Raw genomic sequence first — 115343 nt, 5'->3', positions numbered from 1 at the left:
CGCTCAGCGACGCGGCCCAGCATTCGATGCAGGCCGAGGCCAACCTGCCGGGCATGAAGCAGTTGCCGATCGATGCCGCCGAGCTGCGCGACCGCGTCGATGCCGACAGCTCCAGCGCCTTCCCGGTCTTCATGTTCGTGGTCTTCGCGTGCATGTGGCTGCTGATCGGCTCGGCCGCGGGGCTGGTGTCGTCCATCAAGCTGCACGAGCCCGACTGGCTCACGAGTCAGGCCTGGATGACCTTCGGACGGCTGCGCACGGTGCATCTGAATGCCGTCCTCTACGGCTGGATCACCAACGCCGCGCTCGGCATGATCCTTTGGGTGCTGCCGCGCCTGCTGCGCACCCCGCTGGTCGGCGGCATCTGGGCCATGCTCGGCGGCGCGCTCATCAACACCGGCATCGCGGGCGGCGTGGGCGCGATCGCGGCGGGCTGGACCGACGGCATGGAATACCTGGAGATTCCGTGGCAGATCGCGATCTTCATCTTCGCCGGCTTCGTGCTGGTCATCCTGCCCGCCCTGTTCACGCTGGTGAACCGCAAGGTGGAGCACCTGTACGTGAGCGTCTGGTACATGGTGGCGGCGCTGCTGTGGATCGCGCTGCTGTTCCTGGTGGGGAAGCTTCCGGGCGTGCACACGGGCGTGGAGCAGGCCACCACCAACTGGTGGTACGGCCACAACGTGCTCGGGCTGTGGTTCACGCCGGCCAGCGTCGGCGCCATCTACTACTTCCTGCCGAAGATCATCGGCCGGCCGGTGCGCTCCTACAACCTGTCGATCCTCGGCTTCTGGACGCTCGCCTTCTTCTACGGGCAGGTGGGCGGGCACCACCTGATCGGCGGGCCGGTGCCGGGCTGGCTGACCACGCTGTCGATCGTGCAGAGCGTGATGATGGTGATCCCGGTGGTGGCCTTCGGCATCAACATGGCGGGAACGATGCGCGGGCGCATGCACCTGGCGGTCTACTCGCCGACGCTGCGCTTCATGATGTTCGGCGGGCTCATGTACCTGCTGTCTTCGCTGCAGGGCTCCTTCGAGGCGCTGCGCAGCATCAACGCCGTCACGCACTTCACGCACCACACGGTGGGGCATGCGCACCTGGGCGCCTATGGCTTCGTCAGCATGGTGCTGTTCGGCGCCATCTATTTCATGATGCCGCGGGTGCTGAACTGGGAGTGGCCCTATCCGCGGCTGATCACGCTGCATTTCTGGCTGGCGGCGATCGGCATCGTCATCTACTTCGGCGGCTTGAGCATCGGCGGCTGGCTGCAGGGCGTGGCCATGCTGGACGCGAACCGGCCCTTCATGGATTCGGTCACGCTGATGGAGCCTTACCTGGTGTCGCGCTCGGTGGGCGGCTCGCTGATGGTGCTGAGCCACCTCGTGTTCGTCGGCCACTTCCTGGCGATGGCGCTGCGCTTCGGGCCGACGCGCGCGGGCGCCGCCCTCTTCTGGCAACAGGGCCAGCAGGCGGATGCCGCCGCGAAAGCCGCCCATGGACAATGAAGTCAAGCTGACCGCGGGCGCCATGGTGGCCCTGGGCGTCGCCACGGCGGCGCTGGTGGTCATGCCCTACATCCAGGTGCGCGACATCCAGCCGCTGCCCGGGCTCAAGCCCTATACCGATGCGCAGTTGCGCGGCCGGCAGGTCTACATTTCCAACGGCTGCGTCTACTGCCACACGCAGCAGCCGCGCGATCGCAATTTCGGGCCGGACTTCTCGCGCGGCTGGGGCCGCCCCTCGGTGCCGGCCGACTACTTCTACGACAAGCCGCATCTGCTGGGCAGCATGCGCACCGGCCCGGACCTCTTCAACATCGGCGCGCGCCAGCCCAGCCGGGACTGGCACCTGGGCCACCTCTACCAGCCCAGGGCCTTCGTGCCGGGCTCGATCATGCCGTCCTACCCCTTCCTGTTCTACGTGAAGGACAAGGCGGAGCCGGATGAAGTGGTCGTGGTGATCCCGCCGGGCTTCAGGCCCAACGTCGACAAGGTGGTGGTCGCGACGCCGGAGGCGCTGGACCTGGTGAAGTACCTGCAGGGCATGAACCACACCTACCCCGTGCTGCCGCCCGAGCCCAAGCCGGAGCCGGCCAGGCCCCAACCCAAGTCCTGACTGACCCGGGGAAGCCGCACCATGTCGAACGCATCCCAGCACCGCGAGGAAGCCGACCCCTTCGAGCGCACCCGGCCCGTGCCGCTGATCGTCGCGGCCCTGACACTGGTGGTGGTGCTCTGCGGCGTGGGCTATATCCTCACCTCCGAATCCTTCGGCCCCGCGGCCTTCGGGGACCGGCGCACCATCGCCGACCTGCGCGGCGCGAGCGTGCAGCCGGGCCAGGCGGCCGATGGCAAGCAGGTGTTCGCGGCCAACTGCGTGGCCTGCCATCAGGCGACCGGGCTGGGCCTTCCGGGCGTGTTCCCGCCTCTGGACGGATCGGAATGGGTCAATGGCGACGAACGCATCCTCGCCAACATCCTGCTGCACGGCATCACCGGGCAGATCACGGTGCAGGGCAAGAGCTTCGCGGGCGCAATGCCCTCGTTCGCGCAGCTCAGCGATGCCGAGCTGGCGGCGGTCGCCAGCCACGTGCGCTCGAACTGGTCCAACAAGTCGGCGCCCTTGACGGCGGAGCTGTTCGAGAAGGAACGCAAGGCGAGCGAGCGCACCACGCCCTTCGCCGGCGGCGACGAGCTGAAGGCGCTCGCCGGCAAGGCGCCCTGAGGCGAAGCGCCCATGTCGATGCTTCGCACCGCGATCGCCAGCGCCGCGATGGCGATCGCCTCGTATGCGGCGGCGCAATGGCTCACGCATGATTTCCAGGTGTGGACGGCCGAGGGAGAGCGGCGCCTCGCGGTCGCGCTGCATCCGGTGCCGGCGCCGCCCGTCGGCATGGTGGGTGTCGGCCTGCAGGGCGAGACGCTGGAGGCGCTGCTCGCGCAGGGCGCGCCGACGATCGTCGATTTCATGTACACGCGCTGTGTCAGCGTCTGTTCGGCGCTGGGGAGCATGTTCCAGCAGATGCAGGCCGCGATCGCCGCGGACGACGCTGCGCCAGGCACCGTGCCCCTGCACCTGCTGTCGATCAGCTTCGATCCCGCGCATGACGACCCGAAAGTGCTGGCGGCCTATGCCGCCCGCCTCCATGCCGACCCGCGCATCTGGCGCTTCGCCAGCGCCGCCACCGCATCGGACATGCGGCGCCTGCTGGATCGCTATCAGGTGACGGTGATTCCCGACGGCCTCGGCGGCTACGAGCACAACGCCGCGCTGCTGGTGGTGGATGGCGGAGGGCGGCTGGTGCGGGTGTTCGACTACACCGAGCTGGACATGGCGCTTGCCTACGCGCATTCGCTGCCCGTCGCGGGCCCAAGGCCATGAAACATCTCCACGTGGGCCGGAAGGCTCGGGCGGCGCTCGGCGCCCTGCTGCTGCTCGGCCTCATGCTGCCGACGCCGCGCGCCCTGCTGGAATCCGGCATGCGGCTGCACATGCTGGTGCAGTACCCCGCCCTGATGCTCGCCGGCGCGCTGCTGGCGCAGGCGGTGCCATCGTCGCTCGGCCGCGGGCTGTCGGGCTGGAACGAGCTGGGCATCACCGGCCTGGGCGCGGGGGCGCTCATCCTGTCCGTGCTGATGATTCCGCGCGTGCTCGATCTGGCGCTGGTCGATGGCCGGGTGGAGTCGGTCAAGTTCGTCGCGCTGCTGTTCGCCGGCGCCGCGCTGTGGTCTTCCTGGCGAGACGCGGGCCTGGTCGTGCAGGCCTTCTTCCTCGGCGGCATCCTGCCGATGACGGTCATGGCCGGCACGCTCTACAGCGACTCGCCGCTGCGGCTGTGCAATGCCTACCGCCTCGACGACCAGCAGGAGCTGGGCCTGGCGCTGGTGTGGATGGCCGTCGCGGCGGGCGGCATGTGGTTGCTGGCGGCGGGCCGGCGCTTGCTGGCGCCGGGGCCCGGCGGGCCCGGCGACGACGGCGCGGAAGCGGGCGCCTAAGGCGCCAGGGCGCGGTCGTCGCCCCCGGGCAGCTCGCGCTCGCGGCGCCATGCGGCCGGCGGCTTGCCCACCAGGCGCTTGAAGGCGCGCGCGAACGCCGCCTCGGAGTCGTAGCCGACATCCAGCGCGATCGCCGCGACGGTGCCGCGCGTCTCGAGCAGCATCCGGGCCGCGGCCTGCATGCGCCACTGCGCCAGGTACTGCATGGGCGGCACGCCGACCAGCTGGACGAAGCGTTCGTGCAGGGCCGAGCGCGACAGCCCGACCAGCCGCCCGAGCTCGTCGATGGTCCAGTCCCGCGCCGGCTCCTTATGCAGCAGCGCCAGCGCGCGGCCGACGAAGCGATCGCGCAGGCCGGCGAGCCAGCCCGCGCCTTCGGTGGGCAGCTGATCGGCATAGCGCCGCACGGCATCGACGAACATCATCTCGCTCATGCGCGCCAGCATCGCCTCGCCGCCCGGGCGCCGGGCGCGCGACTCGGACGCCGCCTGCTGCGTGAACTTCGCAATCCACGCGTCATCGTCGCCGGCGCGCAGATGCAGCATGCGCGGCAGCGCCGCGATCAAAGGGTTGAAGGGCCGCAGGTCGCAACCGAGAAACCCGCACACGATGCTGGCATCCGCCTCGCGCTCGACCAGGGCCGAATACGAGCCCTGGGAGCCCTCGAAGGCGATCTGCAGCGGCAAGGGCTCGACCTTGGTGCTCGGCAACCAGCTCAGGTCGGGGTCGCCGCGCATACCGGCCGCGCTCGACACCACATGGGCGTCCCCTTGCGGAAACATCACCACGTCGCCGGCGAACAGCTGCACCGAGGGCCCGCCTGGAATGCCGGCCCAGCAACTGCCCTGCGCGACCGCGTGGTATTCCATCACGTGCTCGACGCCGGGCATCAGCAGCGGCGCGAGTTCGCGCGCGGGCGGCGCCTCCGCGGCCCACTCGCTGCTGCCGCTGATGTTGAAGAACACGGCCCCGCGCAGGCGAATGCCGCGCAGCACATCCGAGAGCGTGTCCTGGCTCATGTCACGGCCGCCGCGGCGTTTCGATCAAGCGGCGCGGACGCGCGGCAAAGGCCGCCGGGCGCGCATCGACCACGACGGACGCGCGAGCAAGTTCCGGCGACGTCGGGTGAAGCGAGGGAACGGGCGCGCTCGAAGAATGAATCCACCCTTCGCGACCGGGTCGCGGTGGAGCCTTCATCAACCCGTTCACTTCCGGAGCGTCACATGCATTCACTGCCCTACCTTACGCTGGACAAGGATGTCCGGCAATTGCAGCTGTCCGATGCCCAAGCCCTCGCGGCGCGCATTTCCGGCGGCGTCCTCAGCCGTGGCGACGAGGCCTACGACGAGGCGCGCAAGGTCTGGAACGCCACCATCGACCGGCGGCCGGCCTTGATCGCGCGCTGCCTGACGGATGCCGATGTCCAGGCCGCGGTGCGCTTCGCCGCCGAGCACCGGATGCTGCTGAGCGTGCGCGGCGGCGGCCATCATATTGCCGGCAATGCGGTCGCGGAAGGCGGCCTGATGATCGACCTATCGGGCATGCGCGAGATCGGCATCGACGCCGCGCGCCAGACCGCGCGCGTCGGCGCGGGCGCGCTGCTCGGCGACTTCGACCGCGAGGCGCAGCGCCATGGCCTGGCCACGCCGCTCGGCATCAATTCCACCACCGGCGTCGCCGGGCTCACGCTCGGCGGCGGCTTCGGCTGGCTGACACGCCGCCACGGCATGACGATCGACAATCTCCTGAGCGCCACCGTCGTGACAGCGGACGGCGCGGTGCGCACCGTCTCGGGCACCTCGGAGCCCGACCTGTTCTGGGCGCTGAGAGGCGGCGGCGGCAACTTCGGCGTGGTGAGCTCGTTCGAGTTCCAGCTCCACCCGGTCGGGCCCGAGGTCCACGCCGGCCTGGTCGTCTACCCGTTCGCGCAGGCGCGCCAGGTCCTGCGCGCATGGCGCGACTTCAGCGCCGACGCGCCCGACGAGCTGAGCGTGTGGACGGTGCTGCGCAAGGCGCCCCCGCTGCCTTTTCTTCCGGCATCGGTCCATGGGACCGAGGTGGTCATCTTTCCCCTGCTCTACAGCGGCGACGTGGAAGCGGGCCGGCGGGCCGCCGCGCCGGTGGCGGCGTTCGGCGACCCCGTCGGGGTCGCCCTGGCGGCGATGCCCTACAGCGCATTCCAGTCCGCCTTCGATCCGCTGCTGGCCCCGGGCGGGCGCAACTACTGGAAGTCGAACAACTTCAGCAGACTCGGCGACGCGGCGATCGACCTCATGATCGCCTCCGCCGCCCGCCTGCCGGGGCCGGAGTGCGAGATCTTCGTGGCCCAGCTCGGCGGCGCGATGGCGCGCGTGAATCCGGCGGCCACGGCCTTCGTAGGCCGCGATGCGCGGTTCATCATGAACGTGCATGGCCGCTGGTCGGATGCGCACGATGACGAGCGGGTGCGCGCGTGGGCGCGGCAGGCCTTCCAGGAAGCCGCGCCGCACGCCACGGGCAGCGGCTACGTCAACTTCCTGACGGAGGATGAAGCCGAGCGCGTCAGCGCGAGCTACGGCGCGAACTACCCGCGCCTTCAGGCGGTCAAGCAGCGCTTCGATCCGGACAACCTGTTCAGGATGAACCTGAACATCGAGCCAGCCGCGCCACGGCGCCGGGGCGGACCATGAGCACCTCACGCGCCGCGGCCAGCCGGGGGAGGACCGGCTCATGACCGCCTTCGATCCGCGCGGCTGCGCCGTGACCGGCGCGACGCCGGCCGCGCTGGACGCCTGCGAGCGGGCGCTCGCCGCCTTCCAGTGCTGGCACAGCGGCGCCGACGAGCCGCTCGCCGTGGCGCTGCGGGAGGCACCCGCTTTCGTGATGGCGCATGTGCTGCAGGCCTACCTGTTGCTCGGCAGTCGCGATCCGCGCCGCGTACGGTCGGCGCGCCCGGTGTTGGCGCGCGCCGCCGCGCTGCCGGCCAACCCGCGCGAACGCCTGCACCTGGCGGCGATCGCCGCCGTGCTGGCCGACGACTACGAAGGCGCCAAGGCACGGCTGGGCGAGGCCTTGCGGCTGCAGCCGCGCGATGCGCTCGCGCTGCAGGTGGCGCATGCCTTCGACCATGTCACCGGCGACGTCGAGCGGCTGAACGCGCGCGTGGCGGCGGTGCTCCCGGCGTGGTCGAGCGAGCTGCCCGGCTACCACGCGGTGCTGGCCATGCATGCCTTCGGTCTCGAGGAGTGCGGCGAGTACGAGCGCGCCGAGCGGGCCGCCCGCGCGGCGCTGGCCCTGCACGCGGACGACCCGAGGGCGCATCACGTGATGGCGCATATCTTCGAGATGACCGAGCGGCCGCAGGCGGGTGCGCACTGGATGGACGCGCACATGGCCTGCTGGAGCGAGAACACGGTCGTCGCCACGCACTGCTGGTGGCACCTGGCGCTGTTCCACCTGGCCCAAGACCGGCCGGAGCGCGCGCTGGCCTTGTACGACCGGCGCATCCGCGCCCGGCGGACAGGCGACGTCGCCGACCTGATCGATGCCGCGGCGCTGCTGTGGCGTCTTCAGTTGGCCGGCTGCGATGCCGGGGTGCGCTGGGTCGAACTGGCCGCGGCCTGGGAGCCGCTCGCCGATGACGGCTTCTGCAGCTTCACCGATCTGCACGCCATGCTGGCCTTCGTCGGTGCGCGCGACTGGGGTCGGGCGCGGCGGCTCGAGCAGGCGCTGGCCAAGGCCCAGACACTGCCGACGCGGCATGGCGAGACCACGCGCCGGGTCGGGCTGCCCGCATGTCGCGCCCTGATGGCCTTCGGCCGCGGGGACCACAGCCTCGCGATCACCCTGCTCGCCAGCCTGCCGGCGCTGGCACACCGGATCGGCGGCAGCCACGCGCAGCGCGATGTGCTGCATCTGACCTTGCTGCAAGCCGTTGAGCGGATTCGCCGGCCGGCACGCCGGGGGCGCGTTGCCGTCGATGCTCAGGCGCGGTGATGGGAGACTCCCGGGGCGCTCATAGGCATGCGTACATGGATGCCGGCCCCGGGAGTGTCCGTCTTGCGCTTCCCTTTTTCGCCTGTTGGTGACGTGTGACGCTTGGGATTCTGCAATGGCTTGGCGGCCAGGAATCTGACGAATTCTGACGGCCGCTCACGGACTCACTTGACGGCGACCACCCGTGCGGCCGTGTCTGCCGTGCCGATCCAGCGGCTGACCTTGTCGCCCTTGAGCGTGAAGACGTGAACCCAGTCGCTCTCGAACTCCGTGCCGCTCGGCAGCGGCTTGCCGCGCTCCCAGCCGATCACGGTGACATGGTTCGGCCCCTCCAGGAACTCGCGTGGCTCGAATGCCAGGATCTCGTCCGACTGCGCCAGCAGGCCGAACCAGCGCTGCACCGCCTCCTTCCCGCTGAAACGGCCCGCATAGGGAACGCCGGCGCCGGGGCCCGCGATGAAGCGCCAGTCGACGTCGTTGGTAAGCAGATCCAGGATCGCGGGGATGTCGCGACGCCCGAAAGCGGCATATGCACTCTTGATGACTTCAGTCGGTGTGCCCATGGGAACCTCCGTGCATGTAGGGGGCTGACAGCTTAGGCGCGTGCGGCGCTCCATTCAAGCTAAAGTAACGCGAAAGCTCACACACCGCGCAAGTACAAGAAACATGCCGATCCTGCTCCTCGAAAACGAATCGGGCGAAGCCCGTGAGGAGTTGCTCCGCGACCCGGACACCACCATCGGCCGGGCCAGCTACAACCATGTGGTGATCGATGTCCGGCGGGTCAGTCGGATCCATGCGGTGCTGACGCGGTATGGCCCCTTCGTGTCCATCCGCGACCTCGGGAGCACGAACGGCACCTACGTCAACGGCAGCCGGGTGACCAACCAGGTGCTGGTGAGCGGCGACACCATCGAGATCGGCGGCATCATGATGCGCTTCTTCGACAGCGAGCAGCAGCTGGCGGTGGCGACCGCGGTGGCGCCGGCGCACGAGGCGGTGCTGCCGGTCCCGCCGCCGCCACCACCTGCGCCCGCGCCTGCGCCGCCGGAGCCGTCACCGCCTCATCCGGCGGACGACCTCATGGACGATTTCCTGCACGACGAACTGGACGAGCTCATGGACGACGACGTGGTCGAGGGCGTGCCCTTCGCGGAATGGATCGAGGACACCGTCGCCTTCCACTTCCCGGCCGATGGACGCGAGGTGCCCGCCTTGATCACCTACGAGGCGCTGGAGGATCACTTCTCGGCCGGCTCGCTCCTCGGCGACCCCGACATCCGCAGCGCCGAGGCCTACCGGCAGAACGCGGCGGCGATCAACAGGGTCGCGGCGAGGCGCTACGCCCTGGGGCGGCGCGAGCCGGTCTTCCTGCGCACGACCGACTTCTAGGCCCGGCCTATTCGGCCTTGATGCCGACGGCCTTGACAATCTGCGCGTAGCGCTCGTACTCGCTCGCCACCTCGCGTCGGAACTGGTGCTGCGGATGGCCGGTGGCCTCGATGCCCTGGGCGGCCAGCTCGGTGCGCGCGGCCGGCGTCTGGACGATGCGCCCGGCGTCGGCCGCAACGGCATCGACTACCGCCTGCGGCGTGCCCACCGGCGCGAACAGGCCGAACCACGTGCCTGCGCGGAAGCCCGGATAGCTCTCCGCCACGGTCGGCACCTCCGGCAGCAGGGGATGGCGCCGCTCCCCGCTCGTGCCCAACGCGACCAGGCGGCCGGTGCGGATGTGCGGCAACGCGGGGCCGACGGCAATGAACATCACGTCGACCTGCCCGGCGATCACGTCCTGCATGCCGAGCGGCCCGCCCCGATAGGGAATGTGGGTGGCGTGGATGCCCGTCTTCTGCTTGAGCAGCTCCATGCTGAACTGCTGCGGACTTCCGTTGCCCGCCGACGCATAGTTGTAGCGGCCCGGCTGCGCCTTGGCGGCGCGCACGAAATCGCCGAGCGTGCGGAAGCCGGTCCTGGGGTTGGCGACCAGCACGAAATCGATCTGCCCGAGGGACACCACCGGAACCAGGTCGCGCCGCGCGTCGTAGGGCAGGCCGCTCTGCAGGTTGGGAAGAATGGTGATCGGACCGTCGGCGCCCACGAGCAGGCTGTAGCCGTCGGCGGGCGCCTTGGCCAAGGCCTCGGCGGCCAGGATGCCGGCCGCGCCGGCGCGGTTGTCGACCACCACGGCCTGCTTCCACTGCTCGGCCAGACGCTGCGACAGATAGCGCGCCAGCACGTCGGGCGAGCTGCCCGGGGTGTTGGCCACCGTGATGTGAACCGCCCGCGCGGGATAGGCCTGCGCCTGGGCCGCGCCCGCCAACCATGCGCTCGCAAGCAGGGCCAGGGCCATTCTGAGCAGGAGGAGGGGTCGCATCTCGGATCTTCCTTGGAGCAGGACAAAGGGCGCGATTCTGGCCTGCGCCCCGCCGAAAGCGAACGACTGAATAGTCGGATGCATAGTCGCGTTCGGACATAAGCGGCGACCGCCGCGCCGCCGCACGCCGAAGACGGATCTCCTGCATCATCGGCCCATGATGTCCGCCCTCCTCTTGCCCTCCGTCCGCCGCGCCGCCGGCGTCGCCCTGCTGCTGATGGGCGCCATCGGCGGCGCGGCGGCCCAGCCCACCGCGTCACTCGCCGCCGCCGTCGACGGCCCTCAGCGCAGCGCGGCCAACCGTGCGCGCGACGGCGCTCGCCATCCGCTGCAGACGCTCGAATTCTTCGGCATCCGGCCCGACGCGACGGTGATCGAGATCGCGCCCGGCGCAGGCTGGTATACCGAGATCCTCGCGCCCTATCTCCACGACCATGGGCGCCTTTATGCCGCGCACGAGCCGGCCGACGGCACGCCCGAACAGCGCCGCGCACGCGCGGCCTTCCGCGACAAGCTCGCGCGCGACCCCCAGGTCTATGGCCGCGTCGTGCTCGGCACCCTTCCCGCCTCGGCCTTCACCGACATCCATCCGCCAGGCGGCGCCGACGTCGTGCTCACCTTCCGCAACATCCACAACTGGATCACCGACGGCCACTTCGACGAAACGCTGCGCGCCTTCCACGACGTGCTCAAGCCGGGTGGCGTGCTGGGCGTGGAAGAGCACCGCGCCGCGCCCGGCACGGATCTCGCGCACGTCATCGCCAGCGGCTATGTGCCGCAGGACTTCGTGATCGCGCGGGCCCGGGCGGCGGGCTTCGTGCTGGCCGGCACGAGCGAGGTCAATGCCAATCCGCTCGACACCAAGGACTACGCGCGGGGCGTGTGGGCGCTGCCGCCCACGTTGCGCGGCGGCGATGTCGATCGCGCGAAGTACCAGGCCATCGGCGAGTCCGACCGCATGACCCTCAGGTTCATCAAGCCGAAAGCCGCTCGGAAGAACTGATGGCCGGCCCTCGACGATTCGGGCGCTACGCGCCCCGACGACCTCGACAGCGCGTTGGCTGGAGCCCGATGTCTCAACGATGAGACGGCCATCAGGCCGCGCCCGTTTCGCTGGACAAGCACGATGTTCATGCCTACAAATGCGGCATGGCCGAGAGGCGTCTGAGCCTGGCCGAAAGCGCGGGCCCGAGGACCGGGCCGAGGGGGGGGGCAACAATGCAAGACGCGCCCGTATTCGACGAAGTGCATGTCGTGTCCGATCTGCATCTGGGCGGCCGCCAGGGCTTCCAGATCTTCGGCTCGACCAAGGAACTGGCGAGCCTGATCCTCGCCCTCGCCGCGACCGACGCGCAGCGCCGCGTCGCGCTCGTGATCAACGGCGACTTCATCGACTTTCTCGCCGAGGAGCCGGGCAGCTACTTCGACACCGAGCGCGCCGTCGCCAAGCTCGATCGCGTGGTCGGCGACACCGCCTTTGCGCCGATCTTCGCCGCGCTGCGCCAGCTTGCCGCCACGCCCGGCCGCACCCTGGTGATCAACCTCGGCAATCATGACCTCGAACTCGCCCTGCCCTGGGTGCGCGCCCATTTCCTGGCGATGCTTTGCGCGGACGAGCCCGCGGCGCGCGCGCATCGAGTTCATCGCCGACGGCACCGGCTTCGCCTGCGGAGTCGCCGGCGCGCGCGTGCTGTGCATTCATGGCAACGAGGTCGACAGCTGGAACGTGGCCGACTTCGAATCCATTCGCCGCATCGGCCGGGATGTGCAGTTCGGCAAGAACGCGAACGCGTGGATTCCGAATGCCGGCGCAGATGGTCATCGACGTGATGAACCGCATCAAACGCCAGTACCCCTTCGTCGACCTGCTCAAGCCCGAGCAGGAAGCGGTCGTGCCGATCCTGCTCGCGCTCGATCCGGGGGCGCTCGGCAACCTGCGCGGCATCGCGTCCACGGTCGGCCGCAGGGCCTGGGACGCGGTGCGCATGAAGACCGGCTTTCTCGGCGATGCCGGCCCCGGCGACGATGCGGCCGAAGGCGCGCTCGCCAATGCCCAGGCGCCCTGGCTGCCTGCCGCGCTCTCAGGCCAGGGCCGCTTCGCCTCCGGTGCCGAGCTGCTCGACCGCGTCGAGGAAGAGGTGCGCAACGGGACCGATCCGATGGACCTCGTGCGCGGCTCGCAGGGCAGCCAGCTCGGCCTCATCGGCGCCGCCGGCGCGCTGGCGACCGGCAAGACGGGCGTCGAGGCGCTGCGCGAGGCGCTCGACCGGCTGGACAAGGATCGCACCTTCGACCCCTGCGCCCGCGACTCGACCTTCGACCGCGTCGATGCGCTGGTGGCGCCGGACATCGACTTCGTGGTGGCGGGCCACACGCACCTGGAGCGCGCGCTGCGGCGCAAGCGCGGCGCGGGCTTCTACTTCAACAGCGGCACCTGGGCGCGCCTGATCCAGCTCACGCCGCAGATGCGCGGCGATGCCGCGAGGTTCGCGCGCATCTTTGCGCTGTTCCAGGGCGGCGCGATGAAGGCGCTCGATGCCGAGCCCGAACTGGTGGTCAAGCGCTGCTCCATCGTGTCGATCTGGTCTGACGCCGAAGGGCGCGCGCACGGCGAGCTGCGGCGCATGCAGGGCAGTCCCGCCGCGCCGCAAATGACGCCCGTGGCGGGCACCCGCTTCACCAAGGAGGCCTGACATGCGGACCATCACGCTGGAGCTGCTGCGCCACGGCCCCGCCCACAACCAGTTGCTGTCGCCGCTCACGCAATACCTTGCGCTGTGCGAGAACCATTCGGCGGTGACGATCCACGTGCCCTTCGAACACAACCAGGCCCTCTACCGCCTGCGGGCCCTGAGCTACCGACTGGGCGAGGAGCCTCGGCAATTCCAGGTGGGCGATACGGCGCAGGTGCTCGGCGATCTGCTCGCGAAGGTGCCCGGCCTCACCGCGGACATGAACCGCAATCCCACCGGTCCCTATCAGGATGCCATCACCCACCTGCGGCTGGTCCTCTCCGCCTCCGAACTCGCGCTGCTGCCCTTCGAACTCGCGACGGCGTCGGCGGGATTCCCGGGGGCGGGCCAGTCCCTTCTGTTGCAGCCGCACACGCCGATCTGCATCACGCGCGAGACGCGCCGCGTGCCCGAGGACTTCGGCGAATGGCCGAGCCAGCCGCGCGTGCTGGTGGTCACGGCGACACCGCCCGGCTACGAACCGGTGCCCGCCGGGGCGCACCTGCTGGCGCTGCGCAGGATCCTGGAGCCGTGGATCGGCTCCAGCGAGGCGGACGACCCCGCGAAGCGCCGCCAGCGCGTGGCGCGCTACCTGACGGTGCTGCCCGAGGCCAGCGCCGAGGCGATTGAGAGCGCCTGCGCCGCCGAGCGCTACACGCACGTGCACATCCTGGCGCACGGGCAGGAGCGCGCCGAAGGCTACGACATGCGCTTCGGTCTGGCACTGCACGCCGCCGGCGATCCGATGGGGCCGGCCGACATCGTGTCCGGCGAGCGGCTCGCGACGGCGCTGCGCGTGTCGCACCGCAAGGAAGCGGGCAAGCTCTCGCGGCCGGCGGTGGTCACGCTCGCCAGCTGTTACGGGGGCAACGTGGGGACGGTCGCGGGCGTCGGTGCCAGCATCGCGCATGCGCTGCACGAAGCGGGCATCCCGATGGTCGTGGCCTCACAGTTCCCGCTGTCTCCTGATCGACCTGCGGCGCTGCCTGCACACCGAGTTTCCGAGCACGCACGACTGCACCAGCATCACGGCCTACACCTCTCTGCCGCCGGACTTCGACGACCGCCTGCCCGACGTGCAGATACGGCGCGCGATGAGCAACATCAACGTGGCGTTGAGCTTTGCCGACGACGTGACCAAGCGCTTCTCGTCGCGCTTCTCGGGCAAGGCCCCGAGCGGCGGCATCTCCCCCGAGCAAAGGCAGGCGCAGAACGAACGCCTGCTCGACCTGGCCAAGTCGCGCGTGCTGGAGGCGAAGAGTCGCCTGGCCCAGTTGCTGGCGCGGCATGCGCGCCGGGGCCCGAAGATCCGCGGCTACCTTGCCAGCACGGAGAAACGCGAGGCCGCCCTGCGCTTCGAGATCAGCCGCATCTCCCGGCTCACCGATACGCAACGCGCGCAGTCCCGCGAGGATTCGCTGCTGTCGCTGGAGCGGGCGCGCGTCCTTTACTGGGAAGCCTTCGTCAGCAACCGCAGCGGTTACTGGGCGGTGGTGCAGTACCTTTCACTGACGCTTCTTCTCCAGCACCTGGGGCGGCTCGACGCCGCCGCCGAGCTTGCGGGGCAGGCCCCAGCTGCGCTATGGGATCTGGCCGAGGTGCAGTCCATCGGCGACGCGCGCAACCCCGATCAGTCCGAGCGCGAATGGGCATTGGGCAACCTGATCGAGCTGTACATCCTCGCGCCCATGGTGGCGGGCATTCAGGCCCGGCATCCCGCCAACGCATTGCAGGACCTGGCGACGGACCGCGCCAAGGAACTGGTCGCGAGCGCGGGGGCCGCATCCTTCGAGGTGTTCTCCACGCGGCGCCAGGTCATTCGCTACCTGGATTGGTATTCCGAGCTCGGCCCCGTGCCCTTGCCGGACGCGGTCCGGCAGATCGCCGAGGCCGTGCTCGCCTGGCTGCCGGAGCGGGATGATCCGGACTGGCGGTATTAGAGGTACCGGATGGAGGCACCAAAGGAGGATGGCGCCGCACATACCCCATGGCAGGATGCCAGGTCTTCGCGATGCGCACCGCGTTCGATCGCGCCGAACAGGAGCGCCAGTCCCACCCACTGCTGAAGGAAGACCACCGCCATGAACAAGCTCACCACCGCCTTCGGCGCCCCGGTCGTCGACAACCAGAACATCCAGACCGCCGGCCCCCGAGGCCCGGCCCTGCTGCAGGACGTCTGGCTGCTCGAGAAGCTCGCGCACTTCGACCGCGAGGTCATCCCCGAGCGCCGCATGCATGCCAAAGGCGCCGGCGCGCACGGCACCTTCACGGTGACCCATGACGTCACCAGGTACACGCGCGCCAGGATCTTCTCCGAGATCGGCAAGAAGACGCCGATGTTCTCCCGCTTCTCGACCGTCGCCGGCGAGCGCGGCGCGGCGGATGCCGAGCGCGACATTCGAGGCTTCGCGCTCAAGTTCTACACCGAGGAAGGCAACTGGGATCTCGCGGGCAACAATACGCCGGTGTTCTTCATGCGCGACCCGCTGAAGTTTCCGGACCTCAACCACGCGGTCAAGCGCGATCCGCGCACCGGCCTGCGCAGCGCGGAGAACAACTGGGACTTCTGGACGCAATTGCCCGAAGCGCTGCACCAGGTCACGATCGTCATGAGCGACCGGGGCCTGCCGCGATCTTTCCGGCACATGCATGGCTTCGGCAGCCATACCTTCAGCTTCATCAATGCGGCCAACGAGCGGCACTGGGTCAAGTTCCACCTGAAGACGCAGCAGGGCATCCAGAACCTCACGGATGCCGAGGCGCAGGCGCTGGTCGGGACCGACCGCGAGAGCTCGCTGCGCGACCTCCACGAAAGCATCGAGCGCGGTGAGTTCCCGCGCTGGACCCTGTACGTCCAGATCATGCCGGAGAAGGAAGCGGACTCGTACCACACCAATCCATTCGACCTCACCAAGGTCTGGTCGAAGAAGGACTATCCGCTGATCGAGGTCGGCGTGATGGAGCTCAACCGCAACGTCGACAACTACTTCGCGGAGATGGAGCAGGTTGCGTTCAACCCCGCGAACGTGGTGCCGGGCATCGGCTTCTCGCCGGACAGGATGCTGCAGGGCCGGCTCTTCTCCTACGGCGACGCACAGCGCTACCGGCTGGGCGTGAACTTCAGCCACATTCCGGTGAACGCGCCGAAGTGCCCCTTCCACAGCTACCACCGCGACGGCGCGATGCGCACGGACGGCAACAGTGGCGGGGCGGCCTCGTACGAGCCCAACACCCGCGGCGAATGGCGGGAGCAGCCCGATTTCCGCGAACCGCCGCTCGGCACCGAAGGCGCGGCGGACCACTGGAACCACCGCGTGGACGATGACTACTACTCGCAGCCGGGTGCCCTCTTCCGCCTGATGACACCGGCACAGCAACAGGCCCTGTTCGACAACACGGCACGGGCGATGCAAGGCACATCGAGGCCGGTTCAGGGCCTGCACGTCGAGCATTGCACGAAGGCGGACCCGGCTTACGGCGCGGGGGTGGCGAAGGCCCTGGCGGCCTTGGCTGCGAAGTAGCCCCTCAGGCCGCGTCGGCCAAGCGCCCCGGCGAGCTGAAGTTCGTTCGGTACTGCTGGGGTGTGACGCCCAGCCGCCGGGTGAACACCGCCCGCATCCGATGGGCGTCGTTGAATCCGCACTGGTAGGCCACGGTCTTCAGCGGCGCATTGCCGTTCTCGAGCATGACGCGCGCCGCATCCACGCGCGCGCTCTCGACGAACTCGGCCGGCGTGACCTTGGCGTCGCGCGCGAAGTTGCGCGAGAAGCTGCGCTCGCTGGTGTTCGCCACCTTGGCCAGCACCGCGACCGTCAGGTCGTCCCGCAGATGCGCCAGCACGTAGCGCTGCACCTGCGCCACGGGTGAACTCGGTTCGACGTGCGGCGTGAGAAAGGGACTGAACTGCGACTGCCCGCCCGATCGCTGCGTGAACACCACGAGGCGCCTGGCGACGTTGAGCGCCACCTCCGGGCCGTGATGCTGGGCAAGCAGGTAGAGCGAAAGATCGATGCCCGCCGTCACGCCAGCCGAGGTGTAGAGCGCGCCGTCCCGCATGTAGAGGCGATCGGGTTCGACCCGTGCCGAGGGGCACAGCCTGACAAGCGCCGCCGCGTCGTTCCAGTGCGTGGTTACCGTCCGGCCGTCCAGGAGGCCGGCACGGGCAAGAATGAAAGCGCCGCTGCAGATCGAGCCGAAGCTTTCGGCGCGCGCGGTGGCCGCAGTGAGCCACTCGTACAGCGCCGGATCGAAAAGCTGGCGCGCCAGCGCCGGCCCGCCCGCGACCAGCAGCAGGTCGTAGGCATCGAGGGCTTCRCTGAAATGCTTGTGTGCCTGCACCGGCAATCCGTTGGAGCAGGCCACCAGCCCGTGCTCGACGCCGATGACTTCGAGCCGGTAGCGATCGTCGGGCGGCAGGAAGCGGTTGGCCTCGGAGAAGACGTCCATGGGACCGCTGACATCCAGCGACTGGACGCCGGCGAAGAGAAGCAATGCGACGGTTCGGTTCATGGTGCGTGGCTGGAAAGGCTCCCACCTTGGCGGTGCGGCGCCCCGGATTGTCGTTGGGCTTCGAGAGCGCCGCCGCACACTCGGAAGCAGTGGCGCGAGGTCTCGCGCACGAACTGGAGAGAACGAATGAATGCGAACTTTGCGCCAGCCGCGGAAAGGGTTGGACCGGCATTTTCAGTCGATGGCATGCTGCTTGCGCGGGGCAAGACCCGCCAGGCCATCCGCGACATCGCCGCGCGCATCGAGCCGGGAATGATCGAGGAAGATGCCGTGGCCCTGGCCAGGAAGATGATGGCCGATTTGGGGCTGCAGAAGACCTGGCATCCGACCCGCGTGCGCTTCGGGCCGAACACGATGAAGGCGATGAAGGAAGCCTCGACACCGGGCGTGGTGCTGCAGCCGAACGACATCTTCTTTCTGGACATCGCACCGCGATTCGGCGACTGGGAGGGTGATGGCGGCGCGTCGTTCGTCGTCGGGCATGACGAGGCGCTGGAACGCTGCGCGCGCGATGCCGAGGCGCTGTTCCATGAACTGCGCAGCGTGTGGCTGCGCGAAGGGCTGAGCGGGCAGGCGCTCTACGTCCATGCGGAGCAGCGCGCGCGGTCCATGGGCTGGGTGCTGGACCCGAAGCTGCCGGGCCATCGCGTCTCCGACTTCCCGCACGCCGCCATCCACACCGGGTCGCTGGCGGAACTGGAGATCAGCCCATCGCCGATGCGGTGGATCCTGGAGATTCATCTTTGCGAGGCTGGCGGGGGATTCGGGGCGTTCTTTGAGGACATGCTGCTGGGGGACGAGTATTACGGCTGATTTCGCTCGGGTCGATCGCGGAACTGAGCGGGTGCTGCGGATGTCGGGATTTACGCTGTCGGTCGCGGCCACTTCGCCGCTCATCGTCGCGTCGCGGCCGCTGATCACCGTGGCCTGGTTGCCGGCGTTCACGTGCGGGATGGGCTGAAGGCGGCCCTGCTGGACACCGTCGCGGCTCAGGGACATTTGCCATCGGGGACATGAACCCCGATTAGTTCGGCAATAAGGCGGCGCACGCGATCGCGCGGTGTGCGGTCGGCGCGGCGCGCGCTCACAGCGCCGGTGGCTGCGGGGCCGGAGCGCCGGGTGCCGTCGTCGGCGAATTCAGCGGAGAGATGTTCGGCTTCGACGGAAACGGTGTTTCCGATCCGCGCGCCGGGCAACTGGCTGCCTTGCTGGGCGGCGTAGGCTGCGCCATCGCCGGGCTCGACTCTCGGCCGTGCTACGTCCGGCTTCGAGGGCGGCGTCGCCGTCGCTGTTCAGGCTGACGTGCCATTGCCGCGCACAYCGGTCCTTACCTCGCGGCTGAATGCGCTGCCGGCCAGCGGCGACGCCTCGTTCTTACTAGCGTTTCAGTTTGGACAACCGGATTGCAGCTTGGCGAACTCTGTCTCGCAGACTTGCTGCATCAAGATAGAAGTCAGGATTCGTGGCAAGCAACTTGGCGTCAGTACTGAATGCAACATCGCCGAAAAGGTTCTCAAGCGTCTCATACTCAGGCCCGAGGACGTGGCACGAGCGCTTCGGCTCAAGGAGCGCATCGGCGCGAGCCTGTCGCGCTTCTTCGAGACTTTCGAACTGCTGCTGTGCCCCACCGCGCCGGTGACCGCCTGGCCGCTCGACCAGCTCGGGCCGCCCCTGATCGGTGGCCGGCCGGCAGGGCGCGCGGTCTTCCCGTGGGGCTGCGGGTCGTCGCGCCTCGCTTCGAGGATGCGCGAGTCCTGCGCTATGCGGCGCAGGTGGAGGGCCTGGTGGCTCCCGGTCTCAGGCGTTCGGGTTGACGATGACGCGCCCCCTGACCTTGCCCTCCATCAGCGCGTGCGCGGCATCGATCGCCTGCGCCAGCGTGATCTCCTCGTCGGCGATGCGGGCGATGGCCGGGGCGTCGAGTTCGCGGGCCAGCGCGTCCCAGGCGGCGATCCTTCGGGCATAGGGCGCGTTGACGCTGTCGATGCCCGCCAGCGTGATGCCGCGCAGGATGAAGGGCGCGACGCTGGCCGGGAAATCCATGCTCTGGGCCAGCCCGCAGGCGGTGACGACGCCGCCGTAGCGCGTGCTCGCGCACACATTGGCCAGCGTATGGCCACCGACACTGTCGACGGCGCCGGCCCAGCGCTCCTTCTGCAGGGGCTTGCCTTTCTCGGACAGGGTGGCGCGGTCGATGACCTCGGCGGCGCCCAGCGAGCGCAGCCGCTCGGCTTCCTCCATGCGCCCGGTGGAAGCCACGACACGATAGCCGCGGCGCGAAAGGATGGCGATGGCAAAGCCGCCGACGCCGCCGTTGGCGCCGGTGACCAGGATCTCGCCGCCATCGGGCGCGACGCCGCCGCGCTCCAGGGCCTGCGCGCACAGCATGGCCGTGTAGCCCGCGGTGCCGATGGCCATGGCGTTGCGCGTCGTCAGGGGCGCCGGCAATGGAATCAGGAAGTCACCCGGCACTCTCGCCTTCTGCGCCAGGCCGCCCCAGCGGTTCTCGCCGACGCCCCAGCCGTTCATGACGACCTGCTCGCCCACGCCGAATCGCGCATCGCTGCTGGCCTCGACCGTGCCGGCGAAGTCGATGCCGGGAACCATCGGCCAGACGCGCACGACGGGGCCGCGCCCGGTGATCGCGAGACCATCCTTGTAGTTGAGCGTCGAATACTCGACGGCGACCGTGACGGCGCCCTCGGGCAGTCGCGCATCGTCGAGTTCGACGACGCTCGCGCGCGTGGCGCCGTCGACCTGCTCCAGCAGCAGTGATCTGAACATGGTGTTTCTCTTTCTTGGCGGATTGGGGCCCTCCGGGAAGAAGAAGGCCGAGGACTGGCCGGCATCGAACGCCGGAAAAAAAAGAATAGACACGTCTGCCCGGTCGGTCAATCGAACAGCCCGTCCACGTCGGACAAGGGGACCCGGCCGGATGGCGCCTTGACACCATCCCGCCCGGCATGCGATACACCTGCGCCATGGCGAGCCGCCATGTGTGTCGCCGGACCTCCCATGGAACCCCCGCTCGCAAACCCCTCCAGCATTCCCGGACCAGAACACCCCGTCGAGCAAGCGACGCCCACTGCGGGCCGGCGCTGCTACCTGACGGTTCTGTTCTGCGACCTCTGCAATTCGACCGCCCTGAGCGCCTCGATGGAGGCCGAAGACTATGCCGAGATGCTCGGGCGCCTGCGGCGCGTGTACGAGACCGTGGTCGCCAGGCACGGCGGCAGCGTCGTCCGTATCCAGGGTGACGGGGTGCTGGCCGTCTTCGGCTTTCCGGAAGCGCGCGAAGGCGACGGCCGCCGCGCCACCGAAGCCGCGCTCGAACTCCACCTGGCCGTGCGCGAACTGGCCGCGCCGGAGGCGTCCGCGCCCTGGCCGCTGCCGCGCCTGCACAGCGGCATCCATTCCGGCCTGGTGCTGGTGCAGCAAGGCGACATGGTGCTCGGCCGGCTCGAACTGCTGGGCAAGGTGCCCAACATCGCGGCGCGCCTGTCGGATGCCGCGGCACGCGACGAAATCCTCGTCAGCGAGGAAACACTGGGGCCGGAGAGCCATTTCTTCGAGACCAGTCCGAAGCGGATGGTCGAAGTGGCCGGCCGGCCCGTGCCGCTGGCCGCGTACAACATCCTGGGCCGGGCGCAGGTTCGCACCCGCTTCGAGGCGAGCGAGCGCCGCGGCCTGTCGCCCTTCATCGGCAGGCAAGGCGAGCTCGCGACGCTGGAAGACTTCCTCGACAGGACGCTGGCCGGAACCGCCTGCCACGTCGCGATCTCCGCCCCGGCGGGCGTCGGCAAGACGCGCCTGGCGCGCGAGTTCCTGGCGCGCGCGAGCCGGCGCGGTTGCCAGGTGCTCACGGGCTATTGCGAGAGCTACCTCAGCGCGGAGCCGCTGCAACCCGTGCTCCAGATGCTGCGCAGCGTCTTCGGCCTGACGCCCGCCATGGCGGCGAAGGATGCGGCCGACGCCGTCACGCGCTATCTGGCCGATACGGGGCTGCAGGCGCACGGCGCGGAGTTCCTGCGCGCGCTGTCCCTCGCGACCGAGGAGGACGGAAAGCGCAAGGCAATCGCGGCGGACAGCACGATGGCGGCCGTCAAGGCACTGTTCGCGCACCTGCTCGCGCGCGGGCCGCTGGTGCTGTTCGTCGACGACTCCCAGTGGGCCGATGCCGCCACTCTCCAACTGCTCTCGGCCATTCGCGCGCGCACCGGCACGGCCCTGTTCGTGCTGGTGTCGACCCGGGGCTTCGAGGCCGGCGATGCGACGATGAACGACATCCACGTCATCGACCTGCCACCCTTCTCGGAGCGCGAATCGGCGCAGTCGATCGGCGAACTGCTGCCCTCGGCCGACCCCTTCGTCACCGCCGAGATCAATCTCTACGCCGGCGGCAATCCGCTCTTCATCGAGGAGCTTTGCCACTCGGCCGCGCACGAGGACATGGACCGGCGCCTGGTGCGCCTGCACGGCGGTGCCGCATGGCTGAGCGTGCTGGTCGAGTCGCGCGTCGCGCGCCTGACCGGGGAGCAGGCCGAACTGGTGCGCACGGCGGCTGTGATCGGCAACGTCATTCCGGCCTGGCTGCTGCAGGCGCTCACGGGGTGCCCGGAAGACGACCCGCTGGTGCAGGGGCTCGCCGGCGCGGACTTCATCTTCCCCGGCGAGACGCCGGGAACCTTGCGCTTCAAGCACGGCATCACCCGCGACGTCATCTACGACGCGATCGGGCTGCACGCGCGCAGAGCCATGCACCTGCGCATCGCCGAGGCCTTGCGCCGGCACGGAAGCACGGCGCGTGACGAAGCCTACGAGGCGCTCGCCTACCACTACGGCGCCGGCGGTCACGCCCACGATGCCGCCCGTTACGCGGAACTCGCGGGCGACAAGGCCGTTGCCGTGTCCGCCCTCGATCGCGCCAAGGCGCAGTACGTGGCGGCGCTGACCGCGCTGGATGCCGACAAGTCTTTGCCCTCATCGCCCGCGCACTGGCTGGCGATCGCCAACAAGCTCGGACTGGTGTGCGTCTTCGACGCCTCGCGGCAAGACCTGCAGATCTTCCGTCGCGCGGTCGTCATGGCGCAGCACCTGGGCGACCAGGCCGCCCTCGCGCGCGCCCAATACTGGCTCGGCTACGTCAACTACGCGCTCGGCGAATCGCGCGAAGCGATCGCGCATTGCGAGCTGGCTTCGGCGGCGGCGCAGGGGGCCGGCGACGATCCGCTGGCGGTGCAGATCCGTGCCACGCTGGGGCAGGCGCGGACCGCCGCATGCGACTACGAGGGCGCGCTGCCGCTCCTGGACGAGGCGATCGAGATCAAGCGGCGGCACCGCAGCGGCTCGCGCCCGACGGTGGGTCTGGCCTTTTCGCTCGTCTGCCGCGGCTGGGTGCTGGGAGACCGCGGCGATTTCGCGCAGGCATACCAGTGCTTCGACGACGCCAAGGCATCGGTGCTCGGCATCACGCACGAGATCGGCGCCTCGATCGAAGGCTGGCGCTGCGCCGTGCTGCTCTGGCAGGGCCGATGGGCCGACGCGCATGCGGCGGCGGCCGAATCGACGCGTATCGCGGAGCAGACACGCAGCCTGTTCCAGTTCTGCATGGGCCGCGCGGAGGTCGCCTTCGCCGACTGGATGCTGACCGGCGAGCTGGAGGCGCTGCATCGCGTGCAGCAGGCCACCGCCTGGCTGGAGCCGCGCGAAGGCGCCCTGTTCCGTTCCCTGAATTACGGCTGGCTCGCCAGCGGGCTGGTGTCGGTCGGGCGCGCGACACAAGCCCGGCACAACGCGGCGCGCGCGCTGGCACGCGGGCGCGGCGGCGACCTGATCGGCGTGGCCATGGCGTACCGCGCGCTGGCCGAGCAGGCGGGCGGCGCCGGCGACCGGCCGCGCGCCGAGCGCTACATCGAACGCGCCATGCGGGTGGCGCGCACCCGCGGCTCCGCGCACGAGACTGCGTCGACGCAACTGTGCGCGGCCGGCATCGCCGGCGCGTTCGGCGACCGGTCCCGGGCGCGCTGCCTGCTCGACACGTCGATGGAGGCCTTCGAGCGAATGGGCATGCACTGGCACCTCGGCGAGGCGCGCAGGCTGGCCGCCAGGCTCTGACGCCTCAGCTCAGCACATTGAGGATCGCGGGCGAGGCGGTCGGACGCAGCGTGCCCTTCGTCAGCAGGATCGCGGTGATCATGCCGAGCAGAACGCCGACGGCCATCGAGTAGCCCGGGCAGCCGTGCACCGTGTGCAGCGCCGGCGGGGCGGACTTGTTGGACGCGTGCGCGCCACCGAACATCACGAGGGGATGGGCTTGCGGGTCTTGCATGACGGCCGCGAGGCCGAGCACGGTCTTGTGCGGCTCCGCGCCACCCGGGCCCGGCGTCGATCCCGGTGATTCGCGCCAGACCAGCTCGGGCCCCGGGTACTCGCGCATCTGCGCGAACAAGGCATCCTGCAGCATCGGGCTCGGCGCCCTGCCCGTCGCGCCCTCGGCGATCAGGTCGGCCTGCAGATCCCACAGCGAGACCTTCGGCGTCGACGAGGGCGTGGTGGCGTTGTTTCCCACCCAGGCCGTCATGACGCGCAGGAAGTTGAGGTGCACGGTCGGCGGGAATCCGAGCATCACGCCGGCAAGGGTGCGCGCAAGAAGACCGGGGTCCGACTTCGACTGGGGGGCGAGCACGTTCTTGATCTTCCCCGAGAGCGGGCCCAGCACCGCCGCGCCACCCTCCGCCGCCTGCAGGAAAGCCGTGACCGCTTCGAGGATCTCCGCGCCGTGCGCCTTGGCCTCCTCGGTCTCCGCGTCCGACGGATAGGGCCAGAACACATACCTCGACACCGAGACGAAATGGCCGGGGCAGCGCGCCTTGGCTGACCCCATGCCCCTGCGGTCGCCCATGAACTCCTGCCTGGCATCGGGCAGGCCGAACCAGGCCGTGCACAGGCTGGCCAGGACCATTTCGCTCAGGATGACGATGTCCACGTTCTTCTCGAAGCCGCCCCTTCTCGTGGGATGGGGCGTGGACGGAAAGGCATGTTCGAGCATGGCCGAAGTGACGCCGAAAGCCTTCTCGAAGGCTTCCTCGACGCTGATGTCGGCGATCGCCTGGTTGACGCCGGCGCCGCTGGGCGTTTCCGCCTCCGCGGTGTGGGCCTGCGCGTCGAGGCCGAGGTAGCCCGGTCCGATCGTCTGCGCGAAGCGCCGGCCATAGCCGCAGACGGACATCGTCTTTCCGTCATCCTTCAGTGCTTCGAGCACCGGCTCCTGCTTCGCGATCAGCAGGCCATAGGGTGTCTCCAGCTTGCCTTCGCCGTCGGGGGCGTCGATCACCCGCTTCCATGCCTTCTTGCGCTCGTTGGGGTCTTCGATCGATTGCTGCCAGGCCGTGAAGGCCGGGCAGCGGGCACCGCCCTGCCCCCGCGCATCCGCCTCGCCTTGATCGTCCCGGGCTGAGGCCTGGCCTTCGCTGACGATGCTTTCGAGATTCGCCAGCGCGGTCACGGAGGGAACGAAGAGGTAGACACCCCACTGCAGTTCGGTGAAAGGCTCGGAGCCGAGATCGATGCGCTGGAGCGCGCCTGCCGCGTCGAAGTATTCGTAGACCCGCGCCTCGCCCTTTTGGGGCACGCCCAGGAATGGATCGCTGTGGGCCGACAGCCCGCCGCTGCTGTTGCCACCGGCCACCCAGCGCTGGATCACCTCGAACTGCTCGGCCAGGCTGGCGCAATAGGCCATGAAGTAGATGCCGCGCTCCGCATCGGTTTCCTCGCTGAAGGGCGGCCCATAGGACATGCCCCGCCGGATGATGCGCGGCATGGGAAGGTGCGTGCGCGGATTGGTCCTGCGCGCATGCGACTGGAACGGGCACTTCTGCCCGGCCGGATCCTTCGAGTAGTCGAACACATTGGTCCGCGCGGGGGCGCCCAGGTCGGGCGCGACGGGCGTCGCGCCCTCGGTATCGCGCCCCATCAGCCTGGCCTTGAGGCCACGCATCGCCTGCTCGACCCTCGCGCGCCATGCCTCGGCGGTGTCGTTCTCGGCGCGCGGCGTCCAGGCCTCGGCGGCTGTGCGCAGCACGTGCTCCAGACGGCCCACGTGCTGCCGCATCTTGCGTATCGCGAGGAAGGTGCCGTCGTCCAGCAGCGGGTCTTCGCGCGGCGGATAGGGGCCGTCGCCGCGGTCGTTCGCGTAGCCCAGGAAGATTTCGCCGCGCCGGACGCCGTCATTCCATTCGAACGTCGGCTTCTCCGGCCTGATCGCGTCGCTGATGACCGGCTGGCTGAAGCCGTCGCGAAAGCCGAAGTGCTCCCTGTTGAAACCGGCCTTGTCGGGATAGCTGCGCATCGACTCGACGGCGAGGATCCTGAGACCTTGCGTCCGCCCGAGCTCGTCGAGCTTCGCCTGCAGTTCCTGCGGACGACGCGCCTGGTCCACGCTGCCCGCGAACCGGTATTGGACGACCACGTGCACCGCGCCCAGGTCGATCTCCGGCTTCAAGGGATCGTTGCCGAATCTGGGACGCCGCCAAAAGTCGGGGTGGTTGCCGCGCACGTCGCCCAGCGCCCCGGCGCGGGCCTCCATGCCTTCGAGGAACTCGTGCGGGAACATGTCGATGCGCCACTTCGGGACACCGAGCGCCTTCAGGCCCTGCAAGGTGAGCGCGACGTTGCACTGGACGAGACGCGGCGCGCCGCCCTCGACGCTGAGTTCCAGCCCGGCAAGCGATCGGCGCGCCTGCTCGGCGTCGGTCAGCCGCAGCAGCACGAGGCAGCCATGCGTGATGCCGTCGTAGCGGGTGACGATGCCGCCCTGGATGCGACGAGAATCGGGCGCGAGGACGGCCGCCCGCTCAATGGGCGTCGCCACGGGAATTTCGGTCTTGAGCCAGCCGATCGGCGCCGCGTACGGCAGCAGTTCGGCCGGCAGCGGCCCCGGCACCGGCACCGGCACCGGCGAGGGAAGCACGGCACGGAACTCCGGCAACGCGCTTTGCGCAAAGCTGAGCAATGTCAGGTCGTCGCCTTCGTCGTTCTTCGGGTAGAAGGTCGTGAGGTCATACAAGCCCTTGAGCGCCTTGAGGTGCAGCCTCATGGTCTCCTGGCGAACGGCCGCGGGCGCTGCTTCGAACGCGGCCAGGACGGCGCGCAGGTCCGGCGGCTCCCTCAATGCGAAGCGCGCGCGAGCAAGGTCGGCGGCCGCCACGCCCTTGCGTTGTTCCCTGACGGTCCTCTCCACCGCCGCCAGGTAGCGCTGGTCTTCCACGGTCATCGGCGACTCGGTATAGAAAAGGCCGCCCGGAATCTCATGGTCGCGCACCCAGCGCGTGTAGGCGTAGAAGCTGTGCAGGCGGGCCTCGGGGTAGCCCGTGCAGTTGCAGAAGATCGCGTCCAGCAGCGGGCCGAGGTCGCGGTGGATCACGCGGATATACGGCTCCCACCCGCCGTCGAAGGTGACGTTCAGGGATAGGCGGTAGACGCCCGGCCGTGGCTCGGCTTCGATGGGCGCGGGCTCACCCTTGGAGCCGAGTTCCGGAGGCACGATGGCATAGCGGAACGAATGAAGGATGCCCGTGCGGCCCACCGCATCCGGAAACGGGCTCTTGATGAGCGCCGATTCGCGCGATGCGAGCCGGATGGCATTGACCGTCTTCAGCAGCAGCTCCAGGCGCCTGGCGTAGGTGATGGTCTCGTACCGGTCGACGAAACCCGGCTTGATGGGTGCCAGCAGTGCCAGGTTGGCAATGCCGCCAAGCTCGGTGCTCAGGATGTCGGTCTGCATGTCGTCCCTTCAGTCGACCCATCGGGCCGTGGTGAATCTCAAGCGCCCAGCGCGGGCACCAGGTCGCGTGCGCCGGGCCGCCACCCGAGCGCGCGCGACAAGGGTACGTCCCAGCGGTTGCGTGCCAGCCGGGTGAAACCCTCTTTGGTCGGATGAATTTCGTCCATCCAGTCCGCGTTCGGCCCGCAGGAGTTGGGCGCGGCAGGCGCGAGCAATCCGCGCTGATCGATCACGTGGACATTGGGAAGCCCGGCGATCACCGCTTGCAGTTGGCGGTTCAGTTCGTCGACGACGGCGTCCGCGGCCTCGCGCATCTGCGCGTCCGCCAGCCCGGCGGCCTTCATGGCGGGATGCAGCCAGGGTCCGGCGCCGACGCGGCTGCCGGCGAAGATCTGCGCCGTCGCCGGCCGCGGCTGGAAGTAGTCGTAGCCGTGCACGAAGATGGGCGCGGCCCGGGTGCCGGCGTTGCCGGCCGAGTCGCGCAGATCGACGAAGCGGCCGATGTTGCGGATGACGTCGCCGAAGAATTCGCTGTAGCTCGCCGGTGCCGCGAGCCGGTCAAGGTCCATGGACTGGAAGGGCGAGCGGAAGCCTTCGTTGGCCAGGGCCTGCGTGGCGAAGAGATCGGCGAAGGTGTTCTTCAGGTCATTGCCGCCGGCCGACAGCAGGATCGCCTGGAAGCTGAAGAGCTTGAACATCTCGCGCGCACGCCGGGCCTGGTGGCCGCGGACCATGTCGCGCACCTCCTCGCCGATGCGGGCCACATCGACCACTGCCGTGAGATAGGGCGTCCGGATGGCATCGAGAAGGTTCGAGCCCTGCGCGGGCAGAGGCGCGAGCTTGTCGAACCATGAATCGCCCTCGGCATAGACCAGGCGCTGCGGCAGGAAGTCGTTGGTGGCCTTGATCACCTCGCTGACGTCGCCGCCGGCGCTGTCGATGCGGATCAGGCGGCGCCAGCCGGCCGCCGGGTCGGCCATCACGGCGGGACTGACCGCGAGGTGCTCGGTGATCAGCGGCAAATCGGGCTCCGTGCGGGAATGTCGAGGACACGGAGCGTACGGAGGGCGCCCTCGCGACACATCCATCCGGTTGGGGACCCGGCGCGCGCGAAATCTGCATAGCGTGACAAGTGCCCGGCCGCAACCGTGCGCAATTGCGCAGACTCACATGAAGGCCGGATAGGCAGAACGCGGCCCGCCCGGCAGACTCGCGCCTCCACAACAAGAAGAGCTCGAGGATGGAACCCATGCATGCGGCATATATCGGCGCCTTGTTCGGCGTCATGGGCGTTGGCTGGCTGGTCGTCGTACCGATGTACAGGGGCTGGAGCCGCCTGAACAAGCGGATGACCGACCAGGTCGAGCAATCGACGCGCCTGATCGACGAATGCTCGACAGGCACAGGCCCGGCACGCTGGCGCCTGTCAACGATCCGCTAGCTTCGCACCTGCGGCATTCAGCGAACGTCGCGACGCGCCAGCAGCACATTGCCGCCGGTGGTGTTGAACGAGATGGTGGGCGCGCTGAAGTCGCTCAACGGAGCGCCAAGTCCGATCTCGCCGCTGCCGTGCAGCACGCATTCGTCGCGCCTGAGCGCGATCTCGCCGCTCGCGCCGGCCGTTCCATGAAAACGCACCCACGTGCCGTAGGTGCTGACATCCACCAGCACGCAGCTTCCCTGGCGGGCCTCGATCCGCGCATGCAGGCGCGATACGCGCGGGTCGTTGACCACGAACTGCGCCTCGTCGACGCGCCCCAGGTGGATCGGCAGCTCCGCCGCCCGGAACATCGAGCGGACGTCGAGCCACGCGAGTTCGATCTGCCCGAACGAGGAGTCGGCCCCGCGAGCCGGCGAGACCAGCGAGGCCGGCATCGTCAGGAATTCGGAGACCTCGTCCTGCCAGTCGATGCGGTGCACGACCGGCATCTCGTTCTTGCCGCGGATATTGATCGGGCCCAGGCTGCGATGGCGCACTTCGCCTTCGTTCAACTGATCGACGACGGATTCCGTCGCCCAGATCTGGCCGGGGCCGGCCAGATCGCTCAGCCGCGACGCGAGATTCACGGCGTCGCCATAGCAGTCGCCATCGACTTCGACGACCTCGCCGCTGGCGACACCGATCTGGAGTTCCATGCGCAACGGAGCCGGCCAGGTCTGCAAACGCTTCTGGTGGTTGCGCTGCATTTCAAGGACCGCGCGCGTCGCGGATGCGCCATCAGAAAATATCGCAAAGACGCCATCGCCCAGCGATTTCACGACGCGGCCTCCGTGCGCCTCGCAGACGCCGCCGATCCACTGAATCAGGCGCGTGACCGTCTCGGTCGCGCGCGCGTTGCCCATAGCCTCGAAGACTCTGGTACTGCCGGTCAAGTCAGCGAATACGACAGTGGAATGGGCGGCCATGTTGTGCAGTTTTTGGTAGCGTTCGCTGGTCGATTATGGCAAAGCAACAGGCAAACGCCCTTGCGGCGGCTCAAATGAGCGGCATTGCGGCCCAAGCTGTTGCTTTTTCATTTCGATACATTGCAATTGCTTTCGGCACATCGCAAAAGTAACACTAAGGTAGCAATTCTTCAGATGGCGCTTGAAGTGATTCGTGAAGTATGTTGTTTTTAAACATGAAAAAGTGCTTCCGCCCTTGTGCAGGCCGATCGCCGGGCTTAACGTAGCGACTCCCAAGGCTCTCGGCCCTACGCCTTTCGTCTCATGGTGTCCCCTAGCAGTTTCTTCCGTTTCCTGTCGCTTCCGGTGTTCGGCTTCCGCCGTTCGGCGGATCGTCAGATGGGCCGGATCCGTACTGCAATGCTCTCGCTGTTGCAGGCCCACGGCGGCCATTCCATTCAACGCGTTGCTCAACGCGTTCGATTTGCCGGCGACCTCGAAGCCCTCTGGTACCTGCGCCAGGATGTCCTCACCGCGTTGAGCGCAGTCGACGGCGAAGTGGCGGCGCGCCGCCAGATGCGGGAGATCAACCGGCTGTTCAAGGGTGGTCTTCCCGGCACGATGGTGCCCCGGCGCCACGAGCGCATCACGACCTGAATTCCAACGGCGGCCACGGCGGCCGTTTCGCTTTCCGGCACCCTCAATGCGCGTGCCGGTGTCCCCAGACCATGAAGACATCACGCACATCGGCCGCCAGTTCGACCTTCGCGCCGACGGGCAGCAGCACCTTGGTCTGCACGTGCCCGAAGGGCAGCCCCGTCAGGACCGGCACCTTGATCAGTTCTCGCAGGCGGGCGACGACGGTCTGCAGGCTGAAGCCCTTGTCGTGCGGCACCTTCCTGATTCCCGTGAACTGCCCCAGGACCACCGCCTTCTGGCGCGCCAGCACGCCCGCATGGCGCAGCTGGTCCAGCATGCGCTCGATCCGGTAGGGGTGTTCGTTGACGTCTTCGAGAAAGAGCACGCCCTTGTCGATCGCCGGGAAGTAAGGCGTACCGAGCATGCAGGTCAGCACGCAGAGGTTGCCGCCCCACAGCACCGCGTCGTGGATGTTGCGCAGCGCGGGCATGGACGCGGCGTCGCGCGCGGACACGCGCCAGCCTGTGCCCTCGCCCTGCCCGCTCAAGAGATCGTCGAAGCAGGCTTCCATGATGTCGTCAGCGCCGGCCTTGGCGCCGAAGTCCTCGCCCACGGCGGGGCCCGCCCAGGTCACCGCGCCGGTGCGGGCGAGCAATGCGTTCTGGAACGCCGTGAAGTCGCTGAGGCCCACGAACTCGGTGCCACGGTGGATCGCCTTGGCCACCGCCTTGTAGGGAATGGCATCCAGGATTCGCGTGAGGCCGTAGCCGCCGCGCGAAATCAGCGCCACGTCGGCACCGCTCGCCGCGGCGCGCGCGATGGCTGCCAGGCGGGTGGCGTCGTCGCCGGCAAATCGCTGGTGGGTGCTGAGCGCGGCCTCGTCGATTTCGACTTCGTGGCCCAGTGCCTGCAGGCGCTTCACGCCGCGTCGGAATGCGGCCTTGTCGCGGACGGCGCTGGAGGGCGAATAGATGTAGATGTGTTTTGTCACGGGGCGAAGTATCCCATCGCATCCCGGGCCAAGGCCTCGGCCTGCGCCGCCGTGGGGCCGGATGCGTCGCTCCGGATCGGGCCCAGGGCGCGCAGCGCCGCGTCGTAGCCGCGATCGGGGAAGGGTGCGCGCCAGGCATCGGCCACATGCTCGCTGCCCTCCGGCGCGAGCAGCGTGACGACGAATCGATCGGGCGCCGCCGCGACCAGAAGCGCCGCCAGGCCGGAAGCGGCGGCGCTGTGCAGCAAGGCCAGGGGGCCGGGCCGAAGGCCACCCAGCCACTGGAGCAGAACATCGCGGTGCCAGCCCAGGTCGTGCACGGCCTCGCGCTTGGGCTTGTCGCTGCGGCCGAAGCCGATCAGGTCAGGCGCCAGCCATCGCACGCCGGGAACGGCCACCACGTGGCGGAAGAAATAGCTCCACTCGCCGGGGCCGTGCAGGCACAGGCATGTGACGGGCGCCGATCGCGGGCCTTCATCGAGGTAATGCATCCGCCAGCCTCTCAGGCCGGGCAGCTCGCTCACATGGTGCGGCGCGAAGGGGTAGTCCCTCAGCGCGGCGAAACGATCGGCCGGGGTGCGCAATGCATCGTCGCGCAAGGGCTCGGCCGTCTCGCGGGCCGCGTCGCGCCTGCCCCGGAAGAACACCTGAAGAAGCTCGGCGCATTCCGTGGCGAGCACACCGCCCTGGACCCGCGCATGGTGGTTGAGCCGGGCTTCTGCGAACAGGTCGAGGACGGAGCCCGCCGCGCCGGTCCTGGGGTCCGCCGCGCCGAACACGACGCGGGCCAGCCGTGCATGCAGCATTGCGCCGGCGCACATCGCGCAGGGTTCGAGCGTCACGAAGAGTTCGCAGCCGTCGAGCCGATAGTTCCCGAGCGCGGCGGCTCCGGCGCGCAGCGCGTTGATCTCGGCGTGCGCGCTGGGGTCATGCAGCGCGACGGGCGCATTGCGGCCTGTCGCGATGAGCTCACCGTCCTTCACCAGCACGGCGCCGACTGGCACTTCGCCGGCATCAGCCGCCGCCCGCGCTTGCGCGAGCGCGAGCCGCATCCAGTCCGCGTCAGTTGTCATCGGGCATCGCGCGGCGCTGCTGCATTGCCGCGTCGAGCGACTGCTTGACCTGCTCTTGAATCCGCTGGCTCTGCGTGCGGCCATCGCCGGCCGGCCCGTGGGCCGCGGCGATGCCGCCGATCTGCCTCTTGACCAGCACGCCGACAAGGACCAGTGCAAGCACCAGTCCGATCAAACCGAATATGCGCATGCGTCGATTGTCCCCGAGCGGCAGCGCCTTGTGCGGGCGCTCGGCGCGGCGAGCCCGCATCCTGCTCGCCAGTCGGTTCCGCCAAGACAGGAAGCCCTGTCTGCTCCGCCGGGAGCGGCTAGGATGCCGCGCGCAGGAGCGGTCCGCGCCGGAACTCCGTCGCGTAAAGAAGCAGCGCGGCCACGGCGAATCCGCCGCCCAGCAGGCTCGGCCCGCTCCAGCCGTGGAAGGCGTACAGCGCGGCCGCAAGACCGGAGGCCACCGAGGCGCACAGGAAGATGCTGGTCAGGAAGAGCCCATTGAGGCGACCGCGCAATTCCGGCGCCAGCACATAGAGGCTGCGAAGGCTGAGCACGTTGCACAGCTGCACAGCGCCATCGAGCACCACGCCCGCAACCACCAGCCCGGCCAGCGAATGCAGGCGCGCCGACACCGCGCCGAGCACGAAGGCCAGCAGGGCCGCGCCCATCGCCGCGCCAGTGGCCGGGCGGGTCATGCCGCGATCGGCCAGCCTGCCCGCCCAGGGCGCGATCAGGGCACCGCCCGCGCCGGCCAGCGCGAACAGCGCGATGCCGCCCTGCCCCATGCCGAACTCATGCACCAGGAGCAGCGGCACGGCCGTCCAGAAAACCTGGAAGCCGCCGAACATCATCCCCTGGTAGAACGCCCGGCGACGCAGCAGCGGCGTGCGCAGGACGATGCCCGGCAACGACGCCATGGTGCGCGCGTAGCTCATCGCGCCGTGCGGAACTCGCTTGGGCAGCGCGCGCCGCAACACGATGGCGAGCGCGGCCATCAAGGCGGCCGAGATCGCGAACACCGCGCGCCATCCGAAGGCCGACGCGACCAGGCTCGAGAAGGGCCGCGCCAGCATGATGCCGGCCAGCAGGCCCGCCATGATGTTGCCCACCACCTTGCCGCGCGTCGACGCGGGCACCAGGTGCGAGGCCAGCGGCATCAGCACCTGGGCCGCCACCGCGCACAGCCCGACGACGAAGGACGCCGCCAGGAAGCCGAGGGCCGAGTTCGACAACGCGATGCCCAGCAAACCCAGCACGGCGCCGCCCATGGCGATCAGGATCAGCTTGCGGTTCTCCATCACGTCGGCCAGGGGCACGACGAGCAGCAGACCGGCGCAATAGCCGAGCTGGGTCAGCGTCATGATCAGGCCCGCCAGGCCCGCGTGCAGGTGCAGCGTTTCGGCGATGGGTCCGATGAGCGGTTGCGCGAAATAGATGTTCGCCACGCAGAGGCCGCAGGCCACCGCGAACAGGAAAGTCAGGTTGGACGAGATACCGCCCGGGTCGGCGGGAGCGGCGGACGCGGCAACGGTTGATTTCTGCCCGGTGGGCACCGGGGCTTGCGGAAGAGGCACGTGGGAGTCTCGCGGTGAGGAAGCGCAGGGCTGACGCCGAGCGGCCAGACCTTAGCACGAGCCCGCCGGCCGTGCGGCACAGCGGGCGTCGAGGCCCTGTCGGTCGGAGTTCTCTTCCGATGCGAACGTCGGCTTCCCCATGCCTTCGGTGCGCGCGATTCGCGCTTTGGAAGAGCCGAGCGTCCGAAAGGTCCATTCCGATGCCGCAGCGCGATGTCACACACATGCGGCAAAAGGGGCTGCGCCCCTGGATGTGCCGGTGACGCGAATGCTCCCCGCTGAACGGCCCGGGCCGTGACCGGCAGAGGGCCGATGGATCGTCAAGCCGGCGTGACAGATCGCTCGGCGAGCAGGTCCTCCCGAGCGCGTCCTGAGGCGATCACGGCTGCGCGTTCGCTCCCGGAACAGGCTCAACGCCCGGCACTCCGTGCGTCTGGCACCAAAGTTGCGCCTCCTCGGATAAACCGCGCTCGGCAAGCGGTTGGATCAGGAGTCCCGCATGCCCACCATCGCCAACACCGCCACCACAGCCATGTGCTCCGGCACGCCCATGCTCCAGGTCCGGGACAACCGGGGCCTGACGGTTCGCACCCTGCAATACAACCGCGGCGAGGCCGGCCAGCCGGCCGACGAGCACATCTCCCTGCAGCGCTTCACCGCCACCGGCCACCCCTGCAGCAGCATCGATCCCCGGCTGTTCGCCGCGCGGCAGGCGGATGACGCGATCCTACCCAACTTCCGCTACATCCCCTCCCTGTCCGGGCGTGTGCTCCGGACCTTGAGCCAGGACGCCGGCCCGCAGATCACGATCCACGACATCGAGGGCGCCCCGGTCTGGCGGAAGGACGGCCGAGGCCAGGTCCAGAGCTGGACCTACGACGCCCTGCATCGGCCGCTGGAACTGCAGGAGCGCGATGCGACCGGCTCGATGCGCATCAGCGAGCGCTACGTCTACGGCGAGGCCGAGCCGGCCGCCTCCGGGGACAACACCCGCGGCCAGCTGGTGCGCCACTACGACACCGCCGGGCTCAACCAGATGCCCAGCTTCAGCACCTCGGGCAAGGCCTTGCGCTCGGTGCGCCGGCTGCTGGCCGATTCCAATGCGCAGAGCGACTGGCAAAGCGACGAAGCCCAATGGCAAGCGGCGCTGGAGACCACCCGCTACGAGAGCCGCTCCAGCTACAACGCCCTGGACATGGTCGAGCGCAGCATCGATGCCAAGGGCAACGTCCAACAACGGCGCTATAACGTCGCGGGCCGGCTCGCCAGCAGCAGCCTCGGCTTGAAGGGCCAAGCGAGCGAGCCCATCCTGGCCTCGATCGCCTACAGCGCCGCCGGCAAGGTGCTGCGGGAAGTGGCCGGCAACGGTGTCGAGACCCGCTACGAGTACGAGCCGCAGACCCAGCGCCTGCACCGCGTGCTCACCACGCGAGCGAGCCAGGCGGGCCGCCCCACCCTGCTGCAGGACCTGAGCTACGTCCACGACCCGGTCGGCAACATCCTGTCGATCCACGATGCGGCCGCCCCGACGCGCTTCCACGACAACCAGCGCGTCGATGCGACGAGCACCTACACTTACGACGCCCTTTACCAGCTCCTGAGCGCCACCGGCCGGGAGATGGCCAATGCCGGGCAGCAAAGCTCTGCCTTGCCCGCCCCCATCCCGATGGACGGCGACCCCAGCCTGTTGAGCAACTACACCCGCCATTTCGACTATGACCGCGGCGGCAACCTCATCCGCATTCGTCACCAGGGCAACACCTCCTACACCACGCAGATGCAGGTCTCGCCGACTTCCAACCACGCGGTGCTTCTAACGGGGACCCGCTCGTGCGGCAGCAGATCACCTTGAAGGCCGATGCCTTCGGAGCACCGCTGCGCCGCGTGGCCGTGAGTTACGGCCGCAGACCGAAGGGCGGCGCCAATCCTTACCCGGCCAGCGTGCCCGACCGCTTGTGGGCGAGCAGCTACGACGACGAACAGCTGCCGCTGCGCCTGGTGGAAGACATCGCCACCGTCTTCAATCTGACGACCCGGGACGATTGGCGCCTCGCCCTGCCTTACGAACAACGGCAGAACGTGCTGACCTACGCGGCCGGCTACGACGGCTATCCGGCATCCGCGACCGGCTTGAGTTGCGAAGCCCTGGACACGCCGGGCGGGCTTCTGGACAGCACGCGGCCACGTGCATTCGCGGGCCAGACGGTGACCTTCTACTTCGATGCGGCGGGCAGCGCCGCGCTGCCCGTGGGCGCGCAGCCGCCGCGCCTGGCGCTGGTGCACCACGTGGAGACGGCCGAACTGGATGACCAGGCACTGGCCGCCTACGCGGACATTCCACTCTCCGAACTGGGCGAGGACCTGGTGCGGGCCGGCTACCTGGAGGGCGGCAAGGTACTCTGCGAACCTGGCGAGACAGCCACGGCCCTCTGGACCGTCCAGAGCGGCTACGCGACCTATGTGGACCAGGGCCAGTGGCTGCCCTTCCAGCGGCCGAGGAGCATGCGGAGCACGGCCATCGTCGCGCCCCGGCGATTCACCTATGACGCGCACAGCTGCGTGGTGGAAAGCGTGACCGACGGGGTCGGCAATCGCGTCCGCGCGCAATACGACTACCGGTTCCTGAGTCCCTGGCGTGTCATCGACCCCAACGAGAACACCCAGGAGGCGCTCTTCGATGCACTCGGCCGCGTTGTCGCGACTTCCAGCTACGGCACCGAGCGCGACGACGACGGCAAGCTTGCCTTGACGGGCTTCGATCCGGTGAGCGACTTCAATCCGAAGGCCGACGCGTTGGCGAGCATCGACGCCGCCCTGGCGGACCCTGCCCGCGCGATCCAGCGGGCCGCGGCTGTCTACTTGTATGACACACACAGCTGGATGGCCTCGCGCAGCCCGGTGCAGAGCGCGGCGTTCGAGGCCGACCAGCACCCCGACGCGGTCGATCCGAAGCCGCAGATACAGATCGCGATGTCGCACAGCGACGGCTTCGGAAGAGCCCTTCAATCGAAGAAGAAGTGCCCCCCGGGCTGGCCTGTGTCGTCACGCCTGCGGGAGAGCTCGAACTCGACGGCAGCGGCAAGCCGGTCGAGCGTGACACGGGAGACGCGGCGCGCTGGGCGGTGTCGGGCCGTGTCGAGTATGACAACAAGGGGCAGGTGATCCGGGTCTATCAGCCTTACTTCATCGATCGGGCGAGCCATGTCAACGACGCGCAAGCGCGCTCGTGGGGCCACGCGGACACGCACGCCTACGATCCCCTGGGTCGGGAAGTAGCCGTCATCACGGCGCTCGGGCACAAGCGACGGACGAGCTACTTCCCGTGGTTCGACATGAGCGAGGACGAGAACGACACCTTGGGCGATGTCTCGCCATCGACCGCGATCGAGGGCAAGGCCACGCCCAACATGCCGATCACCCGGGGCGCGTTTCCAAGCAGCATCGCGATCGCGAACGCCGGCACTGTGGGCACGCTGGGGGTGACGGTTGAGTTGACATACACCAGCGGCGCCTTCGTTCGGGTCGAACTCACGTCGCCGGCCGGACAGACGGTCGCACTGCCGAACGTTCATTCGAGTCCTGACGACCAGGTTCTCAGCCATGTCTCGACGGAACAGTCGTCCCCGCTCTCGCCGTTCATCGGTCAAGGCATGCAAGGGAGCTGGACATTGAAGATCAGTGAATTCGGCTCGACACGCGAGATGAGAGGAATCTTCAGCAGGTGGTCGCTGACGATCACGCCTGCGGATGCTGCCCGACGGCATCCCCAATGACCAACAGCGCTACCGCCTGGACGACGTCCGCGAGCACGCCGCCTGCTTTCACGAAGTCGGCACGCGGCCGCAGCGCCGATGTTCAGCCCCGCAAGGGAAATCGCGCGATCGGCAGATGCTGGTTCTTCCCGATCAGGCTGCGCACCAGGACGAATTCGCGCGCAAGCCAATGAATCGGCTCGATCGCCTGCTCGGCCAGCTGGAGGCCGTCGTACAGCAGGGTGAGGTGCGGCGTGTAGCCTTGGTACGACGCCCGCCCCAGCCCGGCGCTTGTCATCGTGTTCTCCAGGACTTGCTGAAACGAGGTCAACGCAAGCAGGCCATCCCCGCCCAGCAGGACCAGCGGCGCCCTGCGCCCCCGCCTGGAGAAGCTCGCCACGCGGTCGAGCGCCACCGGCAGCGGCCGCTGCGCCACGCTTGCCGCCACTTCGCGCACGGCATCGACGATGTCCGGCCGCGGCCCGGCGAAGTCGCCCACGAAATGCAGGGTGACATGGAAGCGTTCGATCCCCAGAGACCTGCCCTTCAGCCCATGTTCGGCGCGCAGCCGCTGCGTGAGGTCCTCGATGCGCGCGGCGGTCCGCGAGTCAGGAACGACAGCGAGGAACAGCCGATCGGTCGCCCGCGGCGCGGCATCGACGCCCTCCGGCGGAACTTGTCTTGTCCGTTTTTCCATGCGCCGCGTTTCCCGCCTTGGGTCAATGCGATCGCAGCCGCCGGATGGGGCGGGCCATCAAGGCCAGGGCAGCCACCAGCCCGAGGGCAAGGTGCCATCCCGCGAGCGCCTGGAGCCCGACGGCCGCAATGCCCAGCCCCAGCAGCCACGCGAACAGCGCGTTGAGCATCGCGCCGACGAGCGGTGAGGCGCGGGCGCCGCGCCAGGCGGGATCGCCCAATTGCGCCGCCCAGGCCATGCTCCACGCGGCGCCGTGGGCCAGCACGAGCACCCACCACGCCTGGGGGCCCGGCATGAGCACCAAGGCCCCTGCGCCGAGCGCCAGGAGCGCCGCGCAGACGCCTGGCGCGGCAGCCAGGATGGCGGGCCGGCCGATGGCCACCAGGGCAGGCACGAACATCGCGGCGAAGTGCACGCCCAGCACCGCCTGCGGCGGTACCGCATCGCTGCGGCACAGGCTCAGCATCAGCGGCAGGCCGCACATCATCGGCAGCATCACCAGCGAAGCCAGCAGCACCGGGCAGCGCCGCGGCTCGCGCCAGTCGCGCGGCTGCCAGCCGGGCAGCGAGCAATCGAAGAGCCCTGCCCCGCATCCGCCGACCGTGCCCGCGCGCACCGGCATCAGCACGGCGAGCATCACGCAAGCGACGAAGGCGCCGCCCATCAGCCGCAGGCCCAACGCACTCAGGTCCGTCGGATCGCCGAGGCAGCCCCAGGCCAGCGCGGCGCCGCAGGCCGCGGCGCCGACGGGTGGGCGCGGCGTCGCGCGCGCGGCCTTGCGGGAGGCGCGCACGGCCGACGAGGCCAGCGCAACGAGCAGCGCCCAGGCCAGTGCCACCGCCAGCAGCGCCGCGAGCCCGCCGCCGTGCAGCGCGGCCGACAGCGCCCAGGCCGCCAGCGATGCCGCAAGCACCAGCAGCCCGCGCAGCAACAAGGCAGACGGCCGCAGCCGGCCGATCAGTCGCGCGCAGCCCCCCAGCGCCAGCAGCCAGAGCGCCAGCACTGCGAAGGCGGCCGCAGGCCCCGCAGCCAGCGTCTGTGCCAGGCTGCCCAACCCGACCCAGCCGCCGAGCAACAAGGCCCAGGCAGTCGCCCGTGCGCCCTGCAGGCGCCACGGAGGCAGACCGGCTTCGAGTGGCGTCACGACGCGGCCCGACTTCGCTTCAGGCCGTCGCGAGCGCGGCGGGCCAGCGCAGCGCGTGGCCGGTCCGCTCGGTGAATCGCTGCAGGTCTTCCGGCGTGTCGATGTCGACCCGGTAGCGGCTGTTGTCGGTGTCGAACCAGCGCACGCGTGTCGGGTTGGCGTCTCGCCAGCGCCGGCAGGCCGCATCGGCATCGCCGGCCAGCCATTCGTCACGCAGCGCGGCGTCGAAGATCACCGGATTGCCCGGTTCCCCCGCCACCCTCGGCACCACCATCGAGGCCTCGCCTCGCTTCTTGAAAGCGCCGATCAGCGCGGTGATGTCCTGCGCATTGATCAGCGGCTGATCGGCCAGCGCGACCATCACCGCGTCGAGCTTTCCGGTCAGCGCCTGCAGGCCGACGCGAACGGAGGACGCCTGCCCGTCGTCCGGCGACGGATTGCGCGCCAGGGTGACCGGGAATTCGCGCACCGCCGCTTCGATCGCCTCGGCATGGTGGCCCAGCACCACCACCACTTCGTCGACGCCCGCGCCGGAGAGCGCGATCAGTTGCCTGCGGATCAGGGGCACGCCGCCGAGTTCGAGCAGGGATTTCGGCCGGCCGCCGAGCCGGCTGCCGGCGCCCGCCGCCAGCAGCACGGCACCGATCACCACCCGGGCGTAGAGGCCGCCACCGCCTTTGAGGATGCAGCCCATGTCAGTGCCCGCAGCAGGAAGACGAGCCGGCGAGGACGGGCGTCGGGACCGCTTCCACCGCCTTGCGCGGCGGGTCGGCGGCGGGCGCCGCGCTGCCGCGCCGATTCGCGACAACGGCGGCCAGCACCGACAGCGCGATCTCCTCCGGCGTCGTGGCCGGCATCGCATAGCCGGCGGGCGCGACGATCGCGGCCACCGCGTCGGCATCCGAGCCCGCGGCGACCAGCGAATCCTTGAGCACCTGCGCCTTGCGCGCGCTGGCGACGAAGGACACCTGGCGCGCATCCAAGGCCAGCGCCAGGCGCAGCGCCTGCACGTCGCGGCGGCCTTGCGTAGCGACCACCACCCATGCGCCGGGCGCGATGCGCGGCCCGACGGTGGCGATGTCGTCGCGGTCGATGACCTGCTGCGCATCCGGATAGGCGCCGGCCTCGGCGTCCTGGGCGACCAGGGTGACCGTGAAGCCCACGCGCGGCGCCAGTTGCGCGAGGCTGGCCGCGACCGGCGAGGCGCCGATCACCACCAGGTGCGCGAGCGGCAGCACGGGGTCGACGAACAGCTCCAGCGTGCCGCCGGAGTGGCAGGCCATGCCGAACTCCAGCACGTCGCCGAGGTCTCTTTCCCGCGTTTCATCCGTCGGCGCGATGCGGATCAGCCGGGCCTGCCCGTCGGCCAGCGCCTGGCGCACCGTGCGCACGACGGCCGGCTGGGCGCACCCGCCACCGACCCAGCCATGGAAATTGCCGTCGGCGGTCACGATCGCCTTGTCGCCGGCATGGGCCGATGCCGGCGCCAGCGCCTTGATCACGCTGACCAGCGCATAGGGCGTGCCCGCCTGCTGCAGCCGGCGCGCGGTGTCGAAGACGGTATCGACTGAGTTCATGTGAAGCTCCTTGGCATCCCCTGGGGGATGCATCGGTTGGATCGGAGGGGCGAGCGGTCGTTCATCGCAGATGCTGCGCGAGCTCGGCCAGATCGCGCAGGCTGTTCAGGCGCAGGAAGCGTTCGACCAGGCCGCCATGCGCGACCACGCCTTCCATCGCCTGCGAAGCCGGTGGCGCATCGGTGGGATGAAACCAATGGATGCGCGCGCCACGGCCGCGCACCCGCGCGAGTTCCTCCGCCAAGCGCCCGGGCGCATCGGCGTCGAAGCCGTCGGAGAGCACCCAGACACGCGCGTTGCGCGTGAGCTGCGCACGCGCATGCGCTCCATGGAAATCGGCCATGCTGGTGGCGATGCGCGTGCCGCCGCCGAAGCCGGCGGTGACTGCGTTGACCTTCTCCTGCACCGCCGCCGAATCGCTGCGCAGCAGCGGCGTGACTTCGGCGAGCCGGGTGTGGAAGACGAACACCCGGGCATTCATCGCCGAGACGAAGGCGCGCGCGATGCGCAGGAAGAGCTGCGCATGGGTTTCCATGGAGCGGCTGACGTCGACCAGGATGAACAGGCGGGGCCATTCGCGGCGCGGCGCGCGCCACACCGGATGGATCGGCAGGCCGCCGGTGCGCAGGCTGGCGCGCAAGGTGCGGCGCACGTCGAGGCGGCGGCCACGGGTGTCGTCGTGCCAGCGGCGCGTGAGGCGCCTGCGCAGGCGCTGCGCGATCTGCTCGGCCAGGCGTTCGAGCTGTGCGAGATCCTGCGGCAGCCATTGCGACAGCGCGCGGTCGTGCAGCGCGTCGACGCGGCTGGCGCCGCCCTGGGCGCGCGACAGGGCCCCCTCCTCCGGTTCGACCAGCGGCGCCTCCAGGGCGGTGTCGGCCGCCGGGCGGCGCGAGGCGGGCGGCTTGCCCTCCAGGCTGTCGTGCAGGCTCTTCACCAGCTGCTGGAGGTTGCGCGCGGGCCGCGTCTCGCCGCTGATCCGGGCCTTGCCCTTGGCGCGCTGCGGATACCAGTAGCGCTCGAACAGCTCGGGCCAGCGCCGCCAGTCGCGCGCGTCGTGGCAGGCGATCGAGCGCCAGGCCGCATCGAGCCGCGACGCGCGTTCGACCGGCACGCGCAGCGCCGCGGCCACCATCGCCTGCTGCTCCGCCACGCCGACCTTCAGGCCGTGGTCGCGCAACAGCGCCGCGAATCCGGCGATGCTCTCCAGCGGTCTGGCCACGGTGCTCATGGGGGCTGCGGGCTCTTCTCGGCCACGCCGACCGCGCGCCGTCCCTCGATGAGCTGGCGCACGCGCTCCTCGCCGAGCAGGAAGCGGTCCTCGCGCGTCTTCAGCAGGCAGGACAAGGTGCCGACGAGCGCGTGCGGATCGTCGGGCAGCGCCTTGAACTCCAGCCGGTGCAGCGCGCGCACCCAATCGAGCGTCTCGGCCACACCCGGCGTCTTGCCCAGGTCGTCGCGGCGCAGCCGCTGGACGAAGGCCACCGCCTGCTCCACCAGCGCGCTCTCGGCGTGCGGCAGCGTGGCGCGCACGATCGCGATCTCGCGCGCGAGCGTCGGGTATTCGAGGTAGTGGTAGAGGCAGCGGCGGCGCAGCGCATCGGACAGCTCGCGCGTGCCGTTGCTGGTCAGCACGACCTGCGGCACGTGCTTCGCGCGAATGGTGCCGAGTTCGGGCACCGTGATCTGGTAGTCGCCCAGCACTTCCAGCAGGAAGGCCTCGAAGGCTTCGTCGGCGCGGTCGACCTCGTCGATCAGCAGCACGCAGGGCGCGTCGCTGGAGATGGCCTGCAGCAGCGGCCGTTCGAGCAGGTAGTCGCGCGCGAAGAGGTCGGCTTCCTTCATGCCCTGGGGCTGCGTCTCGTGCAGGCGGATCGCCAGCAGCTGGCGGCCGTAGTTCCACTCGTAGGCGGCCTGCGACAGGTCCAGCCCCTCATGGCACTGCAGCCGCACGAGGGCCTGTCCGCGCGCGCGGGCCAGCGCGGCGGCCAGCGAGGTCTTGCCGACGCCCGCGTCGCCCTCGACCAGCAGCGGCCGCTGGAGCTCGCCGGCCAGCCACAGCGTCGTGGCCAGCGCCTCGTCGGCGATGTAGCCGGCGCGGTGAAGCGATTCGCGCAGCTCGGCTTCGGTCATGGGCGATCAGGCTCGCTTGCCGAACAGGCCCGCGAACCAGCTCTTGATCAGCCCCCACAGGATGGCCAGCGCGTTGATCTCGTTGGCCCGTGTCGGCTGGGGCGTCGGCGCGACGGCGGCGGGTTCGGCGGCGGAGGCGGCAGCGGAATTGCCGGCGGCAGATTCCGCTTCCGCGGCGGCAGGGCCATCCCGCGGCCCCGGCAACGCCGCCGCCGCGGCGCCGAAGTTGTCGACGAACTGCGCCAGCAGCATGTCGGACACCTGCACCATCATCCGCCCGCCGAACTGCGCGAACTTGCCGTTGACGATGACCGCGGCCTGCCCGACCAGCACCGAGGCCGCGGCGGTGTCGCCGGGCTCGATCGTGGCCGTGAGGTCCATCGAGGCCGAGGAGCCGCCGCGGTCGGCGCCCTTGCCCAGCAGCCGCAGCGTCTTCGTCGCCTCGTCGAGCGCGAGCACCTCGATGTCGCCGGCGAAGGCCGCGCCGGCAGGGCCGACCTTGACCTTGACGCTGCCCTTGTAGTGCGTGTCGTCGATCTGCTCGGTGATGGCGGCGCCGGGCATGCAGCCGGCAACCGCCTTCACGTCGCGCAGCATCCGCCAGGCGCGGGCGCCGTCCACCGCCAGCGGGTAGCGCTTGTCGAGTTTGACTTCCATCCTTGTCCCTGTTCCCGTTCTTCGCCGCTCAGAGCGCGACGCCGCTCTGCTTCAACTGCTGCCAGACGCGGTAGGCGCTGTGCGGCATCACCATGTGCTTCACGCCGAGGTGCGCGAACGCGTCGACCACCGCCGATGTGAAGGTCGGGATCGAGCCCACGTGCGGCGATTCCGCCACGCCCTTGGCGCCCAGTGGGTGGTGCGGCGACGGCGTCACCGTGTGGTCGGTCTCCCATTTCGGCGTCTCCACGGCGGTGGGCAGGAAGTAGTCCATCAGCGTGTTGCCCATCAGGTTGCCCTGCGCGTCGAAGGGCATCTGCTGGCCCATCGCCACGGCATAGCCTTCGGTCAGGCCGCCATGGATCTGGCCTTCGATGATCATCGGGTTGATGCGCGTGCCGCAGTCGTCGAGCGCGTAGAAGCGCCGCACCTTGGTCTCGCCCGTGCCGCGGTCGATATCGACCACGCACAGGTAGATGCCGAAGGGGAAGGTGAAGTTGGGCGGGTCGTAGTAGTGGACCGCCTCCAGGCCGGGTTCGAGCCCCGGCGGCGCCTGGTGGTATGCGGCCCAGCAGATGTCCTTCATGGACTTGAAGCGGCTGTCGTCACCCTTGACCTTGAAGCGGTCGATCTCCCAGTCGAGGTCGTTCTCGCCGACCTCGAGCAGGTGGGCGGCGATCTTGCGCGCCTTGGCGTGGATCTTCCGCGCCGCCAGCGCGATCGCCGCGCCGGCCACCGGCGTCGAGCGCGAGCCGTAGGTGCCCAGGCCATAGGGCGCGGTGCTGGTGTCGCCCTCCTCCACCTGGATCACCTCGGAGGGAATGCCGAGTTCCGTGGCGATGATCTGCGCGTAGGTCGTCTGGTGGCCCTGCCCCTGGGTGATGGTGCCCATGCGCGCGATCGCGCTGCCGGTCGGGTGCACGCGGATCTCGCAGCTGTCGAACATGCCGACGCCGAGGATGTCGCACATCTTGCTCGGCCCCGCGCCGACGACCTCGGTGAAGGCCACCAGGCCGATGCCCATCAGGGTCGGGCAGTTCGGGTCGGCGCGCTTGGCCGCCTGCTCGGCACGCAGGCCCTTGTAGTCGCAGGCGTCGAGCACCTTCTGCAGCGCGGGGTGGTAGTCGCCGGAGTCGTACTCGAAGCCGAAGGCCGAGGTGTAGGGAAACTGTTCCTTGCGGATGAAGTTCTTCGCGCGGATCTCGGCCTTGTCCATGCCCAGCTTCTGCGCCAGGATGTCGACCAGGCGCTCGATCACATAGACCGCCTCGGTCACGCGGAAGGAGCAGCGGTAGGCCACGCCCCCCGGCGCCTTGTTGGTGTAGACGCCCTTGACGCTGCACCAGGCCGCCGGGATGTCGTAGGAGCCCGAGCAGATGTGGAACATGCCGGCCGGGTACTTGGTCGGGTCGGCGCAGGCATCGAAGGCGCCATGGTCGGCGAGCACCTCGACCCGCAGGCCGATGATCCTGCCGTCCGGCGTGGCCGCGATCTCGCCGTCCATGTGGTAGTCGCGGGCAAAGGCCGTGCTGGAGATGTTCTCGATGCGGTCCTCGATCCACTTGACCGGCTTGCCCAGCACGATGCTCGCGACGATCGCGCACACATAGCCCGGATACACGCCGACCTTGTTGCCGAAGCCGCCACCGATGTCCGGCGAGATGATGCGCACCTTCGACTCCGGGATGCCCGACAGCAGCGACACCACCGTGCGGACCACGTGCGGCGCCTGCGAGGTCATGTAGGTGGTCAGCTCGCCGCGCACCGGGTCGAAGCTGGCGACGCAGCCGCAGGTCTCCAGCGGGCAGGGATGCACGCGCGGGTAGAAGATGCGCTCCTTCAGCGTGACCGGCGCGGAGGCGAAGGCCGCATCGGCGGCCGCCTTGTCGCCGGCCTCCCACGTGAAGATGTGGTTGGGATGGTCGCGCTTGCCGTGCGCGCCCTCGGTCTTGCCCGCCAGGTCCTCGCGCAGCACCGGCGCGCCGGGCTTGAGCGCCTCGAAGGGATCGATCACGACCGGCAGTTCGTCGTACTCGACGATCACGGCCTCGACGCCATCGGCCGCGGCGTAGCGGTCCTCGGCGATCACGACCGCCACCTCCTGCATCTGGAAGTGCACCTTCTCGTCGGCCAGCACCGCCTGCACGTCGCCGGCCAGCGTCGGCATCCAGTGCAGCTTGAGCGGCTTGAGGTCCTCGGCGGTCAGCACGGCGATCACGCCGGGCACCTTCAGCGCCTCGGACTTGTCGATCTTCCTGATGCGCGCATGGGCCACGGGCGAACGCACGATGTCCATGTGCAGCATGCCGGGCATCCTGATGTCGTCGACATAGTTGCCCTTGCCCTGGATGAAGCGGGCGTCTTCCTTGCGCAGGCGGCTCTCGCCGAGGCCCTGCAGCGCGGCGCTGCGTTCCAGCAGCTTGGGATCGATCGGGGCGTTCATGCGGCCACCTTCTCTGTCTGTTGCAGCTTGGCGGCGGCGTGGAGCACCGCCTTCACGATGTTCTGGTAGCCGGTGCAACGGCACAGGTTGCCGCTCATGCCGGCTCGCACTTCCTCTTCCGTCGGATTCGGGTTCTCCCGCAGGAAGCGGTAGGCGCGCACCAGCATGCCCGGCGTGCAGAAGCCGCATTGCAGGCCGTGCTCCTTGTAGAAGCCCTCCTGCACCGCGTGCAGCACGCCGCCCTGGGCCAGGCCCTCCACTGTCAGCACCTCCGAACCCTCGCACTGCACGGCGAGGTGGGTGCAGCTCTTGACGGATTCGCCGTCGATGTCGACGGTGCAGGCGCCGCAGTGGGTGGTCTCGCAGCCGATGTGCGCACCGGTGAGATGGCATTCCTCGCGCAGGAAGTGCACCAGCAGCATCCGCGGCTCGACGGCCTTCTCGATGTGCTTGCCGTTGATGTCGAGGCTGACGATGGTCTTGCTCATGGGGGTCTCCGATCCTGTCGTTTCTTCTAGCTGCAGCGCGTGGCTGCCTTGGCGATCGCGCGCATGACCATCTGCCGGGTCATGGCGAACTTGTATTCGCGGTCGCCGCGCAGGTCATCGGCCGGATCGCAGATGGCGACGGCCTTGGCGGCCGCGTCGGCGATGCTGGCCTCGCTCAGCGGCTTGCCCAGCAGCGCGGCCTCCGCGTCGGGCGCGCGCAGCGCGGTGGGCGCCACGTTGGTCAGCGCGATGCGCGCATGGCTCACGTTGCCGCCGTCGATGCGAAGGACCACCGCGGCCGCGGCGGTCGCCCAGTCGCCGGTCTTGCGCTTGAGCTTCTCGTAGGCATAGCCGGTGCCAGGGGCGAAGGCCGGCACGCGGATCTCGATCAGGATCTCGTCCTCCGCCATCGCCGTCATGTAGGTGCCCTGGAAGAAGCCGTCGGCGGCAACCTGGCGCCGGCCGCCGGCCCCTTCGAGCACGAAGACGGCGTCCAGCGCGATCGACAGCGCCGGGTGGTCGTTGCCCGGATCGCCGTGCGCGATGTCGCCGCCGATGGTGCCGCGGTTGCGCACCTGCGGATCGCCGATCTGACGCGCCGCCTCCGGCAGCAGCGGCACCCTGCGCTGCAGCACGGGCGACATGATGAGGTCTTTCTCGACCGTCATCGCGCCGATCACCACGATGTCGCCCTCCTCGCGGATGCCGCGCAGCGTGTCGATGCGGTTCAGGTCGATCAGGTGCGCCGGCTGCGCGAAGCGCAGCTTCATCATCGGCAGCAGGCTGTGGCCGCCGGCCAGCAGCTTGGCGTCGCCGCCGAACTCGCCGAGCAGGTGGATGGCGTCGGCCACCGAGCGAGGCGCGTGGTAGGCAAAAGCGGGAGGAATCATCTTTGTTGTCTCCTATCGTGGCGGCAGGCAGCGAGGCTCCTGGCCCGCTGTGTTGACGTTGAAGTTAAGACGACCCGCCAAGGCGCAGGCCCCAGGCGCACGAACCGGCGTGGCAGGCGCACGAAATGCGGCGATCGGCGCATGAACCGCCGCGCCGGAAAGCCCGGCGCGGGTTATCCCGAATGGGCCGCCCTCAGCTGCGCAGGCTTTCGACCTCGGCAATGCCCAGTTGTTCCAGCAGGCGCGGAACGCTGGTGCGCGCCACCGGCAGGGCGTTACTTTCGCCGCGCAGCTTGAGGCTGACCTTGCCCTCGTCGCGCAGGATCTGCTCGGCGAAGTCGAGGTTCGCCAGGTAGCTGCGGTGGATGCGCAGGAAGGACGCGCCGTCCAGCCGCTCGGCCAGGTCGCTGATGTTGAGGTTGCAGAAGCTCGCGCCCTGCGCCGTGCTCACCCAGGTGTAGTGCCCCTCGGAGCGGATGTACGTCACCGTCTCGACGTCGACCAGCACGATGCGGTTCTGCGAGACCGTCGGGATCTTCTGCAGCTGGCGCTTGGCCTGCGGCTTCTGCGCCGCCGGCTCCTCGCCGCTGACCAGCTCGGTGATGTCGTAGAAGATCAGCGTGTAGCCGGCCGTGTCGCCGCGCAGGTCGGAGAGCTTCGTCACCTTGATGAGCAGGACCCGCTCCGGGATGTTGATGATCATCGTCATCGGCGGCGGATTGCTCACCGGGCACTCGGCCTGATCGAGCAGGAACTTGACCTTGGACTGCGAACGCTCGGGATGGAAGGACAGCACCATCTTCTCGAAGGGCTGCTTGTCCTCGACCGGCAGCGCGCGGCGCGCGAAGCTGTTCATGGCCACGACCGTCAGGTCGCGATCGAGCTGCACCACCCCGACATCGGATCGCTCGAGCAGGTACAAGGGGCTGCGGCTTTGAATTCGGGTGTCCAAGATCTGGCCTCCGGTGGAAGCCCCATTGAAGCACTCTTTGGGTGCGCGCGCGAGCGGGTCATGTACTCTCCGGCACCTTCAAGGCGACGTAGGTGCTGTTGCTGATCCCGAGCAGCGTCAGCAGTTCGGTGGGGAACTCCGGCATGGCGACCACCTGCGCCACGGTCCAGACAAAGAAGCCGCCCAGAGTCAGCGTCCAGAAGACGACCTGCACCCGATAGATGCTCACGCCGTCGCCGTCGCTGCAGATGTCCTTGAGGAAGTTCTTCCAGGAATTGAGCGCATTCGGATGAAGTGCCGCCTCGATCGCGGCCAGCCGGGCCGGGCCGCCGCCGGCCACGAACCCCGCCGGATTGGCGACTTGCGCGGCCAGCAGCGTGGTTCTCTCCGCCTCGAGGCCCGTGTTCTTCGTGTTGCCGACGACTCTCGCCGCGAAGCCGGTCGCGCTGCTGATGCCGAGCAGGATCAAGACCTGGGACGGCAGTCGCTCCAGGCTTCCCGTGGTGAAGAAGATGGCCACCAGGCAGGTGAGCACGAGCAGGAACCAGAACGCCATTTGCGCGCGGCCCAGGCTGTAGGGGCCGCCCCTCGAATCCCGCAGGATGCCCGGACTGAGAATGAACCAGGCGTACATCAGCGCGAAGACGAGGATGCTGAGCCCGATGATCCAGTGGAGCCGGGTGCCATCCTGGACTTCGAACGCGATGGTGCTCCCGGCGCTCGCGGCATTCGGCACACTGACCGGGATTCCCGGCCCCATGGCAACGGCGACGTCCATCACGCGCCGCGTTCCGCCGTGTTGCGATCCCAGGAGTTTCGTCCACGCGTCGCGGTTGGCTTCGTCCTGGGAATTGCGGCGCAACAGGAAGCTCAGCGTGGCCTGGTCGCTCGTGCCCTGGGACAAGGTCAGCGGCAGGCCTTGCATCTCGATGCCACGAAGGAAGAGCGTGACGGGCACGGTGTCCCGCGTCCTGCTCTTGAGCAGCGCGTCCAGCTTCTGGTAGCAGCCGCCCTTGACGTCGATGCGCAAGCGATCGTCCAGTCCGTAGGTCGGCGTCGTGGCTTCGTTGGGCTGCGCGGGGCGTTCAATGCACTTCCCGCCCGCCCACATCCCCAGGCAGAGGTCGGCGCTCATGCACTCGGGCTCGGCGGCGTGGAGGGAGGCCGCGAAGAGCCAGCCGAGCAGGCAGAACACGCATGCCGTTCGAAGCCGCCTGAATTGCATCATGACCCTCGGATGAGACCCGACTCGCCGATTCTGAGCTGGCGCGCACGGCCGCGAATCAGCGAAATTGGGTAGGCCGTTCGGTCAGCGCGCGCCCGTCTCGCGCGACGCCATCCAGAACGCGGCCTGCCCCACGATGCCCGCCCCGGCGAGCACGAGTCCCGCCGACAGCGCAGGGTCGGCGCCCAGACCGACAAGCGCCGTGCACAGGGCGCCGACGGCCATCTGGGTGAACCCGTACAGGCCCGATGCCGAGCCCGTCACCAGCGGGTTCACGCTGATCGCCTCGGTGAGCGCGGCCGGCGAGGCGACACCGGCGCCCATGGTGAAGAGAAACATCGTGCCGACGACCCACGGCACGTTCAACAGCCCCAGCCCTGCGCCCGCGAGGAATGCCAGCGCCGCCAGGACGCTGACCGCGCTGGCGCCGACGAGCAGGCGGCGCATCCTGACCCTTCGAATGAGGCGCGTGGCCAGGACGCTTCCGAGGCCCAGGCCGGAAATCAGCAGCGCGAGATAGAAGCCGACCTCATGCACGGGCCGATGCAGCTGATCGACGAAGATGAAGGGCGCGGCCGCGATGAAGGCATACATCGCCGTGGTCGCGCAGCCGCCGCCGATGGCGTAGCCGAGAAAACGCGGCGATTTAAGCAGCTGCGCGTAGTTGCGCGCCAGCGCCGCCACGCTGGTGTTGGCGCCGGTCGTCGCGCCCCCGGTCTCCGGCAGCAGGCGCCAGCTGAAGAACAGGTTGAGCAAGCCGAGCGCGGCCAGCGCGTAGAAGATCGAACGCCAGCCCAGCGTCGCCGCCAGCGTGGCGCCAACGATCGGGGCGACGCCGGGTCCGATCACCACCATGAGGTTCATCAGCGCGAGGCGTCGCGCGGCATCCTCGAACGCGCTCGTGTCGCGCACGATGGCGCGCCCCAGCACCAGGCCCGCACAACCCCCCAGGGCCTGGAACAGGCGCGCAACGATGAGCGCCCCGGCGCTGGGCGCCAAGGCCGCCGCAAGGCCTGCCACGGTATAGAGCGCGAGGCCGAACATCAGCGTCGGTCGTCTTCCGAAGCGGTCCGACACCGGGCCGTACACCAGCTGCCCGATCGCGAGTCCGGCAATGTAGAGGCTGATGGTGAGCTGGATCGCGCCCGGGCTGGCCCCCAGGCCTTCGGCCGCGAATGGAAGCGCGGGCACGAAGATGTGCATCGCCAGCGTGCCGCTGAAAGTGAACAGCGCGAGCAGCCAGAGCGGCACCTCGGGCAGGCGGGCCGGGACCGTGTCGGGCGCGTGACCCGGGTCGTCGGCTCTCATCGTCCCTGCTGCACCGAGATCAGCCTTTCGTTCGCCGTCGCGTCGAAGACAAGTGTGCGCGGCCAGGTGGGCCAGGTGGCGCCGAGCGCGGCATCGTTCGGATCGCCGTTCTTCGCGAACGCGCCGATGCTCTTCATCATCGCCTCGGACAAGGCCAGCCGGCCCGGCCGGTTGGCGCTGCTGTTGGTGACCCGCGCGAACAGCGAGGGGCCGAAATTGCCGAAGACGAAGGGAAGATCGAAGGCATGGGCGGCACCGTAGATGTCGTTCCACGGCGCCGGCTCCTCGTCCCAGTCGAACCGGTAGTACCAGACCTCCTCTTGCCGTGACTTCAGCGCACCGAGGATGTTGTCGCGGCTGGCGATGAAGAAGAGCTGGTTGAGCAGATCGGTCTTCGCGTTGAAGCCGGTCTCCGGCGTGTCCACCGGCAGGTACTGCGCCGGAATCCACTGCTCGACGCTCACGGCGGGCGCGGCGTCGGGGTCGTAGCCGAACTGCGTCGAGAAGAGCGTGGCATCGCTGACCAGGCGGCCGCTGGCGCCGCCCAGTGCCGGAGACAGTGCGAGGAAGGTCGGAAACAGCTTGGCCTCGTCGCGCGTGGTTCCGGCTAGAAGGGGCACCCGGAGGTAGTTGCCCGCGTTGATGGCGGCGATGGGATCGGTGGGCAGCACGGCGCCGTCGGGAATGGGGCCGGAGCCCGCCAGCCCCGCCGGCGCGAGCCTGGTCATCAGCGTGCCGAGCAGGTCCGAGGCGCTCTTCGAGCGCAGGTAGTCCGCGATCCGCGGGCCGGTCTGCGTCCCGATGTACGCCTGGGCGCTCGCCGCATCGGTGGCCAGTCCGTCGGCGATCAACTGGTTGACCAGCAATGCCTGCCCCTGCGCCAGCGCGGCCGAGGCCGGGTTGAGGGTGGGTATCGAGCCGGGCGGCAGATTGCTCGCCAGCGACAGGCCGCCGCTCAGCGGCACCGCGCGATGGACCAGGCTGGGACTGGCATCGACCAGCAGCGGCGATGTGATCAGCGCATAGACATTGATGGCGCCGGCCGACTGGCCCATCAGGGTGACCTTGCCCGGGTCGCCGCCGAACTGCGAGATGTTGCGGTTGACGAACTGGAGCGCCTTGAAGATGTCGAGCAGCGCGAAGTTGCCCGAGTCGGTGTTCGCGTCGCCGCTGCCCTTAAGCTGCGGCAGGTTCAGGAAGCCGAAGATGCCGAGGCGGTAGTTCAGCGTCACCACCACGGCCTGGGCCGCCTTCGCGAGCGCGGCGCCGTCGTAGACCGGATCCGCCGTGTAGCCCGAGACGTTGCTGCCGCCGTGCACAAAGACGATGACCGGGAGGCCGCTGCCGCCTTCCGACGGCTGCCAGATGTTCAGGTAGAGGCAGTCCTCGCTGCCGACCACCTGGTTCAGCGTGGTGCCGATGGTCGCGTCGTAGGTGTTGTTCGCGCCGGGTCCGAAGAGGCGGCCGTACTGCGCGCTGGCATTGCCGAAGTGCCTGGTGTCCCTAGGCGCGGTCCAGGGGTCGGGCTCCGCCGGCGCCTTCCAGCGCAGCGGGCCCGTCGGCGGTCTGGCGAAAGGCACGCCCTTCCAGAAGAAGGTGCCCGTGGATGCCGAGTCGTCGGTACCGATGATCGGGCCGAGGTGGGTCGTTCGGATCACGGCCGACCTCCGCCGCCCGCGGGCTCTTCATCGCCTTCGCGCGCGTCGAGCCGCGACGAACGAAGCGCGGCGCATGTGGCCATGAGCCATGGGTGACGTGGCATGGTCTTGCCTCCTGTGGTGCTGTGAAACCCTCTTTGCCCCGCCTGGATTCTGCCCCCGTTCTCGGCGCCGGGACGCACGCTCAGCCCGCCCGCTCGCGCTGCCCATCAGGCTGGCGAGCCTGTATGTCTTCGCCCTGGTGATGGGCGCGACATGGCTGGGAACCGTGCCGCTGACCAGCGGCGTGGTCGAGCAGGTCTTCGGCGTGCGCTACATCGGCACCTTGTTCGCCCTGGTGTTCCTGGGCCATCAGCTGGGAGGTTTCTTCGGCGCCTGGCTCGGCGGCAGTATCTATGACACGACGCACTCCTATGCGTGGATGTGGGCGATCGCCATCGCTCTCGGCGCGGCCTCGGTACTGTTGGACCTCCCGATCAGCGATCGCTCGATCGAACGCCGGCTCGAGCCGGCCGCCGCATGAGATACCGGCCCGCGCGCGCGGCCCCCCATTGCTCAGGCTGCTTGCGAGCCCGCACAGCAGCGGTTAGAACGAACGACCGCTCGCACGGGCGACGCGGGCAGGAGAAAGTCATGCGAATCCATCTCGTCGCCTGCCCTCCCCGGCAGGCACTCCTCGGCGTGGCCTTGGGGCTCGCTTTCCTTCCGGCGCACGCGGCCGCCGAGCACTACGACGGTTTCTGCGAAGCCTCCGCGGCGGCGGCACTCGACACCCGGTACTTCGCGGTGGCCGAGGACGAGAGCAATGTGTTGCTGATCTATGGCCTGGGCACGAGCAAGCCGGCAAGACCGCCGATTCCCTTGTCCGACTTCCTGGGCACCGGCGACAAGGCAGCGGACCTCGAAGCCGCTGCGCGCATCGGCGAAATGGTCTATTGGTCCTCCTCCCACAGCCTCACATCGAAGGGCAAGGCGCGGGAATGGCGAAGGCGCCTTTTCGCGACCCAGCTGGATTCGACGGTTTCGCCGCCGACCTTGAAGCCTTTCGGCAAGCCCTACGTCGATCTGCTCGACGACCTGATCTCGGCCCCGGCGCTGAAGTCGCTTCCGCTGCGCAAGGCCGCCGGCATCGCGCCCGAGGCGCCCGATGGTCTCAACATCGAGGGGCTTGCCGCCACGCCGGAGGGCAGCCTGTTGCTCGGCTTTCGCAACCCCCTGGTCGAGGGGAAGGCCTTGCTGGTGCCGATCCGCAACCCGGGACCGGTGGTCAGCGGCAACCAGAAGCCGGATTTCGGCGTGCCGATATTGCTCGATCTCGGCAAGCGCGGCATTCGAAGCATCGATCGCGGCGGCGGCGCCTATTGGATCGTGGCCGGGCCTGTCGCCGACGCAGGCAGCTTCGCGCTCTACAAGTGGAGCGGCGTCGCAACCGATGCACCCGCCCTGACGGGCGTCGCATTTCCGCCCAGGTTCAGCCCCGAGGCGCTGGTCGTGATGCCGGACACCGACTTCGCCTTGGCGTTGAGCGACGACGGTGCGCGCTGCGATCCGAGGCTCCCGAGCTTCCAGGCGATTCGCGTGCCCCTGAAGTAGGTGGTGCGCGGCGCGGACCGGCCGACCCGGATGGGCGGCCGATCAGGCCCGGACCAGTTGGGCATCGACGCCTCGGCGCGGCGCCGGGCCGATGGGCGGGGCAAAGCCCGCGCGAGCCCACATCTGCACGGTCTGGGCAGGTCGCGTGGCTCCGAGCAGGCTCCGAATGGCCGCATGGGGTGCTGCCTGTTCGGGATATTCCTGCAATGCCTGCTGCAGCGGCTGCAGGGAGACGCCAAAGGCGGTGGCGGCGAGCTGCACCCGAACGTAGGCACGGCCCGCGTTCACCTGGGTCACCCGGCCGTTGTCCTCGGTCGCCATCCACAGGAAGCCCGGCGTCGAATCCAGCTTGCGGCTGAAGTCCTTGATCTGGCTGGTGGTGGCGTAGTCGTCAGCCGCCGGGGGCTTGCTGCGGTCGAACAGGCCGAGCCGGCTCATCATCACGGGCAGCGCATCGAGCACGAAGAGCCCGTCAGCGTGCGCCTCGATCTCGGCCGCGCCCACGCGCAGCACCTTGTACGACTCCATGACCGTGCGCGGCGTCGTCAGTTCGATGCGCCAGGCTTCGTCGGCGATGGCGCGGTGCCGCTGCAGGACCTCGGGCCGATCCGGCCCGACGAAGCCGAAGCGCAGGGGATTCGGCCGCACGCTTTGTGCCATGGCCTGCCATGCCTCCCGCGGCACCGGGCGGCCCGGGTCGTAGAGGCTGCGGTTGGTCCGGCGATTCAGGATCTGGGCGAAGAGCGGGTCCCTGCGCACGCTCGCGTCCGCCGTCAGGCGGATGCGGGCGACCGGGCGCCGATCGATCTTCTCCGGCCCGAAGGGACCTTCCGGAAACAATGCGATCTCGGCCTTCAGCCCGCGCTCGCGCGCCGCGATGTCCAGTACCTCCAGGAAGGTGCCGTGGCTCATCATGATCTGGCGGGAGAAGGGATCGGTTTCGGGCAGCAGGCGTCCGAGGTCGCAGCGCAGCAGGATCTCGTCGGCGGTGCGAAGGTCCACGAGCCAGGACTGCAGGTTGTGCGAGTGCGGCGCGAGGATGGCGTAACCCAGAATCCAGCGGCGGACATCGGGCTCAGACCCGGGGCCCTTCCACGCGGCAATCGCGTCCGCGGGCATCTGCTGGCTGCAGCCGGAGGCGGCCGCGGCGATGGTGCCGCCGGAACTCAGGCGGATGAATCGACGTCGGTCCATGGAGGGCTCCGGGGGGTCGGCGCCTGGCGTGCTACGCGTCCATGTCGTGCAGCGCGCGAAAGGCCTTGTACAGGTTTCGAAGGTCATGGTGACCCTTGAACACGCCGGGCGGCTTCCGATCGATTTCGAGCAGCGCGTAGACCGCCGACATGGCGGATCGGATCGAGTACTCGACCGTGAAGACCACGTCGTCCGGCTGCTCGCAGAACTGCCCGGTGACGGCGAAGTTCGCGTACCCCTCGGGATGAACCGCGGGCCGGTCGCCCCTGGCTCGCGGCAGGAACTGGCTGGTGATGAAGGGCATCAGGCAGGGCAGGCAGATCGCCTGGGACAGGATTGCCTCCGTCCGATCGCCCGCGCCCAGGTGACCGAGGAGCTCGGTCATCAGCTCGCGGCCGGTGCAGGCGGCCATCGGCTTGTTCACATGGTTGCCCGGCTTGTCGATGAACAGGCCGTAGCCCCAGAGCGCCTGGACGTCGTCGGGCTGCCCGATGAAATGGGGCTGGTGCGGCAGCACGATCGACAGCAGCCAGTTCGAATCGGTGAAGGTGATGAGGCCGCCTTCGCCGGGCACGTTGCCCGTGAAGTCGCGCACCATCGTGAAGAGCGCCGGATCCTTGAGCGTCGTCGTGAAGGACAGCCACTTGGAATCGTCGACATGGTCGGCGAAGGCGCCCGGCCGGCCGAGCGCGGGCCGGCCCGTGGCGATCTTCTCCCACAAGCTCCAGGCGCCGCCCTCGCGCTTGTCATGGAGTACCGGCGCCGCATCCATGCCGCCGATCGAGGCGCCCTCGGTCATCGAACCCAGCGTGGCGATGACGACATCCCGGGCGCCGACGGCCACTTCGCCTTGCTCGCCTTGCCGGTCATGGGCGATGGCTTCGACGAAGGTCCCGCCCGCCCGTTCGACGAAGCGGATATCCGTCACCCGGGTGCCCAGACGGAACTCGACGCCGCGCTCTTCCAGCCACTTCCGCAGCGGCAGGACCAGCGAGTCGTACTGGTTGTAGACCGTGCGCATGATGCCGTGCAGCTCATTGAAGCCGGCCACCATGTGGGTGAAGCGCACGAGGTAGCGCTTGAGCTCGATCGCACTGTGCCACGGCTGGAAGGCAAGGGTCGTGCACCACATGAACCAGAAGTCGGTACTGAAGAAGGCCGCGTCGAAGTGGTCGGAGATCCGGCTCGCACCGAGCAGGGCTTCGGGCTCGATCGCAAGCTTCTCGATGATGAGAATGTGCATCTCGCTCAGGCCGAATTCAGGCGCATCGATCCTCCGGCCGCCGCGCACGAGCCGCGATTTCGAACCCGTCTTGATGAGCTCGTTCCACTGAAAGATTTCCTGCGTGACGGTCTGCCTGCCATCGAGCGCCGGCACCGAGGAGAACAGATCGTAGGTGCAGAGGTACTTGCTCTCGATCATCCGGCCGCCGCGGACCATGTAGCCCTTCTCGGCGTCTCCGGAGCCATCCAGGCTACCGCCCAACCGGTCGAGTTCTTCGTAGATGCTGATGTTGCGGCCCGGAAGATCCCCATCACGAATGAGGATGGCCGCGGCGGCGAGCGAGGCGATGCCGCCGCCGATGAGATGGGCCTTGACGGTGCTTCGATCGGGCTTCGACATCGGCTTGCACTCCTGTTGCGAGCCGCGACTCTAACCACGCCGGCGCGCGTGGCATTGATGCAGATCAAGCGTTCAGTGGCGACCGGATCGGGGCCGCCGGGATTCAGCTCACTCCCACTCGATCGTCGCCGGCGGCTTGCTGCTCACGTCGTAGGTCACGCGGTTGATCCCGCGCACCTCGTTGATGATCCGCCCCGACACCTTCTTGAGCAGCGCATAGGGCAACTCGGCCCAGTCCGCCGTCATGAAGTCGCTGGTCTGCACCGCGCGCAGCGCCACGACGTAGTCGTAGGTGCGGCCGTCGCCCATCACGCCCACGCTCTTGACCGGCAGGAAGACGGCGAAGGCCTGGCTGGTGAGTTCGTACCAGTTCTTGCCGGTCGCGTCGTCCTTGAAGTTGCGCAGCTCCTCGATGAAGATCGCATCGGCGCGGCGCAGCAGGTCGGCGTATTCCTTCTTCACTTCGCCCAGGATGCGCACCCCCAGGCCCGGGCCCGGGAAGGGATGGCGGTACACCATCTCGGGCGGCAGGCCGAGCGCCACGCCGAGTTCGCGGACTTCGTCCTTGAACAGGTCGCGCAAGGGTTCGAGCAACTTCAGGCCCAGCTGCTCCGGCAAGCCGCCGACGTTGTGGTGGCTCTTGATGGTGACGGCCTTCTTGCTCTTCGCGCCGCCGGACTCGATCACGTCGGGGTAGATGGTGCCCTGGGCGAGCCACTTGGCACCCTTGGCGCCGGCGCTGGTCAGCTTGGCCGCCTCCTGCTTGAACACGGTGACGAACTCGCCGCCGATGATCTTGCGCTTGGCTTCCGGGTCGCTCACGCCCGCCAGTTTGCCGAGGAACAATTCGCTCGCATCGACACGAATCACCTTCGCGTGCAGTTGGCCGACGAACATGTCCATCACCATGTCGCCTTCGTTCAGGCGCAGCAGCCCGTGATCGACGAACACGCAGGTGAGCTGGTCACCGATCGCGCGGTGGATCAGCGCGGCGGCCACCGATGAATCGACACCGCCCGACAGGCCGAGAATGACCTCCTCGTCGCCCACCTGCCGGCGGATCGCCTCGACGGCTTCGGCAACGTGGTCGCGCATCACCCAGTCGGGCCTGACGCCGCAGATGCCCAGCACGAAGCGCTCGAGAATCGCCTTGCCCTGCTGCGTGTGCGTGACTTCGGGGTGGAACTGCACCGCGTAGAAGCGCCGGTGCTCGTCGGCCATGCCGGCGATCGGGCAACTCTCGGTGGAGGCCATCAGCTTGAAGCCCGGAGGCAGCTCGGTGACCTTGTCGCCGTGGCTCATCCAGACATTGAGCATGCCGTGGCCGTCATCGGTCGTGAAATCGGCGATGTCCCGCAGCAGCTCGGTGTGGCCGCGCGCCCGCACCGCCGCGAAGCCGAACTCGCGCTTGTGGCCGCCTTCGACCTTGCCGCCCAGCTGGTGCGCCATGGTCTGCATGCCGTAGCAGATGCCCAGCACCGGCACGCCGAGCTCGAACACGGCCTGCGGGGCCTTGTCCGTCGTCTCTTCGTACACGCTCGCGTGGCTGCCGGACAGGATGACGCCCTTGAGGCTGCCGTCCTTGGCGTACTCGCGCACCCACTCGTCGGTGACATCGCAGGGATGGACCTCGGAGAGCACATGCGCCTCACGCACGCGCCGCGCGATCAGTTGGGTGACTTGCGAGCCGAAATCGAGAATCAGGATCTTTTGATGTTGCATGAGATGCCGATCACTCCGCGCGGTAGTTCGGCGCTTCCTTGGTGATCTGCACGTCGTGCACGTGGCTCTCGCGGATGCCGGCCGTGGTGATCTCGACGAACTCGGCCTTGTTCTTCATGTCCTCGATGGTGGCGCAGCCGCAGTAGCCCATGCTGGCGCGCAGGCCGCCGGCCATCTGGTAGATGATGGAGACCATCGAGCCCTTGTACGGCACGCGGCCTTCGATGCCCTCGGGCACCAGCTTGTCGGCGTTCGGATTGCCGGTGGTGGATTCCTGGAAGTAGCGGTCCGCGCTGCCCTGCTGCATCGCGCCGATGGAGCCCATGCCGCGATAGCTCTTGTAGCTGCGTCCCTGGAACAGCACGATCTCGCCGGGCGCCTCTTCGGTGCCGGCGAACATGCCGCCCATCATCACCGTGCTGGCGCCGGCCGCGATGGCCTTGGCGATGTCGCCCGAATAGCGGATGCCACCATCGGCAATCAACGGAATGCCGCTGCCCTGCAAGGCGGTCGCGACGTTGTCGACCGCCATGATCTGCGGCACGCCCACGCCGGCCACGATGCGCGTGGTGCAGATGGAACCCGGGCCGATGCCGACCTTCACCGCGTCCGCACCCGCATCGGCCAGCGCGCGGGCCGCGTCGCCGGTGGCGATGTTGCCGCCGATCACGTCGACCTGCGGATAGTTTCTCTTGACCCAGCGCACACGCTCGATCACGCCGGAGCTGTGGCCGTGGGCGGTGTCGACCACGATCGCGTCGACGCCGGCCTTCACCAGCGCTTCCACGCGCTCCTCGGTGCCCTCGCCCACGCCGACGGCGGCGCCCACGCGCAGGCGACCGCTGGCATCGCGCGCGGCGTTCGGGAAGCTGGTCTGCTTGGTGATGTCCTTGACGGTGATGAGGCCCTTGAGCTCCCACGCGTTGTTGATGACGAGCAGGCGTTCGAGCTTGTGCTTGTTGAGGAGCGCCTTGGCATCGGCCAGCGTGGTGCCGTCCGGCACGGTGATGAGCTTCTCCCGCGGCGTCATGATCTCGCTGACGGGCACCTCGTAGCGGCTCTCGAAGCGCAGATCGCGCCCAGTGACGATGCCGACCACCTTGCCGCCATCGAGCACCGGGAAGCCGGAGATGCCGAGCTGGTCGGACAGCGCCATCACCTGCCGCACGGTGTGCGTCGGCGTGATCACCACCGGGTCGCGCAGGACGCCGGATTCATAGCGCTTCACCTTGGCGACGTGGGCGGCCTGCTCGGCGGGCGTGAGGTTCTTGTGGACGATGCCGATGCCCCCTTCCTGCGCGATGGCGATCGCAAGGCGTGCTTCCGTCACGGTGTCCATCGCGGCGGAGACCAACGGCAGATTCAACGTGATGTTGCGGGACAGTCGGGTGGCGAGGGAGGCGTCCTTGGGCAGGACCTGGGAGAACGCTGGCACCAACAACACGTCGTCGAAGGTGAGCGCTTTGCCGAGAAGGCGCATGGGTGAAGCTCCAAAAGACGGATTGTAACGACGCCCTAGGTACTTGCCCGGACCGAGGGACATGCGCCTTGGAGCGCGCGTTCGACCGTAAAGCCGCCCCAAGAGACCCAAAGCGTTGCGAAAATGCCAGCCGGCACGTTGCAAAACGTAAGGCGGCGCTAAACTGCCGCCCATGAAGATCGCGCACTTGCTCGTACTGGGATCGGTCCTTTTGCTGCCGCTGGGCGCGCATGCCCAATGGCAATGGATCGACAAGAACAACAAGAAGGTCTTCAGCGATCAGGGACCACCGCCCGATATCCCCGAGAAGAATATCCTGCGCCGGCCCGGAGCGGCCCAGGCACGCGTGACCCTCTCCCCGGCCGCATCCACCGCCGCGCCGCCGGCGGACGCCGCGCCGCAGGCACCAGCCCCAGTCGCGGCGGGTGGCGCCAAGCCCACCGGCGTCGACAAGGAGCTGGAAGAAAAGGCGCGCAAGGCCGAGGAAGCGGAAAAGGCCAGGAAGGCGGCCGAAGACCAGAAGCTCGCGCAGGCCAAGGCCGACAACTGCAAGCGCGCGCTCCAGAGCAAGGCGACTTTCGACAGCGGCATCCGCATCGCCCGCACGAACACACAAGGCGAGCGGGAGATCCTGGACGACAAGGCCCGCGCCGAGGAAACGCAGCGTCTGCAGTCGGTCATCGACTCCGACTGCGCCAGGTAGGCGTCGTCCCCCCGGAGGGCCGAGCTAGTAGCCGGCCTTGCCGCCCTTGCGCCGACGGGCAAACAGGCCGGTTCCTCGCGCACCCTGCTGGCGGAATCGCTCCCGCCGCGCCACCTTGGGATCGACCGTCAACGGACGGCACAGCTCGACTCGATCCAGTTCCTCGAGCACATGGTCCCATTCCACTGCCCGGCCCCAGACGCCGGGCGTCATGGCCTGCCAGTCGAGCTGGGGAAAGCGCGCGCCGAGGCTGCTGGCGAGCACCGCGTCCCGCGCCGTCGCCCCCTGCGCCAGGCGCACGGTCTCCTCGAACACCTCGCGCGGCGCCGGCGAGCAGGTCACGGTCACCAACGGCATCAGGCCTTGCCGAAGACGTGCCCGGCGCGCTTGACGAAAGCCTCGACCAGGTTGGAGGCGATCTTGTCGAACACCGGCCCCACCAATGCCTGCAGCGCGAAGTTGCTGAAGCCGTAGCTGAGATTGAGCTCGACGCGGCAGGCGCGCTCGCCATCTTCGCCCACGGGGGTGAACTTCCAGACGCCATCCAGGTTCGAGAAGGGGCCGCTGACGAGCTTCAGATGCACTTCGCGGCCGGGAACGTGGGTGTTTCGGGTGGTGAAGCTCTGGTGAAAACCACTGAAGGCCAGCCCGACCTCGGCGGTCATTCCGGCCTCGTCCTGCTCGATCACCTTGGCCTTGTCGCACCAGGGCAGGAACTCGGGATACCGGGCCACATCGGTGACGAGGCTATACATCTCGTTGGCGCTGTACCAGATGAGGACGGACTTGTGGAYTGTTTTCATAGAATCGGCACAGCGTGCGCGACGGATTGTATTGAAGCCATGCAGCCTCACCTGATTCAACATGGCCACAAAAAAACAAGACCCCTCCACCCGCATCGCCGACAACAAGAAGGCGGCGTACAACTATTTCTTCGAGGAACGCTTCGAGGCGGGGATGGTGCTGGAAGGCTGGGAGGTCAAATCCCTGCGCGAAGGCAAGGTGCAGCTCACCGACGGCTATGTCGTGATCCGCGACGGCGAACTGTTCGTGATCGGCTGCCAGATCAACCCGCTCAAGTCCGCGTCCACACACATCAGCCCCGATTCGGTCCGTACCAAGAAGCTGCTGCTGCACAAGGAACAGATCCGGCGCCTGATCGGAAAGATCGAGCAGAAGGGCTACACCCTGGTGCCGCTCAACTTGCACTGGAAGGCCGGCAAGGTGAAATGCGAGATCGCCCTGGCCAAGGGCAAGGCCGAGCATGACAAGCGCGACACCATCAAGGACCGCGAAGGCAAGCGCGAGGTCGAGCGGGCCATGAAGAGCCGCAGCCGCTGAAGGAAACGAAAACCCCATGGCGATCAAACCCCTCGATGCCGCGCGCACCAATCCGCTCGAAGGCGGTCCCAGCTTTTCGCTCTCCAACCGGATCTTCCGGGCGGTGTGGAATGCGACCTGGGCTGTGCTGGCCTCGTGGACGCCGCCGCAGATGCGCGCCTGGCGCCGATTCCTGCTGAAGCTCTTCGGGGCGCAGGTGGGCGCGGGAAGTGACGTTCGCGGCAGCGCGCGCGTCTGGTATCCGCCGCATCTGCATCTGGCCGACCGCGCCATCCTCGCCGAGCGCGTGATCTGCTACAACATGGCGCCGATCTCGCTCGGCCGCGCCGCGCTGGTCTCGCAGGGCGCGCACCTGTGCGCCGGCAGTCACGACATCGGGTCGGCCACCTTCCAGCTCACCGCGCAGCCGATCACCATCGGCGCCGGCGCCTGGATCGCGGCCGAAGCCTTCGTCGGGCCGGGAGTCGAAGTCGGGGAATGGGCCGTGCTGGGTGCCCGAAGCGTCGCCTTCCGGTCGCTGGAGCCCTGGACGGTGTATGGCGGCAACCCGGCGAAGCGGCTCAAGCAACGTGTGATCCGCGGCGACCGCTGAGGCATTTTTTCCGGCCGCACGGAATAAACCGGGCCATCCCGGCGTTGGTGAATCCATGGACACTCGCCGGCTGGTCGATCACATCCCGAGTCTGCGCCGCTATGCCCGCGCGCTGACCGGCGACGCATGGGCCGCGGACGACCTGGTGCAGGACACGCTGGAGCGCGCCTGCAGCAAGTGGCGGCTGTGGACCGCGGGCAGCGACCTCCGGGCCTGGCTGTTCACCATCATGCACAACGTGTTCGCGAGCCAGGTCCGACGCGCGACGCCGCGAACGATGGTTGACATCGACGACGTGGTGCATGAACTGCGCGGCGTCGACTCGCACCGCGACCAGGCCATCGACCTCCAGCGCTGCCTGCTCCTGCTGCCTGAACACCAGCGCGCCGTGCTCCTGCTGGTGGCGCTCGAGGACCTCTCCTACGCCCAGGTCGCCAGGGTGCTGGACGTCCCGGTGGGCACCGTGATGTCGCGCCTTTCACGCGCGCGGGTGCGCCTTCAGGAACTGATGGAAGGCGCGCCGGCGCTGGCGCATCGGTCCGGTCTGCGACGCCTGAAATAACCGCACCCATTGCCATGAACCATCCCACGCCGCCACCCGACACCGATCAGCCCGCCTGGAGGGCCCAGCGCGAGGCGCTGCGCCGCCTGCACCGGGAAGTGCTCGACGAACCCGTGCCGCCCGCCCTGCTGGCCGCGGCCGGGCTTGCCGAGGCGCATCACGCCCGGCAGGCACGCTGGATGCGCTGGGGCGGCGTGGCGGCCGGCGTGATGATGGCCTTCGGCGCCGGCTGGCTGGCGAACGACCAATGGGCCGACATGCGCACGGGCGAGACCCTGGCGAGCGCTCCCATGGCGACGCGCGAGTTCGTGCATGCGGCATCGGTCGCGCACGCGGTCTATGCGCCCGAGAAGCGTCACCCGGTCGAGGTGGTGGCGGCCGAGGAGCAGCACCTGGCCCAATGGCTGTCGAAGCGGCTCGACAAGCCGATTAAGGTGCCCGACCTCACCGCCCAGGGCTACTCGCTGGTGGGTGGCCGCCTGCTGCCAGGCAACGAGGGCGCCCGCGCGCAGTTCATGTACGAGCGCGCGGGCGGTGAGCGCATCACGCTCTACATCGGCAGCCTGAACGACACCACCGACAAGACGCGGTCGGGCGAAACCGCATTCCGCTTTTCGACGGACGGCCCGGTGCCGAGCTTCTACTGGGTCGACCATGGTTTCGGCTATGCGCTGGCGGGTTCGCTTCCGCGCGATGTGCTGTTGGGCCTCGCGAGCGCGGTGTACCGCCAGCTTTGAAAGGACCGGGCGCTAGACTGTGCCGGTCACACCTGTTCTTAACCGAAGGAGAAACTTCATGAAACTGCTCAGCGCTTCGATCCTTGCCGCCGCCCTGCTCGTTGGATGCGGCAGCATGTCCAAGATGGCCTCCGCGCCGGATACCCCGACGCGCACCGCCGACGGCGTGCTGATCGGCCCGACAGGCATGACGCTCTACACCTCCGACCGCGATCCGAAGGACAGCGGCAAGTCCCTCTGCAACGGTGGCTGCGCCACCAACTGGCCGCCGCTGATGGCCAGCGATACCGCCAAGCCGATGGGGGCCTACACCATCATCGTGCGCGACGACGGCAAGAAGCAGTGGGCCTACAAGGGCTCGCCGCTCTACTACTGGAGCAAGGACACGAAGCCCGGCGACAAGACGGGCGACGGCATTCTGAACGTATGGAAAGTCGCGCGCCCCTGAGCGGGCACCCGAGGCCGCCGCCCGTCAATGCGCGGCAGGCAGCGCCTGCTGCCGGGCCTCGCGCCGGTCGCGCAGGCCCAGCAGTTCGTTGAACACCAGCGAGCCGATCACCAGCAGCCCCCCCGTGAGCACGCTCGGCTCGGGCTCTTCGCCGGCACCGAGCCACGCCAGGGCGATGCCGAAGATGACTTCGAGCAGGGCGAGCAGCGCCACTTCCGGCGCCTTCAGGATGCGCGCGCACATCACCGAAAGCACGCACGGAATCGCCAGCTGAAACAGGCCGAGGAATGCGAGCAGACCCAGGTCGTGCGCATTGGCCTGGAAAGGCCACGCCAGCGGCAGCGTGGCAAGGCAGGAGACCGCCGCGCCGATCAGGACGGCCGGAACCAGGTCGATGTCATGCCCTTTCGCGTGCGCATGCTGGACGACAGTCCAGTTGCAGGCGCCCGCCAGGGGCACGCACAAGGCGACCAGCGTGCCCATCAGCAGCCCCTCGGCCAGTTGCGCACCGTACATCCAGCCGATGCCGAGGCCCGCGAGCACGATGGCGACCCAGGTACGCCCCGGCAGCTTGTGGCCGATGAAGATGCGGGTCGCGAGCGCCGTCAACAAAGGGCCGAGGGCCATCGTTACGAGCACATTGGCCACGCTGGTCATCGTGAGCGCCACCATGAAGGCCGTGAACATCACGCTCCAGCAGAGGCCGGAAACCCAGAGCTCGCGGCCGCCCTGGCGCATCTTCAGGAACACCGCACGCCCCTGCCAGGCAGGCAGGATCACGAGCAACGACAACAGCGTGAAGAAGGCGCGCCAGAAGGTCACCTCGAAGCTGCGCGCGAACTCGAGATGGCGCGTGACAACGCCGGCCGTCGCCCACATCAGCGTGACGGCAACCATCAGCCAGGCGGCACGGCCGTGCGTCAATCTCACGATCTCTATTCGCGGGAAGCGCGCTTGCGCTCGTGTTCCTTCAGGTAGCGCTTGCGCAGGCGAACGCTCTTCGGCGTGATTTCGACCAGTTCGTCGTCCTCGATGAATTCCACGCCGTACTCGAGCGTCAGCTCGATCGGAGGCGTGACCTTGATCGCGTCTTCCTTGCCCGACACACGGAAATTGGTCAGTTGCTTGGTGCGCGTCGCGTTGACCACCAGGTCGTTGTCACGGTTGTGGATGCCGACGATCATGCCCTCGTACACCGGATCATTGGCGCGCACGAACATGCGTCCGCGGTCGTCCAGCTTGCCCAGCGCGTACGTGAAGATCTCCCCGTCGTCCATGGAAATCAGCACACCGTTCTTGCGCCCGCCGATGTCACCCTTGTGCGGTTCGTAGCTGTCGAAGATATTGGAAATCAAGCCCGAGCCGCGCGTCAGGTTCAGGAATTCGTTGGTGAAACCGATTAGACCACGCGCCGGGATGCGGTATTCCAGGCGCACACGGCCACGGCCGTCCGGCTCCATGTTGACCAGATCGCCCTTGCGCTCGCCCATGGCCTGCATCACGCCGCCCTGGTGCTGCTCTTCGATGTCGATGGTCACCATCTCGATCGGCTCGTGCTTGACGCCGTCGATGTCCCGGAACACCACGCGCGGCTTGGATACCGCCAGCTCGTAGCCTTCACGGCGCATGTTCTCCAGCAGGATGGTCAGGTGCAGTTCCCCGCGGCCCATGACTTCGAAGATGCCTTCTTCGTCGGTTTCCTTGACGCGCAGGGCCACGTTGTGCTGCAACTCCTTCTGCAGGCGGTCCCAGATCTGGCGGCTGGTGATGTACTTGCCTTCACGACCGGCCAGCGGGCTGGTGTTGACGCAGAAGTTCATCGTCAGGGTGGGCTCGTCCACCTTGAGCATCGGCAACGGCGCCGGGTTGGCGGGGTCGGTGATCGTCACGCCGATGCCGATGTCGGAAAGGCCGTTGATCAGAACGATTTCGCCCGGACCGGCTTCCGTGGCCTGCACGCGTTCCAGGCCCTGGAAAGTCAATACCTGGTTGACGCGGCCCTTGATAGCCTTGCCGTCCGGCCCCTCCATCACCACGACGTCCATCATGGGCTTGATGGTTCCGGCGCTGATGCGGCCCACGCCGATGCGCCCCACGAAGGTCGAGAAGTCGAGCGCGGAGATCTGCAGTTGCAGCGGCGCCGCGGGATCGCCCTCCTGGGCCGGCACATGCTTGAGCACGGTATTGAACAGGGCCGACATGTCGGGCCCCCACTGCTCACCCGGGGCGCCCTCTTCCATCGACGACCAGCCATTGATGCCCGATGCGTAGACCACGGGGAAATCCAGCTGTTCATCGGTCGCGCCGAGCTTGTCGAACAGGTCGAAGGCGGCATTGACCACGAAGTCAGGGCGCGCACCAGGCTTGTCGACCTTGTTCACCACCAGGATGGGCTTGAGACCCAGGGCCAGCGCCTTCTTGGTCACGAAACGCGTCTGCGGCATCGGGCCTTCCTGGGCGTCGATCAGCAACACCACGCCATCGACCATGCTGAGGGCACGTTCCACTTCGCCGCCGAAGTCGGCGTGGCCGGGGGTGTCCACGATGTTGATGTGCGTGCCTTGCCAGGTCACGGCGCAGTTCTTGGCCAGAATCGTGATGCCGCGCTCTTTTTCGATGGCGTTGTTGTCCATCACGGTGTCGACCACCTTCTCGTGCTCCGCGAAGGTGCCGGACTGGCGCAGCAATTGGTCGACCATGGTGGTCTTGCCATGGTCCACGTGGGCAATGATGGCGATATTGCGGATTTGCTTCTGGGTACTCATGGTGTCGTTTCGCAGAGAGATGCGTTCAAAAGAATTTGCTGGATTTCGATGGGGTTCAGCAAGCGCCCCGGGATCAGTTCGTTGGCCGTCACGTGGCCGGTGCCGAGAAACGCATGCGGCTCGCTACCGAACACGGCCACCTCGGCGGCATCGGGCCAACTGCCGCGGCGACGCAGACCCGAGAGAAAGCGAGCCGCATCTTCGGCGCCGAGCGTGACACGGCCGTGGCCGGCCACGAGGGATTCGGCAGGCAACAGGCGCGCCAGGCGTTCTTCCTCGTCCATGGCTTCCAGCGCGTCGAGCGTGATGCACTGCGCGACGCCGAAATTGCCCGTCGCCAGGCGGCGCAGCGATCTCAGGTGGGCGCCGCAGCCGAGCGCCTCGCCGATGTCCTCGCCGAGCGTGCGAATGTAGGTGCCCTTGCTCACACTGGCGACGATGCGAATCGTGTCCGCCTCCGCTGCCGCGGAAATCGTCAGCGCATGGATCACGACGTCGCGCGGCGCACGTTCGATCTCGATGCCCTCGCGGGCATATTCATACAGCGCCTTGCCGTCCTTCTTGAGCGCGCTGTGCATCGGCGGCACCTGGCGAATCGGTCCCGTAAACCGGGCCTGCACCCGCGCGAGATCATCGGGCGTCACCGCGACGGGCCGCTCGGCGATCACATCGCCCTCTGCGTCCCCGGTCGAGGTCTTCACGCCCAGACGGGCGATGGCTTCGTAGATCTTGTCGGCATCAAGGTGCAGCTGACTGAACTTGGTCGCCGCGCCGAAGCACAGCGGCAGCACGCCGGTCGCGAGGGGATCGAGCGTGCCTGTATGCCCGGCCTTTTCGGCGCGCAGCAACCACTTGGCCTTTTGCAAGGCCTGGTTGCTGGAGAGACCCAGCGGCTTGTCGAGCAGCAACACCCCGTGCACAGGGCGCCGCTGCACCCTTGTGCGTGGCGCGTTCATCGTCAGTCGTCTTTCGAACGAGACGCGACGGCCTGCGCAATCAGCGCATTCATGTCGGCCGCGCGCTCGGTGGTGCGGTCGAACAGGAAGTGCAGCGTGGGCACCGTGTGAATATGGAGGCGCTTGAAAAGGCCGTTGCGCAGGAAGCCCGCGGCCTGGTTGAGCGCTTCGGTGGTCTGCGCGGTGTCCCCCGTGAGCATGCTGAAGTAGACCTTCGCATGCGCATAGTCGGGCGTGACCTCGACCGCCTGGATCGTGACCATGCCCACGCGCGGGTCCTTCAACTCGCGCGCGATCAACTCCGTCAGATCCCGCTGGATCTGATCGGCGACCTTGAAGGCGCGGTTGGGGGTTGCAGCTTTTCTCTTGGGCATGGCCGGTTTCGAAGGGTTCGCTGGGGGCGCTTACAGCGTCCGGGCGATTTCCTTGATCTCGAAGAACTCCAGCTGATCACCTTCCTTGATGTCGTTGTAGTTCTTGAGCTTGATACCGCACTCGAAGCCTTCGCGCACTTCGCGCACGTCGTCCTTGAGGCGCTTGATCGAATCGACTTCGCCCGTATAGACCACCACGTTGTCGCGCAACAGGCGGAAATGCGCGCTGCGGTTGACAGAACCCGAGGTGACCATACAACCCGCAACCGTACCGATCTTGGACGCCACGAACACCGTGCGGATCTCGGCGGAGCCGATGATCTCTTCGCGCCGCTCGGGTGCCAGCATGCCGGACATGGCAACCTTGATCTCGTCCACAGCGTCGTAAATGATGCTGTAGTAGTTCAGTTGCACGCCGTTGCCTTCGGCCAGCTTGCGCGCACCTGCATCGGCGCGCACGTTGAAGCCGATCACGATCGCCTTCGAAGCGATGGCGAGGTTGATGTCGCTCTCGCTGATGCCGCCCACACCGGCGTACACGATCTGCACCTTGACCTCTTCGGTCGCCAGCTTCTGCAGGGACTGCGCCAGTGCTTCCTGCGAGCCTTGCACGTCGGCCTTGATGATGATCCGCAAGGTCTGCACTTCGCCCGCCGAAAGGTCGGTGAACATGCTCTGCAGGCTGGAGGCCTGCTGCTTGGCGAGCTTGGTGTTGCGGAACTTGCCGGCACGGTAGGTCGCGATCTCGCGCGCACGGCGCTCGTCGTTCATCACCATGAACTCGTCGCCGGCTTGCGGCACCTCGGTCAGGCCCTGGATCTCCACCGGGATCGACGGACCCGCGGTCTTGATGGACTTGCCATCCTCGTCGATCATGGCGCGCACGCGACCATAGGTCGAGCCGGCCAGCACCACGTCGCCGGTCTTCAGCGTGCCGGATTGCACGAGCACCGTCGCGACCGGGCCACGGCCCTTGTCGAGCTGCGCTTCGATGACCAGACCCTTGGCGGCGGCATCCACCGGCGCCTTGAGTTCCAGCACCTCGGCCTGCAACAGCACCTGTTCGAGCAGATCGTCCACGCCCTGCCCCGTCTTGGCGGAAACCGGCACGAACGGCACGTCGCCGCCGTACTCTTCAGGCACGACCTCTTCCGCGACCAGCTCCTGCTTGACGCGATCGAGGTTGGCATCGGGCTTGTCGATCTTGTTGATCGCGACCACGATCGGCACGCCGGCCGCTTTCGCGTGCTTGATCGCTTCCTTGGTCTGCGGCATGACGCCGTCGTCCGCCGCGACCACCAGGATCACGATGTCGGTGGCCTGGGCGCCGCGGGCACGCATGGCGGTGAACGCCTCGTGACCCGGGGTGTCGAGGAAGGACACCATGCCGCGCGCCGTCTCCACGTGGTAGGCGCCGATGTGCTGCGTGATACCGCCGGCTTCGCCCGCGGCGACCTTGGCGCGGCGGATGTAGTCGAGCAGCGAGGTCTTGCCGTGGTCGACGTGGCCCATCACGGTCACGACCGGCGCACGCGGCAGTGCCTCGGCCTGCTGTGCCGACACGTCCTCGTCAGTGAAGGCTTCCGGGTCGTCCAGGGCGGCCACGACGGCGTTGTGGCCCATTTCTTCCACGATGATCATCGCGGTGTCCTGGTCCAGCGACTGGTTGATGGTCGCCATCTGGCCGAGCTTCATCAGTTGCTTGATGACTTCCGACGCCTTGACGGCCATCTTGTGCGCGAGTTCCGACACCGTGATGGTCTCGGGCACATGCACCTCAAGGATGCGCGCCTCGACCGGCGCGGCCTGCACGCGTTCTTCCTGACTTCCGCGATCATTGCCGCGACGCCCGCGCGGGCCTCCGCGCCAATTGCCGCGACCGACACCCCCGCTGGCATCGCCGCGGGTCTTGATTTCCTTCTTCTTGGCCGTGTCGCCCGCCCAGCTCGAAGAGAGCTTGGCCGACTTGACTTCCTTGCCGGCACCGCCGGGTGCTGCCGCCGCGCCTGCCGCGCCGGGCGCGGCTGGCGCTCCCGGACGGGCCGGGGGCGCCGTGGGCTTGTGCAGCGTGCCCTTGACTCCCGCCTTGGCGGCTTCGGGCTGCGGCTTCTCGGGCGCCTTGTGCGGCACCAGCACACGAGCCGGCGCGTTCATCATTGCGCGAATGGCTTCGGCTTCGGCGAGGGCCTTGCGGCGACGCTCGTCGAGGTCCTTGGCGCGGACGGCTTCCTCGTCGGCGCGAGCCTTCGATTCGGCGGCGACCTTGGCCTTGGCGTCCTCCTTGGCCTGCGTGGCCGCGGCCTCGGCGGCTGCCTTGCGGTCCGTCACGGCAGGGGCTTCCTCGGGCGCTTCCGGAGCGCCTTCGGTCGCGGTCACGGCCGCGGCGGCCTCTGCAGCCTTCTTGCGCGCCGCCTTGGCTTCCTGTTCGGCGCGTTCGGCCTGCTCGGCCCGCTCGGCCTTCTCGCGTTCGCGGGCTTCGGCTTCCTCGCGCAGGCGACGCTTCTCGACCAGTTCTTCTTCCTGGCGACGGATCAGCTCCGCCTGGCGGCGCGCTTCTTCCTCGCGGCGGGCGAGTTCGGCTTCCTCGATGCGCGGCGCGGCAGGCGCGGCTGCGACAGCGGGCGCCTCGGCCTGCGGCACCGGCTCGGCCGCCGCCGGATGGCCTTCATCGCGCTGGATGAAGGTGCGCTTCTTGCGCACCTCGACCTGGATGGTGCGGGCGCGACCGGTGGCATCGGCCTGCTTGATCTCGCTGGTCGACTTCTTGGTCAGCGTGATCTTCTTTCGCTCGGGCTCGAGCGTGCCATGACTGGCCTTCAGGAAGCCAAGCAGGCGCTGCTTGTCAGCCTCGGTGAGCGCGTCGGTCGGGGCAACCTTGGTCACCCCCGCGCTCTTGAGCTGGTCAAGCAGGATTTCGGGAGTCTTCTTGAGCTCGTTCGCGAACTCGGCGACAGTGGTACTGGACATATTGGTTTCGTGCCTCCATGACCGTCACTCTTGGCCGGCGAACCAATGTTCGCGGGCTTTCAAGATGAGGTTCTTGGCGTCATCGGCGGATTGGCCGGTGATCTCGGTGAGTTCATCGACCGCAAGGTCGGCCAGGTCGTCACGGGTGTGGACACCCGCCTCGGCCAATTTCGGAATCAGTTCCAGATCGAGGCTTTCGAGGTCGCGCAAATCCTGCGAGACACCCTCGACGTCCTCTTCCCGGGCGATTTCCATGGTCAGCAGCGCATCCTTGGCGCGCGAACGCAGCTCGTTGATCGTGTCCTCGTCGAAGCTCTCGATTTCGAGCAGCTCGGAGATCGGCACGTAGGCGACTTCTTCCAGGCTGGTGAAGCCCTCGGAAATCAGGATGTCGGCGATTTCCTCGTCGACATCGAGCTTCTCCATGAAGAGCTTGCGGCTGGCATCCGTCTCGGTCGCCTGCTTCTGGGCCGACTCGTTGGCGTCCATGATGTTGATCTTCCAGCCGGTCAGATCGGAGGCGAGCCTCACGTTCTGGCCGCCGCGGCCGATCGCGATCGCGAGATTTTCCTCGTCGACCACCACGTCCATCGCATGCTTTTCCTCGTCGACCACGATCGACGACACATTGGCCGGCGCGAGCGCGCCGATCACGAATTGCGCCGGGTCTTCGCTCCACAGGACGATGTCCACACGCTCGCCGGCCAGCTCATTGGTGACGGCATTGACGCGGGTACCGCGCACGCCAACGCAGGTGCCGATCGGATCGACCCGCTTGTCGTGGGAGAGCACGGCGATCTTGGCGCGCGAGCCGGGGTCGCGGGCGCAGCTCTTGATCTCGAGCAGGCCTTGTTCGATCTCGGGCACTTCCTGGCGGAAGAGCTCGACCATGAACTCCGGCGCAGAACGCGACAGGATGATCGGCGCACCGCGCAGGGTGAGGTCAACCTCCATGATCATGGCGCGCACGCGGTCGCCGTTGCGCAGGTTCTCCTTGGCGATCATCTCGCTGCGACGCAGCCGGCCTTCGACACGGCCAGCCTCGACGATGATGTCACCCTTGTCCAGGCGCTTGACGGTACCGGTGAAGATCTTCTCGCCGCGCGACATGAAGTCGTTGAGCAGCATCTCGCGCTCCGCGTCGCGGATCTTCTGCAGGATGACCTGCTTGGCCGCCATCGCGCCGATGCGGCCGATCGGCACCGAATCCACCGCTTCCTCGATGTACTCGTCGACCTCGATGTCGGGCATTTCTTCCTTGGCTTCGAACAGGAGGATCTCCTGGTCGGGGAGCTGCAGGCCGGCTTCGTCCGGGACGACATGCCAGCGGCGGAAGGTCTCATAGTCACCGCTGTCGCGATCGACGGCGACGCGAATGTCCACGTCGCCCTGGTAGAGCTTCTTGGTGGCTTGCGCCAGGGCGGACTCGACCGCGCCGAAGACGACGTCACGTTCGACGTTCTTCTCGCGCGAGATCGCATCCACCAACATCAACATTTCGCGATTCATGCCACCACTCTCCTCGTTCAGTCCGACACCAACGTGCCAGGTTTGGGCCTGCGCCCCTTGAAATCCACTATCGGGGCGAGCCGCGCCTCGCGCAGCTCGTCCAAAGCAAAACCCAGCGCCTGCAGGGGTGCGGGCGCGCGCTTCTTGCTGATCTTCTGTCCGGGCTTGGGCGCCGGAGCATCGCTCCAGACAATCTGCCAACCCTGCGTGCCATCGGCCGCTGCGACCCGCTCCAGCGTGCCGCGAAATTTCTTGCGACTGGCCGACACCTGGCCGGCCGCCGCCGCGCCCATCGGCGCCTTCAGCGTGATGTCGATGACCTCACCGACAAAACGTTCGAAATCCTGCTCATTGCGAAGCGGCCGGTCAATACCCGGCGACGAAACTTCGAGTCGCTTGTAGTCGGCGCCGTCCACTTCGAGCGCGAACTGCAACTGGCGCGTGACCTTTTCGCAGTCTTCCACGGTCACCAGAGGCTCCGGCACACCCGCTGCGACAGCTTCTGAAGTGGGGGCTTTCCAGGGCAAATCAATCGTGACGCGCAGCAATCCCCCGGCCGATCGTTCGATCTCGACCAGGTCGTAGCCGAGCCCGGCCACGGTTTGTTCCACTGTCTGCTGCAATGCCACGTGTCTGTATGCGCCTTTTGAGTTGCCCGATGCCGCCGTCCCCAGCCTGTCCGCCCTGCCTGCCATCTACCCGCTTTGCGGCATCGAAATGCTTCGACCAATAAAAAACGGGCGGTTGGTACCCGCCCGTTTGGTCGTGAGCCTCGAATTATATGCCAAACGCGTTAATTAAGAGGGGTTTCTACGCACCCGGGGCAGCTTTAGGGCCGCGGAGCGCCGCCAGACGGATGCAAACAGAAGCGCCCCGAACGCCAGAACGGCCGCGGCCACCAGCAAGGGGACGGCGAAGGAGCCTGTTCGCTGCGCCAGCGGTGCCGCGAACAGCGGTCCGAGGATCTGGCCGACGCCATAGGACGCCGTCGCATAGCCGATCAGCCCGGCGGCGGCGTTGCCGCGCAATCGCCGCGCTTCCCTGACCGCGAACAGGGTGATCGCCGTGAAAGGCATGCCCAGCAGCAGACTGCCCAGGGTGAAGCCCGCGATGGTCGGCCAGACCACGGACAGCACCACGCCGGACGCTTGCAAAGCATAGGCCACGGCAAGCAGCAGGCGGTTGTCCCAATGGGTGGGGGCGCGGGCGCCAATCAAAGCGCCCGGGACGATCGCCAGACCAAAAAGGGGCCAGAACAGGTCCGGCCAGGGCGAACCAGGCAGGGCCCGCCGCGCAATCACCGGGAGAAAGGTTGCCGTGATGATGTAACCGAAGCCGGCGAGGCCGTAGAGCGCCACCAGCCAGCGCGCGTCGTGACGTGCGGCGGCCGATTCCGTGATCGTCGGCGCCGCTGCCGCGTGGCCAGGCGCGCCGCTGGCTGGCGGTGCGGCATCGCCGAAGATCCGCCAGATCACGGCGATCAGCACCAGCGACAGCAGCCCGAACCCGATCCAGCCGGCCTCCGAGCCCCAGCGCCCAACGGCCCCGCCCAACAGACCGGTGACGGCGATACCGATGCCCGGCCCCGTGTAGATCACGCCCGCCAGCGCCGGCGATCCGGTCTCGGCCAGCCGCCGCAGGCCCCAGCCGGAGGCGAAGACGAAGGTCCAGGCGCTCATCACGCCGGCGGCGGTCCGCAGCACTCCCCAAACCGCAAACCCGTGAAGCAGCCCCATTCCGAGCAGCAGTGCCGCCGTCGCCACCAGACCGCCGCGCACCATGCTCGCGGGGCGCAACCGGATCGCCGCGCAGGAAAGCGCGCCGAGGAAATAGCCGAGGTAGTTCAGCGACGCCAGGACGCCGCCGGCCTGCAAGTCCAGCTTCCCCTCCTGCAGCATGACGGGCAGCATCGGCGTGAACGCGAAGCGCCCCAGGCCCATGGCCACGGCCAGCGTCACCATGCAGGCCAGCGCCGCCCGCCAGGCGCCTCGCCTGTCATTTCCGATCAACGACATTCCAAGCTCTCCGGGTTCTTTCAATCCGCCAGGGCGGCCGCGACCAGCTTCTGGGTATAGGGGTGCGAGGGCGCATCGAGCACTCGCCCGACGGCGCCGGACTCCAGAATCGCGCCGTCTTTCATGACGATGACCTGGTGCGCCATCGCGCGGATGACCTCGACGTCATGCGTGATCAGCAGATAGCTCAGCCCGCGCTCGCGCTGCAGGCGCTGAAGAAGCCCCAGCACCTGCTTCTGGATGGTGACGTCCAGCGCGCTGGTGGGTTCGTCGAGCACCAGCAGCTTCGGGTCGACGATCAGGGCCCGCGCAATTGCCAGCCGCTGCCGCTGGCCGCCCGAGAACTCGTGCGGATAGCGCTGCAGCAGCGAGGGAAACTGCGCCTCGGTCAGCCCGACATCGTCCAGCGCGGCGATCGAGCGAAGGCGGCGCGCCCCCGTGTCGAGTTCGGGCGCATGCACCGTGAGCCCCTCGCCGACGATCTGTTCGACCGTCATGCGCGGAGAAAGCGAGGAGAACGGATCCTGAAAGACCACCTGCATCAGCCGGCGCAGCGCGCGATCGCTGTTGCCGCCCGCGGCCCACTGGCGGCCGGCCACCGCCAGCTCACCCTTGTGCTTGAGCAGGCCGAGCGCGGCCAGGGCGAGCGTCGATTTGCCCGAGCCGGACTCGCCCACGACCCCCAGCGTCTCGCCCGGCGCGATGCGGAAATCGGCACCCTGGACCGCCACGAACTCGCCCTTGCGGAACCATCCCGCGACACCGGGCCGCGGTACTGGATAGATGACGCGCAGCGCCCTGGCCTCCAGCACCGGTGCCGCATTCCCCAGCGGGGGGACGGGCGCCACGTCCCGCGTCGGACGGCTGTCGATCAGCCTTCGCGTGTAGGCATGACGGGGCGAGCGGAACACGGCGGCCACGGCGCCCTGCTCGACAAGGTGGCCGTCTTCCAGCACCGCCACGCGATCGGCGAAGCGGCGCACGAGGTTGAGGTCGTGCGTGATCAGCAGCACCGCCATGCCGTGCTTGCGCTGCAGTTCGGCCAGCAGGTCGAGAATCTGCGCCCTGACCGTGACGTCCAGCGCGGTCGTCGGCTCGTCGGCCAGAAGAAGGCGAGGCTTGCACGCCAGCGCCATCGCGATCATGGCGCGCTGCCGCTGGCCGCCGGACAGCTGGTGCGGAAACGCCCTCGCCCGCCGCGCCGGCTCAGGAATGCCGGTGTCCGCCAGCAATTGGACCGCCGCCTCCTGCGCGTCCCGCGCCGAGAGCCCCTCGTGAAGCTCAAGCACCTCGGCAATCTGGTCGCCCACGCTGTAGAGCGCGTTGAGCGCCGTCATCGGCTCCTGGAAGATCATCGCGATCTCCTTGCCGCGGATGCCGCGCAACTGCGCCTCGGGCAGGGACAGCAGGTCGCGCGTCGGGGCGCCGCCGGCCACGCCGGCGAAGGTCGCTGCGCCGGAGATGTCGGCGTTCTGCACCAGCCGCAGCAGACTCAGCGCGGTCACGGTCTTGCCCGAACCCGATTCACCGACCAGCGCGAGCTTCTCGCCTTGCGCAATATCGAGGTCGATCCCGTGCACGACCTCCTTGCCGCCGAAAGCGACGCGCAGACCCCGGACATTCAGCAGTGGCTGGTTCATTGCTTTTCGGCCTTCCGCGGATCGAGCGCATCGCGCAGCGCGTCGCCCATGAAGGTCAGGAGCATCAGCGTGAGCACGAGCACCCCGAAGGTCGAGAGCGAAATCCACCAGGCGTCGATGTTCGCCTTGCCCTGGCTCAGCAGTTCACCCAGCGACGGCGTGCCGGGCGGCACGCCCAGGCCGAGGAAGTCGAGCGAGGTCAAGGCCAGGATCGCCGCGCTCATGCGAAAGGGCAGAAAGGTGACGACCGGCACCATGCTGTTGGGCAGGATGTGGCGCCACATGATCTGCAGGTTGCCCACGCCCAGCGCCCGCGCGGCCCGCACATAGTCCATTTGCCGGTTGCGCAGGAACTCCGCGCGCACGTAGTCCGACAGGCCCATCCAGCCGAACAGGCTCAGCAGCACCAGCAGCAGAGCGACGCTGGGCGCGAAGATGGCGCTGAAGATGATCAGCAGGTAGAGCTCCGGCATCGAACCCCAGATCTCGATGAAGCGCTGGAACGCGAGATCGGTCTTGCCGCCGAAGAAGCCCTGGACGGCGCCCGTGATGATCCCGAGCACCACGCCGATGACAGTGAGCGCCAGCGCGAACAGCACGCTCACGCGGAAACCGTAGATGAGCTGCGCCAGCAGGTCGCGGCCGCGGTCGTCGCTGCCGAAGAAGTTCTCGCGCGAAGGTGCCGCCGGATTCGGGGACTTGGCGAAGTAGTTGAGCGTTCGGGGGCCGTAGGGATTGGGCGCGTAGATCGCCCAGTTGCCGCCCGAAGTGATGCGCTCGCGGATGAAGGGATCGAGGTAGTCGGCCGGCGTCTCGAAATCGCCGCCGAAGGTCTTTTCAGAATAGTCGCGCAGCACGGGGAAGTAGGTCTGCCCCTCATAGCGCACGACCAGCGGCTTGTCCGTCGAGAGCACTTCGGCGAACAGGCTCAGCACGACCAGCAGCGTGAAGACGACGAGGCTCCAATAGCCCAGCCGGTTGCGCTTGAAGCGCAGCCAGGCCCGGCCGGCGGGCGAGATCTGGGGCCTCGGGGCCGGGGCGGCGGGGCTAGTCAAACTTCACCCTCGGATCGACGGCCACATAGCAGAGATCGGAAATCAGCTTGGTCACCAACCCGATCAGCGTGAAGAGGTACAGCGTGCCGAGCACCACCGGATAGTCGCGCCGGATCACGCTCTCGTAGCTCAGCAGGCCCAGGCCATCGAGCGAGAACAGCGTCTCGATCAGGAGCGATCCGGTGAAGAAGGCGCCGATGAATGCGGCCGGGAAGCCGGTGATGATCGGTATCAGCGCGTTGCGGAACACGTGCTTCCAGAGCACCTGCCGCTCGGACAGGCCCTTGGCGCGCGCGGTCAGCACGTATTGTTTGCGGATCTCCTCGAGGAAGGCGTTCTTCGTCAGCATCGCCGTCACCGCGAAACTGCCCAGCACCATCGCGATGATCGGCAAGGTGATATGCCACAGGTAGTCGACGATGCGCGCCCCCCACCCCATGGCCTCCCAGTTCGAAGAGGTCAGCCCACGCAGCGGAAACCACTGCAGCTGCCCGCCGAAGACCACCAGCAATGCGACGCCGAGCACGAAGCCCGGGATGGCATAGCCGATGAGCACGATCAGCGTGGTGACGAAGTCGAAGCGCGAGCCCGCGCGCACCGCCTTCGCGACACCCAGCGGCACCGCTATCAGGTAGCTGATGAAGAAGGTCCACAGGCCCAGGCTGATCGACACCGGCATCTTTTCCTTGACGAGCTGCCACACGTCCTTGCGCTGGTAGAAGCTCTGCCCCAGGTCGAAGCGCGCGAAGGACTTGAGCATGACCCAGAAGCGCTCGAGGGGCGGCTTGTCGAATCCATAGAGCTGCTTGATCTCCTCGATGCGCTTGGGGTCGAGCCCCTGGCGGCCACGGTAGCCCGCCCCGCTGACGGCGGCGCGCTCGCCCCCCGAATCGCGGCCCTGGAGCTGCGAGACCATCTGTTCCACCGGCCCGCCGGGCACGAACTGGATCACCACGAAGGTCAGGATCAACACGCCCAGAAGCGTGGGCACCATCAGCAGCAGGCGCTTGAGGATGTAGCTGGCCATCGAATGCGTCCTACTTGTTGGCGGGCGAGGCCCACCATGTCGACATGGCCCAGGTGTCGGGCTGGTAGTACGGCGGAACGGTCGGCGGCAGCACGAAGCCGGCGGGCCGGTAGCCCACCAGGAATGCATCGCTGTACCACTGGGGGACCGAATAGAAGCCGTGCGACAGCACCCGGTCGAGCGAGCGCATTGCCGCCACGAGTTCCGGGCGCGTGGTCGCGACGACGATCTTCTGAAGCAGCGCATCCACCGCGGGGTCCGCGATGCCCCAGATGTTCGCGGAGCCCGGCGTGCCGGCCGCCTTCGAACCGAGAAGCTCGAACATCTCGCCGCCCGGCGCATTGCTGCCAGGGAGCCGCACGGTGGTCATCTCGAACTCGAAGTTGTCCATGCGCTGCTGATAAAGCGACCCGTCGACGGTACGCACGCGAAGATCGATGCCGAGCTTGCGCAAGGCGGTCTGGAAGGGTGTGATCACCCGGATCAGCGAAGGCTGGTTGTTGAGCAATTCGATGTCGAGTGCCTCTCCCTTTGCGTTGCGCAGCGCCCCGTCGCGATAGGTCCAGCCGGCTTGCGCGAGCAACTGCTGCGCCTGGCGCAGGTTGCCCCGCAGGCTGGAAGGCGGATCGGTCGAGGGCGACACGACCGCGGGCCCGAAGACTTCCGGCTTGAGCTTGGCGCGCAGCGGCTCGAGCAGCGCCAGCTCATCGGGGCCCGGCAGGCCCGACGCGTGGAACTCGCTGTTGGGAAAGTAGCCGTCGACGCGCTTGTACAGCCCATAGAAGAGTTGGCGGTTGAGCCATTCGAAATCCATTGCCAGGCCGATCGCCTGCCGCACCCGCACGTCCTGGAATTTCGGGTTGCGCAGGTTGAAGACATAGCCCTGGAAGTCGCCGGGGTTGCGGTTCTCGAAGACCTGCTTCTTCACCTCGCCCGAGTTGAACTGCTTGCCCTGGTATTGCCGAGCCCAGTTGCGCGAGATGAACTCGCGCATGAAATCAAACTCGCCGGCCTTGAGGCCCTCGAAGCGCGCGGTCTCGTCGAGATAGAGCTTGAAGCTGAGGCGGTCGAAGTTGAACTGGCCCTTGCGCACGGGCAGTTCCGCGCCCCAGTAGTTCGGGTCCCGCACATAGGTGATGTCGCGGCCCAGCCGCGGGCTCGCCGGCTTGTAGGGCCCGGAGGCGATGGGCAGGTCGCCGGTGATCTCGTCGAAGGGCTTGCCGCCGCCCCAGGCGCGGCTGAACACGGCCATGCCGCCGACCACCAGCGGCAGTTCCCGATTGGGATTGACGAAGTCGAAGCGCACGGTGCGCTCGCCCACAGCGACGGCGCGCTTGACTTCCGCATAGATGGTGCGGAACTGCGGCGCCGCCAGCTTGCCGATCAGCGTCTCGAAGGAATACACCACGTCGGCCGCCAGCACCGGAGAGCCGTCGTTGAAGCGAGCGTTCGGGCGAATGCGGAAGGTGGCCGAGAGCTTGTCGGGCGCGACCTCCACATCCTCGGCGAGCAAGCCGTAGGCCGTGGTCGCCTCCTCCGAGTTGCCGATCAGCAGGCTCTCGAACACCAGCACGCCCAGCCCGGCCGGGGCGGTGCCCTTGAGCGTGAACGGATTGAACTTGTCGAAGTTGGTGACCGCGATCGGCGGCACCATGCGCAGCTCGCCACCCTTGGGGGCCCGCGGGTTCACGTAGTCGAAGTGGGTGAATCCGGGCGGGTACTTGATGTCACCGAATTGCGCATAGGCATAGGCGGCCCACGAGGGGGCCGCCGAGAGTGCCAACACGAAAAGCAGCCAAGCTCGCATGCGAGAATTCTGCACAAGATTTACACGAGGTCGCTTTATGGGCTTTCTTTCCGGCAAAAAACTTCTGATCACGGGTGTGCTGAGCAATCGCTCCATCGCCTACGGCATTGCCAAGGCATGCCACGCGCAGGGCGCCGAGCTCGCGTTCAGCTATGTGGGGGAGCGCTTCAAGGATCGCATCACCGAGTTTGCGGCCGATTTCGACTCGAAGCTGATTTTCGATTGCGATGTGGGCGACGATGCGCAGATCGACAAGCTCTTCGCCGACCTCTCGCAGACCTGGCCCCGCTTCGACGGCTTCGTCCACAGCATCGGCTTCGCGCCGCGCGAGGCGATCGCCGGCGACTTCCTCGACGGGCTTTCGCGCGAAGGCTTCAGGGTGGCGCACGACATCAGCGCCTACAGCTTCCCTGCGATGGCCAAGGCCGCCCTGCCCTACCTCAACGACAAGTCGGCGCTGCTCACGCTGACCTACCTCGGCGCGCTGCGCGTGCTGCCCAACTACAACACCATGGGCCTGGCCAAGGCTTCGCTCGAAGCCTCGGTGCGCTACCTCGCCGAATCCCTCGGCCCCAAGGGCATGCGCGTCAACGGCATCAGCGCCGGCCCCATCAAGACGCTGGCGGCCAGCGGCATCAAGGGCTTCGGCAAGATCCTCTCGGTGGTGGCCGAGGTTTCGCCCATCCGCCGCAACGTGACCATCGACGAAGTCGGCAACGTAGCCGCCTTTCTGCTGAGCGACCTCGCCAGCGGCGTGACGGCAGAGATCACCTATGTCGACGGTGGCTTCAGCCATGTGGTGGGCGGTATCGCGGAACCTGTCGGAAGCTGACAAGCGCGGCGCCGCGATCCGATAATTCCCGCCACACCAAGATGTCGGGGAGTCGATCGTGAGCCGCTGCATTCATCCTGCCCTGTCCCGCCGCAACCTCCTGCTCGCCGCTATCGGCGCGGCAGGCGGCCTGGCAGGTCCGCTTGACGCATGGGCGGCGGCGCCACCGCCGCTCATGCTGGCCGAGGTGTACCACCGCGGCATACCGCTGGACGACTACTGGGTCAGCGAGAAATACGACGGCGTGCGCAGCTACTGGGACGGCAAGCAGCTGTGGACCCGTGGTGGCGAACGCGTCATGGCACCTGCATGGTTTACGGCGCCGCTGCCGCGCGTCCCGATGGACGGCGAGCTTTGGACCGCACGCGGCCAATTTGCCCGCGCCGTATCGATCGTGCGCACCCAGCGGCCCGTCGACTCGGCATGGCGCGAGATGCGCTTCATGGTGTTCGACTTGCCCGCCGCACCCGGCGACTTCTCCACCCGGCTTGCGGCCCTGCGCAAGCTGCTGCCGATCACGAACGCGGCCTGGATCGTCCCCGTCCCCCAGCAGCGCGCCACCACGCACGAGGCCCTGCAGGCGCTCATGGAGAAGACGGTCCGCATGGGGGGAGAGGGGCTGATGCTTCACCGTGGCGGCTCGCTCTACAAGGCCGAGCGCAACGGCGATCTGCTCAAGGTCAAGCCCTACGATGATGCAGAGGCGCGCGTGCTCGGCTACGTCCAAGGCAAGGGCAGACACGGCGGCCGCATGGGCGCGTTGCTGGTCGAGACGCGTGACGGCATACGCTTCCAGCTCGGCGCCGGCTTCAGCGACGCGCAGCGCGACCACCCGCCCCCCGTCGGAAGCTGGGTGAGCTACCGGTACAACGGCACGAACCCCGGCGGCGTGCCGAGGTTCGCGCGCTTCCTGCGCGTCTGCGAAGACCTCGCGTCCTGATTCGCACCTACTTGGGCAGCAGCACCTTGTCGACGACGTGGATCACGCCGTTCGACTGGATCACGTCCGCGGTCGTCACCGTCGCCGTGCCGCCGTTCTCGTCGGTGATCATCACCTTGCCTCCACTCGCCTTCGCCATCAGCGTGCCGCCGGACACCGGCTTCAACGATGCCGTGCCGTTGCCGTCCATGATCTGCTGGACCAGCGCGGCGGCATCCAGCTTGCCGGGCACCACGTGGTAGGTCAGGATGGTCGTCAGCTTGCCCTTGTTCTCGGGTTTGAGCAGCGTGTCCACCGTTCCCGCGGGCAGCGCGGCGAAGGCCGCATTGGTCGGCGCGAACACCGTGAACGGACCGGGGCCTTTGAGCGTCTCGACCAGGCCCGCCGCCTTCACCGCCGCGACGAGCGTGGTGTGATCCTTGGAATTGACGGCGTTGTCGATGATGTCCTTGGTGGGGTACATCGGCGCGCCACCGACCATCACCTGGGCGAAGGCCGAGGCCGCGCCCGCGGCCAATGCAACGGCAAGGGTGATGGATGCGAAAGCTTGAGTCCTGGTCTTCATGAAGTGCTCCTGAGGGGTTGAGACCGCCGCGATGCGCGACGGCTGCAACCAATACGCAATCTGCCTCAGGATGGATTCACCGGGCTGCATGCCATCCGTGCCGAGCCCCGGGCTACCAGTGCGCGGCCGTCATTCCGCTCTCTTCGACAGGCACCGCGGTCCGTGTCCGGTCATTGCCGATCGGCGTGTCGGGCACGTCCGGCATCGAGGCGACCAGAGCCTCGCTGTTGTACGTGCCCCGCAGATTGGCAAGTCGTTGCTCGATGGCATCGTCGCGAGGGTCTCCCGAAGGTGGAGACGGAAGCTTGGAGAGCTGGTACTCGATGTCGGCGCGGCGCAGGTTTTCGTATCGCTCCCTGAGCTCTGCCTCGCTGGGCTGGGCCTCGGCCTGCCGCTGCGGCGGCGCGGTCGTCTGCCCTGCCTGTCCTTGCCTGCCTGCCTGGCTTTCGCCCCGCGCAGGGGAAAGTGCGCCGCTGCGGCTCTCCAGAGCTCGAGCCGCGTTGGCCCGTACCCGCGCGCCATCCAGTGCCAGCGCGGCATCCTCCTCGCCCTTTCGCCGGGCCTGCACGGCCGCATCGCGCGCCGCCGATTCGGCGATCGTCTTGTCCGCGCTCGCGCGCAATCCGCGCTCGAAGCCCTCCAGTGTCTCGCCCACCCGGGCGTCGACCATGCCTTGCAGCGCGCGATCGAATTCGAGCTGCTCCTCCTTGCGGTAGGGTTGCCCCGTCCTGGTGAGACTTTGCAGCACGGCCTTGCCTTCGGGCGTGGACATCAGTGCGTCGCGCACCGATTCCACGAGACGGCCCGGCGCCGTCCGGGGAATCGAATTCGCCGCCCCCGCGTAGGCGGCGGTCGCCACGGGATCCAGCATCGCGCTGATGGGCAGGGGCCCTGAGTCGAGTTCCTTGCGGGCCGCGCGCGCCAGGGGCTCCCATCGCTCATCGATCGCGCTGCGCACGGCGCCGATGATGGCCATGTTCGCCGCGTCCTCCCGCTGCTGCGCGGCCTTCTGCTCGGCCTCCTGCGCGCGCTGCTCCGCGTCCGCCGCGCGCGCACCGGAGAGGTCCAGCTTCTTCAACTCCCGCGCGGCCACCGCCAGATCGGCCTGGGTCTGCGGGAACTCACCCATCGGATGGCTCGGCTTTCGCTCGAGGGTCTTGAACTTGTCGGCACGCTGGCGGCTCAGGCCGGCGTCCTTGAGTTCGCGCCCGCTGGGCCACAGACCGTTGCGCTGAAGCTCGCGCGCCGCGATCAGAGACGCCTGGGCCGGATAGCGTGGCGAATCGCTCAGCAAGGCCCGGGCGAAGAAGTCGACGTACTTCGAATACTTGTCCTTGCCCAGCGGGCTCACCTGCACCTTGTGTTCCTGCACAAGCAGGGCCTTGCGCATGTCGGCGCGCACGCTCTTGCCCTCGGTCTTCTCGCGCGCGCTGGCCAGCGCGTCGAGCAGCCGCGTCGCCGATTGCGCCCGTAGCGGCGCGACCTCCCTGCCCTCTTGGGTCGCCGCGATGCAGGAGGCAATGTGCAGGAGGTAGGGCAGATGGTCCTTCTGCGTGCCGGCGGCGAGCAAGCGATCGAAGGCCTGCCTTGCGTCGAGCAGGTCCTGCCTGGCGAGCGCCGTCAGCAAGTCCATGTAATGCACGTGGGCCCTGTTCATCGCCTGGGCCTCCCGCACGCCCATCTGAGAAGGCAAGAGGCTGTAGAACTGCGCCAGCAGTTCCGGCTCCAGCAGCTTGTTCGCCTCCGCGCGCGCCTCTGCGTGCTGGCCACGACCGATCAGGCGCTGAATCTCCACCGCGAAGCCGCTCGCCTGGTTGACCGCGGCCACATGCGCCGCCGTCGGCTGCCTGGACTCATCGCCCACGCGGCGGCGGATTCGATCGGCATACGCGTCCTCGACCCAGGTCGAGTTCCGGTCCTCCTCGGTGAAGAGGTTGAGATTGTTGAACGCGAAACTCTGTTCGAGCGCTCCCCTGCCAAAGTCACGAAACATGTCGGACAGCTGCTCGGCCTGCGCGCCCGGCCCGCTGACGTTGATCTGCGACCGTGTGGATTTTTCGCTGAATGCAGTGCGGTACTCGACGAGGTCGGAGTGACGAAGCATCGAGATGTCAGCGGCAAGACCGAGCTCCCGCGACGCCTCCCCCAGGGCCTGGCGAAACGATGCCCCCCTCGACAATTGCTCGTCGCCGGCGTCTCGGGACGCGAATTCATCCAGCATCCGGTAGTTTCGCTGAAGCGTCTTCAAGGCATCGTCCACACCGCTTGCCCCAGCCTGGGCCACAAGCGCGCCATTGCTCGGCCTTCCTTGAGCGCAGAAGAGCCGCATCAGGTCAGGCGCCGTCTTGATCGGAGCAAGCGGCTGGAACCACACCTCGAACATCGAACGCCCCTCGTTGGCGGCATCATTCGCGTGTGCTTCGACGAGCTGCCTCACCTGGCGCTGGATGTCCGCCGGAAATATGGCCATTGCACCTTCATAGCGCCCCTTGCTTCGCAAAGCCTGCCTCGCGGGAAAGGCATCGCCCAATTTGTCCAGCACCGCCTCCGTCAATGCGTGGACCAGCCCCCGGCCTTCATCCCAAAGTCTCTTGTTGAGCTCCGCCGTCCACGAAGGGCCGGCCTTGATGTCGGCGCACATCTTGTCGAACTTCTGCTTGAGCGTGTGGTTCCAATCAGGCAGCAGGTCCGCATCGAGATACAGGCCGCCACTCTGCCTCAACGCCATGAGACGCACGACATCCGACGCGCCGGCAAGGTTGCCACGCAGACCGATCTCCGTCATGTAGGCGCCGAACAGCTCTTCGGACCCCGTCGCGCCTTCCCGCGCGCTGTCCTCGAACAGCGAGCGGATGGGGCTGGTGGTGATCCGCGCCGTTTGCCCTGCTGGCCTGTCCCTGTCCAGCGCGGCCAGGAACTCTTCGTAGGACGCGAGATTGGCTTTTCGAAGGCTCTCCGCACGCTCGATCCGGTCGGGGGTGAAATGCAGCTCCTCCTCCATGAACCGGAGTGCGACCTGGTCGAACGTCGGGCGTTCTGGCGAGTTCATCCCTTCCATGATGAATTCGAGGGCGGCATCCTGGAGTTCGACCACTCTCTCGACAAAGGCAGCCTTCGTCTCGGAATTGTCGTCGGATTGGCGCGTGGTCTCATCGAAGGCGTGGTCCTTGATGTTCTCAGCGAGTTCGCGACCGAGGGTTGCCTCTTGGTCGAACCACAAAGTCACGTCGTGCCCCGGGTTGGTCCTGGCCCATGCCTTGATGTACTCGGTCTGGATCTCCCGAATGCCACCGATCCAGACGAAATGGAGATTCGGTGGCACGGCTTCTGTCATGCTCGTCGGCAGGATGTCGTTGGCGCGCTGCTGAATACTCTGCTTCATCTCGCGGACCTGGCGCGCGGCGGGGAAATGGGCAGGCATGCCTGCCATGGCCTGGTTGGCGGCCTTGCGCAGATCCTGCAGCGCGCTCCATTCCTGCGCCTCACCCGGATGATCACTTGCCGCCTGGTGATATCTCTCCAATGGCTGCCGGATTGTCTCGAGGCAGCTGCGAGCCGCCGTGTATTCAAGAAAGCTGCAATCCTTGAGACGCTCGCTCAATTCGTCGACCGTCAGCAGGTTGGTCGGTTGAACTCCATTTGCCGTCGCGCCGATCGCAGTGGGCGGGGAGTCCGACCGCGTCGGCGAGGCGTCGCGGCGGCGCTGAACATGCAGGCCCGCCAGATCCTCCAGGACCGCGCTCGTTGGCACAACGGGGCCCGCGATCGCTGTCGGCGTTCCGGGTGTCTGAGGTTCCCAGGTTCGCTCCTCCAGTGGAGCTGGAGCTTGCGAAGTGCTCCCCTGAACCTTGTACATGCAGCATCCTTTCATTTGATAGATCGATAGCACCCGCGCGCGAGCTGCCGCCGAGACGCATCACGGGTGTTGCGCGAGCCCTTCGGCGCCGATTGCACACTTATCGGGTTGCTCAGGGAGAGCGTAAGACGCGCTCGTCATCGCGATGCCCCGAGACGCGAAGCCACCAGCGAGCAGACGAACCCATCGGAAGTAGACATGGCGGCCCCGGGCCCGATCGGACGCCGCCACGCTTTGTAGACAATCTCAACGATGGCTCTACCCTCAGACGTACCCGCTCCAGGTCTTCCTCTTCCCGGCGACGCGCCCGCGCCATGGCACTGACCGGCCCCATCGCCTTCGCCGTGCTGTGCGGCGCCCTGCTGCATGCGGGCTGGAACGCATTGATCAAGTCGGGGCGCGACAAGGCGCTCGACACCGCGCTGATGCACAGCATGGGCATCGTCGTGGCGGTTCCCCTGGCCGTGATCGCGGGGCTGCCGGTCGCGGCGGCATGGCCCTACATCGCCGCCTCGATGACCATTCATCTCGGCTACTACATCGCCCTCGCGGGCGCCTACAAGCACGGCGATCTCGGCCTCACCTATCCGCTGATGCGAGGCTGCGCGCCGCTGCTCGTCGCCATGGGCAGCTTCGTCTTCGTCGGCGAGGGCATCCCGGCGGCGGCATGGGTGGGCATCGCCATCATCTGCGTGGGCGTGGTCACGCTGGGCTTGTCGCGCTCGGCCCTGCGGGCCGGCGATGAAGCCCTGCGGCGAAAGGCGCTCGGCTATGCGCTCGCCAACGCGGTCATCATCGCGCTCTACACGGTGATCGACGGCCTCGGCGTGCGAGCCTCGGGCAACGCGCTGAGCTACGTGGCCGCGCTGTTCCTCTTCGACGGCATCCCCTACCTGCTGCTGGTGCTCTGGCGGCGCCCCGGGCAGCGCCGCGCCGCGATCAGCTACATGGCCGGCCGATGGAAGATCGCCTCCATCGGCACCCTCGCCTCGATGGCCAGCTACGGCATCGCACTATGGGCCATGACCCGCGCGCCCGTTGCCGTCGTCGCCGCGCTGCGCGAAACCTCGGTGCTGTTCGCCGCCCTGATCGGCACACTCTTCCTGCGCGAAGCCTTCGGCTGGCAGCGCGCGGTCGGCACGCTGGTCATCCTCGGCGGCGTGATGATCCTGCGCCTGGGCTGAGCCGCCCAGGCCGAGCACCATCAGCTGCCGCGCACGCAGTCGGCGAAGTAGCGCTTCTTGCCCGTCTCGTCGATCTTCCCCACCAGTCCGTGGATGTCGGTCTCGAAGCCCGGGCACTCGGTGTTGAACTGGCGCGCGAAACGCAGGTAGTCGACGATCTTCTTGTTGAAGACCTCGCCCGGAATGAGCAGCGGGATGCCCGGCGGGTACGGCGTGATCAGGCTGGTGGTGATGCGGCCTTCGAGGTGGTCGATCTCCACGCGCTCGGTCTTGCGATGCGCGATGTGCGCGTAGGCATCGCTCGGCTTCATCGCCGGCGTGAGGTCGCTCAGGTACATCTCCGTCGTCAGCCGCGCGACGTCGAAGCGCGCATAGAGCTCGTGGATGTGCTGGCACAGGTCACGCAGGCCCAGGCGCTCGTAGCCCGGATGCGCCTGGCAGAACTCCGGCATGATCCGCCACATCGGCTGGTTGCGCGCGTAATCGTCCTTGAACTGCTGCAGCGCCGTCAGCAGCGTGTTCCAGCGGCCCTTGGTGATGCCGATGGTGAACATGATGAAGAAGCTGTAGAGCCCCGTCTTCTCCACGATCACGCCGTGCTCGGCCAGGAACTTGGTGACGATGCTGGCCGGAATGCCGGTCTTGGCGAACTTGCCGTTCAGGTCCAGGCCCGGCGTCACGATGGTCGACTTGATGGGGTCGAGCATGTTGAAGCCGTCGGCCAGCTTGCCGAAGCCGTGCCACTTGGCGGTGCGCGATTCGCCCTTGATGATCCAGTCGTCCGCGCGGCCGATGCCTTCGTCGACCAGCTTCTCCGGCCCCCAGACCTTGAACCACCACTCGTCCTTGCCGAACTCGGCCTCGACCTTGCGCATGGCGCGGCGGAAGTCGAGCGCCTCGAGAATGCTCTCCTCCACCAGCGCGGTGCCGCCGGGCGGCTCCATCATCGCGGCGGCGACGTCGCAGCTCGCGATGATGGCGTACTGCGGGCTGGTCGAGGAGTGCATCAGGTACGCCTCGTTGAACAGGTCGCGGTCGAGCTGGCGGTTCTGCGAATCCTGCACCAGCACATGGCTGGCCTGGCTGATGCCGGCCAGCAGCTTGTGCGTCGACTGAGTGGCGAACACCAGCGCTTCCTTCGGGCGCGTGCGGTGCTTGCCCATCGCATGGTAGGCGCCGTAGAAGGGGTGGAAGGCCGCATGCGGCAGCCAGGCTTCGTCGAAGTGCAGCGTGTCGACGTAGCCGTCGAGCATGTTCTTGATGGTCTCGGTGTTGTAGATCACGCCGTCGTAGGTCGACTGCGTGAGCGTCATCACGCGCGGCTTGACCTTGTCGGCGTCCACGTGCGAGAGCAGCGGATTGGCCCGGATCTTCTCGCGGATCTTGGCCGGCTCGAACTCGGACTTCGGGATGGGTCCGATGATGCCGAAGTGATTGCGCGTCGGCTTCATGAACACGGGAATGGCGCCGGTCATGATGATGGCGTGCAGGATCGACTTGTGGCAGTTGCGGTCGACCACCACCACGTCGTCGGGCGCCACCGTGTGGTGCCACACCATCTTGTTGCTGGTGCTGGTGCCGTTGGTCACGAAGAAGCAATGGTCGGCATTGAAAATGCGCGCGGCATTGCGCTCGCTCGCCGCCACGGGGCCGGTGTGGTCCAGCAGTTGCCCCAGTTCCTCGACCGCGTTGCAGACGTCGGCGCGCAGCATGTTCTCGCCGAAGAACTGGTGGAACATCTGCCCGACCGGGCTCTTGAGGAAGGCGACGCCGCCCGAGTGGCCGGGGCAGTGCCAGGAATAGGAGCCGTCCTCGGCGTAGTCGATCAGCGCCTTGAAGAACGGGGGCTGCACGCCCTCGAGATAGCTCTTGGCCTCGCGGATGATGTGGCGCGCCACGAACTCGGGCGTGTCCTCGAACATGTGGATGAAGCCGTGCAGCTCGCGCAGGATGTCGTTCGGGATGTGCCGCGAGGTCTTGGTCTCGCCGTAGATGTAGATCGGCACGTCGGCGTTCTTGCGGCGCACTTCGCCGATGAAGTTGCGCAGGTTCAGCACGGCCGGGTCGAGGTCCGGGCCGACCGTGAATTCCTCGTCGTCGATCGACAGGATGAAGGCGCTGGCGCGGCTCTGCTGCTGAGCGAACTGGCTCAGATCGCCGTAGCTCGTGACGCCAAGCACTTCGAAGCCCTCGCTCTCGAAGGCCTGCGCCAGGGCGCGGATGCCGAGTCCCGAGCTGTTCTCGGAACGAAAGTCCTCGTCGATGACGACGATGGGAAAACGAAATTTCATGAACACGGCTCCGGACAGGCAAATAGGCGCGAAGTGTACGGAATTCGGATGGCGGGCCTCGTCAGGTTTTGACACAGAATGTTGTGATCGAACAAAGAGGAGTTGTCATGGCGAGTTCCACCGTCTGGTGGTTGATTGCTGGCGGGGCCATCGTGCTCGAGCTGCTGTCCGGCACGGTCTATCTGCTGCTGCTGAGCGCGGGCTTCGCCGCGGCGGCGCTGTCGGCCCACGCGGGCGCGGGCACCACCACACAGTTGGTGGTCGCCGCCGTCGTCGGGGTGGGCGCCGTGGTGGCCTGGCACATGATTCGCCGCCGGCGCCCCGCCGACCCACCGACCAGCGCCAATCGCGACCTCAACCTTGATATTGGCGAGCGCGTCCACGTCGACGCCTGGAACCCCGACGGCACCGCCACCGTGCGCTATCGTGGCACCCAGTGGACCGTGGTGCCGCGCGCCGGCGCGCCAACCTCGGTCGGCGAACACAAGGTGGTCGAAGTCATCGGCAGCCGCCTGGTCGTCGACAAGCTCTGAACAGACAAGAAACCCGCCAAAGAAAGTAGCGCAATGGAAATCGCAGCCGTTCCCCTCGTCCTCCTGGTCATCGCCGTCATCGTCATCAGCCAGTCGGTCAAGTTCGTCCCGCAGCAGCACGCATGGGTGCGCGAGCGCCTGGGCAAGTACCACAACACCATGACGCCCGGGGCCAACTTCCTGATCCCCTTCATCGACAAGGTGGCCTACAAGCACAGCCTGAAGGAAATCCCGCTCGATGTTCCGAGCCAGATCTGCATCACGCGCGACAACACCCAGCTGCAGGTCGACGGCATCCTGTACTTCCAGGTGACCGACCCGATGCGCGCGAGCTACGGCTCGTCCAACTACATCGTGGCCGTGACCCAGCTCGCACAAACCTCTTTGCGCAGCGTGATCGGCAAGCTCGAACTCGACAAGACCTTCGAGGAGCGCGACATCATCAATGCGCAGGTCGTTGCCGCCATCGACGAGGCCGCGCTGAACTGGGGCGTGAAGGTGCTGCGCTACGAGATCAAGGACCTGACGCCGCCCAAGGAGATCCTGCAGGCGATGCAGCGGCAGATCACCGCCGAGCGCGAGAAGCGGGCGCTGATCGCGGCCTCGGAAGGCCGACGCCAGGAGCAGATCAACATCGCCACCGGTGAACGCGAGGCCTTCATCGCGCGCTCGGAGGGCGAGAAGCAGGCACAGATCAACAACGCGCTGGGCGAGGCGGCCGCCATCACCGCCGTGGCGGACGCCACCGCCGGCGCCATCGAGCGCATTGCCGCGGCGATCCGCCAGCCCGGCGGCGAGCAGGCGGTGCAGCTCAAGGTGGCCGAGCGCGCAGTGGACGCCTACGGCAAAGTGGCCGCGGACGCGAAGACCACCCTCATCGTGCCGAGCAACATGACGGAAACCGCCGCCCTCATCGCCTCGGCGATGCGGATGGTGCAGGCGGGCAAGACCTCCGGAACCGCCTGAAGCCGCTGCTACAATCGTGGGCTCGGAGCGGTGGATGAGCGGTTTAAGTCGCACGCCTGGAAAGCGTGTGAGGGTTAATAGCCCTCCGCGGGTTCGAATCCCGCCTGCTCCGCCAGAATTAGGTCCAGCCCCCTCCAAGTTGGATCGATAGATACCCCCAAAACGATCAACGCCCCTGTGAAAAGGGGCGTTTTTCATTGTTGTCGGACTAACCTGCGTTTCTTTGCACACCGCGAACTATTGGGGGTACGGACGGGGGTATGGGGGCGCGGACGTGGGGGTATCATCCCGGTGAACTCGACACCGGAACCGCCGATGCCCCTTACCGACACCGCTGTGAAGCGCGCGCGAGCCGATGACAAGCCGGTCAAGATCGCGGACGGACGCGGCATGTACCTGCTTGTCAACCCGAACGGGTCGAAGCTCTGGCGCTGGAAATATCGCGTTGCCGGCGTCGAAAAGGTCATGGCCTTCGGTCAATACCCGGACGTCACTCTGGCCCTGGCTCGCGACAAGCTCGATAGCGCACGCAAGCTGCTCGCAACCGGCGTCGACCCCATGGAACAGCGCAAGGCCGACGCCACCGCGCAGAAGCTCGCGGCCGAAAACTCCTTTGCCGCTGTCGCCCTGCTCTGGTGGACCGACTGGAAAGAGACACGAAGCCCAAGCCATGTGGACTATGTATGGCGCCGACTTGGCGCGGACGTATTCACGGAGTTCGGCACGCGCCCCATCGCCGAGATTGAGGCGCCCGACCTGGTCAAGATGGTGAAGAAGATTGCGGCGCGCGGGGCGCTCGACATCGCAAAGCGCTCGCTGCAAACCTGTAGTCAGATTTTTCGATATGCCATCGCGCACGGCCACGCGGTGCGCAACCCCGCGGCAGACATCAAGCCGTCCGACCTGCTCAAGGCACGGAAGACCAAGAGCTATGCGCGCCTGGACATCCGAGAAATGCCCGACCTGCTCCGCGCGATCGAAGCCTATCAAGGGTCAGCTGTCACCCGTTTGGCGATGAAGCTGATGGCCTTGACCTTCGTCCGAACCAGCGAACTGATCGAAGCTCCCTGGAGTGAATTCGACCTCAAGGCCAAGCAGTGGCGCATCCCGGGGGAGCGCATGAAGCTCAAAACGCCCCACATCGTGCCGCTGTCAAGACAGGCTGTCGAGGTTCTGCGCACGCTGCACATCGTATCCGGCCGCGGCGCCCTGCTCTTCCCGGGGGAGCGCGACCACGAAAAGCCGATGTCTAACAACACGATCCTGATGGCGCTGGGTCGCATGGGCTACAAGCACCGCATGACCGGCCATGGCTTCCGCGGCATAGCCTCAACGGCCCTTCACGAGATGGGCTTCGAACACGCGCACATCGAACTGCAGTTGGCTCACACCGAACGCGATGAGGTCAGCGCGGCCTACAACTGGGCTACCTACGTACCCGCCCGGACAAAGATGATGCAGGCATGGGCCGATCACCTCGACAAACTTCGCACTGCAGCCTGATCGGTAGGGTTCGAACTGGTCCGATATCGACCAACAGGCGCATTTAGGCCGCAGGCAAAGGGGGTTGCGCCTCGCCTGATTTCCTGCTAACGGACACCGACAAATCGCCGTTATGCCGCGCTTGCGAAGGGCTTACAGCATTTTCCGACGTTTCTAGGGCTGAAACGAGTTTGTCAAGGGGGCGAAAGAGGGCCGCAGAGCCTTTTTGGCGGTTTCAAGGAAAGTGCTTTCTGTCGGACCAATCAGGACAGAACGCCATGACAAACGCCCCCACCCCCTCCGCGCCGCAATACGCCCGCGCCCGGACCGCCTCCAAACATTTCAACATTTCGGAGTCGACTCTCTGGCTATGGGCCAAGACCCGCCCCGGATTCCCGCAGCCACTCAAGGCAGGCCCTCGAACCACGCTCTTTGAGATCAACGCTATCGACGCGTTTCTAAAGGCGACCGCGGCGTGACCGCGGAGCAAGACCTCAACGAAGCGCGAAACTTTGTCGCGCTGCTGGCCGGCAGCCCCGACGCGGCAGTCACGTTGGTCGCTCTTCAAGAGGGAAAGCCGACCGTTGCCAGGCGCGATGCGCTCGCCGTTCTCTGGCCCTGGGTCGTGGAACGTCAGCGAGCAGGCTTCGGCATCTATGTCACGGTCAACGAAACCGCGAGCGAGGCGCGGACGAAGGGCGACATCACTCGCATACGTGCAGTGTGGATCGACGACGACACGCCGAGCGACGAGGCGCGAACCAACTGGGCGATCGAGCCGCACCTGATCGTAGAGAGTTCGCCAGGGAAACGACACTATTACTGGCTGACCGATGCCGCGCCCGACCCTGTATTTGAAGACGTGATGCGCGCCATGATCGCCGGGCATGCGGGCGCCGACAAAGGCGTCTTCGATATCTCGCGCGTGCTCCGACTGCCGGGCACGCTCAATCTCAAAGCTGCGCCATACCTGGTCCGCGTGGTCCACCGGTCGCCGCGGCCTCGCTACGACCCGGCAGAGCTCATCGCGGCCTTTCCAACAGTGGACACCATCGAGGCAGGCAATCGCGCATCATTCGACCTATCCGGCGCGCTGCAGACAATCGAGAGCGCCGGCCCGGGGCTTCACGATGCCCTTAGGGGCTGCGCTGCCTACATGGCTTCGCGAGGCGTGCCGCCCGAGCTCACCGCGCCTTGGCTGACCGCATATGCAGAGCGGCATAGCGACGGCACGCCCCGCTGCCGCAGTCGCATCGCAGAAATACCGGGCCTAGTGGCATCCGCGGCGGCCAAGTTCCTGCAGCCCGAAACGATTGACGGGGCCGACCCGCTCGACCTTTTCGCGACTGCCTACGCCCAGTCGTTTGGCTTCACCAAGACTGATTACCCGCCTGCAATCGGCGCGCTAGCGGCCGACATATCTGCGCGCATGGGGTGTGACCCTTTGATTCCCGCCTGGACTGCGCTTGCCGCTTGCGCCGGCCTGCTGCCGGACCGCCTACAGCTGCAGGTCAAGTTCTACGACGATACATGGAGGGAAGCCCCGCGGCTTTGGCTCGCGCTGGTCGGCGATCCTTCCAGCAAGAAGAGCCCTCCAATGTCCGCAGTGCTGGCGCCGATTGAGCGGCTCCAATCGGACTGGGCAAAACTGCACGAAGTGGACATGGCACGGTGGCGCGACGAGTGCGCGGCCGCACGGCGTGGCAAAACGGCTGAGCCCCGCGAACCGTCGATGCCCCGTGTACTGGCGCACGACGCGACAACCGAGTCCCTCGCGCTGGTTCTGCACACGACCCCTGCCGGAATGCTGGTCGTGCACGACGAGCTCTCGGGCTGGTTCGGCGCACATGACGCGTATCGCCCCACCGGGACCTCCAAGGATCGCGCTTTCTGGCTGCAGGCATACAACGGTGCCCCGTTCGTTGTCGACCGCGTCAAGAGCACGATACACGTCCCGCACCTAAGTGTTTCCATGGTCGGCGGTATTCAGCCTGGCCCGATGCGTGAGATCGCGAAGAAGAGCGGGGAAGACGGGCTGCTGCAGCGCTTCATCGTGCTGCCGACCAGTGCAGCGAAGCCGGGCCGGGACATCGCGCCTGACGCTGCCGCGCAGGAAGGATGGGGCGCGGTCGTCGCCGAGTTGTCGGCAGTGCGAGAGAACCCCGGCGCCTGGCCTACTCTGTTCAAGCTGTCACCGGCAGCGCAACAGGCGTTGGACGCGGCGCGGCATCGTCTCGATCAACTTTCGCGCAGCCCTGCCCTCGATCGTCGCTTGGCTGTTGCGCTTGCCAAGGGCGAAGGGCAATTGGCCCGCCTGGTGCTGGTCTACCACCTCCTAGAGAGCCGTGGTGGCGTGGGATTCTTCGGCGAGTCCGAGCCCGAGCCTGTTGTCTCACTCGACACCACGGCAAGAGCAGTGCGTGTGTTCTTCGACCTGGTCGTCCCCGCGCAGTTTGACTTCTACAGCCGGATAGTCGGCGAGTCCGAGCACCAGCAACAGGCGCGGCGCGTTGCTGGCTACATCCTGGCCCACGAGCTCGACACGATCACGGACCGGGCTGTCTACCGCGAGGCCCTGAAGGAACTGCGAGAAGACGAGCGTGGACGAGCCGATGTCATGCGCTCGCTCGAACTGGCCGGATGGCTCGCGCCCGCCAAGGAGTTCAAGGGCCGAGTAACTCAGTGGACCGTCAACCCGCGGGTGCATAGCAAGTATGCAGTGCAGGCAGTAGCGGAACAGGCGCGGCGCAGGAACGTGGTCGCCACCATTCGCTCGACTGCCTCAAGTGACAAAACGGACATCCTGTAGTGGAGTTATCCACATATGTCCGCTTTGTCACTTGCGTGCATGAGAGAGAAAAGCGATTTCCTTCTCTCTTCTACTTGCTCCGTCCATCGCGCACCGCGAGTCTTCAAATCTGCATCGTGCGCGCGAGTGACACGGTGGACAAATCGCTCTATCAACCGGGAGGACCAATCTATGAATGACGAACTGCACCCCACAGCGGCCCCTTACGCCGCGGCCATCCTCGCCGTTGGCACGGACAACCCGAACCACAGCGAGATGGCAATCATCAAGAGTCTCGGAGTCGACGCGACCGAGTATCGACATGTGGCCTTCGCTGGCTGGTGCCGACGCATTGCAGCCGGCGACCCCGCCGCGGCGATCGATCACTTCCGCGACCCTGCGCGCGAGGTCGGCGAACTGGATGCGGCTATGTCCGCTGTCGGCTGGCTGCAGGCGGTGGGGCAGGCTCAACGGGCCGTACGCCGCGCCGCGCGTCATTGAGACTGAGGGCACGCCGACTCGCCATTCCGTGCGGATCGGCAACGCGCCGGGGACCCTATAGCTGTCGCTCAACCGTGCGGGCACAGAGAGGCCCCCGCTTCGCCTGACCTGGAAACTTTGAACTTGATAACCGAGTTCTTGCGCGTTCGCGCAGAAACCAAAGCGGGATAACAGGGCTACGCAGAAAAAGTCCCCGCAGCCGCCGAAATAGGGCCGCAGTCGATATCTCGGATAACTGCCGAAACTAGCGATCTCACCTCAGCAGGACGCCAATGGACCACCCACTCGACCCCCCAATCTCGCCTCTCGAACTCTGGCGCCTGTCCGCATGCGCATCCATGGCGGGCATCGGACCGGACGTGCTCGACTGCCATATCCGGGAAGGCGGAATCCCTGGATGCGGAATCGTCGAGATCGGCGCCCGCCGCATCCGTCATGTTCGCCGGCCAGATGTCTTCGTGAAGTGGCTCCGCGGCGAGCACCTGCCCATCGAGGACGACAGCGACGACCTCTTCGCAGACGCGAGCGCCGACGAGCGCCACACCCCCTTCCATCCCTCCTGAAAGAACGCTGCAAATGCCCACGAACATTTACGACCAAGCCTTCGGCGAAGGCGTCAACCTCACTGCCGCAATCATCGACCTGGCGTTGCCGAACTACCCGATCATCGAGAAGCTGCTTTCCAAAGTGGTCGACGAAACCGGGATGGAGACGACCGAAGGCTTTGTGGAGCGCGAAGGCGAAACCGTTCGCCTCGTGCCCACCGCGCCACGCGGCGGCACTGGTCAAGCGGTCGGCCCCGCGGCCCGCGACGGAGTTCGCGTCAGTGCCGTGCACATCCCGCACGTGGGTAGCGTCCTGGCCGATCAAGCGCAGAACATGCGCGCGATGGGTCAGACCACCCTCGAAACGCCCGAGAACATCCGCATCAAGACGCTCCTGGCCATGAAGAAGAATCTCGTCTATACGAAGGCCTTCCACCTCCTGGGCGCGGTGAAGGGTCAAGTCTTGGACACGGACGGTACAGTGCTGCTCGACAGTTTCGCGCTGTGGGGCGGTGCTCAGCAAGCGGTGAACTTCGCGCTTGACGTGAGCACGACGAACCTCACCACGCAAGGTATTGCCGTCCAGCGCAAGAGTGAAGATGCGCTTGGTGGCACCACCCCGGAAGGCTATGTTGGCATTGCCTCTCCTAGCTTCATGGACAAGCTGCGCGCGCATGCGTACTTCGAACGGGTTTTGCAATTCGCGGCGCCTTCTGACCTCCTGAGCGACTACCGTACGGGGATCGTCGTCGGCGACACAACGTTTGTCGAGATGCGCGCGCCCGCAGGCTGGCCCGTCTCGATTGAGACGGACACTGCATATGTCGTTCCGCTCGGTGTTGCCGGCCTGATCGTGCGGAGGTATGCGCCAGCTGACTGGAACGAGACGGTCAATACGCTCGGTCTCCCGTACTACGCGAAGAGCGAGCCGATGCCCATGGGCCGCGGCTACACCATCGAGACGCAGACCAATCCGTTCACGCTGTGTACGCGTCCGCGCTCGATCATCAAGGTTACGGCCTCGGAATGATCGATCACGCCCGCTTGGCATCGCTGCGCGGTCGGCTCGCCGAACTGCGCAGCAGTTATGTCCGCTCAGGCGAGGACGTGCGAAACCTTGCAACCGAAATCGAACGCGAGCGAGCGATGCTGGTTGCCGCCGTGGCGGGCCGCATTGTCCGAGATCGCAAGCGCTTCAATCCGCACCTCCCGAAGATCACACCCGAGCAGGTCGCGCTTGACCCTGATGTTGTCGTGATGGCTCAGGACGAGGACGAGCTTTCCAAGAGCGGCGTCCGCCCTGAATACATCAAGGCCCTGCGCGCTCGCGAACTCGTGCTCAGTCGAAGGCGAAAGCAACACGAAGAGCTCGGCGCACGTGTGCGCGTGTGGGCCGCTTACATGGCGGGCGTCGAAGCGCTCGCCTCGGAGATGGGTGCATGACCAAAATCGAAAACCTCAAAGCCGCGATCGAAACCCTACGGGTGACCATCGCCGCGCTCAAAGCAGACTTGTCCACACTGACCCGTCAAGCCCGATCGCGACGTGAGGTGAACATGCTGATCGAAAAGCGTGTTAGCGCCTGGCACGCCCAAGCATCCGCCGACGTCGCAATCGACCTGCAGCGGTTACTTGCCGGCCAGCCCGGTGACCTGCTGTCGGTCCGCGCGCCTCACGGGCTCATGCAAATGGGGCCATGGCTCGCGGTTGGCATGGGGGAAGCAGCCATGGTGGCTTGGTTGCAGTCTTTGACCCGTGGAATGCCTGAAGGCCTTGATGCTCCGGAGCGTGCCGCGCGCATCGCGGAGCTATCGCGGGAGCTCACTGATGCCGAAGCGGCCGAAGAAGCGTTGCTGCGCGAAGCTGATGACCTCGGGCACCCCCTTGACCCCCGCCCCGACGCGGACCCACGGGCGGCCGTCCTCCTGGAGATCGCACCGTGAAGATTACCGCCCAACAAAAAGCCGCGTTCGCCGCAGAGCACAAGGCGATCAACGACGAGCGAGATGAAGCGCTGCGCGACGTCGACGCCAACGCATCGGAGGCGGCCAACCTCATGGCGCAGATGCTGGACTGTGTCGCAGAGGCAAACGCCGCCCTGTCTCGAATGCAAGTCGAATGGGCCGAGGCCAAGGCAAGCGCCGCCGACACGTGGAGGGACAAGATGCAAGGCCTCGAAGGCCGGCTGATCGCGGCCGCCACCGCGGGCGTCAAGGTTCGGTAGGTGACGAAGATGCCAGACAACAAGATGGCACCGTCTCGCGCCGCCGACGTGCACCGCGTGCTCGCCGAGTATCCCGAACTCGGCGTCCATGGCTTCATGGTCTATCCCCCACTCGCCCCTGGCCGAGACTTTGTCGATCAGGTTGAGACCGCTTGCCATTGGCTCGCCGGCGCACCCGCACGGCGCCGGCTGCTCATCAAGCATGGCAGCTACCGGGTGAAGCACCTGGTCGAAAGATCGGAGCGCACGTACATCAGCAACGGGGCCGCGATCGTCGCCGCAGTGCTCGTCGGCTTTCGGCCGGTGCGCTCGCGACCCGGACCTAACTGCAGGTTTCAAGCGCAATGAGCACGGCCACAACCGACCGCCGACTTCAGCGCATCCGGGCAGCCATCAGAGCGCGAGGCCTGCGCCTGGAGCCGATCGGCGAGAGCACCGCGGTGCGCATCGTCGGCCCTGGTGTGCACGTCGTCGCCGCGTCGCTCGCAGACATCTCCGCCCACGACCTAACCCCTGCAAATCCGCAGGACGACAACAGACACGAAACCCCATTTGAAAGATAAGAGATGACTTCCCCCGTTGACACCAGCGTTAAGAATTTCAACAGCGCGATGGCGAACGCGCCGGTGCTCAGCGGCACGGCCGGCTCCCTGATCGCGCTGCTCGACGCATGTCTGAAGGACGGCTTCGATACCAAGACCCTGGTCTCGCTCGTGATCGCCAGCGGCGTTGCGACGGCCACCTGGTCGGGCACGCACTCGGCGCAGGTCGACAGCGTGATCCTCGTGGCGGGCGTCACGGGCGGCCCCACTGGTTGGGCGGGCCTGAACGGAGAGCAGAAGGTGGTGACCAAGCCCGGCGCCACGTCGGTGACCTTCGCCACGACACTACCGGACGGAGCGGCCACCGGCACCATCGCGATGAAGATGGCCCCGGCAGGTTGGCTCAAGCCATTCACCGGGACGAACCTTGCGGCCTATCAGTCGGGCGATGTCACCTCGACCAAGATGCTGCTGCGCATCGACGATACCGGCACCACCTCCGCGCGCGTGGTCGGCTACGAATCGATGAGCGATATCAACACGGGCCTGGGGTCGTTCCCCACCCCCGCGCAGATGAGCGGCGGCGGTTATTGGGCCAAGAGCCAGAACGCGAACGCCAGTGCCGTCCAGTGGTCCTTGCATTGTGACGGCAAGGTCTTCTACCTCAACATTCAAAGCGGCACATCAGCGGCATCTACGCAGCAGATCGCCGCGGGTCGCATGTTTGGCGATATCGTCCCGTACAAACCCGGTGGCGATGCCTACGCGTGCACGCTGAACTATTCGAGTAATAGCGCTGTCGCGAGCATGTTCGACTCAAGTGTTGGTGCGTGCACCACCACGGGTAAACACGCCACGCCGCGCGATTACACGGGGGTCGGCTCGGCGGTTATCAACTCGATCAACGTGTTCGGAAATGCGAACACGAGCATGTACTCTGGCATCACTGGCACCATCCTCGGCTCTTTCCCGTCTGCCATCGATGGGGGCCTATGGGTGGCACCGAAATACCTGGCCCTTCCCACCTCCCTATTTCCGCGGGGGCTGCTGCCTGGCATCTACCATTGCCTGCAGAGCGCTCTGTACAACACCTTTAAGCAAGGGGACACGACTCCCGGAAGCGGCGCGCTGGCGGGGCGCACGCTAAAGGCCGCAACCACGTGCGACGAAAGCACCGCATTTACTAGTGCGTCGGCATCGAATAACACCGGCATCGTCTTCTTCGATGTCACAGGCCCGTGGAGGTAAGCCATGGCCGCGCATCGCTACTGGCGGGCACTGGGCTTTGAGGCCTATGGCAGCACCGGCCTCGAACTCTCCGAATTTCAACTGCTGGCTGCGTCGACGCGCGTCGACGCCGTCGCCACGTTGACCTCCAACATCGCGCCGGACTCCGGCTCGCTTGCAAACTTGAAAGACGACAGCACGGCGACCGTGGCGTTCTGGAGTGCATCCAACGTCCGGTCCCTGGTGCTGTCCTGGGACTTCGGCGGCTCGGCGCAGGACGTGACCGATGTGGTTATCGGCGGCGGCTCATCCATCGACAAGTTCCTGTTCAGTCTCGCGCTCCAGTATTCGGACGACGCCATCACGTGGACCGCCTACAACTGGGGCTCAGGCGTTTCGGCAACGGGCCGAGGACCGATTGCCTGGCCCGGTGCGTACGCGCAGACGGTGAGCGTTACGCGCGGTGTGTGGAACTACTCAGACATGGTGACCGGATATAGCGTCACAGGGGGTGCTACGCTCAACTGCAACGGTACCTCGAACAGCGGCAAGGCGCGCGCGTGGTCGGTCCAGTCGTCGGGCATCAGGCAGTTCGAACTGCTGCTCACGGCCAACAACATCGCGCGCCTCGGCGTAGCGACATTCGCGGCCCCTCTGAATACTCCGACCGGTAACGATGTGGGGGCTAGTTGGGCGTTCAATTGCAGCACGGGCGAAAAGGCAATTGCCGGCAGCGTGAGCGCCTACAGCACGGCGCTGGTCCTGGGGACCGTTCTCGGCGTCACCGTGGATTTCACCACCGGCACCCTGACCTTCTACAAGAACGGGGTGAGCCTGGGCACGGCCGCGACCGGTCTGCCAGCAGGGCTCTACCCATCGGTCTACTTCAACCCGTCCTCGACAGCCACATGCGCGCTGAAGACCAGCGGCTTCACGTATCCCATCGCGGGGGCGAGCGCTTGGGACGACGCCCTAGCCGTGCCGCTATCAGTAGGTTCCGCAGGTCGAGCCCCACTGACTGCGCTAGATGTTCCGACCTCAGCCAGTGGCGTCGTGACCTACGGCACGCTGAATCTATCGAACAGCAACATCAAAACCCGCAACGACTTCTACACCGGCGTTCTCGGGCAAGGCATCGGTCGCATCAGCGGCACGGTCAAAGAAATTGGCACGCCGAACGTGCCTGTCTTTGTGCGCGTTCGACTGGTCCGCGAGCGGGACTTTCTCCCCGTGCGCGAGATGTGGAGCGATCCGATAACGGGCGCCTACCAGTTTGATTACGTCGACGAACTGCAGAAATACACCGTGATCGCCTTCGACCACACCCACACCGAGCGCGCCGTGATCGGCGACAACCTCACACCGGACATCATCACATGACCATCGATCAGCCTTCGCACCATCCGACCGCCGCGCAGCGAACGGGGGGCGTCCACCTGGTGTTCAGCGAACGGGTTTCCCAATCAGCGGTGGACCTGCCGATGTCAGTTGAGGAGATGGCAGCCGGGGAGATAGTAGCGGCGCGCGACTGGGAAGCCGATGTGCGGCCCCGCTACCCGACTGTCTCCGAGCAACTGCGCCATTGGTTGTCGTGCCACGTTCGGGGAGAGCCTGTGCCGATCTATTTCGAGATGCGAGAGGGAGACGACATCAGGGCCTTTGTGCGCAAGTCGTGCGAGTTGGTAACGATAGAGGGGAAAGGCGTGTGGATGGATTGTCTTTCAATCGCCGGCGTCTACCTGCCAGAAGAGATGCGGGGGCGCGGCTGGCTGAAGTCGTTTCTTACTCTGTGTGTTGAACTGAACCCCTGGCCGCGGCTCGTCATGGAGTCAGTGGTCGTAGACGAGCTCGCAGCATTCTGCGAGCGCATGGGCTTCGCGACCGTCGACCCCGACTTCCCGGGGACTTTTCTCGTCGACGCAGCCGCCGTCCGGCGCCTGAACGTGCCCCCGCTGTAGCGCTCGCCGCGCTGCAGCCCTCCGGGCCGTGACTTAGTGCACACATTCGCACATTCTTGACCAGTTAAATCAAACGTCGATTTAGCAGCCGTATTTCCACGAAGTCTGCGCCAAAGGTACTCAATGCGGCGGCAATTGTGGCAATAGCTTTCGCGAGTCAATTCGCATTTGCGAAAGTCAGCCGCGACGCGACGCGCTCGCGAGGCGTCGATTTCTCAATTGCGCAATTAGTTGCCACTAGATTGATAAATGTGATCGGATTAATCTCCGATCACATTAACTCTGGATGCACAAAATGCCCGATTACTCAACACCAAGCCGCGTCGACCTGGAAAACATCGCCTCGGACTTCCTCTTCGCGCAGTGGGAGGCGCGCCATCGGGTCGAGGTCCGCGCGCTCGCCGAGATGATCGGTTGCGCGACGCAAAGCGGATGGGGGCGATTCCTCCAAGAATTCGCACCCGCCGAACTGCGGACGGGCACCGATGGCGCGGCGGCGCTCGCCGACTGCATCGCGCTGTACCGCATCAAGCATGCGATCACCCCGGACGAACTGGCCTCGGCGGCAGCAGACTTCCGACTGATAAATAGCGACGCCCCCATCGAGTTCGCCGATGCATTCCTGACGACGATGGCGGCAGTGGCCGCCGAGAAAGCTGCCCTAGACGCCTCGAACGATGCGGTCCGGGCAGCAAAAGCCGGCCGTCTCGCGCTCAAGGCAACGTCATGAGGGGCAATGAAGACGCCGACGACGTCGCGCCCCCGGTCTATCTCGCGCCCGACCGCTATGTGACGATCGCCATTCAAGCCAAGATCATGGGGCTGTCCATGAACGCGATTCGTTGCAAGATCAAGGCCGGTGTGTGGATCGAACGGCGTGAATACTTTCGGGGGCCGGACGGCCACATCTACATCGACCGTGAAGGCGTGCAGCGCTGGATAACGCGGGGGAACTAGCTACGGCCCGCTTGGGCCGGACCAACGGACCGAGGATTCCGCGGGGTCGAGCGAGCAGGTCCAACTTTTTACGCCCGTATAGCCCCCAAAGCTGTTCCGTGCGTTCACCGAAAAATAGTAATCGCGCAGCACATTGCCGGCCGCGGTGCGCCGCAATTCGCCACGGAGGGGGCTGCCAAATTTTGCGCTGTCGGGGTCTTTGAGTTGAGCGGCGATGCTGCTCTCGCACATCTTGCGCGCCGCTTCGATCATTTCGGCTGACGCGGGGATGTCGGGGGGCATCGCCTCCATCTTGCGAGGTTGGGCGACCCCTGGATTGGGGAGTTCTTTCGCTTCGACACCGCACGGTTGCTGTGAGAACGTATTGCCGCATCGGTACATTACCTGTGCCGAAGCCGACACCATCGCCCCCACAGCGATCACTCCTACTATTTTTCTTGTGTGCATCGATTCGTCTCCGTTGTCGGGAGACGAATGTAACCCGCGACGCTGCGGCAGGGGCGCGGGGGCTAACACCGTCGAGAGGCTGCTGGACTATCGGTTCAGGATCGCCAGCACCGAAGAAATCGGCGACGCGACCTGACCACTCACCGCCACGTCGTGATCGACCGCGAAGGCGTGCAACGCTGGATCACTCGCGGGTCATAACGACCCGCGAGGCAAGTCGCTAAGCTCGTCTTAGTTGAAGACGGCCGTCAAGCGTCTCGAACCTATCTTCGGCGACCTTGTTCACGTGGGCCCCGTCCATTGAGTATTCCTTCAGACCCGGTATCGGTGGCCGTTGGCCATCCAGAGACGAGACGTGCGTGAAGTCGGTTCGTTCTACGATAACGTGCGGTCGCTGGTGTTGATCAACAACCGCGAAGCGGCCCGTAACGCGCGATTCGGTGCTGCTCGTCATGCGTTCCCCCTGAGGGCGAACGCCAGCAGTGAATTATGGGGCGGCAGCTGAGGCAGGCTCAGTAGGTTGTTCACACCAGTCGAATCCGGTCGCGTTCGCATGTATGGGCCGCGGAGCAATCCACCCGGCACGACGTCTACGAGGACTCGTTGCCCCCATTGCATGACGAAAAACTTGGTGTCCCCTCGCAGGTCTTTCGCTATCGCTTCGTCGAGCGTGTATCGATTCACGACTGTGGTGCCGTGCATCTCGCCCACCTCCTGTATCCGCTCGTGCGGGTCGTGCGGGTGCGCCTTGGTGATATGGGTGATTTCGGTAAACATAGCTATGACTTTCTGCGCAGTGCGCATGTAACAACGCCAGCTAGAAACCCGAAATCGCCTAACATCAGAACTGTCACGTGGTCGATGCAAATCGGTCTCAGACCCCTCCCGAGCCGGTTACGGTAAGGGCGCTGAGCCAAGGCCTGCCAGCCTTGGCTTTTGCGTTTCTGGGGCACACTATATATAGGGTTTATGGGGTGTACAACCCACTAGATATGGTGTTTTGACCGCATTCGCATGTTTTCGTCTGAAGCGGCGAATACTGCTAATATATACAGCTTTTTCGCACGGACTCTTGCCTGCGCGAGGGGCCGGGGGCAAGGGGGTATCTACGGGGGTATCTGTCAATCCAGAAGCCGCAGAACCTAGCCACGGCGCGCCCCGCCGAGGATGATTAGGCCCCCGCCTGCTCCGCCAGAAGAACGCTTCACAAGCGTCAGGTCATTCCAAAGACCTGCTGAAAGCCCCGCCAGTCGAGGCTTTTTTGCGTCTGACGTACGTGACGCTCAATGCGCCATGCGGTCATGCCACCAGCGGCTGTAGTCCTTGTCGGTCAATAGCGTCCACGCCGCCAGCACCAGGATCACGAGGCCCGTAATGACGGCCGTGAGCATGGCGTCGGCATTGCCGTTGAAGCCAAGCGCCCAGGGCGACACCATCAACCACAGGCCGAGCGCCGCTTCGGTCCATTCCTCCCAGGCCCGCGGGATCAGCATGGCGCCGAAAGCCGCTGCGATGAGCGCCACCCCGACGATCAGCGCGTTCGGCATGGCCAAGGCCGTTCCGCCATAGCCGAGGACCCAGGGCGAAAGCGCCAGCCAGGCCCCGAGCGCACCATTGACCGGGTCTTGCCAATGCTTGAGTTGCATCATGGTATGTACCTCCGTCCGGCATGAAGCTGCCAGCCCTTCTTGGAGCTTCTGGCGGCATTCGAGTTCCGCGATGCGGGCCACGCCAGGAGGCCGCGAAAGGTGCATGATCGTGACTGACGGACCCACGGTACGGGCATTGCGAGGCACAACGTGGCAAGGATCAAGGCGGTCATCGGGGTTGGCGCGGGGCTTGCCGTGCTGGCCGTGCTCGTCGCGCTCGCCCTGAACGAGTTGAAGACCTCCCGCCTGCAATCCACCCTGTGGCACGACGTGGCGCGCGACGCGCGATTCGAGGTCCGCGCCGGCCCCAGCGACGCCATCCGCTTCCCCCGCAGCGGTCCCTATGACGAACGGCTGGGCTACCACCAGTTGCCCGGCTACATCGAGCGGCTGCAGGCCCGGGGCTATGCGGTCACCCGCCAGGCCCGGATGACATCGCGCATGATCGAACTGCAGGAGCGCGGGCTCTTCGCGCCCTATCGCGAGAAGAACCAGGCCGGGCTGACCGTGCGCGATTGCCGCAATGAAACCCTGCTGCGCTCGCGCACGCCCCGGCGCGTCTACGAGCGTTTCGAGGACGTGCCGCCGATGCTGGTCGACGCGCTGCTGTTCGTCGAAGACCGCCATCTGCTGGATGCGCAACCGGCCCAGCGCAATCCCGCCATCGATCCGGAGCGCTTCGCCAAGGCGGCGCTCGAGCAGATGCAGCGCGCAATCCATCCAGCCCAGTCAGCCTCCGGCGGAAGCACGCTGGCCACGCAGATCGAGAAGTACCGTCATTCGCCCCAAGGGCGCACCGCATCGGTCGGCGAGAAGCTGCGCCAGATGGCCTCGGCCTCGCTGCGCGCCTACCAGGCTGGCGAGGACACGATGGCGCGGCGTCGCGAAATCGTCGTGGACTACCTCGACACCGTGCCGCTGGCGGCGCGCCCCGGGCTTGGCGAGGTACATGGGCTGGGCGACGGCTTGTGGGCCTGGTACGGGCGCGACCTGGGCGAGGTCAGCCGCCTGCTCGCCGGACCGGCCGGCGACAGTGGCGAGGAGGCCGCGCCGACTGGCGAGGTGTTGCGGCGCCAGGCCGAGGCCTTCAAGCAGGCGCTGTCGCTGATGATCGCGCAGCGCCGGCCTTCGCAGCACCTGCTCGGCGACGGCGAAGGTCTCTCCCGGCTCACCGACAGCTACCTGCGGCTGATGGCCGACGCCGGCGTCATCTCGCCCGAGTTGCGGGATGCGGCGCTGCGGCTGCCGCTGCGCCTGCAGCCCCCGCTGCCCGCGACACCCCGGCCGGATTTCGTGCAACGCAAGGCCGTGAACGCGCTGCGCGCCGAGGTGTCCACGCTGATCGGCGTGCCACGCGTCTATGACCTCGAGCGCCTCGACCTGGATGTGGAAAGCAGCCTGGACAACGAAGCCCAGACCCTGGCCACGCAGGTGCTGACCGGCCTGCGCACCCCGGCGGCGGCGAAGGCGGCGGGCCTCGTGGGCTTTCACCTGCTCGACCCGGGCGCCGACCCACGTCCGGTGATCTACAGCTTCACGCTGTTCGAGCGCGGCGCGGGCGCGAACCTCCTTCGCATCCAGGCCGACAACATCGATCAGCCTTTCGACGTGAACCAGGGCGCACGGCTGGATCTGGGCTCCACCGCCAAGCTGCGCACCCTGGTCAGCTACCTGGACCTGATCGCCGGCCTGCACGCGCGCTGGGCCGGGCTGGATGCCGCCGGGCTCTCGGCCCTCTCGCTGAGCAGGCGCGACCCGCTGGGAAACTGGGCGCGGCAATACCTCCTGCACACCAAGGACCGCGGTCTCGCCCCGATGCTGGAAGCTGCGATGCAGCGGCGCTACTCGGCCGACACCGGCGAGGCCTTCTTCACCGGCGGCGGCCTGCACCGCTTCCAGAATTTCGAGCGCACGTACGGCAGCGGTCCGATGACCGTCGGCGAAGGCTTCAAGCAATCGGTCAACCTGGTCTTCATCCGCCTGATGCGCGACATCGTGTACCACTACATGTACGGCGAGGCAGTCGACGGTCAACGCCTGCTGCAAGACCCCGCCGACCCGCGCCGGCACGAGATGCTCGCGCGCTTCGCGGATCGCGAAGGTTCGGCCTTTCTCGCCCGCTTCTATCGCAAGTACCAGGGCAAGTCGCCGGCAGAAGCCGAAGCGCTGCTGCTGCGCGAAACGCGGCCCTCGGCACCGCGCCTAGCGAGCGTGCTGTTCACCATCGACCCCGAGGCCACCGACGCGCGGCTCGACGAACTTCTCACGCGGCAGCTCGGCCCCTCGGCCGCCACTGCGCGCGCCGTGCAGAAACTGCGCAAGACCTACACCGGGCTGTCGCTTTCCGATCGAGGCTACGTGGCACGCATTCATCCGCTCGAACTCTGGCTGGTCGGCTACCTGCGGCACCACCCCGGCGCGACGCTGACCGAGGTGCTGAGCGCGAGCGCGCAGGAGCGCCAGGAGGTCTACGGCTGGCTCTTCAAGACGCGCCACAGGGGTTCGCAGGATCGGCGCATCCGGGACATGCTCGAGCTCGACGCCTTCGCCCAAGTCCTTCGTTCGTGGCAGCGATTGGGCTATCCCTTCGCATCGCTGACGCCTTCCTATGCGAGCGCGATCGGCGCTTCCGGCGACCGGCCGGCCGCGCTGGCGGAATTGGTGGGCATCCTGGTCAATGGCGGCGTGCGCCTGCCGGCCCGGCGGGTCGGCGCGCTGGACTTCGCTCGCGGCACGCCCTACGAGACCCGGCTCGAGCAGCACAACGCCGGGGCCGAGCAGCTGTTGCCGCCCGAGGTCGCCGCGACGGTGCGCCACGCCCTCGTCGAGGTGGTGCATGGCGGCACGGCGCGGCGCCTGGACGGCGCGCTCCTGGACGCCGAGGGTCGCGTGCTCGAGATCGGCGGCAAGACCGGCACCGGCGATCACCGCTATGAGACCGCCGGACGCGGCGGGCGCGTGATCTCCGAGCGCAAGATCGACCGAACCGCCACCTTCGTGTTCACGATCGGCGAGCGCTACTTCGGCACCATCATGGCCTACGTGGGCGAACCCTATGCGGCACGTTACACGTTCACCAGCGCGCTGCCGGTCCAGCTGCTGAAGACGCTCGGGCCGAAGCTGCTGCCGGTGCTCCAGCGAAACGGCTGCGCGGGTTCATGACGCGTCACCGAATCCTGGCCTCGATCGCCTCGCGCGACCATGCGGGCGCGACCATATGGATGAAATCGAATGCGAAGGGCTTCAGAAGGTGATCCTTGCGCAAACTGATCATCGCGCTCGATGACGGAAACAGCTGGTCGACCGGCACGGAGCGCAGGTCCTTGTCCACTGCGGCGTTGAACGCCATCTTCTGCAGCACCGCGACGCCCACGCCAGCGGCGACGTAGGCCTTGATGATGCTGGCGTCCATGGCCCGCATCACCACCCAGGGCGTGATGCCGTGCCTCTGGAACTCGCGCTGCACGACCGATCCGGAGGTGAAGCTGCTGTCGTAGGTGATGAGGGGCCATTGCGCGATCTGCTCCATCGTGACGCATGGGGACTTCAGCAGCGGATGCCGAGGGGGGACGATCAGGCAGCGGTCGATGTCATAGGCCTTCACCGAAACCACGCCCTTGGGCATCGGGTCCGGCAGGGTGCAAAGGCCGATATCGATCGTTCCGGCGGTCACGCCCGCCAGGATCTGCGCCGGCGGACCCACAGTGAATTCGAGCTTCACCTGCGGATAGACGGAAAGGAATCGCTTGGTGACTTCGATCAGCGAATAGCGCGCGTGGACATGTGTCGTTCCCACGCGCAGCGTCCCTTCGCTGTCGGCCGGCACCTCTCGCTGGAGGCGCTTGAGCGCAGCCGCGTCCTGAAGGACGCGACCGCACAGCGAAAGCGCCTCTTTGCCGGCGTCGGTCAATGCCGTCAGCCGGTTGCCCGAGCGCACGAAGATCTCGACGCCGATCTCCTTCTCCAGCGCCCGGACCATCTTGCTCACCCCGGGTTGCGTGGTGTGCAGCGACTCGGCCGCGCGCGAGACGCTGAAGCCACTCTGGACCACCTGGCGCACGCACTGTAGCTGCTGAAAAGTGATTGCCACGGGATCTTCCATCTTCCTTGAGTATTCCTCGAAGGCAATGATACCGGCCTAAATATTCATTTCACACAATGATCTCCAGCGCCAAGAATCACGGCCTTCCACCAGCAAATCAACAGATCGACCATTCAGCGAATGAAAAACGAGCAAGAGGCGGTGCAGGCCCATGACGTGAACGCGAGTTTCCGGGGCGGCGGCCGCTCCACGGAATACCTCGACCAGATCAACAAGGCCTCCATCGTCGCCCTGGCCGATGCGGGCGTCGTCTCGCCGGAGATCGCAAGGCGCATCGCGGCCGGCATCCTGGCGCTGATCCAGGATGAGCGAGGGCGGCCCCGGCAGTGGTCCGCCGACTACCTCGACTACGAGCCCAGGCTGCTTGCCGCCGTCGGCCCTGACGGCTCCCGCCTGCATTGCGGACGCAGTCGGCAGGACATCTCGGCGACCATCGCGCGCATGAATCTTCGCGCCGGCCTGCTCGACGAATGCGATGCCCTGATCCAGGCGCGGCAGGCCCTGCTCGCGCTCGCGCAGCAGCACAAGAAGACCATCGTGCCGGCCTATACGCATGGCGTGCAGGCGCAGCCGACCACCCTGGCTCACTATCTGCTGGGAATGGCGAGCGCGCTGGCGCGCAGCAGCGCCCGCCTGCGGGCGGCATACGGGCATGTCAACCAGGCCCCCCTGGGGGCGGCGGCGCTGACGACATCGAGCTTCCCGCTCGACCGGCACCGGCTCGCTTCACTGCTCGGCTTCGAAGGCCTGGTGGAGAACGCCTACGACGCCAACCATCTCGCGCCCGTCGATGCCAGCCTGGAGGTGGCCGCGGCGCTCGGCATCGCGGCCGTCCAGATCGGACAGTTCGCGCAGGATCTTCATGCGCAGTACGCGGCGCCGGCACCCTGGATGAGCTTGCAGCGCGGCGAACTCGTGGGCGTCAGCAGCATCATGCCGCAGAAGCGCAACCCGGCCGCCCTGGAGCAATTGCGCGTGCAGAGCAGCATGCTCCTCGGGGAGATGCAGGCCGTGGCATTGATGGCGCACAACGTGCGCACCGGGATGTTCGACTACCGCTCCTACGATCCCGTGCCGAGTGTTCGCGCACTCGGGGTATTCGAACTCCTGCGCAAGATCCTCGGCGGGCTCGTGGTCGACAAGGAGCGCGCGCTGGCCGAGGTCAACAGCGACTACTCGACGGCAACCGAGATCGCCGACGCCCTGCTGCAGCGCGCGGACGTCCCCTTCCGGATCGGCCACCATTTCGCATCCGCTCTGACGGACTTCGGCCGCTCGCAAAGGCTCGGCATGCGCGAGATTCCCTACCGGGAGGCCGCGCGGCTCTACGAATCGATGGCCGCGCAAGCCTTTCCGCTGGACGAGCAGGCATTCGCCGAAGTCTCGAGCCCCGAATACATGGTCTTCGGGCGCAAGGGCCTCGGCGGTCCGCAGATCGCCGAGGTGGAGCGGATGCTCTCCCGGCAAGGCACCGAAATCGAGGCCGATCTTGCGTGGACCCAGGCGCGGCGGGCCCATCTGTCGTTCGCCGACGCGCAGCTGGAGGCAGCCGTCGCAGCAACCGCCGGCAGCGATCTCACCTCTTGAACAACCACTTCACCATACTCCGAGACAACACGATGAAAAGATTCCTCTCCCTCCTGGCGGCGATGTCGCTCTCCCTGTCGGCCCTGGCTGCGGCATACCCTGAAAAGACGGTGCGCATCGTCGTCCCCTACTCGCCCGGCGGCGGCGGCGACGTGGTGGGCCGGCCGCTTTCCCAGGAGCTCGGCAAGCAGCTGGGCGGTTCCTTCTTCATCGACAATCGCGGCGGCGCGGGCGGCAACATCGGCATGGAGTACGTGGCCCAATCGCCGGCCGACGGCTATTCGGTCGTGCTCGCCCTCACCTCGCAACTGGCAATCAACCAGGCCCTCTACCCCAAGCTGCGCTACGACGCGCTCAAGGATTTCGTGCCCGTGACGCTCATCGGCTCGGCGCCCTATTTCCTCGCGGTCAACGCATCGCTGCCGGTGAAGAACCTGGCCGAATTCATCAAGCTCGCGAAGGCAAAGCCCGGCGCCATGTCCTATGCATCGACGGGCAATGGCAGCGGACTGCATCTGTCGATGGAGTTGCTCAAGTCGATGGCGGGCATCGACCTCGTGCATGTGCCCTACAAGGGCGGCGGCGCGGCCCTGACCGACCTTCTCTCGGGCAATGTGCAGGCCATGTTCGTGAGCTACGGAACCGGCAGCGCGCAGATCAAGGCAGGCAAGATCCGGGTCCTCGCGGTCTCGTCGAGCCAGCGCTCGCCGGCCCTGCCGGATGTGCCGACCATCGCGGAGTCGGGTGTGCCCGGCTATGAGTCCGGCGTCTGGTATGCCCTGCTCGCGCCCCATGGCACGCCCGCGGAAGTCGTCAAGCGCCTGCACGATGGCTCCGTGGCCGCGCTTCAATCGAAGGAACTGCGCGAGCGCTTCGCGACGGACGGGATCAAGCCGATCGGCTCGACGCCGCAGGAGCTGACGAAGTACATCCTGTCCGAACGCGTCAAGTGGGCCGAGGTCGTGAAGCGTTCGGGCGCCACGGTGGAATGAGGCAGCCGCCGGGTTGAATCCCGGCCTGCCGGCCTACGCGATGTGAGGTCATCCGCGCCGTGCCGAATCCTGCCAGGGGCGCAAGCTGAAGGCACGGAATCCGACCGCGAGGTACATTCGACAATGACCGAACCCACCAACGAAGCCAACGCTTCACCCTCGCCCTTCTTCCACGACTCTTCCGGTGCCGTGCGCTTCTGGGTGCTGATCGACGGGCAGTTCGTGGGCGCCAGCGTCAGCCGGGAGACCTTGCATTACCGATATCGGCCCACCGCGCGCGACGACGAGCCCCTCGATACCTACGCGCTTCATGCGCAGGACATCGATGACGCCGTGCGCCGCCGGATCTCGCAAGGGTCCAGCGAGCCCGTGATGCTGCGCGAATTCGACCTGCGCGAGGCCGCGCGCCCGGCCGCCTGAGGCCTCGAAGCCGGCCAAGGAGCGACGTCATCTCCCTCTCTCTCTTTGCCGCCGAATCCCTGGTCAGCGACTATCTCAACGGCCGCACGATGCCTCATGCATTGCGCTGCCTGGTCGTGAGCGCGGTCGAAGCGCGACTGAGGGCAGGCTCGCTGCCCGTGCTCGAAGAAGGCCTATGCAGAGACGTGGACGACCAGGCCATAGCCCCACAGGTTCCCACAAGGGCGTTCTGAGGGCCCATTCGTCGGTCTGTGCGCTGGCAAACAGTCGCACCGCGGGGCTCCGGCTCGGTTCACACTGAGCCGGCTCCCGTCATCTCAAGGGCTGGGCTCCGCGTGGCGCGTGACCACGCCCGATTTCCGGCGCGAACTGGCGCGCAGCGCCGCGCTGCGGCGCGGCCTGGGCAGCTACATCTACGTGTTGATGTCGCAGCTGTCCGCTTCGGCCGCCTGCCTTCGTGTCCACCTGATCGGACCGCGCCTGACGCGCTGGCTGCTGATGAGCGAGGACCGGGCCCATTCCGAACGTTTTCATGTGACGCAGGAGTTCCTGGCCTACATGCTGGGTGTGCGGTGCGTGGGCATCACCGCGATGCCCCGCAGGACGGGGCTTTTTCTTGCTTGCGCGATCCACCACGGCAGTAGGATAACCTCGCCCCATTTCCCTAACCCTTGAAGGAGCCTGGATGGCCGGACAAAGCAAATCCCGGAATCGGGCCGCGACCGCGCTCGATCAGACACTGGAAAAGACCGAAACGGTGGCCGCCGAAGTGCAGCACGCCTCCGACAATCTCGCCGTCATCAACACCGTGCTGGAGCAGGAGTTGCCCGACGAAGTGCAGGTGGGCGACGTGGCCCAAGCCATCGAGCGCACGGGTGAACTGGAAAAGAAGCTGGCCAAGTCCGCGGAAGCGCTCGCCGAGGCCAATGAAGCCCTCGCGAAGGAGATCGAGAAGCGCGCCGAGTCCGCCGACTCCAAACTCGGCGCACCCGGTTGAGGCTGACCGATGCCGCATTCGCGCGCGGGTCGCCTCCCGCCGCGGGAGACTACACGCCGTCCGCCTTCTCCTACGCAATGGCAAGCCCCTGGCCCTCGGCCAAGCGCGGCGGTCACGCTACGCTGGCTTGCTTGCTCAGGTAGGAAAGCGAATGGCCCTTCTCACGTTCCTCGTCGAAGACAACAGGACCATTCGAGAGAACCTGATCCCCGCACTGGAAGATCTGGCCGATGCGCGGATCGTCGGGATGGCCGAGACCGAGAGCGACGCGGTAGGCTGGCTGGCCGCGCATCCGGAGGACTGGCAGCTCGTGGTCGTGGACCTGTTCCTCAGGGAGGGCTCGGGACTCGGCGTGCTGAGGAGTTGCACGAACCGCAAGGCGTCCCAGCGCGCCGTGGTCCTGAGCAACTACATCAATGCCGACATCCGGGCACGGTGTCTGGCTCTGAAGGCAGACGCCGTATTCGACAAGTCGAAGGAACTCGATGCCTTCTTCGACTACTGCAACGACAGCACCCGCCCGGAAGCAAAAGCCGGATAGACCGGGATCGAAGACCATCGGGATAGGGGGCAGTCTTCCTAGACTGCGCCCCTCCCACACCACCCGGCATGCGGGTCCGCACCGGGCGGTTCGAGAGTTTTAGGTCATGAGAGTCTGGGTAGTCCCATACGGTCAAACCAGGCGATGTTCAGCACGCTGTTGA

At 67.2% G+C, this 115343-nt stretch carries 106 protein-coding genes and 1 tRNA gene (1 of these 107 running past the window's edge); 56 read left to right on the top strand and 51 right to left on the bottom strand.

From position 1 onward, the window contains the following. The 5 genes in view from AC1DNF_RS14215 to AC1DNF_RS14195 are tightly spaced (at most 21 nt apart) and all read left to right on the top strand, a layout consistent with a single transcriptional unit that may run on beyond the window. Positions 1-1508: the 3' portion of a cbb3-type cytochrome c oxidase subunit I gene (locus AC1DNF_RS14215; protein WP_478149248.1), read on the top strand. It extends 160 nt beyond the left edge of the window; only the last 1508 of its 1668 coding nucleotides appear in the window; the start codon falls outside the window, past its left edge; the stop codon is at positions 1506-1508. Continuing rightward, entirely contained in the window at positions 1498-2118 is a 621-nt protein-coding gene (locus tag AC1DNF_RS14210) for a cbb3-type cytochrome c oxidase subunit II (RefSeq protein ID WP_478149247.1), read from the top strand. The genes AC1DNF_RS14215 and AC1DNF_RS14210 overlap by 11 nt, the downstream gene beginning before the upstream one ends. Before the next feature lie 21 nt (positions 2119-2139). Beyond that, positions 2140-2727, top strand: a complete 588-nt coding sequence (locus tag AC1DNF_RS14205; RefSeq protein WP_478149246.1) for a c-type cytochrome — start codon at positions 2140-2142, stop codon at positions 2725-2727. 12 nt (positions 2728-2739) lie between these two features. Then, entirely contained in the window at positions 2740-3384 is a 645-nt protein-coding gene (locus AC1DNF_RS14200; protein ID WP_478149245.1) for an SCO family protein, read from the top strand. Further along, complete coding sequence (locus tag AC1DNF_RS14195; RefSeq protein ID WP_478149244.1) at positions 3381-3998, top strand: hypothetical protein; 618 nt, start codon at positions 3381-3383, stop codon at positions 3996-3998. Before AC1DNF_RS14200 ends, AC1DNF_RS14195 begins: the two co-directional genes overlap by 4 nt. Here the strand turns inward: AC1DNF_RS14195 and AC1DNF_RS14190 are convergent. Continuing rightward, the gene (locus AC1DNF_RS14190; RefSeq protein ID WP_478149243.1) at positions 3995-5017 is read right to left on the bottom strand and encodes an AraC family transcriptional regulator; all 1023 of its coding nucleotides are present in this window, start codon (positions 5015-5017) and stop codon (positions 3995-3997) included. The genes AC1DNF_RS14195 and AC1DNF_RS14190 overlap by 4 nt on opposite strands. 204 nt (positions 5018-5221) lie before the next feature. Here AC1DNF_RS14190 and AC1DNF_RS14185 point away from each other — a divergent pair, with 204 nt between their 5' ends. Both AC1DNF_RS14185 and AC1DNF_RS14180 read left to right on the top strand, forming a co-directional pair. Further along, positions 5222-6667 (top strand): FAD-binding oxidoreductase, encoded by a 1446-nt coding sequence (locus AC1DNF_RS14185; protein WP_478149242.1) that lies wholly within the window; start codon positions 5222-5224, stop codon positions 6665-6667. A gap of 40 nt (positions 6668-6707) precedes the next feature. After that, complete coding sequence (locus AC1DNF_RS14180; RefSeq protein ID WP_478149241.1) at positions 6708-7973, top strand: tetratricopeptide repeat protein; 1266 nt, start codon at positions 6708-6710, stop codon at positions 7971-7973. Between the two features lie 164 nt (positions 7974-8137). Here the strand turns inward: AC1DNF_RS14180 and AC1DNF_RS14175 are convergent, their stop codons facing one another. Then, positions 8138-8536 carry a nuclear transport factor 2 family protein gene (locus AC1DNF_RS14175; RefSeq protein WP_478149240.1) on the bottom strand — a complete coding sequence of 133 codons (399 nt, stop codon included), beginning with the start codon at positions 8534-8536 and terminating at the stop codon, positions 8138-8140. 103 nt (positions 8537-8639) lie between these two features. Between AC1DNF_RS14175 and AC1DNF_RS14170 the strand changes: the two genes are divergently transcribed. Further along, positions 8640-9365 carry a DUF1488 family protein gene (locus AC1DNF_RS14170; RefSeq protein WP_478149239.1) on the top strand — a complete coding sequence of 242 codons (726 nt, stop codon included), beginning with the start codon at positions 8640-8642 and terminating at the stop codon, positions 9363-9365. A gap of 7 nt (positions 9366-9372) precedes the next feature. On the opposite strand, the gene AC1DNF_RS14165 is transcribed toward AC1DNF_RS14170, so the two are convergent. Beyond that, positions 9373-10347, bottom strand: a complete 975-nt coding sequence (locus AC1DNF_RS14165) for a Bug family tripartite tricarboxylate transporter substrate binding protein (protein ID WP_478149238.1) — start codon at positions 10345-10347, stop codon at positions 9373-9375. A 157-nt stretch (positions 10348-10504) separates the two neighbouring features. On the opposite strand from AC1DNF_RS14165, the gene AC1DNF_RS14160 reads away from it, so the two are divergent. The 5 genes from AC1DNF_RS14160 to AC1DNF_RS14140 all read left to right on the top strand — a co-directional run bounded on the left by AC1DNF_RS14160 (position 10505) and on the right by AC1DNF_RS14140 (position 16600). Next, the gene (locus tag AC1DNF_RS14160) at positions 10505-11350 is read left to right on the top strand and encodes a class I SAM-dependent methyltransferase (RefSeq protein ID WP_478149237.1); all 846 of its coding nucleotides are present in this window, start codon (positions 10505-10507) and stop codon (positions 11348-11350) included. Between the two features lie 251 nt (positions 11351-11601). Next, entirely contained in the window at positions 11602-12177 is a 576-nt protein-coding gene (locus tag AC1DNF_RS14155; protein WP_478149236.1) for a hypothetical protein, read from the top strand. After that, entirely contained in the window at positions 12150-13040 is an 891-nt protein-coding gene (locus tag AC1DNF_RS14150; protein ID WP_478149235.1) for a hypothetical protein, read from the top strand. The genes AC1DNF_RS14155 and AC1DNF_RS14150 overlap by 28 nt, the downstream gene beginning before the upstream one ends. Position 13041: 1 nt before the next feature. Beyond that, positions 13042-15000: a CHAT domain-containing protein gene (locus AC1DNF_RS14145; protein ID WP_478149264.1), complete on the top strand. Its 1959-nt coding sequence runs from the start codon at positions 13042-13044 to the stop codon at positions 14998-15000. 160 nt (positions 15001-15160) lie between these two features. Next, a complete protein-coding gene (locus AC1DNF_RS14140) occupies positions 15161-16600 on the top strand; it encodes a catalase (protein WP_478149234.1) in 1440 nt (479 codons plus the stop codon). 4 nt (positions 16601-16604) lie between these two features. Here AC1DNF_RS14140 and AC1DNF_RS14135 read toward each other — a convergent pair whose 3' ends face one another. Beyond that, positions 16605-17588, bottom strand: a complete 984-nt coding sequence (locus AC1DNF_RS14135; RefSeq protein WP_478149233.1) for a GlxA family transcriptional regulator — start codon at positions 17586-17588, stop codon at positions 16605-16607. Positions 17589-17714: 126 nt separating this feature from the next. Here AC1DNF_RS14135 and AC1DNF_RS14130 point away from each other — a divergent pair, with 126 nt between their 5' ends. Continuing rightward, positions 17715-18401 carry a M24 family metallopeptidase gene (locus AC1DNF_RS14130; RefSeq protein WP_478149232.1) on the top strand — a complete coding sequence of 229 codons (687 nt, stop codon included), beginning with the start codon at positions 17715-17717 and terminating at the stop codon, positions 18399-18401. Between the two features lie 984 nt (positions 18402-19385). Here AC1DNF_RS14130 and acuI read toward each other — a convergent pair. Continuing rightward, positions 19386-20372 (bottom strand): acrylyl-CoA reductase (NADPH), encoded by a 987-nt coding sequence (gene acuI / locus AC1DNF_RS14125; RefSeq protein WP_478149231.1) that lies wholly within the window; start codon positions 20370-20372, stop codon positions 19386-19388. 231 nt (positions 20373-20603) lie between these two features. Here acuI and AC1DNF_RS14120 point away from each other — a divergent pair, with 231 nt between their 5' ends. Continuing rightward, a complete protein-coding gene (locus tag AC1DNF_RS14120) occupies positions 20604-23702 on the top strand; it encodes an ATP-binding protein (protein ID WP_478149230.1) in 3099 nt (1032 codons plus the stop codon). A gap of 4 nt (positions 23703-23706) precedes the next feature. On the opposite strand, the gene AC1DNF_RS14115 is transcribed toward AC1DNF_RS14120, so the two are convergent. Together AC1DNF_RS14115 and AC1DNF_RS14110 are read right to left on the bottom strand one after the other, a co-directional pair. Beyond that, positions 23707-27369: a Dyp-type peroxidase gene (locus AC1DNF_RS14115; RefSeq protein WP_478149229.1), complete on the bottom strand. Its 3663-nt coding sequence runs from the start codon at positions 27367-27369 to the stop codon at positions 23707-23709. A gap of 38 nt (positions 27370-27407) precedes the next feature. Continuing rightward, positions 27408-28391, bottom strand: coding sequence for a hypothetical protein (locus AC1DNF_RS14110; RefSeq protein WP_478149228.1), 984 nt, complete (start codon positions 28389-28391; stop codon positions 27408-27410). Between the two features lie 227 nt (positions 28392-28618). On the opposite strand from AC1DNF_RS14110, the gene AC1DNF_RS14105 reads away from it, so the two are divergent. Further along, positions 28619-28810, top strand: a complete 192-nt coding sequence (locus AC1DNF_RS14105; RefSeq protein ID WP_478149227.1) for a hypothetical protein — start codon at positions 28619-28621, stop codon at positions 28808-28810. A gap of 17 nt (positions 28811-28827) precedes the next feature. Here the strand turns inward: AC1DNF_RS14105 and AC1DNF_RS14100 are convergent, their stop codons facing one another. Then, positions 28828-29775 (bottom strand): adenylate/guanylate cyclase domain-containing protein, encoded by a 948-nt coding sequence (locus tag AC1DNF_RS14100; RefSeq protein WP_478149226.1) that lies wholly within the window; start codon positions 29773-29775, stop codon positions 28828-28830. A gap of 345 nt (positions 29776-30120) precedes the next feature. Here AC1DNF_RS14100 and AC1DNF_RS14095 point away from each other — a divergent pair, with 345 nt between their 5' ends. Next, positions 30121-30411 (top strand): hypothetical protein, encoded by a 291-nt coding sequence (locus AC1DNF_RS14095; protein ID WP_478149225.1) that lies wholly within the window; start codon positions 30121-30123, stop codon positions 30409-30411. A gap of 43 nt (positions 30412-30454) precedes the next feature. Here the strand turns inward: AC1DNF_RS14095 and AC1DNF_RS14090 are convergent, their stop codons facing one another. The 4 genes from AC1DNF_RS14090 to AC1DNF_RS14075 form a co-directional block, all read right to left on the bottom strand. Further along, positions 30455-31384, bottom strand: a complete 930-nt coding sequence (locus AC1DNF_RS14090) for an LD-carboxypeptidase (protein ID WP_478149224.1) — start codon at positions 31382-31384, stop codon at positions 30455-30457. After that, entirely contained in the window at positions 31381-32457 is a 1077-nt protein-coding gene (gene tadA / locus AC1DNF_RS14085; protein ID WP_478149223.1) for a tRNA adenosine(34) deaminase TadA, read from the bottom strand. Before tadA ends, AC1DNF_RS14090 begins: the two co-directional genes overlap by 4 nt. Next, on the bottom strand, positions 32447-32647 hold the full coding sequence (locus tag AC1DNF_RS14080; protein WP_478149222.1) for a hypothetical protein: 201 nt from the start codon (positions 32645-32647) through the stop codon (positions 32447-32449). The genes tadA and AC1DNF_RS14080 overlap by 11 nt, the downstream gene beginning before the upstream one ends. Before the next feature lie 118 nt (positions 32648-32765). Beyond that, entirely contained in the window at positions 32766-34022 is a 1257-nt protein-coding gene (locus AC1DNF_RS14075; RefSeq protein WP_478149221.1) for an MFS transporter, read from the bottom strand. Positions 34023-34521: 499 nt separating this feature from the next. Between AC1DNF_RS14075 and AC1DNF_RS14070 the strand changes: the two genes are divergently transcribed. The 3 genes from AC1DNF_RS14070 (at position 34522) to AC1DNF_RS14060 (ending at position 37795) form a co-directional block, all read left to right on the top strand. Continuing rightward, a complete protein-coding gene (locus AC1DNF_RS14070) occupies positions 34522-35874 on the top strand; it encodes an RHS repeat domain-containing protein (protein ID WP_478149220.1) in 1353 nt (450 codons plus the stop codon). After that, the gene (locus tag AC1DNF_RS14065; RefSeq protein WP_478149219.1) at positions 35853-37184 is read left to right on the top strand and encodes a toxin TcdB middle/C-terminal domain-containing protein; all 1332 of its coding nucleotides are present in this window, start codon (positions 35853-35855) and stop codon (positions 37182-37184) included. Before AC1DNF_RS14070 ends, AC1DNF_RS14065 begins: the two co-directional genes overlap by 22 nt. 170 nt (positions 37185-37354) lie before the next feature. After that, entirely contained in the window at positions 37355-37795 is a 441-nt protein-coding gene (locus AC1DNF_RS14060) for a proprotein convertase P-domain-containing protein (RefSeq protein ID WP_478149218.1), read from the top strand. An 82-nt stretch (positions 37796-37877) separates the two neighbouring features. On the opposite strand, the gene AC1DNF_RS14055 is transcribed toward AC1DNF_RS14060, so the two are convergent. From AC1DNF_RS14055 to AC1DNF_RS13990, 14 genes are all read right to left on the bottom strand, one after another. Next, positions 37878-38471, bottom strand: a complete 594-nt coding sequence (locus AC1DNF_RS14055) for a 2'-5' RNA ligase family protein (protein ID WP_478149217.1) — start codon at positions 38469-38471, stop codon at positions 37878-37880. A 22-nt stretch (positions 38472-38493) separates the two neighbouring features. Continuing rightward, complete coding sequence (locus AC1DNF_RS14050) at positions 38494-39615, bottom strand: hypothetical protein (RefSeq protein ID WP_478149216.1); 1122 nt, start codon at positions 39613-39615, stop codon at positions 38494-38496. A 19-nt stretch (positions 39616-39634) separates the two neighbouring features. After that, positions 39635-40309: a nucleotidyltransferase family protein gene (locus AC1DNF_RS14045; RefSeq protein WP_478149215.1), complete on the bottom strand. Its 675-nt coding sequence runs from the start codon at positions 40307-40309 to the stop codon at positions 39635-39637. 1 nt (position 40310) lies between these two features. Beyond that, the gene (locus tag AC1DNF_RS14040; RefSeq protein WP_478149214.1) at positions 40311-41192 is read right to left on the bottom strand and encodes an XdhC family protein; all 882 of its coding nucleotides are present in this window, start codon (positions 41190-41192) and stop codon (positions 40311-40313) included. 61 nt (positions 41193-41253) lie between these two features. Then, positions 41254-42420, bottom strand: a complete 1167-nt coding sequence (locus tag AC1DNF_RS14035; protein ID WP_478149213.1) for a vWA domain-containing protein — start codon at positions 42418-42420, stop codon at positions 41254-41256. Then, on the bottom strand, positions 42417-43322 hold the full coding sequence (locus AC1DNF_RS14030; RefSeq protein WP_478149212.1) for an AAA family ATPase: 906 nt from the start codon (positions 43320-43322) through the stop codon (positions 42417-42419). The genes AC1DNF_RS14035 and AC1DNF_RS14030 overlap by 4 nt, the downstream gene beginning before the upstream one ends. Before the next feature lie 6 nt (positions 43323-43328). Continuing rightward, on the bottom strand, positions 43329-43979 hold the full coding sequence (locus AC1DNF_RS14025) for an SRPBCC family protein (RefSeq protein WP_478149211.1): 651 nt from the start codon (positions 43977-43979) through the stop codon (positions 43329-43331). Between the two features lie 28 nt (positions 43980-44007). Further along, positions 44008-46422, bottom strand: a complete 2415-nt coding sequence (locus AC1DNF_RS14020; protein ID WP_478149210.1) for an aerobic carbon-monoxide dehydrogenase large subunit — start codon at positions 46420-46422, stop codon at positions 44008-44010. Further along, positions 46419-46910 (bottom strand): (2Fe-2S)-binding protein, encoded by a 492-nt coding sequence (locus AC1DNF_RS14015; RefSeq protein WP_478149209.1) that lies wholly within the window; start codon positions 46908-46910, stop codon positions 46419-46421. Before AC1DNF_RS14015 ends, AC1DNF_RS14020 begins: the two co-directional genes overlap by 4 nt. 26 nt (positions 46911-46936) lie before the next feature. Beyond that, the gene (locus tag AC1DNF_RS14010) at positions 46937-47800 is read right to left on the bottom strand and encodes an FAD binding domain-containing protein (protein ID WP_478149208.1); all 864 of its coding nucleotides are present in this window, start codon (positions 47798-47800) and stop codon (positions 46937-46939) included. 193 nt (positions 47801-47993) lie between these two features. After that, the gene (locus AC1DNF_RS14005) at positions 47994-48752 is read right to left on the bottom strand and encodes a PAS domain-containing transcriptional regulator (RefSeq protein ID WP_478149207.1); all 759 of its coding nucleotides are present in this window, start codon (positions 48750-48752) and stop codon (positions 47994-47996) included. A 58-nt stretch (positions 48753-48810) separates the two neighbouring features. Then, the gene (locus tag AC1DNF_RS14000) at positions 48811-49977 is read right to left on the bottom strand and encodes a hypothetical protein (protein WP_478149206.1); all 1167 of its coding nucleotides are present in this window, start codon (positions 49975-49977) and stop codon (positions 48811-48813) included. An 84-nt stretch (positions 49978-50061) separates the two neighbouring features. After that, entirely contained in the window at positions 50062-51285 is a 1224-nt protein-coding gene (locus AC1DNF_RS13995; RefSeq protein ID WP_478149205.1) for a multidrug effflux MFS transporter, read from the bottom strand. After that, entirely contained in the window at positions 51282-52943 is a 1662-nt protein-coding gene (locus AC1DNF_RS13990; RefSeq protein WP_478149204.1) for a carboxylesterase/lipase family protein, read from the bottom strand. The genes AC1DNF_RS13995 and AC1DNF_RS13990 overlap by 4 nt, the downstream gene beginning before the upstream one ends. A gap of 268 nt (positions 52944-53211) precedes the next feature. Between AC1DNF_RS13990 and AC1DNF_RS13985 the strand changes: the two genes are divergently transcribed. Both AC1DNF_RS13985 and AC1DNF_RS13980 read left to right on the top strand, forming a co-directional pair. Further along, positions 53212-53466 (top strand): hypothetical protein, encoded by a 255-nt coding sequence (locus AC1DNF_RS13985; RefSeq protein ID WP_478149203.1) that lies wholly within the window; start codon positions 53212-53214, stop codon positions 53464-53466. A 110-nt stretch (positions 53467-53576) separates the two neighbouring features. Continuing rightward, positions 53577-54536, top strand: a complete 960-nt coding sequence (locus tag AC1DNF_RS13980; RefSeq protein ID WP_478149202.1) for a DUF3616 domain-containing protein — start codon at positions 53577-53579, stop codon at positions 54534-54536. A gap of 42 nt (positions 54537-54578) precedes the next feature. On the opposite strand, the gene AC1DNF_RS13975 is transcribed toward AC1DNF_RS13980, so the two are convergent. The 4 genes from AC1DNF_RS13975 to guaB form a co-directional block, all read right to left on the bottom strand. Beyond that, positions 54579-55730, bottom strand: a complete 1152-nt coding sequence (locus AC1DNF_RS13975; RefSeq protein WP_478149201.1) for an Acg family FMN-binding oxidoreductase — start codon at positions 55728-55730, stop codon at positions 54579-54581. A gap of 31 nt (positions 55731-55761) precedes the next feature. Further along, the gene (locus AC1DNF_RS13970; RefSeq protein ID WP_478149200.1) at positions 55762-57354 is read right to left on the bottom strand and encodes an oleate hydratase; all 1593 of its coding nucleotides are present in this window, start codon (positions 57352-57354) and stop codon (positions 55762-55764) included. 108 nt (positions 57355-57462) lie between these two features. Beyond that, on the bottom strand, positions 57463-59076 hold the full coding sequence (guaA, locus tag AC1DNF_RS13965; protein ID WP_478149199.1) for a glutamine-hydrolyzing GMP synthase: 1614 nt from the start codon (positions 59074-59076) through the stop codon (positions 57463-57465). A 10-nt stretch (positions 59077-59086) separates the two neighbouring features. Further along, positions 59087-60556, bottom strand: coding sequence for an IMP dehydrogenase (gene guaB / locus AC1DNF_RS13960; RefSeq protein WP_478149198.1), 1470 nt, complete (start codon positions 60554-60556; stop codon positions 59087-59089). Between the two features lie 172 nt (positions 60557-60728). Here guaB and AC1DNF_RS13955 point away from each other — a divergent pair, with 172 nt between their 5' ends. Continuing rightward, positions 60729-61259, top strand: coding sequence for a DUF4124 domain-containing protein (locus AC1DNF_RS13955; protein WP_478149197.1), 531 nt, complete (start codon positions 60729-60731; stop codon positions 61257-61259). Between the two features lie 24 nt (positions 61260-61283). Here AC1DNF_RS13955 and AC1DNF_RS13950 read toward each other — a convergent pair whose 3' ends face one another. Then, entirely contained in the window at positions 61284-61616 is a 333-nt protein-coding gene (locus tag AC1DNF_RS13950; RefSeq protein ID WP_478149196.1) for an RnfH family protein, read from the bottom strand. After that, positions 61616-62062 carry a type II toxin-antitoxin system RatA family toxin gene (locus AC1DNF_RS13945; protein ID WP_478149195.1) on the bottom strand — a complete coding sequence of 149 codons (447 nt, stop codon included), beginning with the start codon at positions 62060-62062 and terminating at the stop codon, positions 61616-61618. Before AC1DNF_RS13945 ends, AC1DNF_RS13950 begins: the two co-directional genes overlap by 1 nt. Positions 62063-62123: 61 nt before the next feature. Here AC1DNF_RS13945 and smpB point away from each other — a divergent pair, with 61 nt between their 5' ends. From smpB to AC1DNF_RS13920, 5 genes are read left to right on the top strand one after another with little or no spacing between them, the layout of a single operon-like run. Then, on the top strand, positions 62124-62600 hold the full coding sequence (gene smpB, locus AC1DNF_RS13940) for an SsrA-binding protein SmpB (protein ID WP_478149194.1): 477 nt from the start codon (positions 62124-62126) through the stop codon (positions 62598-62600). Between the two features lie 16 nt (positions 62601-62616). Then, a complete protein-coding gene (locus AC1DNF_RS13935; RefSeq protein WP_478149193.1) occupies positions 62617-63192 on the top strand; it encodes an LbetaH domain-containing protein in 576 nt (191 codons plus the stop codon). A 55-nt stretch (positions 63193-63247) separates the two neighbouring features. Then, a complete protein-coding gene (locus AC1DNF_RS13930; RefSeq protein WP_478149192.1) occupies positions 63248-63754 on the top strand; it encodes an RNA polymerase sigma factor in 507 nt (168 codons plus the stop codon). Positions 63755-63768: 14 nt separating this feature from the next. Continuing rightward, the gene (locus tag AC1DNF_RS13925; protein ID WP_478149191.1) at positions 63769-64491 is read left to right on the top strand and encodes an anti-sigma factor family protein; all 723 of its coding nucleotides are present in this window, start codon (positions 63769-63771) and stop codon (positions 64489-64491) included. Between the two features lie 58 nt (positions 64492-64549). Continuing rightward, entirely contained in the window at positions 64550-64939 is a 390-nt protein-coding gene (locus AC1DNF_RS13920) for a COG4315 family predicted lipoprotein (protein ID WP_478149190.1), read from the top strand. Between the two features lie 24 nt (positions 64940-64963). Here the strand turns inward: AC1DNF_RS13920 and AC1DNF_RS13915 are convergent, their stop codons facing one another. The 12 genes from AC1DNF_RS13915 to AC1DNF_RS13860 all read right to left on the bottom strand — a co-directional run bounded on the left by AC1DNF_RS13915 (position 64964) and on the right by AC1DNF_RS13860 (position 81054). Continuing rightward, positions 64964-65869 carry a DMT family transporter gene (locus AC1DNF_RS13915; protein ID WP_478149189.1) on the bottom strand — a complete coding sequence of 302 codons (906 nt, stop codon included), beginning with the start codon at positions 65867-65869 and terminating at the stop codon, positions 64964-64966. A 5-nt stretch (positions 65870-65874) separates the two neighbouring features. Beyond that, positions 65875-67704, bottom strand: coding sequence for a translational GTPase TypA (gene typA / locus AC1DNF_RS13910; protein ID WP_478149188.1), 1830 nt, complete (start codon positions 67702-67704; stop codon positions 65875-65877). Then, the gene (gene truB / locus AC1DNF_RS13905; RefSeq protein ID WP_478149187.1) at positions 67701-68660 is read right to left on the bottom strand and encodes a tRNA pseudouridine(55) synthase TruB; all 960 of its coding nucleotides are present in this window, start codon (positions 68658-68660) and stop codon (positions 67701-67703) included. The genes typA and truB overlap by 4 nt, the downstream gene beginning before the upstream one ends. A gap of 2 nt (positions 68661-68662) precedes the next feature. Beyond that, the gene (gene rbfA / locus AC1DNF_RS13900) at positions 68663-69034 is read right to left on the bottom strand and encodes a 30S ribosome-binding factor RbfA (protein WP_478149186.1); all 372 of its coding nucleotides are present in this window, start codon (positions 69032-69034) and stop codon (positions 68663-68665) included. Between the two features lie 30 nt (positions 69035-69064). After that, entirely contained in the window at positions 69065-72001 is a 2937-nt protein-coding gene (infB, locus tag AC1DNF_RS13895) for a translation initiation factor IF-2 (RefSeq protein WP_478149185.1), read from the bottom strand. Positions 72002-72025: 24 nt separating this feature from the next. Continuing rightward, a complete protein-coding gene (nusA, locus tag AC1DNF_RS13890) occupies positions 72026-73510 on the bottom strand; it encodes a transcription termination factor NusA (RefSeq protein WP_478149184.1) in 1485 nt (494 codons plus the stop codon). A 17-nt stretch (positions 73511-73527) separates the two neighbouring features. Next, positions 73528-74139: a ribosome maturation factor RimP gene (gene rimP, locus AC1DNF_RS13885; RefSeq protein WP_478149183.1), complete on the bottom strand. Its 612-nt coding sequence runs from the start codon at positions 74137-74139 to the stop codon at positions 73528-73530. Between the two features lie 168 nt (positions 74140-74307). Beyond that, the gene (locus AC1DNF_RS13880) at positions 74308-75525 is read right to left on the bottom strand and encodes a YbfB/YjiJ family MFS transporter (RefSeq protein ID WP_478149182.1); all 1218 of its coding nucleotides are present in this window, start codon (positions 75523-75525) and stop codon (positions 74308-74310) included. A 20-nt stretch (positions 75526-75545) separates the two neighbouring features. After that, the gene (locus tag AC1DNF_RS13875) at positions 75546-77165 is read right to left on the bottom strand and encodes an ABC transporter ATP-binding protein (protein WP_478149181.1); all 1620 of its coding nucleotides are present in this window, start codon (positions 77163-77165) and stop codon (positions 75546-75548) included. Next, on the bottom strand, positions 77162-78220 hold the full coding sequence (locus AC1DNF_RS13870) for an ABC transporter permease (protein ID WP_478149180.1): 1059 nt from the start codon (positions 78218-78220) through the stop codon (positions 77162-77164). Before AC1DNF_RS13870 ends, AC1DNF_RS13875 begins: the two co-directional genes overlap by 4 nt. Beyond that, entirely contained in the window at positions 78213-79247 is a 1035-nt protein-coding gene (locus AC1DNF_RS13865; protein WP_478149179.1) for a microcin C ABC transporter permease YejB, read from the bottom strand. The genes AC1DNF_RS13870 and AC1DNF_RS13865 overlap by 8 nt, the downstream gene beginning before the upstream one ends. A 10-nt stretch (positions 79248-79257) precedes the next feature. Continuing rightward, positions 79258-81054, bottom strand: a complete 1797-nt coding sequence (locus tag AC1DNF_RS13860) for an extracellular solute-binding protein (protein ID WP_478149178.1) — start codon at positions 81052-81054, stop codon at positions 79258-79260. 37 nt (positions 81055-81091) lie between these two features. On the opposite strand from AC1DNF_RS13860, the gene fabI reads away from it, so the two are divergent. Beyond that, positions 81092-81886 carry an enoyl-ACP reductase FabI gene (fabI, locus tag AC1DNF_RS13855; RefSeq protein WP_478149177.1) on the top strand — a complete coding sequence of 265 codons (795 nt, stop codon included), beginning with the start codon at positions 81092-81094 and terminating at the stop codon, positions 81884-81886. 58 nt (positions 81887-81944) lie between these two features. Then, entirely contained in the window at positions 81945-82826 is an 882-nt protein-coding gene (locus tag AC1DNF_RS13850; protein WP_478149176.1) for a DNA ligase, read from the top strand. Between the two features lie 7 nt (positions 82827-82833). On the opposite strand, the gene AC1DNF_RS13845 is transcribed toward AC1DNF_RS13850, so the two are convergent. Both AC1DNF_RS13845 and AC1DNF_RS13840 read right to left on the bottom strand, forming a co-directional pair. After that, positions 82834-83391, bottom strand: coding sequence for a fasciclin domain-containing protein (locus AC1DNF_RS13845; protein ID WP_478149175.1), 558 nt, complete (start codon positions 83389-83391; stop codon positions 82834-82836). 112 nt (positions 83392-83503) lie between these two features. Beyond that, the gene (locus AC1DNF_RS13840; RefSeq protein ID WP_478149174.1) at positions 83504-87142 is read right to left on the bottom strand and encodes a TcdA/TcdB catalytic glycosyltransferase domain-containing protein; all 3639 of its coding nucleotides are present in this window, start codon (positions 87140-87142) and stop codon (positions 83504-83506) included. 419 nt (positions 87143-87561) lie between these two features. Between AC1DNF_RS13840 and AC1DNF_RS13835 the strand changes: the two genes are divergently transcribed. Continuing rightward, positions 87562-88431 carry an EamA family transporter gene (locus tag AC1DNF_RS13835; protein ID WP_478149173.1) on the top strand — a complete coding sequence of 290 codons (870 nt, stop codon included), beginning with the start codon at positions 87562-87564 and terminating at the stop codon, positions 88429-88431. Positions 88432-88451: 20 nt separating this feature from the next. Here AC1DNF_RS13835 and AC1DNF_RS13830 read toward each other — a convergent pair whose 3' ends face one another. Further along, complete coding sequence (locus tag AC1DNF_RS13830) at positions 88452-90722, bottom strand: Orn/Lys/Arg family decarboxylase (RefSeq protein WP_478149172.1); 2271 nt, start codon at positions 90720-90722, stop codon at positions 88452-88454. 107 nt (positions 90723-90829) lie between these two features. Between AC1DNF_RS13830 and AC1DNF_RS13825 the strand changes: the two genes are divergently transcribed. From AC1DNF_RS13825 to AC1DNF_RS13740, 18 genes are all read left to right on the top strand, one after another. Next, the gene (locus tag AC1DNF_RS13825) at positions 90830-91255 is read left to right on the top strand and encodes an NfeD family protein (protein WP_478149171.1); all 426 of its coding nucleotides are present in this window, start codon (positions 90830-90832) and stop codon (positions 91253-91255) included. Positions 91256-91288: 33 nt separating this feature from the next. After that, on the top strand, positions 91289-92221 hold the full coding sequence (locus AC1DNF_RS13820; protein ID WP_478149170.1) for an SPFH domain-containing protein: 933 nt from the start codon (positions 91289-91291) through the stop codon (positions 92219-92221). Positions 92222-92245: 24 nt separating this feature from the next. After that, positions 92246-92336, top strand: a tRNA-Ser gene (locus AC1DNF_RS13815). Positions 92337-92536: 200 nt separating this feature from the next. Further along, positions 92537-93724, top strand: coding sequence for a tyrosine-type recombinase/integrase (locus AC1DNF_RS13810; RefSeq protein ID WP_478149169.1), 1188 nt, complete (start codon positions 92537-92539; stop codon positions 93722-93724). A gap of 257 nt (positions 93725-93981) precedes the next feature. After that, positions 93982-94182 carry a helix-turn-helix transcriptional regulator gene (locus AC1DNF_RS13805; protein WP_478149168.1) on the top strand — a complete coding sequence of 67 codons (201 nt, stop codon included), beginning with the start codon at positions 93982-93984 and terminating at the stop codon, positions 94180-94182. Beyond that, positions 94179-96512, top strand: a complete 2334-nt coding sequence (locus AC1DNF_RS13800; RefSeq protein WP_478149167.1) for a DUF3987 domain-containing protein — start codon at positions 94179-94181, stop codon at positions 96510-96512. Before AC1DNF_RS13805 ends, AC1DNF_RS13800 begins: the two co-directional genes overlap by 4 nt. Positions 96513-96683: 171 nt before the next feature. Then, complete coding sequence (locus AC1DNF_RS13795; protein ID WP_478149166.1) at positions 96684-96992, top strand: hypothetical protein; 309 nt, start codon at positions 96684-96686, stop codon at positions 96990-96992. A 338-nt stretch (positions 96993-97330) separates the two neighbouring features. Next, positions 97331-97555, top strand: a complete 225-nt coding sequence (locus AC1DNF_RS13790) for a hypothetical protein (protein WP_478149165.1) — start codon at positions 97331-97333, stop codon at positions 97553-97555. 13 nt (positions 97556-97568) lie between these two features. Next, complete coding sequence (locus AC1DNF_RS13785) at positions 97569-98567, top strand: major capsid protein (protein WP_478149164.1); 999 nt, start codon at positions 97569-97571, stop codon at positions 98565-98567. After that, positions 98564-98980, top strand: a complete 417-nt coding sequence (locus AC1DNF_RS13780; protein ID WP_478149163.1) for a hypothetical protein — start codon at positions 98564-98566, stop codon at positions 98978-98980. Before AC1DNF_RS13785 ends, AC1DNF_RS13780 begins: the two co-directional genes overlap by 4 nt. Beyond that, the gene (locus AC1DNF_RS13775) at positions 98977-99480 is read left to right on the top strand and encodes a hypothetical protein (RefSeq protein WP_478149162.1); all 504 of its coding nucleotides are present in this window, start codon (positions 98977-98979) and stop codon (positions 99478-99480) included. The genes AC1DNF_RS13780 and AC1DNF_RS13775 overlap by 4 nt, the downstream gene beginning before the upstream one ends. Beyond that, positions 99477-99761, top strand: coding sequence for a hypothetical protein (locus tag AC1DNF_RS13770; RefSeq protein ID WP_478149161.1), 285 nt, complete (start codon positions 99477-99479; stop codon positions 99759-99761). The genes AC1DNF_RS13775 and AC1DNF_RS13770 overlap by 4 nt, the downstream gene beginning before the upstream one ends. Then, on the top strand, positions 99762-100109 hold the full coding sequence (locus tag AC1DNF_RS13765; protein ID WP_478149160.1) for a hypothetical protein: 348 nt from the start codon (positions 99762-99764) through the stop codon (positions 100107-100109). It abuts the gene before it with no gap. Positions 100110-100327: 218 nt separating this feature from the next. After that, positions 100328-101551 carry a hypothetical protein gene (locus AC1DNF_RS13760; protein ID WP_478149159.1) on the top strand — a complete coding sequence of 408 codons (1224 nt, stop codon included), beginning with the start codon at positions 100328-100330 and terminating at the stop codon, positions 101549-101551. A gap of 3 nt (positions 101552-101554) precedes the next feature. Then, entirely contained in the window at positions 101555-102910 is a 1356-nt protein-coding gene (locus AC1DNF_RS13755; protein WP_478149158.1) for an SPRY domain-containing protein, read from the top strand. Then, a complete protein-coding gene (locus AC1DNF_RS13750) occupies positions 102907-103488 on the top strand; it encodes a hypothetical protein (RefSeq protein ID WP_478149157.1) in 582 nt (193 codons plus the stop codon). The genes AC1DNF_RS13755 and AC1DNF_RS13750 overlap by 4 nt, the downstream gene beginning before the upstream one ends. Before the next feature lie 295 nt (positions 103489-103783). Next, a complete protein-coding gene (locus AC1DNF_RS13745) occupies positions 103784-104218 on the top strand; it encodes a hypothetical protein (protein ID WP_478149156.1) in 435 nt (144 codons plus the stop codon). After that, on the top strand, positions 104215-104445 hold the full coding sequence (locus AC1DNF_RS13740) for an excisionase (protein WP_478149155.1): 231 nt from the start codon (positions 104215-104217) through the stop codon (positions 104443-104445). Before AC1DNF_RS13745 ends, AC1DNF_RS13740 begins: the two co-directional genes overlap by 4 nt. Here the strand turns inward: AC1DNF_RS13740 and AC1DNF_RS13735 are convergent, their stop codons facing one another. The 3 genes from AC1DNF_RS13735 to AC1DNF_RS13725 form a co-directional block, all read right to left on the bottom strand. Beyond that, entirely contained in the window at positions 104446-104892 is a 447-nt protein-coding gene (locus tag AC1DNF_RS13735) for a hypothetical protein (RefSeq protein ID WP_478149154.1), read from the bottom strand. 450 nt (positions 104893-105342) lie between these two features. After that, positions 105343-105669 (bottom strand): DUF3892 domain-containing protein, encoded by a 327-nt coding sequence (locus AC1DNF_RS13730; protein ID WP_478149153.1) that lies wholly within the window; start codon positions 105667-105669, stop codon positions 105343-105345. Between the two features lie 506 nt (positions 105670-106175). Beyond that, positions 106176-106541, bottom strand: a complete 366-nt coding sequence (locus AC1DNF_RS13725; protein WP_478149152.1) for an SPW repeat protein — start codon at positions 106539-106541, stop codon at positions 106176-106178. A 150-nt stretch (positions 106542-106691) separates the two neighbouring features. Between AC1DNF_RS13725 and AC1DNF_RS13720 the strand changes: the two genes are divergently transcribed. Then, the gene (locus AC1DNF_RS13720; RefSeq protein ID WP_478149151.1) at positions 106692-109703 is read left to right on the top strand and encodes a transglycosylase domain-containing protein; all 3012 of its coding nucleotides are present in this window, start codon (positions 106692-106694) and stop codon (positions 109701-109703) included. 4 nt (positions 109704-109707) lie between these two features. Here AC1DNF_RS13720 and AC1DNF_RS13715 read toward each other — a convergent pair whose 3' ends face one another. Continuing rightward, complete coding sequence (locus tag AC1DNF_RS13715; RefSeq protein WP_478149150.1) at positions 109708-110631, bottom strand: LysR substrate-binding domain-containing protein; 924 nt, start codon at positions 110629-110631, stop codon at positions 109708-109710. Positions 110632-110763: 132 nt separating this feature from the next. On the opposite strand from AC1DNF_RS13715, the gene AC1DNF_RS13710 reads away from it, so the two are divergent. From AC1DNF_RS13710 to AC1DNF_RS13685, 6 genes are all read left to right on the top strand, one after another. Beyond that, positions 110764-112230: a lyase family protein gene (locus AC1DNF_RS13710; RefSeq protein ID WP_478149149.1), complete on the top strand. Its 1467-nt coding sequence runs from the start codon at positions 110764-110766 to the stop codon at positions 112228-112230. A 32-nt stretch (positions 112231-112262) separates the two neighbouring features. After that, entirely contained in the window at positions 112263-113222 is a 960-nt protein-coding gene (locus tag AC1DNF_RS13705) for a Bug family tripartite tricarboxylate transporter substrate binding protein (RefSeq protein ID WP_478149148.1), read from the top strand. A gap of 123 nt (positions 113223-113345) precedes the next feature. After that, positions 113346-113642: a DUF1488 family protein gene (locus AC1DNF_RS13700; protein WP_478149147.1), complete on the top strand. Its 297-nt coding sequence runs from the start codon at positions 113346-113348 to the stop codon at positions 113640-113642. Between the two features lie 342 nt (positions 113643-113984). Beyond that, the gene (locus tag AC1DNF_RS13695; RefSeq protein ID WP_478149146.1) at positions 113985-114317 is read left to right on the top strand and encodes a cyclic nucleotide-binding domain-containing protein; all 333 of its coding nucleotides are present in this window, start codon (positions 113985-113987) and stop codon (positions 114315-114317) included. 10 nt (positions 114318-114327) lie between these two features. Beyond that, complete coding sequence (locus AC1DNF_RS13690) at positions 114328-114639, top strand: hypothetical protein (protein ID WP_478149145.1); 312 nt, start codon at positions 114328-114330, stop codon at positions 114637-114639. 151 nt (positions 114640-114790) lie between these two features. After that, positions 114791-115180: a response regulator gene (locus tag AC1DNF_RS13685; protein WP_478149144.1), complete on the top strand. Its 390-nt coding sequence runs from the start codon at positions 114791-114793 to the stop codon at positions 115178-115180. The last annotated feature ends 163 nt before the right edge of the window (positions 115181-115343 follow it).

The sequence above is a fragment of the Variovorax sp. 01T432 genome, from assembly GCF_056398605.1.
The sequence above is the reverse complement of the archived record's forward strand: the minus strand, read 5'-3'. Positions and strand labels throughout refer to the sequence as shown.

Coding starts and splice junctions, on each gene's coding strand:
- AC1DNF_RS14210 (WP_478149247.1), top strand. CDS start 1,498: ATGGACAATGAAGTCAAGCTGACCGCGGGCGCCATGGTGGCCCTGGGC.
- AC1DNF_RS14205 (WP_478149246.1), top strand. CDS start 2,140: ATGTCGAACGCATCCCAGCACCGCGAGGAAGCCGACCCCTTCGAGCGC.
- AC1DNF_RS14200 (WP_478149245.1), top strand. CDS start 2,740: ATGTCGATGCTTCGCACCGCGATCGCCAGCGCCGCGATGGCGATCGCC.
- AC1DNF_RS14195 (WP_478149244.1), top strand. CDS start 3,381: ATGAAACATCTCCACGTGGGCCGGAAGGCTCGGGCGGCGCTCGGCGCC.
- AC1DNF_RS14190 (WP_478149243.1), bottom strand. CDS start 5,017: ATGAGCCAGGACACGCTCTCGGATGTGCTGCGCGGCATTCGCCTGCGC.
- AC1DNF_RS14185 (WP_478149242.1), top strand. CDS start 5,222: ATGCATTCACTGCCCTACCTTACGCTGGACAAGGATGTCCGGCAATTG.
- AC1DNF_RS14180 (WP_478149241.1), top strand. CDS start 6,708: ATGACCGCCTTCGATCCGCGCGGCTGCGCCGTGACCGGCGCGACGCCG.
- AC1DNF_RS14175 (WP_478149240.1), bottom strand. CDS start 8,536: ATGGGCACACCGACTGAAGTCATCAAGAGTGCATATGCCGCTTTCGGG.
- AC1DNF_RS14170 (WP_478149239.1), top strand. CDS start 8,640: ATGCCGATCCTGCTCCTCGAAAACGAATCGGGCGAAGCCCGTGAGGAG.
- AC1DNF_RS14165 (WP_478149238.1), bottom strand. CDS start 10,347: ATGCGACCCCTCCTCCTGCTCAGAATGGCCCTGGCCCTGCTTGCGAGC.
- AC1DNF_RS14160 (WP_478149237.1), top strand. CDS start 10,505: ATGATGTCCGCCCTCCTCTTGCCCTCCGTCCGCCGCGCCGCCGGCGTC.
- AC1DNF_RS14150 (WP_478149235.1), top strand. CDS start 12,150: ATGCCGGCGCAGATGGTCATCGACGTGATGAACCGCATCAAACGCCAG.
- AC1DNF_RS14145 (WP_478149264.1), top strand. CDS start 13,042: ATGCGGACCATCACGCTGGAGCTGCTGCGCCACGGCCCCGCCCACAAC.
- AC1DNF_RS14140 (WP_478149234.1), top strand. CDS start 15,161: ATGAACAAGCTCACCACCGCCTTCGGCGCCCCGGTCGTCGACAACCAG.
- AC1DNF_RS14130 (WP_478149232.1), top strand. CDS start 17,715: ATGAATGCGAACTTTGCGCCAGCCGCGGAAAGGGTTGGACCGGCATTT.
- acuI (WP_478149231.1), bottom strand. CDS start 20,372: ATGTTCAGATCACTGCTGCTGGAGCAGGTCGACGGCGCCACGCGCGCG.
- AC1DNF_RS14120 (WP_478149230.1), top strand. CDS start 20,604: ATGGAACCCCCGCTCGCAAACCCCTCCAGCATTCCCGGACCAGAACAC.
- AC1DNF_RS14115 (WP_478149229.1), bottom strand. CDS start 27,369: ATGCAGACCGACATCCTGAGCACCGAGCTTGGCGGCATTGCCAACCTG.
- AC1DNF_RS14105 (WP_478149227.1), top strand. CDS start 28,619: ATGCATGCGGCATATATCGGCGCCTTGTTCGGCGTCATGGGCGTTGGC.
- AC1DNF_RS14100 (WP_478149226.1), bottom strand. CDS start 29,775: ATGGCCGCCCATTCCACTGTCGTATTCGCTGACTTGACCGGCAGTACC.
- tadA (WP_478149223.1), bottom strand. CDS start 32,457: ATGACAACTGACGCGGACTGGATGCGGCTCGCGCTCGCGCAAGCGCGG.
- AC1DNF_RS14080 (WP_478149222.1), bottom strand. CDS start 32,647: ATGCGCATATTCGGTTTGATCGGACTGGTGCTTGCACTGGTCCTTGTC.
- AC1DNF_RS14070 (WP_478149220.1), top strand. CDS start 34,522: ATGCCCACCATCGCCAACACCGCCACCACAGCCATGTGCTCCGGCACG.
- AC1DNF_RS14060 (WP_478149218.1), top strand. CDS start 37,355: ATGAGCGAGGACGAGAACGACACCTTGGGCGATGTCTCGCCATCGACC.
- AC1DNF_RS14055 (WP_478149217.1), bottom strand. CDS start 38,471: ATGGAAAAACGGACAAGACAAGTTCCGCCGGAGGGCGTCGATGCCGCG.
- AC1DNF_RS14045 (WP_478149215.1), bottom strand. CDS start 40,309: ATGGGCTGCATCCTCAAAGGCGGTGGCGGCCTCTACGCCCGGGTGGTG.
- AC1DNF_RS14040 (WP_478149214.1), bottom strand. CDS start 41,192: ATGAACTCAGTCGATACCGTCTTCGACACCGCGCGCCGGCTGCAGCAG.
- AC1DNF_RS14035 (WP_478149213.1), bottom strand. CDS start 42,420: ATGAGCACCGTGGCCAGACCGCTGGAGAGCATCGCCGGATTCGCGGCG.
- AC1DNF_RS14030 (WP_478149212.1), bottom strand. CDS start 43,322: ATGACCGAAGCCGAGCTGCGCGAATCGCTTCACCGCGCCGGCTACATC.
- AC1DNF_RS14025 (WP_478149211.1), bottom strand. CDS start 43,979: ATGGAAGTCAAACTCGACAAGCGCTACCCGCTGGCGGTGGACGGCGCC.
- AC1DNF_RS14020 (WP_478149210.1), bottom strand. CDS start 46,422: ATGAACGCCCCGATCGATCCCAAGCTGCTGGAACGCAGCGCCGCGCTG.
- AC1DNF_RS14015 (WP_478149209.1), bottom strand. CDS start 46,910: ATGAGCAAGACCATCGTCAGCCTCGACATCAACGGCAAGCACATCGAG.
- AC1DNF_RS14010 (WP_478149208.1), bottom strand. CDS start 47,800: ATGATTCCTCCCGCTTTTGCCTACCACGCGCCTCGCTCGGTGGCCGAC.
- AC1DNF_RS14000 (WP_478149206.1), bottom strand. CDS start 49,977: ATGCAATTCAGGCGGCTTCGAACGGCATGCGTGTTCTGCCTGCTCGGC.
- AC1DNF_RS13995 (WP_478149205.1), bottom strand. CDS start 51,285: ATGAGAGCCGACGACCCGGGTCACGCGCCCGACACGGTCCCGGCCCGC.
- AC1DNF_RS13980 (WP_478149202.1), top strand. CDS start 53,577: ATGCGAATCCATCTCGTCGCCTGCCCTCCCCGGCAGGCACTCCTCGGC.
- AC1DNF_RS13975 (WP_478149201.1), bottom strand. CDS start 55,730: ATGGACCGACGTCGATTCATCCGCCTGAGTTCCGGCGGCACCATCGCC.
- AC1DNF_RS13970 (WP_478149200.1), bottom strand. CDS start 57,354: ATGTCGAAGCCCGATCGAAGCACCGTCAAGGCCCATCTCATCGGCGGC.
- guaA (WP_478149199.1), bottom strand. CDS start 59,076: ATGCAACATCAAAAGATCCTGATTCTCGATTTCGGCTCGCAAGTCACC.
- guaB (WP_478149198.1), bottom strand. CDS start 60,556: ATGCGCCTTCTCGGCAAAGCGCTCACCTTCGACGACGTGTTGTTGGTG.
- AC1DNF_RS13955 (WP_478149197.1), top strand. CDS start 60,729: ATGAAGATCGCGCACTTGCTCGTACTGGGATCGGTCCTTTTGCTGCCG.
- AC1DNF_RS13950 (WP_478149196.1), bottom strand. CDS start 61,616: ATGCCGTTGGTGACCGTGACCTGCTCGCCGGCGCCGCGCGAGGTGTTC.
- smpB (WP_478149194.1), top strand. CDS start 62,124: ATGGCCACAAAAAAACAAGACCCCTCCACCCGCATCGCCGACAACAAG.
- AC1DNF_RS13935 (WP_478149193.1), top strand. CDS start 62,617: ATGGCGATCAAACCCCTCGATGCCGCGCGCACCAATCCGCTCGAAGGC.
- AC1DNF_RS13930 (WP_478149192.1), top strand. CDS start 63,248: ATGGACACTCGCCGGCTGGTCGATCACATCCCGAGTCTGCGCCGCTAT.
- AC1DNF_RS13925 (WP_478149191.1), top strand. CDS start 63,769: ATGAACCATCCCACGCCGCCACCCGACACCGATCAGCCCGCCTGGAGG.
- AC1DNF_RS13920 (WP_478149190.1), top strand. CDS start 64,550: ATGAAACTGCTCAGCGCTTCGATCCTTGCCGCCGCCCTGCTCGTTGGA.
- typA (WP_478149188.1), bottom strand. CDS start 67,704: ATGAGTACCCAGAAGCAAATCCGCAATATCGCCATCATTGCCCACGTG.
- truB (WP_478149187.1), bottom strand. CDS start 68,660: ATGAACGCGCCACGCACAAGGGTGCAGCGGCGCCCTGTGCACGGGGTG.
- rbfA (WP_478149186.1), bottom strand. CDS start 69,034: ATGCCCAAGAGAAAAGCTGCAACCCCCAACCGCGCCTTCAAGGTCGCC.
- infB (WP_478149185.1), bottom strand. CDS start 72,001: ATGTCCAGTACCACTGTCGCCGAGTTCGCGAACGAGCTCAAGAAGACT.
- nusA (WP_478149184.1), bottom strand. CDS start 73,510: ATGAATCGCGAAATGTTGATGTTGGTGGATGCGATCTCGCGCGAGAAG.
- AC1DNF_RS13880 (WP_478149182.1), bottom strand. CDS start 75,525: ATGTCGTTGATCGGAAATGACAGGCGAGGCGCCTGGCGGGCGGCGCTG.
- AC1DNF_RS13875 (WP_478149181.1), bottom strand. CDS start 77,165: ATGAACCAGCCACTGCTGAATGTCCGGGGTCTGCGCGTCGCTTTCGGC.
- AC1DNF_RS13865 (WP_478149179.1), bottom strand. CDS start 79,247: ATGGCCAGCTACATCCTCAAGCGCCTGCTGCTGATGGTGCCCACGCTT.
- AC1DNF_RS13860 (WP_478149178.1), bottom strand. CDS start 81,054: ATGCGAGCTTGGCTGCTTTTCGTGTTGGCACTCTCGGCGGCCCCCTCG.
- fabI (WP_478149177.1), top strand. CDS start 81,092: ATGGGCTTTCTTTCCGGCAAAAAACTTCTGATCACGGGTGTGCTGAGC.
- AC1DNF_RS13845 (WP_478149175.1), bottom strand. CDS start 83,391: ATGAAGACCAGGACTCAAGCTTTCGCATCCATCACCCTTGCCGTTGCA.
- AC1DNF_RS13835 (WP_478149173.1), top strand. CDS start 87,562: ATGGCACTGACCGGCCCCATCGCCTTCGCCGTGCTGTGCGGCGCCCTG.
- AC1DNF_RS13830 (WP_478149172.1), bottom strand. CDS start 90,722: ATGAAATTTCGTTTTCCCATCGTCGTCATCGACGAGGACTTTCGTTCC.
- AC1DNF_RS13825 (WP_478149171.1), top strand. CDS start 90,830: ATGGCGAGTTCCACCGTCTGGTGGTTGATTGCTGGCGGGGCCATCGTG.
- AC1DNF_RS13820 (WP_478149170.1), top strand. CDS start 91,289: ATGGAAATCGCAGCCGTTCCCCTCGTCCTCCTGGTCATCGCCGTCATC.
- AC1DNF_RS13810 (WP_478149169.1), top strand. CDS start 92,537: ATGCCCCTTACCGACACCGCTGTGAAGCGCGCGCGAGCCGATGACAAG.
- AC1DNF_RS13805 (WP_478149168.1), top strand. CDS start 93,982: ATGACAAACGCCCCCACCCCCTCCGCGCCGCAATACGCCCGCGCCCGG.
- AC1DNF_RS13795 (WP_478149166.1), top strand. CDS start 96,684: ATGAATGACGAACTGCACCCCACAGCGGCCCCTTACGCCGCGGCCATC.
- AC1DNF_RS13790 (WP_478149165.1), top strand. CDS start 97,331: ATGGCGGGCATCGGACCGGACGTGCTCGACTGCCATATCCGGGAAGGC.
- AC1DNF_RS13785 (WP_478149164.1), top strand. CDS start 97,569: ATGCCCACGAACATTTACGACCAAGCCTTCGGCGAAGGCGTCAACCTC.
- AC1DNF_RS13780 (WP_478149163.1), top strand. CDS start 98,564: ATGATCGATCACGCCCGCTTGGCATCGCTGCGCGGTCGGCTCGCCGAA.
- AC1DNF_RS13775 (WP_478149162.1), top strand. CDS start 98,977: ATGACCAAAATCGAAAACCTCAAAGCCGCGATCGAAACCCTACGGGTG.
- AC1DNF_RS13760 (WP_478149159.1), top strand. CDS start 100,328: ATGACTTCCCCCGTTGACACCAGCGTTAAGAATTTCAACAGCGCGATG.
- AC1DNF_RS13755 (WP_478149158.1), top strand. CDS start 101,555: ATGGCCGCGCATCGCTACTGGCGGGCACTGGGCTTTGAGGCCTATGGC.
- AC1DNF_RS13750 (WP_478149157.1), top strand. CDS start 102,907: ATGACCATCGATCAGCCTTCGCACCATCCGACCGCCGCGCAGCGAACG.
- AC1DNF_RS13745 (WP_478149156.1), top strand. CDS start 103,784: ATGCCCGATTACTCAACACCAAGCCGCGTCGACCTGGAAAACATCGCC.
- AC1DNF_RS13740 (WP_478149155.1), top strand. CDS start 104,215: ATGAGGGGCAATGAAGACGCCGACGACGTCGCGCCCCCGGTCTATCTC.
- AC1DNF_RS13735 (WP_478149154.1), bottom strand. CDS start 104,892: ATGCACACAAGAAAAATAGTAGGAGTGATCGCTGTGGGGGCGATGGTG.
- AC1DNF_RS13730 (WP_478149153.1), bottom strand. CDS start 105,669: ATGTTTACCGAAATCACCCATATCACCAAGGCGCACCCGCACGACCCG.
- AC1DNF_RS13725 (WP_478149152.1), bottom strand. CDS start 106,541: ATGATGCAACTCAAGCATTGGCAAGACCCGGTCAATGGTGCGCTCGGG.
- AC1DNF_RS13710 (WP_478149149.1), top strand. CDS start 110,764: ATGAAAAACGAGCAAGAGGCGGTGCAGGCCCATGACGTGAACGCGAGT.
- AC1DNF_RS13705 (WP_478149148.1), top strand. CDS start 112,263: ATGAAAAGATTCCTCTCCCTCCTGGCGGCGATGTCGCTCTCCCTGTCG.
- AC1DNF_RS13700 (WP_478149147.1), top strand. CDS start 113,346: ATGACCGAACCCACCAACGAAGCCAACGCTTCACCCTCGCCCTTCTTC.
- AC1DNF_RS13690 (WP_478149145.1), top strand. CDS start 114,328: ATGGCCGGACAAAGCAAATCCCGGAATCGGGCCGCGACCGCGCTCGAT.
- AC1DNF_RS13685 (WP_478149144.1), top strand. CDS start 114,791: ATGGCCCTTCTCACGTTCCTCGTCGAAGACAACAGGACCATTCGAGAG.